Raw genomic sequence first — 115,343 nt, forward strand, 5'->3', positions numbered from 1 at the left:
TTATGGATTAAATGACCCAAGATGATGTTAATGAAAACCCCTACGCTTATCGGCTTCGCGCTGCTGCTCTGCTCCTTTACCGCCAGTGCAACCGACTGTGGGCGTGCCGCCACCGTGGTGGAAAATACCATTTGTGATAATCCTGAGCTAGTGTGGCTGGATCAGGTCTTCAACAACGCCTTCAGTGAGCTGTTAATCAGCGACCCGCCGCATTTTACCCGGATCGAGCAGGCGATGATGCGCGAACGTAACGCCTGCGTCAGTAACAGCTGCCTGCGCAGTGCTTATCTGGGGGGACTCAGCCAGCTGTACGGGGCCGATCGTGAGATGGACTGGCAGGGGGTCTGGTGGAATATGAGCGCGCCCCACGGCAACGGAGGCAAGATCCGCATCACCCAGTTTGCGGGCAATGAATTTAACCTGGATGCCACGGTCTGGGGCGGCTTCTACCAGTCATCCTTCAGCGGCAAAGTGACGCTGACCGAGGGTGTCGGCTTCACCAACACGATCCTCTGGGGCGGCGGGTGTGCGCTGGTGCTGACGCCCCGCCCGGACAACCGTATTGAAGTCTCCAGTGACTCGCACGGACGCTGCGATATGCTGCTGCCGGGCAGGATGTCGATAGACGGCGTGTATGTGAAAGCGGCAAAAGACCCGCGTCCGGCCGCCACGCTGCTGACGCTGGGTATTTTTCCCGATAAGGCGCTCGACGACCGTTTCCGTCAGCTGGTGGGCAAAGACTATGCAGAATACCTCGCCACCGCTACCAGCTTTGTGTACAGCCAGGATCTCGATCAGCAGGGGGCAACGGTTCTCACGCTGTGGGTCAAGGGCATGGCAAACCGGCGGTCAGCCATGATTATGTATAACCCGGAAGGAAAAATCTGGGCGCTGCGGGTGAGCCCCGATAACAGCAACGGGGTACAGGTAGTTTATGTCACCACGGAAAAAGACAAGGAGACGATGCCCAAAACGCTGCGTACCTGGCGCGCCCGTTTTACTGACCGCTGAGAAAGAAAACGATCGCTGCGCTAGCGATAGCGCAGCATTTGCCCGGAGGGGGTGATCATCAGACGCTCCCTGCCCAGACGCAGGGTGTCAAAGCGCACGCTGTTATTTTCCGCATACCCAAGAATATTTTTAATCATCCGCATCTGGCCATCGTCTGAATAATAAATCTTATGGAAGGTAAACATCACACCCTCCGCATTCTGACTTTGCTTTTCCAGACTGACTTTGGCCATAAAGCGATTATCGTTAGGGCTGGTCAGCGTCAGCAACACGGTATTTCCTTTGCCGTCGAATTGCGTATCGTAAATCTCACGCTGGCGCGCCAGCAGGTCATAATATCCCAGCTGCAGAGTGGCCTTGATGAAGTCCTGCGTAAACAGCCCGCTACCGGTTGGCAGATATTTCGCCACCGCCACCGCCACGGGAACCAGCAGGGTCACAACCAGTAAGCTAATTGACGCAGTTGGCCATTTCATTAATTTTTCTCTCGCCTTCCCGATAGATCAGGGCGCTCAATTGAGCACCATCTGTACGCCAGTTGATAATGTTCATCGCCAGCTGTTTACGATCGCACTGATTAGATAACGTCATGGTGTAGTTCAGCGTGGTGCCGGAGATGTAATAAAAAATCTCCATATTCACCTGCTTATTCTTCAGGTTTTGATTGAGGGTAAACAGCACGGGTCCCAGCAGCTTATTTAAATCATAGGACGCCGACGCGCTCTCCCAGCCCCGGCGTAACTCCATCAGCTGAATATGGCTGTACGGCACGGAGTTTTTCTCTATCAGTTTGCTGCTCGGCAGCGGGAACAGCGTTCGTCCGGCCCACACCAGTACCAGCAGCAGCAGCAGCACCTGAGCAACAATAAGCCAGAGCCAGAACCGGCGGCGGGCAGGTGTGTATGTCTCTGCCTGTATCACCGGCGTTAACAGCGGCGGAGGGACAGACGTTCCGCCCGGGGAATAGTCCGCCGGTAACACGTCCCGCCGGTTTTCGCTGGCGGAGCCCGCGTACCCGGCGTCGTCAGCTGCCTCTGAATTATCCATGCCGTCAGGGGGGGCGACCTCGCGGGATATACGCTGGCAAAACTCAGCCTCAAGGATATAGCCCTTTTTGGGAATGGTTTTGATAATGCGCTGCTGTTTACCGTCATCTTCCAGGGCGACACGCAGGGCATGAATGGCATTCGGCAGACTGTTATTGCCAATAACCCGTCTTTCCCAGACCAGCGTATTCAGCTCTTCCCGGGAGAGGATTTCACCCGCATGTTCTGCCAGTACCTGCAGCAGCCTGAGCTGATATTCACCCAGCCGACGCTGTTCACCACTTCCCTGGTGAAGCAAGGTCCCGGATGCAAAATCAATATACCAATGGTGAATAATATAATCCGCAGTCGCAGTCATAAAGTGTCGTATATCAGAAAGTCAGTGAGTGATAGTGAGGCTTTTTCTGGCGTGTACAGGAATTAACCGGTAATTACCTGTTAAGAATCTTCTTATATTAGCGCATCAGACAGTTGAACCGGAATTGTTATCGTTATTTTTATCTGAATAAGACGGCTAAGCAATGATTATAATCGTGATTTGTTATTGTCACCGCAGGGTAGCGGGGAGGTGATGCGGAAGCAGGAGGCGTAATCGAGGAGAAATACGCCCTTCATTGCGCAAAGAATTTGGCTTAAGTTCAGTTAAATTAATAAGTTATGTGATCTGCCACGCGAGGAAAACATTGCAAGCTGGTGGAATAATGCCACAATTAATTTAACAAACTCTCAACAAGGAACTTGACCCAGGAGCCTGATATGTTGACTACTTCTCGCAGTGTAATGTTAATGATGTCGTTTGCTGCCGGGACCTTTGCTGCAGGTGCCTCCTCAAACCCGCGCCATCTGATACTGGCGCAGCCTTCTCAGGGTATTCCCAATAACCCGCTGCCGTTAATTATCTATCCACAAGTGGTCCCGGAAGAGGACGACGAAGGGGTTGAAGACAGCACGCCCGTTGATCTGGCCGAGTGGTTCAGCGCTGAATTTGGCCGCCATGGCTGGCCGGTGAGCTGGCATGCTCCAATCTACCCCTATACCCATTATCATCCGAATACCCATGAGCTGCTGGGTATCACCTGCGGCTGGGCAGAGATCCTGTTCGGTGGCGAAAGCGGGCGTATGGTGACCGTTTACGCCGGGGACGTGGTGCTGATCCCGGCAGGTGTCGGCCATCAGCAAATCGCCGCCAGCGACGACTTCATGGCCGTGGGCGCTTATCCCCCGGGCGTGACGCCAAAAACCCTGCGCGACGAGCAGGCTTTGATGGAACAGTCTATCCTTGAAATAAAACGTGTCGCGATGCCTGAGACCGACCCTGTGACCGGTGGGGAAGGCGCACTGACGGAGGTCTGGCACCCGCTGGCACAGTAAGAACGGGTCTGGTCAGGCTGTTTACCGGCCATGCCCCACCCGGGCAGGGCTTAACATCTTCACGAACCCGGTGAACGCACCGGTCTTTCCGCGCTGCCCGTGCCTGACCTGGCTGCGACCGTCACATCTTCAGGAGCCGGTTCTCATCGCTCCAGCGGAATGCACTGTCATGGTGCATTCCCCTTTCGCGCTTCGCTTTCCCTGACCTTGTTTTTCATCAGGCTGATGCCCGTTCCTCGCCCCGTGCGGGGCGGGCCGATCCTCACGACTCTGGCACACTTTGTGCAGCACTAACGCAGGTTCACAGACAGCGGTAGGGAAATCATGAATCAAAGCTATCAGGTTGCGTCGCACTTTTATGATGAGATGTTGCTGAAGGACGGGCGCTATCGTGGACATTATCGGGAATACTGGCAGTGGCTTCAGCAGGCTGACCAGCAGGCCATTGCGCGCAAGCGCGAAGAGGCCGCGCTGTTATTTCATCGTTTAGGGATCACCTTCAACGTCTACGGCGAGGACGGAGGGGAAGAAAGACTGATCCCGTTCGACAGCGTTCCGCGCATTATCCCCGCCGGGGAATGGGCGATGCTCGACAAGGGTATCCGCCAGCGCGTGCAGGCGCTGAACGCCTTTCTGCACGACATCTATCACGATCAGCGCATCCTGAAGGCGGGGATCATCCCGGCGGAACAGGTGCTGGTCAACGACCAGTATCAGCCCTGTATGCAGGGGCTGAACCTGCATCGCGATCTTTACGCGCACATTATTGGCGTGGATATGGTCCGCAACAGCGACGGCGAATATTACGTGCTGGAAGACAACCTGCGCACCCCGTCCGGCGTCTCCTATATGCTGGAAAACCGCAAAATGATGATGCGCCTGTACCCGGAGCTGTTTGCCGATCGGCGTATCGCTCCCGTCGAGCGCTACCCGTCGCTGCTGTTACAGACCCTGCGCGAAAGCTCGCCCGTTAACGATCCGGTGGTGGTGGTATTAACCCCTGGCCGCTTTAACAGCGCCTACTTTGAACACAGCTTCCTCGCCCAGCAGATGGGCGTTGAGCTGGTGGAAAGCGCCGATCTGTTTGTCAAAGACGGGGCGGTGCTGATGCGCACCACTGCCGGCCCCTGCAAGATCGACGTGATCTACCGCCGGGTGGATGATGCTTTTCTCGATCCGTTAGCCTTCCGGCCGGATTCGATGCTGGGCGTACCGGGACTGCTGTCCGTTTATCGTGCGGGAAATGTGGTCCTCGCCAACGCCATCGGCACCGGCGTGGCCGATGACAAGTCGATCTACCCCTACGTCCCCGATATGGTGCGCTTCTATCTTAATGAGGACCCGATCCTTAACAACGTGCCCACCTGGCAGTGCCGCCGGCCGGATGAGCTCTCCTGGGTGCTGGCTAACCTTGAAAAACTGGTGGTGAAAGAGGTTCACGGCGCGGGGGGCTACGGCATGCTGATTGGACCGGTGGCCAGCAGGCAGCAGCTGGCGGATTTCCGTGCGCTGCTGATCGCCCGGCCGCAAAACTACATTGCGCAGAATACGCTGGCGCTTTCCACCTGCCCGACGTTTGTGGAAACGGGCCTGGCTCCGCGCCATATTGACCTGCGGCCCTTTGCCCTCAGCGGCGCGGATATCCGCCTGGTGCCCGGCGGGCTGACCCGCGTGGCGCTGACGGAGGGATCGCTGGTGGTGAACTCGTCGCAGGGCGGCGGTACCAAGGACACCTGGGTTCTGGAGGATGACGCATGCTGAGTCGCACGGCCAGTGGCCTGTACTGGATGGCGCGCTATTTAGAGCGTGCGGAAAATATTGCCCGGGTGCTTGACGTCACCAACCGTCTGTCACTGATGCCGGTGCGCGGCAGCCATAATAATGAGCTGCGCGTGCCGCTTAATCTGACCAGTACCGATGAGCTTTACTGGTCGGTCAGCGAACAGCTGACCATGTCGCAGCTGTTCCACTTTTTTGCGCTTGATGAGCGCAATCCCGCCAGTATTTACAACTGCTGGCAGTCGGCCTGGAACAATGCGCATGCCGTGCGCGGCAGCCTGTCGTCCGAGGTGTGGGAGAGCATTAATTCCAGCTGGATCGAGCTGCGTAAACTGCGACATAACGGTGTCAGCAGCGGCGGGGCGGATGCGTTTTTCGACTGGGTCAAAGAGCGTTCACACCTGTTTCGCGGCGCGATGTTTGGCACCCTGATGCGCGGCGATGCGATGAGCTTTATCCGCCTCGGCACGCTGCTGGAGCGTGCGGACTGCACGGCGCGTCTGCTGGATGTGTATCAGTATCTCAGTGATGAAGATGACGACACGGTACGTGAATATTACCGGCTGGATACGCTGCTGCGCTCGGTGTCAGCGCGTGAGGCGTACCACACTATCTACAAGCAGCAGCTGGCGGCCGACGGCGTAAACGAAATGCTGATCCTGCGCGAGGAGAGCCCGCGATCGCTGCGATCCTGCCTGGATGAAATTGCCAATCAGCTCAACCTGATCGGCAACAGCGGTGAAGATCGCCCGCGCTATCTGCTGACCGTTCTCCATGCCCAGCTGCGTTACAGCAGCTGGGAATCTCTGATGAGCGACGGGCTGCATGTCTGGCTGCAGGCTTTTCTCAGCGAGCTGGGCAGGATTGCCGAGAGCATTCATCACACCTATCTGGAGGCGAAATAATGAAGCTGACCATTGCGCATAAAACCTGTTTCAGCTATCAGAGCATGGTGCGGCAGAGCACACAGTACCTGCGGCTGACGCCGCAGAATTCGGTGCATCAGCAGATTATTTCCTGGGATCTGCTGCTGCCGGAAGAGGCGATCTGCACCACCGATACCTGGGGCAACGTGCTGCACGTCCTGACCCTCGACCGCCCGCATCAGGAAATTGAGATTGAAGCGCGTGGTGTGGTCGACATTCTGGACGAGGGGGACAGCGCACCGGACCCTGACTGTACGCTGTCGCCGCTGGTGTTCCTGCGCCACAGCCCGCTGACCCAGCCCGATGCGGAGATCGTTCACTTCGCCCGCCGCTATTACCGTGAAGAGTCCCCGCTGGTCAGTCTGGAGCGCCTGATGGGGGAGCTGCTGTTGAAAATGCCCTATCAGCCGGGCAGTACGCTGGTCACCGATCCTGCGGCAAAAGTTTTCGCGGCGGGTAGCGGGGTATGTCAGGATCACAGCCACGTCTTTCTCGCCTGCTGTCGCAGCCTGCATATCCCCGCTCGTTATGTGAGCGGCTATCTGTATACTGATCACGTGGAACATGTGGCGACGCACGCCTGGGTGGAAGCCTGGGTGGACGGCAGCTGGCACAGTTTCGATATCACCAACAATACCCGCAGCACGCGTCAGCATCTGAAGCTGGCGGTGGGCGTGGACTATCTGGATGCCTGCCCGGTGCGTGGCATGCGCCTGGGCGGCGGCAGCGAAAATATGCAGGCAGTGGCTGCGGTGCAACTGGTGTTTTCGCAGCAGTAATCTTTTACCGGACTCACTATGACCTATTGTGTAGCTATGCGCTTATCGTCAGGGATGATTTTCGTTTCCGATTCCCGAACCAATGCGGGCGTGGATCATATTTCCTCGTTTCGTAAGCTCCATGTTTTTCAGCAGGACGGCGAACGGACCCTGGTACTGCAAAGCGCCGGTAATCTGGCGACCACCCAGAGCGCATTAAGCCTGCTGCGGCGCAGCTGCGAGGACGGAAAGCAGCCCAGCCTGATGAACGCCACCAATATGTACGATGTGGCGCTGCTGGTTGGCGAGACGCTGCGTTCGGTGATCAAACGCGACGGTGAAGAGTTTGGTGGCACGCTGATGCTGGGCGGGCAAATCAGGGGCGAAGAGCCCAGGCTGTTTCAGATCTACCCGCAGGGCAACTTTATTGAGGCCAGCACCGATACGCCCTATTTTCAGATAGGGGAAAGCAAGTACGGCAAACCGATTATCGACCGCGTGCTGCGCTATGACACGCCGCTCGACCAGGCGATGCAGTGCGCGCTGATCTCCATGGATTCTACACTGGCCAGTAATATTTCGGTCGGGCTGCCGCTGGACGTGATGGTCTATCCGGCCGACAGCTACAGCAGTATGCAGCAGTACCACATTACGGAAAAACACCCCTATTTTTCCCAGATCCGCCAGCTCTGGAGCAGCGGTTTGCTGAGCGTTTTTTCACAGCTTCCGCCGCTGGAGCTCGACGAGTAACCTGTAGCCCCTCCCTGTTCTTTCAGGGCTGACCGCGTTTTGCGGTCAGTCCGCTTCCCGCCAAATCAGCGCATCTTTCTCCTGTCATTTTCCTGACACGCTATCGTCATCCGGGCTGGTTAGTGTGCCGTTAAAACACCCGGAGGCTAACCTGTGTTTACTATCGAACGCGTACTGGACGACCTGAGTCCCGGTCATGACACCCCCTCCTGGCAGAAAAGCGTGCTGCGCCGCCTGCTTCATGAAAAAGAGTTCCAGCAGTTCAACCAGCGCAACCGTCACCTGAAAGGGCTGGATATGGTGGAGCAGGTGCTGGAATACATGGACGTCAGCTGCGAACTCAGTGAACGCGACCTGGAGCAGATCCCCAGCAGGGGCCCGGTGGTGATTGTTGCCAACCATCCGCTGGGAACCCTGGATGGTCTGGCGCTGCTGCACGCGGTGTCACAGGTGCGGCGCGACGTCAAAATTGTGACCAACCGCCTGCTGCACTGCCTTGAGTCCCTGAGCAGCCTGATGGTGCTGGTGGACAACATGGGTAACCGTACCAGCCGCCATCAGGTGGGACAGATGCAGGAGCAGCTGGAAAACCAGGGGGTGCTGATCTTCTTCCCGGCGGGGGAGGTTTCCCGCTTTGGCAGCAAAGGCATCAAAGATGGTAAATGGAGCCACGGCTTCCTGCGCCTGGCCGCCCGCTTCCGGGCACCGGTTGTCCCCATTCATATCAGCGGACGCAACAGCGCGCTGTTCTATCTCACCTCGAAAATTTACCAGCCACTGTCGATGCTGCTGCTGGTACGGGAAATGTTCGGCAACCGCGGCGCGCGGCTGAAGCTCAAAATCGGTAAACGCATCCCCTATGCCAGCTGGCACGATGGCCGTACCCCGGCGAAGGAGCTGGCCGCGCGTTTTCGCCGCCACCTGTACCGCATCGGCCAGGGCAAATCAGCGCTGTTTCAGACTGAGGCGGCCATCGCACGTGCTGAAGATCGTGCCGTGCTGAAACGGGCGCTGGCGGGCTGTGAAGTGCTCGGTCAGCTGCCGGATGGCAAAATGATCTACCTGTACCGCCGTCAGGGAGAGGACTATGTGCCCATACTGCGGGAACTGGGCCGACTGCGCGAAATCGCCTTCCGGGCGGTGGGTGAGGGCAGCGGCACGCGACGCGATCTGGATGATTACGACGACGACTACTATCACCTGATTTTATGGGATGAAGAGGCACTGGATATCGTTGGGGCCTATCGCTTTATCCCCACCGCCGAACAGTTTGAACGCAAAGGCTTTGAGGGCATCTACAGCCACAGCCTGTTCCATTACGATCACCAGATGAACCCGGTGCTGATGCAGGGTATTGAGCTGGGCCGCAGCTTTATTCAGCCCGCCTACTGGGGCAAGCGTGGCCTGGATTACCTGTGGATGGGGATCGGGGCTTATCTGGCGAAATACCCCCAGTACCGCTATCTGTTTGGTCCGGTCTCTATCTCGGGCGGCCTGCCGCTGGCGGCGCGCGACCTGCTGGTGGCCTTCTACCGGCTCTACTTTGCCCCGACGCTGCCGCTGGCCACCTCCCGCCGCCCTTATCCGGCCTCGCTGCCGGACGTTCTGGCGCAGTTTAGCGGCGATAACTACAGTGAGGATCTCAAGCGCCTCAAGCGCCTGTTAAGCAATATGGGCACCGGGATCCCCCCGCTTTACAAACAGTATTCTGAACTCTGTGAGGCCGGCGGGGTGCAGTTCATTGACTTCGGCAGCGACCCCGACTTCAATCACTGTATCGACGGGCTGGTGCTGGTGGATCTCACCCGGCTAAAAGAGAGCCGCTTCCAGCGCTACATCGCCATCCATCACCCTGAGGAGAGGGTGGCCGGCTGACCCCGCCCGCCACCTGAAAAAGAACCCGCCATGACGGGTTCTTTTATTTCCCTGCCCGGTCAGCACGAAAAAATTGTGACCTCGCCCTGAAAATGAATTCTCTAATACATTGATAAAATTACCTTTTTTATCAACTGTTACTCCATGTGTAATGTTTGATACGCCGGACGTAATTGTTTGAACGCCTTGTTTGGGTGCAGACTCGTCATCAGACTGAAGCATCCCTGACAGGATGCACTTACAGGAGGTTTTATCATGATTTCCCACCCGTCCCCCCGTGTCTGGGATACGCGCCGCCGTGAAAAACAGCGCCGTATTGCCAGCCTGGGTCTGAACAATAAAATCCTGCCTACGGGCGATCTGGTTGCCATGCTGGAAAAACTGATCGTGCCCGGCGATCGCGTGGTTATGGAAGGGAATAACCAAAAGCAGGCGGATTTCCTTTCCCGATCGCTGGCGCAGGCGGATCCGAAAAAGCTGCACGATCTGCATATGATCATGCCGAGCGTCGGCCGCAGCGAACACCTGGATATCTTCGAAAAGGGCATCGCCCGCAAGCTTGATTTCTCCTTCTCCGGCACCCAGAGCCTGCGTATCTCGCAGCTGCTGGAAGACGGACAGCTGGAAATCGGGGCCATTCACACCTACATCGAACTTTACTCGCGGCTGTACGTTGATCTGATCCCGAACGTAGCGCTGGTCGCCGGTTTCAAAGCCGACCGCAAAGGTAACCTCTACACCGGTCCCAGCACCGAAGACACCCCCGCTCTGGTGGAAGCCGCCGCGTTCCATGACGGCATTGTTATCGCTCAGGTCAATGAACTGGTCGACGACGAGTGCGATCTGCCGCGCGTGGATATCCCGGGATCCTGGATCGACTTTGTCGTCGTGGCCGACAGGCCGTTCTTTATCGAGCCGCTGTTTACCCGCGATCCGCGCCTGATCAAGCAGGAACACGTGCTGATGGCGATGCTGGCGATCAAAGGTATTTACGCTGAGCACCAGGTGCAGTCGCTGAACCACGGGATTGGTTTTAACACTGCGGCCATTGAGCTGCTGCTGCCCACTTACGGCGAACAGCTGGGTCTGAAAGGCAAAATCTGTCGCCACTGGACGCTGAACCCGCATCCGACCCTGATCCCGGCGATTGAAAGCGGCTGGGTAGAAAGTGTGCACTGCTTCGGCGGTGAGCTGGGCATGGAAAAATACGTTGCTGCCCGTCCGGACGTGTTCTTCACCGGTGCCGACGGCTCCATGCGCTCGAACCGCGCCTTCTGTCAGATGGCCGGACAGTACGCCGCCGATATGTTTATCGGTTCGACCTTACAGGTCGACGGTGACGCCAACTCCTCTACGGTCACCCGTGGCCGTCTGTCGGGCTTTGGCGGTGCGCCGAATATGGGCCATGACCCGCACGGCCGCCGCCATGCCACGCCCGCCTGGCTGGCGATGATCAATGAGCCCGATCCGATGGCACGTGGCCGCAAGCTGGTGGTGCAGATGGTGGAAACCTTCCAGGCCGGATCAAAACCGACCTTCGTCGAGAAGCTGGAAGCGGTCGACGTGGCGAAAGCGTCCGGTATGCCGCTGGCTCCGGTGATGATCTACGGTGACGATGTGACCCACGTCCTGACCGAAGAGGGGATCGCCTACCTCTATCGGGCGAAGTCGCTGGAAGAACGACGTGCCATGGTCGCCGCCGTGGCCGGTATCACCGATATCGGATTGGGTGTCGATGCGAAGCGCGTCACGCAGCTGCGCCGTGAAGGCAAAGTCGCCTTCCCGGAAGACCTGGATATTCGCCGGACCGATGCCCGTCGCTCTCTGCTGGCCGCCGGCAGCGTCGCAGACCTGGTCGAATGGTCCGGCGGGTTATATCAGCCACCGGCTAAATTCAGGAGCTGGTAATGAGCCTGCAGCGGCAGATCGCCGCCTCTCCTGCTGAACGTCACGCGCAGCGTCTGGCCTCTCTGGCCACCCGTTGTCTGCTGATGGAAGCGAACCTGACGCCAAAGCCGGGGCTGGTCGACCGCCGCGGTAGCGGGTCGCATCACGACCTGACGCTGGCGCTGATGGAGCGTTCTGCTCACAGCCTGACGCCGATGTTTCGTGAGATGGCGCTGCAAAGCTGGCGACGTCCGGCGGATATCGCCCTGCGCCAGACGGCAGGCCGGTTGGGGCGCGACGGGGAAGCCGTCATGATGCGGGAGACCGGTGGGGTTAATACCCATCGCGGAGCGATCTGGGCGCTGGGACTGCTGGTTTCCGCCGTGTCAATGTGTGGCGGCACCGGCAGTCTGACGCAGGTGATCAGTACGGCAGCCCGCCTGGCACAGCTGCCGGACGAGGCCGCGCCGAAACTGTTCAGCAACGGCCTGCGTGCCAGTTCACGCTACCGCCTGCCGGGGGCCCGTGAAGAGGCCCGGGAGGGGTTCCCTCATGTGGTCAGACTGGCGCTGCCGCAGCTGTGGCAAAGCCGCCAGCAGGGGGCCGGTGTGGACGCCGCCCGGCTGGATGCGCTGATGGCCATCATGACCTCTCTGAGTGATACCTGCGTACTGTCGCGGGCCGGAATGGCCGGTCTGGTAACGATGCAGCAGGGGGCCCGTGCGGTGCTGGCCGCGGGGGGCGTGCAACAGCCTGCCGGCTATCAGGCTCTCCTGCAGCTTGATGCGCAGATGCTGGCACTGAACGCCTCACCGGGCGGTGCGGCTGACCTGCTGTCTGCAGCGCTGTTTCTGGATCGTGTTTGTGTGGGGTAACCCGGTGCTTTGTCGGGCAGATCCTGTTGACGGTCTGCCCGCACATGAAACAAATTTTACGAGGATCTTATGCAACAGATAACCTTTTCTTTTCCGGCTACACGCCACCTCAGCGGCAAAGCGCTGGCGGGTGTGGTCGGATCCGGCGACATGGAAGTGCTCTACGTCGCTGATGACAAAGACCTACTGCGCGTGGCGATCACCACCTCCGTGGATAACAGCAGCCCGCGCTGGCAGGCGTTATTTGAGCGCCTGAGCAGCTTCGGGGCGTTACCGTCCGGCCAGATGACCATTCATGATTTTGGTGCCACTCCGGGCGTGGCACGCATCCGCATTGAACAGGTGTTTGAGGAGGTAGCCGATGCGTAACGACAGCAGCTTTATTGAACTCAAAGCGCGTGAGCGCGCCCGCCTGCTGCTGGATGACGGCAGCTTCCGCGAACTGCTCGATCCGTTTGACGGCATGATGTCGCCGTGGCTGGGGGCGCAGGGTATTGTGCCGCAGTCTGACGACGGCATGGTGGTGGCAAAAGGCACCATTGACGGCCAGCCCGCCGTGGTGATAGCCATCGAAGGCGGCTTCCAGGGCGGCAGCATGGGCGAAGTCTCCGGGGCGAAGATGGCCGCTGCGCTGGAGCTGGCAGCCGAAGACAACCGCAACGGCATCCCCACCCGCGCCGTGTTGTGCCTGGAAACGGGGGGCGTGCGCCTGCAGGAGGCCAATCTGGGCCTGGCGGCGATTGCCGATATTCATGCTGCCATCGTTGACCTGCGTCGTTACACCCCGGTCGTTGGCATTATTGCCGGTACGGTAGGCTGCTTCGGCGGCATGTCGATTGCCGCCGGGCTGTGCAGCTACCTGATTGTCACCCGGGAAGCCCGGCTGGGCCTGAATGGTCCACAGGTCATTGAACAGGAGGCAGGCATTGATGAGTACGACTCCCGCGACAGGCCGTTTATCTGGAGCATGACCGGCGGCGAAGTGCGCGCCCGCAGCGGCCTGGTAGATGCCATTGTTGCCGATGGTCAGCAGGCGATTAAACAGGCGATGCGCGCTGCGCTGGCCAAAGGCGTTCCGGCGGCACCGCGTTCGCGCCGCTATCAGCACTACCTGCCGCGCCTGGCGCAGTTTGATACCCGCCAGCAGGCCGATGCACAACAGATCACAGCGTTATTCAGTGAGGAGGATCGCAAATGAAACAGCCAACAGGACGGGGTGAAATCTGGCTTCAGCAGCTGACTGCCGGGGCGACCCGCCTGGCGGGATTATGCCCGTCAGTACAGGTGGCTGACGGTGAGCTGAACGGCGAGGCCGCTCGCTTTATTGCCGTGGTGCCCGATGCCGCCAACCATTATCCCCGCGCCGCACGGGGCGAAGTCGGGCTGCTGGAAGGCTGGACGCTGGCAAAAGTCATCAATGAAACGGTGGAGCAGGATGCGGCCAGCGGGCATAAGCGGCCGATCGTCGCGGTGATTGACGTACCGAGCCAGGCGTACGGACGCCGTGAAGAAGCCTTTGGCATTCATCAGGCGCTGGCGGCGGCGGCGGGTGCCTACGCCGAGGCTCGCCTGGCCGGGCACGTCGTGATTGGGCTGATCGTCGGTAAGGCGATGTCCGGGGCTTTCCTCGCCCACGGCTACCAGGCCAACCGGCTGATCGCCTTCAACGACAGCGGCGTGCTGATCCATGCCATGGGTAAAGAGGCGGCGGCGCGTATTACGCTGCGCAGCGTTGAGGCGCTGGAAAAACTGGCGCAGACCATTCCGCCAATGGCCTATGACATCAAAAACTACCACACCCTCGGACTGCTGGAGTCGCTGCTGGACATTCGCCAGCCGGATGCGCCGGACGCTGACGACGTGGCGCAGGTTCAGCAGGCGCTGACTGACGCTCTCGCGGCCGCCCGGCGCGATCCCGGCCTGGCGTGCCGCCTGCAGGCGGAAAACCGCCGCAGTTCAAAAGCCGTCAGGGAGCGGATGCGCAGCCTCTGGTAGTGCCCACGTGAAGAGTAAAGAGCCATAAGACAACCTGCCAGGTGTCGTCGGGTATGGCAGACATACCCGACAATCACCACCTGTAAAATAATAATCATCGCGCCTGTGCTCACTTCAACTACCAGGTGATGTTATGACTTATGTAATTATTAATGCTCTTGCCCCTATCTTTGTCATTATGCTGCTGGGCTTTTACGCCGGTAAAGCCGGGATGGTGGACAATAAAAACGTTTCTTTACTGAATATCTTTGTGATGGATTTCGCCCTGCCGGCGGCGCTGTTCAGCGCCACCGTGCAGACGCCGTGGGCCGGTATTATCCAGCAGTCACCTCTGATTCTTGTGCTGGTGCTGGCGATGTGGATTGTCTATGCGGCGATCTATTTTATCAGCACGCGGCTGTTCCATAAGTCTCCGCAGGATGCGGCGGTGCTGACCCTTACCGTGGCCCTGCCAAACTATGCGGCGCTGGGCCTGCCGATCCTCGGCAGCGTACTGGGAGAGGGGGCCTCGACCTCACTGTCGGTTGCCGTCTCGATTGCCTGTGGTTCGGTGCTGATGACGCCCTTCTGCCTGCTGACGCTGGAAAGAGAAAAAGCACGTGCGGCAGGGAAGGGGGCGAACGCCGGGATCGGCATGCTGCCGGTGCTGATGTGGCGTTCGGTGACCAAACCGATTGTCTGGGGGCCGCTGCTGGGTGTGGTGCTTTCCGGGCTGGGTGTTTCGATGCCGGGCATGCTGCTGTCGGCCATTAAACCGTTAGGATTAGCTGCCACCGCTGGTGCGCTGTTCCTGACCGGGGTGATCCTGTCGGCCCGCCAGTTGAAAATCAACGGCGTGGTGGTGTTGTCCAGCCTCACCACCATGTTGATCCAGCCGTTTATCGCCTGGGGACTGGTGATCGCCTTCGGCATTAGCGGTCAGGTAGCGATCACCGCGATCCTGATGGTGGCGCTGTCGGCCGGGTTCTTCGGCGTGGTATTTGGCAACCGTTTTGGCGTACAGTCACCGGATGCCGAGGCGACGCTGCTGATCAGTTCACTGTTGTGTATCATCACGTTACCGCTGTTTATCACCCTTACCGCCGGGATGTAATATGACCATTGCGCCACATGATTTGATCTGGGTTCAGACGGCTGACGCCCTTGAGGGCGATCTGCCTGAGTGGGTCGCCAGCCAGTGGCGCTGCGACCTGCCGCTGGTGGTGCGTCGCGACCAGGATCGGCATGGGCGCATTCCGGTGGGGGTGCGAGGCCTGCGACGCGATCGGCGTGCCGCAGGCTGGGTGGCCGCAGAGCGTATCGTGCGCACGCTGTCGCCGGAGGCGCTGAGCGTAACGGAGCGTTTGCTGGCCTCGCCCTTTGTTTCCCAGCAGCCGGTGCAGGCGGCGATCCAACTGGCACAGCAGCGCTGGGAGTGGCGATGGGGGATCACCGGCAGCGTGGGTTACGCCCTGGCCACAGAGGTCCCGGTGCTGCATGACAGCAGCGATCTCGACCTGGTGATCCGCAGCCCTGAGCCGCTGGCGGAGCAGGCGCTGCGGCGCTGGCAGGCGTTTGTCAGCCAGCTGCCGTGCCGGGCCGATACGCAGGTCGAAACCCCCTGGGGCGCTTTTGCCTTAAATGAATGGCTGCGCGATGGACAGGTGCTGCTGAAAACCAACGCAGGGCCACGTATGACCCCCCGGCCGTGGAGTGCAACATCATGAAAATTCTCTTCTCTTTTCCCGGCCAGGGCGCGCAGCGTCCTGGCATGCTGCAACAGCTCCCCGGCGGCGCGATGCTGCTGGACGAGGCCAGTGAGATCCTGCAGCAGGATGCGCGTCTGCTGGACGGCGCGGCTGCTCTGCAACACACCCGCGCCGTCCAGCTCTGCCTGCTGATTGCCGGGGTGGCACACGCGCGTGAACTGCGTCGGCAGGGCATTGAAGCGGATATGACCTGCGGCCTGTCGATTGGCGCGTTTCCGGCGGCCGTGATTGCCGGCGCACTGTCCTTCAGCGATGCCGTCCGTCTGGTGGCCCTGCGCGGCACGCTGATGGAGGAGGCCTACCCCGAAGGCTATGGCCTGACGGCGATTGTCGGTCTGAGAGAGGCGCAGCTTGTGCCGCTACTGGGCAGTGAGTGCTGGCTGGCCAATATCAATTCGCCGCTACAGATGGTGATTGCCGGCAGTGAGGCGGCGATGAGCGCCGTGGCCTCCCGCGCCCGCGCCGCCGGGGCACAGAAAATTCACCGGCTGGCGGTCAGCGTACCCTCACACTGTGCGCTGCTGGCGGAACCGGCCGCGAGACTGGCCGACGCCTTCCGTTCGGTGACCCTGACGCGCCCTTCGTGTGCGTACCTGAGCGGCAGCACCGCCCGCGCGCTGTGGCAGCCAGAGCAGATAGCCGACGATCTGGCGCACAATATGGCGCGAACCGTGCGCTGGCATGAGGCCATGGTGGCGGCCAACGAACGCGAGGTCCGGCTGGCGATTGAGATGCCGCCCGGTGCCACGCTGACCGGTCTGACGCGCGTGGCATTTTGTGGCAGTGCGGGGGAGGCGGTGTCGCTGGAACAGAGCGGCGAGCTGCTGGTGCGTCGCCTGGCAGAACGCCTCAGGGCGGCGTCGTAGTCAGCAGGCGCTGGCGGCTGTACATGCGGCCCTCAGCGACCAGCGCCAGCAGATTAGGATCGTGTTCGCGGTTGCGCTCAAAGACAATGGCGATGTTCTGGCGCATCTGATAAGGCTGCGCCAGCCTGAGCAGCTGAACTGAGTTTTCATACACGCGCTTCATCCTGCCCGGCAGCAGCGTATAGCCGACACCCGCCTGGACCAGACTCAGCATGGAGAAAATATCGTTAACCCGGGTGACAATATTCGGCTCATAGCCGGCGATATTAAAGGCCTCCTGGAAGCCCTGCCAGGTGGCAAACCCTTCCGCCAGCGAGACAAATTTTTCCTGACGAAAGTCACGCAGGTCGGCGGGGAAACGGGTGTCCAGCCCCGAGGCCGCCGGGGCCGCAAGGAAAATGTCATCGTCAAACAGCGGCAGGCTTTCAAAGCGGGCGTGGTCAAGATCGTCGGGGGCTACTGCAATCAGAATGGCATCCAGCGATCCCTCCTCCAGCCGTGCGGTCAGCATCTGGTTTGAGCCCATGGTCAGCTCCATCTCCAGGTCCGGGCGGCGTAATTTCATCCCCATAATCAACTGCGGGATAGTTTCCAGCGTCAGTGAATAGAGGGTACCAATGCGTATTCTTCCCTGGCCTACGCCAGCTGTTTTTCGCGTCTCCTCCACCCCGCGCGACATCATGTCCAGCGCTTCCTGACTGTATTCCCACAGGGTATGCGCCGCAGGCAGCGGCACCAGATTACGGCCTTTATGAATAAACAGCGGGCAGCGTACGCTCTCTTCCAGGCTGTGTAAGGCCCGGTGTACGCTGACGCTGCTGATCCGCAGGGCGTCGGCGGTGCGCGCCAGATTGCCCAGGTTCATAAAGGCGATGAAAATTTCCAGTTTACGAAAAGTAATATCCGAATCGATGTTCATAACAGCCTTTATTCAGATGGCAGAGTGGAGAAGTGGATAACCTTATTCTAGGCGGTAACGGAACGCACCGTATAAAGCAATCATGCGTTATCGGCTGTAACGAGGTATGTCTCCGCACGTAATGAAGTCGATAAATAATATTAATATCTTACCGCTGTTTTGTGCCTTTCAGTCGTGATGATAGAAACAGACCGTCAACGGACGTGAATTTCCTGATTAAATGTCTGTGTTAGAGGATTAATTAACCATTATGTGATTAAAATCGCTGATGGATTTCTGCTTACATTTCCCGTTTGTTCCGCCAGATATTCCACTGGAAGGGCAAAAAAACATCGCATAGGCTTATCGATTATCGGCATCGTTCGGTGTGCCGTAGGTGATGTACATATTTGTCTGACATAAGGAAATCACGGGATGAATCCTCTTTCACGTCGCAGTTTTATGGCTTTTGCCGCTGGCGGCACCGTGGCGCTGGCTGCCGGTAAGGTCCACGCTCATGAACAGCCCGCTGCACGGCCCTTTAACGGGGCAATGGGCGGCACTGACCCCGGCCCGCACGACCCAATCCGTGAAGCGGAAAACCCGGATATTGTGAACCCGCCGTCGACCGACAGCGGCACGTTACCTAACTTGCGTTTCTCCTTCAGCGACGCGCACGTGCGTAAGGGCAGCGGCGGCTGGACCCGCCAGGTGACGCAGCGTGAGCTGGGCATCTCCACCACTATTGCCGGGGTGGATATGCGCCTGAACAGCGGCGGTATCCGGGAGCTGCACTGGCACAAGGAGGGGGAGTGGGCCTATATGCTTTACGGCAAGGCCCGCATTACCGCCCTGGACACCGACGGCGGCTGGTTTGTGGATGACGTCGGCGTGGGCGACCTGTGGTATTTCCCGTCAGGCATGCCGCACTCCATTCAGGGGCTGGGGCCCGACGGCTGCGAGTTCCTGCTGGCCTTTGACGACGGCAGCTTCGATGAAGACAGCACCTTCTTACTCAGCGACTGGTTTAAACATATCCCGCCGGATGTTCTGGCGAAAAACTTTGGCGTACCCGCCAGCACCTTCAGCTCGCTGCCGTCACCGTCCGATGAGTATATCTTCGCCGGTCAGGTGCCGGGTGCGCTCAGTGCCGATGCGATCGCTGGCGCTAAACGCTCTACGCTGCAGTTCAGCCACCGCATGATGGCGCAAAAGCCCATTACGCTGAAAGGCGGTACGGTGCGCATTACCGACTCCTCCAATTTTAAAATCTCCAAAACCGTGGCCGCTGCGCTGGTAGAACTGCAGCCGGGGGCGATGCGCGAACTGCACTGGCATCCCAATAATGACGAGTGGCAGTATTATCTGGAAGGGCAGGGGCGCATGGGGGTCTTCGCCTCATCGGGCGAGGCGCGGACCTTCGATTTTCGCGCGGGGGATGTGGGCTATGTTCCCTTTGCCATGGGCCATTACATTGAAAACACCGGCGATAAGCCGCTGCGGTTTTTAGAGCTGTTTAAAAGTGATTACTATGCAGACCTGTCGCTTAACCAGTGGCTGGCGTTGACCCCTCCGGCGCTGGTGAAGCAGCACCTGCATCTGGACGATGCCTTTATGAACGCGCTGAATAAAACCAAAACACCGATCGTCGGATAATTTTTGCGGGCCGGTCAAAAAAGAAGATCGGCCCCTGCGATCCCGCCGCCTGTTTTATCTCCGGGGCGGACCTGCTGTTCCGGTTCGTCCGCATCCCGGGTGCAACAATGGGCGAGGCTCCCGCCTTGTCACCTGTCTGTCATCTGCGCTCAGTATGTTTTAACCCGTTGCTGTTACCAACGGAGACGCGCCGTATCCATGTCTGAAATCCTGATCGACAACCTGAGTAAGTCCTTTGGCACGCAGCCGGTGCTGCGCGACGTTTCGTTGCGCATAGAGCACGGCGAATTTATTGCGGTTCTCGGCCCCTCAGGCTGCGGTAAAACGACGCTGCTGCGAACTCTCGCCGGTTTCGAAACGCCGGATGCCGGCACCATCGTCGTGGGGGAGCGCTGCTACAGCGCTCCGGGGCAGCATCTGCCGCCGGAGCAGCGCGACCTGAGCATCGTCTTTCAGAACTACGCCCTGTGGCCGCATATGTCGGTGTCGGAAAACGTCGAGTACGCCCTGAAGGTGAAAGGAATGACGCGCAGCCTGCGGCTACAGCGCGTGGCCGACGCCCTGCAGCAGGTGGGACTGGCGGAAATGGCTGCGCGTAAGCCCGCCGATCTCTCCGGCGGTCAGCGTCAGCGCGTAGCGCTGGCCCGCTGCCTTGTCACGCGCCCGCAGCTGGTGCTGCTGGATGAGCCGCTGGCCAACCTCGATGTTCATCTGCGCGCCACGATGGAAGAGGAGTTCACCCGCTTCCACCAGCACTCCGGTGCCACGCTGCTGTATATCACCCACGATCAGCACGAAGCGATGGCGCTGGCCGACCGGATTGTGGTGATGCACGCCGGGCGCGTAATGCAGTTTGCCAGCCCGCAGACCCTCTACCGCCAGCCTGCCTGTGAAATGGTGGCACGCTTTATTGACGATGGCCGCGTTGTCACGGTCAGCGATATTGAACCCGATGGTCACGGCCGTGCCTGGGTCACCCTGTACGGCCAGCGCATTGCACTGCGTGCCAGCCCGCAGCAGGCGGTTCTGCCGGTGGGGAAAATCTGCCTGCACGCTGCCGACCTGCGGCTGGCAGAAGACCCACAGCCGGGGTTCTGGGGCACCATCCAGCGGGTGATCTACCGGGGGGGCTACCGCCAGCTGGAGATCGCCCCGGAGGCCGATCCGCAAAATCGCCTGACCCTGATGCTGACCGATGAACCGCTGTGGCAGACGGGCGACCGCCTGAAGCTGGCGGTGAGCGACGGCTGGGTCATTCCTGCTTAATTTTTTTCTTTCATTACCTTAAGGATCTCAGGGATATGCGTAGCACAATAACTGTTCTGGCTCTGCTTGCTGGCTTCTCTTCACTGACCGCCGCCGCCGATGGCAGGCTGGTGGTCTATACCTCACAGGCACCGGAAATTGCCCAGCAGACCATTGATGCGTTTAAAGCCGCTAACCCGGGAATAGAGGTGCAGTGGACGCGCAACGGCACCACGCAGCTGATGAACGTCCTGCGCACGGAAATGATGAGCGGCGATGTGAAAGCTGACGTCCTGCTGGTGGCAGACTCCATCAATCTTGGCGCACTGAAGAAAGAGGGCAGGCTGATGGCATATCCGCAGGCCCCGGTCAGTCATATCAGCCCGGACTTTTATGACAAGGATAAGACCTGGTTTGGTACCAAAATGATCGCCACGGTGATCGGCTATAACACCCAGAAAGCGAAACCGGTCAACAGCTGGATGGCCCTGACCGCCCCGGAGAACCGGGGACAGGTGGCGGTCCCCAGCCCGCTTTACTCCGGAGCGGCGCTGTATCATCTGCACACCGTGATTGGCACGCCGTCCATTGGCTGGACATTCTATAAAAAGCTGGCGGCCAACGGCATCACGCCAGAAGGTGGTAACGGTCCGGCGCTAAAAGCGGTGGCCAGCGGGATGGCGAAGTACGGGGTGATCACCGATGCCGATCTGATCCGCGCGAAAAAACAGGGATCGCCGGTCGATCTGGTTTATCCGCAGGAAGGGGTGTCGTTTGTTACCGAACCCGTGGCGATCCTGAAAGATGCACACAACGTGGCGGCGGCGAAAGCTTTCGTGGATTTTATGCTGTCAGAAAAAGGTCAGCAGCTGGTGGCCCGGCAGGGTAACCGCCCAATCGATAAACGCGTGGCGGCCCCGGAGGGCTTTGCCCCGCTGGACAGCATTACGCTGCTGACACTGGACAGCGACAAGGCGGTGGCCGACGATAAACAGGTGCGCGACCAGTTCACTGAAATCTTCGGCGGATAACGGATGAGCGTGCTGCCCTCTCTGACGCGCTGTCTCCCCCGGCAGCGGTTCAGCCGCTGGCCCGGCAGTGAACGCTGGGTGCTGTGGCTGCTGGCGCTGATGATTGGCCTGCTGTCCGTCGCGCCGCTGGTGCGGCTGGTCTGGGCGGCGGTGGCACCGCAGGGCGTGCCGGACCTACAGCGACTGTCCGGGCTGCTGGCGACGCCGCGCGTGCTGCGCGCCACCGCGAATACGCTGATAATTGCCCTGGCCTCGACGGCGCTGGCGCTGCTGCTCGGCACGCTGGCCGCGTGGCTGGTGGCGCTCACTAACCTGCGCGCAAAGTCAGCCTGGGTCTTTGCCTTTATTCTGCCGCTGATGATCCCGCCGCAGGTGACGGCACTCGCCTGGGTACAGGCACTGTCGCCGTCCAGCCTGCTGGTGCAGGGACTGGCGGCGCTGGGCCTGCCGGTGGGCAGCGGGGGGCCACCGCCGCTCTATTCGCTGGGCGGTATAATTCTCCTCCTCGGCCTGCATAATGCGCCGCTGGTGTTCCTGGCGGTGCGTGCCGGACTGCAGCGCCTGCCCGCCGAACTGGTCGAGGCGGCGCGGATCACCGGTGCCTCTCCGCTGCGTGTGCTGCTGACCGTGGTGCTGCCGCTGGCGTGGCCGGCTATTTGTGCCGGGGCGGCGCTGTCGTTTGTGGCTGCCGCCGGCAATTTTGGTATTCAGGCAATGCTGGGCATACCGGGACGCGTGCCGACGCTGATCACTCTGGTTTATCAGCAGCTCAACACCACCGGCCCTGGCGCGCTGCCGGATATGGCGGTGCTGTCGCTGCTGCTGGCGGCGATCACACTGGGCGGCATGCTGTTCAGCAGCCTGTCTGGCGGGCGGCGCGACGTGCGCGTCAACGGCAGCACCCAGCCGTTCACCCAGTCTCTCGGCCGCTGGCGTCTGCCCGTGGAGTGCGCCAGCTGGCTGCTGATGGTGCTGATCCTGCTGCTGCCGCTGTCGGCACTGCTGGCCACCTCGCTGACCCAGGGGTTTGGCCAGCCGCTGAACGCGCAGTCGCTGACACTGCTTAACTACCGCAATGCCCTGTTTGACTACCCGGCGATACGCCACGCTTTTTTCACCAGCTTAGGGTTAACGCTGCTGGCGGTGATGATCCTGACCGTGATGGCGCTGTTTATGGCCTGTTTCCTCAGCTGGCGGCGCAGCCGGCTGGTGCGCGTGTTGCATCTCTCCAGCGAACTGGCTTTTGCCTTACCCGGCGTGGTGACGGGTATCGCCGCGCTGTTGTTCTTCCTGAAGCCGCTGCCGCTGGTGAACGTCAGCCTGTACGGCACGGTGTGGATTATTCTTGCGGCCTACCTGTCTAATTTCCTTGCGCTGGTACTGCGGCCAACACTGGCCGGGTTTGCCCGCATTGAGCGTTCGCTGGACGAGGCGGCCCAGCTGGCGGGGGCGGGATTTCTGCGTCGCATGCGCGATATTGTACTGCCGCTGGTTGCCCCCTCAGCCATTGCCGGAGCGATCCTGGTATTCCTTACTGCGCTGAATGAGATCCAGGTGTCGGTCCTGCTGGTGACGTCGGCGACGCAGACACTCGGCCCGACCATTGTTTTCCTCGATGAGGGCGGTTCCTCAACGCTGGCGGCGGCGGTTGGCTGCCTGATGATCCTGCTGGTGGTCGCCCTGATGCTGGTGGCGTCCTGGCTGGCCCGACGCCATCGCGGCGTGCTGCCGTGGCAGGGGTAAGCTGTTTCAGAACCGGTTTTGCCATAAAAGCGTCATCAGGATGCAGTAGCGTGGCTGTCGGCAGGGTGAAGACTTAAAAAAAGATAAGGACGGATGATGCGCTTTCGTTTTACGTTACTGACGGCAGCACTGCTGGTCAGTCCGCTTACCCAGGCGAAACCCCCGCTGCCGCTGTCCGACGCTGCGGCGCTGGCTGACAGCGTTACCCTGGCCAGCGACAGTGCCGACTATCAGGCACTGCAGCAGCGCGTGCAGCGTGCGCTGGTGGAGGCTATCCGGGGCAAACACGACCGCATCGCGCGCAGCCAGCTTGATGAGGCGAAGCAGGGTAAACCGCTGGCGGATAGCGCGTGGCTGAAAGCCAGTGGCTACGATTTCGCTAAAAAAGCCAACCAGCAGGCGGGCATTGCGCTGCTTGGCGCATTCAGTACGCAGCCGGAAAGCACGCTGAAGCAGAATCTGGAGACGGTGGAGAACATCAACCTTAACGCCACCGCCACGCTGCGCCGGCAGGCGCTGATTGACGCTGAAGGGCAAAACTATCTCTACTTTCTTGCGGATGCGCTCGGCCCACGCCTCGGCCAGGCGTTTATCCGCGCGTATAACAAAGGCGAACTGGGTAAAGCGGCTGCGCTGATCAAGGCCAGTGAAGTCAGCACCGGCGAAGCCAAAAAGCATTTTGACAACCCGCGGCCCTTCCTGGTCCCGGCTAACACCATTCATCGGGTAGCGGATAACGTGGTGGTCAACGACAACCAGCCCTATACGGCGGACGGGGGGTCCTTCCCCAGCGGACACACCAGTACCGGCTACACCGATGCGCTGCTGATGGCGCAGATGGTGCCGGAACGCTTTGTCCCGCTGATTGACCGGGGCGCACGCTACGGCTATTCACGCCTCGTACTCGGCGTTCACTACCCGCTGGATGTGATGGGATCGCGCATGGTGGCACAGCGCAATGTGGCGCACTATCTGAACGATCCGGCTTACCGGCGGCTGTTTGACGACGCGAAGCAGCAGCTGCGCAGTGCGCTGGAAAAAGAGTGCGGTATGTCGCTGAAAGCCTGCGCGCAGGTGCCGGCGAAGGATGATCCCTATGCGGCAAAACCGATGCAGGCATTTTACCGCTTTACCATGACCTATAATCTGCCCGCTCAGCAGGGGGAGGCCACGCCGGTGGTGGTGCCGCAGGGGGCCGAAGTGCTGCTGGAAGCGGCCTTACCGGGTATGAGCGCCGCCGGGCGGCGGCAGCGGATGATAAACACGGCGCTGGCGGGGGGCTATCCCCTCTCCGGTAACGCCGACCAGAGCTTCTGGCAGCGGGTGAACCTGCATGATGCCGTCAGGTCGGCAGGGCATTAATTTGTTGCTTTAATGTTGCATAAATGTGATATGGCCCGCAGCCTGTGAACGCCGTCGGCGGGTTACCCTGTTTTGGTTAAAAGTTGTTCAGTTGCACTCTGTAAGCAGGTGAGGTGTCTACCCTGCTTACGGAGTCAGTTTTATGACCAACTGTGCAAAAGCGGCCGGGATGCCGCTCTGTTTTTTGGTGCTGATGCTGTGGGCATCACGGACCCGGGCGGAGATCACCGTCATCAGAAAAAACACCTTCAGCGATCCGCTGCTCTCGCCCCTCAGTCTGAAAATAGCCGGCAGTATCCGCCCCGAATTTGTCTGGGATCGCTCTGCGACGCACGATCTGCGCCGGCACGGCCATGATGGCGGCTCACGTTTTCGCTTTACGGCGGGCTATCAGCTGACCCCTGCGCTCTCGGTTGTGGGGCGTTATCTGTGGGGCGTTGATCTCGCTCACGTTCTGGGGCTGAAACATCACTATAACCCTCATCAGCACTGGGATATTCAACGCCAGATGTTTGGCGGCATAGCCCTGCGGCACGTCGGCCAGCTGACCTATGGTCACCAGCACGGGGTTTATTACGACGTCATCGGCAGTAAAAGTGATATCTGGGATTTCGACGGTAATGCCAGCGCAAACTGGATTGGCGTCCCGGGGGATTATGGCGGCGGCGATCGGCCACGCAACGCGTTTAAGTATAAAAACACGCTGGGGCGTTACACACTCTATGCCGACTATCTGTTGCCGCAGCACGCTGCCCCGCTGGCGGATGACAGGCACTATCAGCGTCGGCACGGGGAGGGCATCGGCGTCGATTATCAGGCCCGGCGCGATTTAACGCTCAGTGCCGCCTGGGATCAGACCAATGCGACAGTGACGGATGCCCGGGGAGAACGACGTCATTACCGGCAACACTTCAGCGGTGCGGCGCTGCGCTGGCGACCGGGCCGCTGGACGCTGGTTGGCACCGCGACCTGGTACCGGCACTATGTGCCGGTCAGCGGCAGGAAGTCGGTCGCGCGCTATTTCGCCCGCCACGGTTACGGACTGGAGACGTTTTTTGGCTATACGTTTTTACCGGGAAAAACCTGGCTGCACGCCGTGCAGCCCTATCTGGCGGCCGATACGTTACGCCTGCGCGGCAACGAGCATTACCATGCCCGTCACGCTTATCTCGGGGCGTATGTCCATGTCGCTTATGGTCTTTCCTTCTACCTGGAACACACCTTCACGGCCACCAGCGACGGGCTGCCGGATACCACCTGGCTGACCTTCTTTTATAACTTTTAACCCTCAGACCGGCCCCTTACGGCATGGAAGGGTAGACGCCCGGTCCAATGGGCAGCCCCAGGGCGTACCATGCCAGCAGCAGCAGGATCCACACGGCAAAGAACACCAGCGGGTAAGGCATGATCAGCGTGTAATAGGTGCCGAGCTGTGCATCCTTGCGGTAGCGCTGCAGAAAGCCGAGGAACAGCGGCAGAAACGGCGACATCGGGGACAGCGGCAGTACAGCAGAATCCGCGATGCGGAATATCATCTGGGCGAAGGCCGGATGAAAGCCGAGCAGCATAAACATCGGCACGAAAATCGGTGCGAGGATCGACCAGATAGCCGAACCGCTGGCAATAAACATGCAGAGGAACGCGGACAGGAACATCAGCCCGATAAACGCCGGGGCACCGGTCATCGCCATCTGCTCCAGCAGGTCGGTCAGCCCCACCGCCATAAACGTCCCCATATTGCTCCAGTTAAACATCGCCACGAACTGGGCCAGCGGGAACACCATGACGATGAATCCGGCCATACTTTTCATCGGTTCAATCAGCAGAGCGGGAATATCATCGGGCCGTTTGATTTGCTTCGTCGACACGCCCCAGGTGATGGAGACCACAAAGAAGAACAGAATAATCAGCGGGACGATGCCCTTAATAAACGGCGACGGGATAATCGACCCGCTGGCCGGATCGCGCAGCATGGCCCCCTCCGGTACCACCATCAGCGCCACCAGAGCGATAAATATCAGCGCGGAAATCCCGCTCATCAGCAGGCCACGGTTCTGCAGGGGGGTCAGGCTGGCCAGCGTCTCTTCGCTGTTACCCTGCCAGGCGGGCAGGCGCGGCTCCACGAATTTATCGGTCAGCAGGCCCCCGGCAACGGTCAGCACTATCACCGAGCTGGCCATAAAGAACCAGTTATCCACCACGCTGACGTGAACCGTATCGCTGACCGCTTTGGCCGCCTCACTGCTGATCCCGGACAGCAGCACATCGGTCGTGACGATCAGCAGGTTGGCGGTAAAACCGGAGGCGACGCCGGCAATCGCCGCCAGCAGCCCGGCAACCGGATGGCGGCCAACGGCGATAAACATCAGCGCCCCCAGCGGCGGCATCACCACTAGCGCGGCATCGGAGGAGATATGGCTGAAGAAGGCGATAAACAGCACCATATAGCTGGCATAGCGGGCGCTGACAAAGGAAGCCATCTTGTTCATCAGTGCCTGCAGCAGCCCGGTACGCTCCGCCAGCCCGGCCCCGATCATCAGCGCGAGGATCGACCCCAGTGGGGCAAAGCCGCTGAAGTTCTTGATAATATTTGGCAGGATCCACTGGATGCCCGCGACACTCAGCAGGTTTTTAACCTCCACCATTTTGCCGCTGGCCGGGTTTTTCACCGCCACGCCGAACCAGGAGAGCAGTGCGGTCGAGACCATCAGCACCACAATCAGATAGACGAATAACAGAAACGGATTAGGCACCTTGTTGCCGATGCGTTCAATCCAGTAAAAGATCCTTCCCGGGCTTTTGTTCGCTGCCGTTGTCTCGCTCATTGGTGTTCACCCTATGCCTTGTCGTCGTTGTGTTGTTGTTTGCGTTTTGTTTTTTTAACGGGGCCGGGATCGAGCCAGGCCTCCGGGTCTGTCTGGAATCGCTACGCCAGCGGCGTTGGTGTTACCCCTGCCGGGATCGGGCAGCGATAGGGCTGCTCCGCGCGCTGGCGGCGGAACGCCTGCTGTGCTTCTGCCAGCAGGCTGTTATCGCTGAACAACGCCAGCGCGGTTGCGGCCAGGGTCTTGCCTGCAAGACACATGCCTTTGTGTGCGACGGAGGTGCGGCCCTGGGCCACCAGCTGCCAGCTGTGCAGCGGCGTGCCGAAGGCAAAGCAGGGGGTGAAGCACTGCGCGGTCGGGGCCACCCAGCTGACATCACCGACGTCAGTCGAGCCGTACAGCACCTCTTCACTGGCGGTGTACGGTGCCACACTGTCCATCAGTACGCGATCGCCCAGCGCGGCTGCCCACTCGCCGCCCGCCGATCCCCCGGTTCGCGCGGCGTTCAGCCGGGCATTGCGCAGATCGTCGGCGCTCAGCGTCTGGCGGATCTCGGCGGCAAACTGGCGTTCTTCCGCGCTGTAATCAGGCAGGCCAAAGTGACAGAGACGATCGTACATCAGCCTTTCCAGCGCCCGGTTGGGCTGATAGTTGGAGCAGGCTTTCTCAAAGCGCACGGTCATTTCAGTGCCGGTCATCAGGGCGGCCCCCCTGGCGATATCGGTCACCCGCTGGTAAATATCCTGCAGCTGATCGAGCTGCGGGGCGCGCACCAGATAGAGCACCTCCGCCTCCGCCTGCACCACATTGGGGGAACTGCCCCCGCTATTGGTCACTGCATAGTGCAGCCGGGCGTCGGGAATAATGTGCTCACGCAGGAAGTTCGCGCCGGTGTTCATCAGGGTCACGGCATCCAGCGCACTGCGCCCGAGGTGGGGCGCGTTGGCCGCGTGGGCCGCCACGCCGCTGAAATGAAATGCCGCCTGAATATTGGCCAGCGTGGCGGTATTAAACATGCCGCTGAAGCCCTCCGGGTGCCAGGTCAGTGCGGCATCGACGTCGTCAAACAGTCCTTCGCGGACCATAAACGTTTTCCCGGAGCCGCCCTCTTCGCCGGGGCAACCGTAAAAGCGAATCGTGCCCGTAGTGCCGTTCTGTTGCAGCCAGGCTTTGACGGCACAGGCGGCGGCCAGCGCCGCGGTACCCAGCAGGTTATGGCCGCAGCCGTGGCCGTTGCCGTCTGCCAACAGCGGGCGGCGCGTGCTGCATTCTGCCTGCTGGCTCAGCCCCGCCAGGGCGTCATACTCGCCCAGCAGGGCGATCACCGGCTGACCACTGCCATAGCTGGCGATAAAAGCGGTATCGATGCCCCCTGCGGCCTGCTCAATGCGAAACCCTTCCTGCTCCAGCGCCGTGGAGAGCAACCCGGCGGCGAAGGTTTCGGTAAAGCGCGTTTCAGGCCGATCCCAGATGGCGTCGCTTAACGCACTGAAGCGTGCCTGATGCCGGTCGATGTAATCCGCCACAAAGTCATTTATTTCCACGTCCATCACGCCTCCGGTTCGAATTCGGCAATATTGACCGCAATCGCCGCCAGCGTTTTCACCGCGACGGCCATCACCTGTTCGTCAAAGTCGAATTTTTCGTTGTGGTGCCCGGCGCTCAGATCGGTACCGAAAATAATGTAGGAGGCCTGGCCACCGCGCTGCTTTACCCGCTCCATCATGAAGGTGGCATCTTCCGACCCGGCGGCTATGCCACGCGTATCGACCAGCGAGGTCAGTTCCGGAATGTGTGCCGCCTGACGGCGGATATAACGCACCCAGGGGGCGGTCGGCTGACTGCTGCGCGCCTCACCCATCAGCGCGATCTGATGCTCAACGCCGTACATCGCGGCAGCACCGGCAAGCGCTTGCAGGGCGCGCTGGTAGATAAAGTCGTTAATTTCATTCGTCGCCCCGCGCGTTTCCACCTTCATCGTGGCGCGATCCGCGACCACGTTACGCCCGGTGCCTGCCTGCAGTACGCCCACGTTGACGCGTGCGCTGCCGCCGCTGTGCTGGGTCAGGGTATGCAGTGCCAGTGCAGCCTGTGCGGCGGCCAGCAGTGCATTGCTGCCTTCTTCCGGGCGTGCCCCTGCATGGGCGGCGTTGCCGCGAAAGCTGACGTCGAGCTTGGTGGTGGCCATAAAGTTATCGCTGCCGCACACCAGTTCGCCCGCCGGCACGCCGGTACCAATGTGGATGGCGGTAAAGAAGTCGACGTCATCAACCACGCCGGCCGCAACCATTGATTTTGCCCCGCGCGTACCTTCCTCGGCGGGCTGGAAGATCAGCTTAATGGTACCAACAAGATCGGCTTCAAACTGCTTCAGCACCTGAGCCAGGCCCAGGCCAATGGTGGTATGGCCGTCGTGCCCGCAGGCGTGCATCATGCCCGGGTTCACAGAGTCAAAGCCTTCGGCATACGGGCGGTGCGCGGAGGTCTGGTTTTCAATCACGTCCAGCGCATCCATATCAACGCGGAATGCCATCACCGGGCCGGGGCGGCCGGTGGCCAGCGTGGCAACAATGGCACAGAAGCCGCCGGAGAAGTGCGGCATCCACTCCGGCAGCGCACCCTGCTCCAGCGCACGCTGCTCGTACTGTGCCAGCACCTCCACGGCGGGGACGCCCATGCGCTCCTCCGCCTTTACCACTTCCCGGCCAAGCTGGAGTGCATAGCCAAGGCGGTGCAGTTCAGCGGCCACCTGCGTGGCGGTACGGAACTCCAGCCAGCCGGATTCGGCAAATTTATGCAGGTCACGCCGCCGTTCCTGCAGGCGGGGAACCATCTCTTTCACAACGTCAGCAATCGCCTCGTGCATAGGATCATCCTTCTGTTTGGGCATCGTCATTTCAGGGTTATCACTTTCTGTTCTACACAATGGAATCCCCAGGCAGAAGATGCCAATATCTTGTGACTGATAAACAGGGGTTATCATCAAACGGAGATCCCATGCCCGCATCCATTAAGCTGCATCAGCTGCGCGCCTTTGTTGAGGTGGCCCGTCACGGCAGCATACGTGCCGCCAGCCGCGCCGCCGGGCTGTCTCAGCCTGCACTGACTAAATCGATTCAGGAACTGGAGGCGGTACTGGGTGCCAGGCTGTTCGTTCGCCGCAGCCAGGGGGTGGCGCTAACCGAAATCGGTGATAACTTTTTCCAACATGCGAGTCTGGTCATCGAAGAGCTGCGCGTCGCGCAGGAGGATATTCAGCAGCGGTTAGGGCTGGCGGGCGGCACGGTCAATATTGGGGTCGGGGGCAGCATTGCCCGCACCCTGATGCCGCAGGTGATCACCCAGTTCCGCCGCCAGTTTCCCCGGGTTAAGATCCGCATCGTGGAGGGGCAGCTGGTATCGATGATCCCCGAACTGCGTCAGGGCGAACTGGATTTCACCATTAATACCTCCTATCCCGGCCATCTTGACAGCGAACTCAGCTATGAACCCCTGATGGAGCGCGAATATCGGGTGGTGATGCGCAAAGGGCATCCGTGTGAACACGCCACCTCACTGGCGGAGTTGCAGCACTGCGACTGGACCATGCCCACCCCGCGCGGCAGTTATTACCGCCTGCTGCACGACCTGCTGCACGATATGGGCATGGCCCCGGCGATCGGCGTCACCTGTGAAACCTTTATGGCCTGCACCAGCCTGATCGCGCAGAGTGATTTTGTCAGCATCCTTTCCAGCGACGTCATCGGTGACCCGATTCTGGGTAATCAGCTGGTGGCGCTGACGATGAAAGAGCCCCTGCCGAAGGCCACGTTTTATTTGATTCAGCGTAAAGACACCACCCTGACGCCGATGGGGGCTGAGCTGGCGCGTTTATTTCGCTTTCATTGCCGGCAGGCCGCGACCGGCTGATGCGGAGCCCACCCCGTGTGTGAGGAAAGAAATTCATCTTACTGTGGATGATTTTTCATTCGCCAGCGCGGGAGTAAAAGCGATAGATTGAAACCGCCAGTAACCTGTTCTTTTAACCCCAGTGGAGTGAGAGATGATGCCTACCGAGCTTGTGACTATTCAGCGTTACCGGGCAAAATATCAGCCGGGTGTGGTCGGGCTGATCCTGCCGATCCAGAATCAGGAGTTCGGCATTGCGATCACCGCAGAGCAGCAGCCAGACCTGAGTGATATTGAACACTTTTATCAGCAGGGGACGGGGGATTTCTGGCTGGCGCAGATTGATGACCGGGTGGTGGGCTGTATCGGCCTGAAGGATATCGGCCAGCAGCAGACGGCCCTGCGCAAAATGTTTGTGGCTGCTCCTTACCGCGGGCGGGAGTGGGGGGTGGCTTCTGCGCTGCTCAATACGCTGATGATGCACGCCCGCGATCGGGGTGTGGTGGATATCTTCCTCGGGACCACCGCGAAATTTCTCGCGGCCCACCGTTTTTATGAAAAAAACGGCTTTCAGGCTATCCCGCCCGCCGACCTGCCTGCACGCTTCCCGTTAATGGCGGTGGACACCCGGTTCTACCGCTTCTCCTTCCAGGGTCATGTCTGAGCCTCCCTGTGCGGCTCAGGCAATATTTTCTGACACATCTTGTAATGACCTCCCTGCCGTCGTAGCATTCCTGTGCAATTCTGAGATTGAGAATAATAATTATTTCCTTTGTGGAGAGTGCGATGACGTTCTGGGGTAAAGCAGTGATTCTGATGGGGAGCCTGATCCTCTCCTCCAGCCTGATGGCGGCACCGTTTGTGGTGGAAGACGTCAGCGGCCGTAAAGTCGAAATTAAATCTGAGGTGAAGCGGGTGATCCTCGGGGAAGGGCGGCAGATCTATCTTTTGGCCGCTTTTGACACCGATGCGCCATTCCAGCGCGTGGTGGGCTGGCGCGACGATCTGCCAAAAGCCGATTTCGACAGCTATCAGATCTACGCCAAAAAATACCCGTCAATCACCGCTCTGCCGACCTTTGGCGGAGCCAAAGACGGCACCTTTAACGTTGAGCAGGCGCTGACGCTGAAGCCCGATCTGGTGCTGATGAATCTGGAGTCGAAAGCGGCCACCGATGAGTCTAAGCTCACCGAAAAACTCGCTAAACTCGGCATTCCGGTGGTGTTTATCGACTTCCGTGAAAAGCCGTTTGAGAATGCAGTGAAAAGTATCCGCATTATGGGGCAACTGGTCGGCAAGCCCGCGCGTGCGGAAGAGATCATCGCCTTCCGCCAGCAGCAGATCGACATCGTGACCGAGCGACTGAAAAACTATCAGGGTCCGCGCCCGAAGGTGATGCTCGATCGCGCCGGGGGCTATACGGAAGAGTGCTGTATGTCATTCGGTGATGAGAACTTCGGCCGCATGGTCGAAGTGGCCGGTGGCACCAATATTGCCAAAGGCCTGATCCCGGGCACGTTTGGCACGCTGAACCCGGAGCAGATTATTGCTTCGCGCCCGGACGTGGTGATCGTCACCGGGGCTAACTGGAAAAATTACAACACCGCCGGCGGCTGGGTAGGCGTCGGGCCGGGAGCCGATCTTACCCTGGCAACGCAGCGTTTAACCGCGCTGATGGCGCGCCCGGCGTTCCGCACCCTGCCGGTGGCGACCAACGGCAATGTCCATGCCATCTGGCATCAGTTCTACGACAGCCCGTACCAGTTTGTCGCCATTCAGATGATCGCCAAATGGCTGCATCCTGAGCTGTTTAGCGATATCGACCCGGACGCCACCTTCCGTGAATTCCATCAGCGTTTCCTGCCGGTGACCTACCAGCCAGGTTACTGGGTGACGTTAAAAGCGACGCCATAGTCGTTGAGGTCAGGGTGCGATCCGCACCCTGACCTCATTCCGTTAGAATTGAACCGGCTGAATCGGTTATCCAGGAAGATTCCTTCTTTTTTCTCATATTCCTTAACAGTTTTCCCCCTCCGTCATTTTTCTTTTTTCTGCGCAGTCGCCTATGTTATCCCCCGCAAAACGCATGGTTTTTTGCTGATGCACTGGCCCCAGTCCGGGGTGGCTCTGACTGTTCACTGGAAGAATACAATGGCAAATCACGATGAGGTCGCCCGTGGAAGGCGACGTTTTCTAAAGCAATCTGTGGCGCTGATCCCGCTGGCTGCGGTGGCCGCTCGCGGGATTGCGCCGTCCGCTGCACTCGCGTCGGGTACCCCTGCCCGTGGCGTCTCTTCTGAACCGGTTCCCCTGTGGTTTAACCCGGGCGAATGGCGTTTTATTATCGCGGCCTGTGCCCGTCTGATCCCCGAAGACGACCTCGGCCCCGGTGCCGTCAGTGAAGGCGTCCCGGTGTTCATTGACCGGCAGATGGAGCAGCCCTACGGCTACGGACAGCTCTGGTATATGCAGCCGCCGTTTGCCGAAGCCATCCCGCAGCTGGGCTATCAGTCTTCACTGGTTCCGCGTGAGACCTACCGCCGGGGGATTGCCGCCGCCGACCGCTACTGTCAGCAGCAGTATCATGCGGATTTCGCGGATTTGACGGCAGCACAGCAGGATGAGGTGCTCACCGCACTGGAAGCCGGACATCTCAATTTAGAACAGGTACCCGGTGCCTTATTCTTTACCCAACTGCTGGAAAATACCAAAGAAGGGTATTTTTCCGATCCGCAGCACGGCGGCAATCAGACGCTGGCCAGCTGGACGCTGATTGGCTTCCCCGGGGCGCGGGCCGATTATCTGGATCAGATGGATCATCCCGGGCAGCGCTATCCGCTGCCGCCGGTGAGCATTTCCGGCCGCAGGGGGGGGTGATAATGAGCCGCTTAAAACATCCTTCGGTTGACGTGTTGATTATCGGCTTCGGCTGGACCGGCGCGCTGATGGCGCGTGAACTGGCAGAAACCGGGCTGAATATCCTGGCGCTGGAGCGGGGAGAAAATCGTGACACCTGGCCTGATTTTGCCTATCCGCGTATTACCGACGAGCTGACGTACGGCATTCGCCTGAAACTGTTCCAGAACGCCGCCCGTGAAACGGTGACGGTACGCCACACCTCTGCCGACCGTGCCATGCCCTACCGGCGCTTTGGCTCTTTCCTGCCCGGTAACGGCGTGGGCGGTGCAGGCGTACACTGGAACGGCATGCTGTGGCGGCCGCTGGAGGCCGATCTGAAACTGCGCAGTACCGTGACGGAACGCTACGGCGCCGGAGTGATCCCGGCGGATATGACGCTGCAGGATTATCCCGTCAGCTATCACGAACTGGAGCCTTATTTTGAAAAGTTCGAGAAGATCTGTGGAACCTCAGGCATGGCCGGCAATATTGACGGTCTGCACATTGCCGGAGGCAATCCGTTTGAAGCCCCGCGCCGCGCCCCTTATCCGACAAAGCCGCTGAAGCAGCAGTACGCCGGACAGCTGTTTGCACGGGCAGCCGAAAGTCTGGGTTACAGCCCGTTCCCCATTCCGGCGGCAAACTGTACCGGGGCCTGGAAGAACCCCTACGGCGTGCAGCTCGGCGTATGTAACTATTGCGGATTCTGCGAACGCTTCGGCTGTTTTAATGGTTCAAAAGCGTCGCCGCAGTCAACGGTGCTGCCTTCACTGCGTCAGTTTTCTAACTTTTCCCTGCGCACCCGGGCGCAGGTCATTCGCATCAACACCGATGCCAGCGGCAAAAGGGCCACCGGGGTGATCTGGGTGGATGAGCAGGGACAGGAGCATGAGCAGCCTGCGGAGCTGGTGATCCTCAGCGCTTTCCAGCTGCATAACGTCCGGCTGCTGCTGCTGTCGGGGATCGGTAAGCCTTACCATGCGCAAAGTGGGGAAGGGGTGGTTGGTCGTAACTACGCTTACCAGATGAACGGCAGCCTCGATCTGTTCTTCGGCAACAGGCATAACTTCAATCCGTTTGCCGCCTCCGGAGTGACCGGCACGTTTATTGACGATTTTAATGCTGAGAATTTTGACCACAGCGGGCTGGGCTTTATTGGTGGGGCCACCCTGGGGGCGGCGACCAGCGGCGGGCGACCTATCCAGCAGATGAAGTTGCCTCAGGGCTCCCCGCAGTGGGGATCCGGCTGGAAAAAGAGCATCCAGCAGCACTATCTGCACACCATGAGCATCGGATCGTCCGGCTCGGTCATGCCTTACCGGCAGTGTTATCTGGATCTTGACCCGACGTACCGCGACATCCACGGCCAGCCGCTGCTGCGAATGACGTTTGACTGGCAGCCCAATGAGCTGAAGATGACGCAGTTTATGCAGGGTAAGGCTGAGCAGATTGCCCGTGAGATGGGAGCGCAGCACGTGGAGTCAGGCTTTATGAAGCCAGGTGACCACTACGACGTGCGGCCCTATCAGTCGACCCATACCACGGGCGGGACGGTGATGGGGGATAACCCGAAAACCAGCGTGGTGAATAAGTATTTACAGAGCTGGGATGTGCACAACCTGTTTGTGCTCGGGGCATCGGTCTTTCCTCAAAATCTGGCCTACAACCCCACCGGGATTGTCTGTGCCACGGCGCTGTGGGCGGCGCATGCCATCCGCACCGATTATCTTGCCCAGCCCGGACCGCTGGTACAGGCCTGACAGGGAGTCAGTGATGAATATACGACACTATGGTTTGTGTGTGCTGCTGGTGGCCGCCAGCGGAAGTCGTGCCGCCGCCCCTGACAGTCTTAGCGCGGGGCATTACCTGGCGCTGGCCTCGGACTGCGCGGCCTGCCATACCGCCAAAAAAGGCCGACCCTACGCCGGCGGGCTGAAGATGGAGACGCCCATCGGGGCGCTCTATTCGACCAATATTACCCCGGATGTCCGGACGGGTATCGGTGATTACAGCTATCAGGATTTTTCCCGCGCCCTGCGCGAAGGCAAGGCCCGTGACGGAAGGAACCTGTATCCGGCGATGCCTTATACCGCGTTCAGCAAGTTTGATGACCAGCAGGTGCACGCGCTGTATGACTATTTTACCCAGGAGGTGCCTGCCGTGCGGCAGGAGAACCGCAAAAGCGATATTCCCTGGCCGCTGAGCATACGCTGGCCGCTTGGGGTGTGGAACCTGCTGTTTCACGATGACGAGCGCTATCTTAACGATCCGCTGCACAGCGAACAGTGGAACCGCGGGGCATGGCTGGTACTGGGGCCGGGACACTGCGGCAGCTGCCATACGCCGCGCGGTTTCGCCCTGCAGGAAAAAGGGCAGGACCACCACGACAGCGCCTATCTTACCGGTGGTACCCTTGGCGGCTGGCATGCGCCCGACCTGCGGGGTAACAATGTCCGGGGACTGGGGAGCTGGACGCCGCAGGATATCGTCACGTTTCTGAAAACCGGGCAGAACGACCGCACCATGGCGTTTGGCCCGATGGCCGATGTGGTTGAACAGAGTACGCAGTACCTGACACCGGCCGATCTCAAGGCTATCGCGGTATTCCTGAAAAGCCTGCCCGCCGGCACGTTCTCCACGGCGCTGGCGCGCGAGGATTATGCCGATCTGAACTCCCCCGGCGCGGCGCTGTATCAGGATAACTGTGCGGCGTGCCACCGCAGCGACGGCCGGGGCTATGCCCGCACCTTCCCCGCACTGGCGGGCAACGCAGCGCTGCAGGGCAACGATCCTTCATCACTGATTTCAATGATCCTGCACGGCGGCAGGGCACCTGTCACCCGACAGGCGCTGACTGGCATGAGAATGCCGGATTTTGGCTGGCGATTGACGGATCAACAGGTCGCCGGGTTGAGCAACTTTGTGCGTAACAGCTGGGGAAATCAGGCCAGTGAGGTGACGCCGCAGCAGGTGAAGGCCGTGCGGGAGGGGCAGTAACAGGGTTAATACAGGGAGGACAGCTTCTCAGCAGGGGCGACCGGAAAAGGTCGCCCCCGTTTAGCGGGACCGCAGCGATTAGGCCTGGTGCGCGCCGGGCTCACTCAGTTTCTGCAGGTCTTTATCCACGAAGAACAGTGCCTGACCGCTGTTACCCACCAGCGCCAGTTTATCCAGGACAGATTTAAACAGTTTCTCTTCTTCATGCTGCTCAGAGACGTACCACTGCAGGAAGTTAAAGGTGGAGTAATCCTGCGTGGTCATGGCGGCATGTGCCAGCTCATTGATTTTTTTGGTGATCAGCTGCTCGTGCTGATAGGCCTGCTCCAGCACTTCGTGCAGGGAGTTAAAGGTGACCGGCGGCGCGTCGATAGTGCCCAGCACCGGCATGGCACCAGTATCACTCAGGTAGTTGAACAGACGCTGCATGTGCTGCATCTCTTCGGTGGAATGCTCACGCATAAACGCGGCAGCCCCTTCAAAACCTTTGTCATTGCACCATGCGCTCATCTGCAGGTACAGGTTGGCAGAGTAGAATTCCAGATTCAGTTGATCGTTCAACTGAGCGGTCATTTCATTCGTCAGCATGGTGACTCCTTAACATTATATTTTTAGCGAGATTTCTACTCTCAATAATTTGCGTTGCAGAGACACGGTAAATGTATCTGGAACGTAAATCATAACGAGTAAAAGAGGTGATTTCTGCGCATTATGCACCCAGACTGATAAAATAAAAACCGTTTTATATAGCATTGGCTAATTTATTTATACACAGCTAAAGGACTGATTGGTAAGTGATAATCATTCCATGATGAATCTGAATTGTTCTGGTTTTTAAATAGTTATGATAACTGTTCTTATTTATATCAAAGCGGGCTATAAAGACGTAATGAGAATTAATCAGCTTTAGGTTGTTTCTGATAACGTATTCATTTTACGTTAATTAGCTGTCTTTGCCCGTTGGACAAAGACAGCCAGCGCATTTATTGAGGGTCACTGACCAGACGGTCGATAATGGCCTGAGCGGTTTTAATATCGGTGACCAGGGCATTGATCATCCCCGAGCGGACGGCCCCGATAATCCCGGCGGCTTTTTCCGGCGTGGCCGCCACGCCGATACACAGAGGCGACTGGCGCAGCTGGTCGGGTGAAGCGGCGATCATCCGCTGCTCTCCTTCCCAGTGCAGCACCTCTCCCTGTTCCGTGACGTAGTGGCGCAGCACATCGCCCGCTGCGTGACTGAGGGCCTGCTCATCAGGCGTGGCGGTAGAAGCTTCGCTGGCGTGCGGCGCATGATGCGTCAGGCCGACGCCGACAATCGCCACATCCAGCTTATCCCACAGGGAGGTAATTTGCTGCACGCCCGGGTCGCAGAGAAACGCGTCACGCAGCACCGGCGATGAAATATAGGGCGCATGGAGAAAGTGGGGGGTCCCCGCCATCTGTTCTGCGGCCTGGCGCACAAATTCATTAATCTGAAAGTGCGCTGCCGCCTGCTGCATACCGCCGTTAAGCGCCACGGTCAGCACGCCCGGCAGGCGCGGCAGGCCGGATAACGTCACTTCACGCACCGCACGCCCCCAGCCAATCCCCACCACCGACCCGCTGACCAGATCGGCCTGCTGGAGTAATGATGCCAGCGGCGCGCTGAGCGCGCTGAGGACGTTAGCGGGCGGCGACTCAACCACGGCGGCGGTTTTTAACCCCAGCCGGGCGATCAGATCCGCCGTGATCTCCTCAGGTGAGGTCAGCTCAATCACCTCTATGCGCACAATGCCCGCAGCACGGGCTTTGGTCAGCAGACGCGAAATAGTGGCGGTGGAAACCCCCAGCTTTTTCGCGATATCAACCTGCGACATATCGGACTGATAGTGCAGCTTCGCCACCATATGCATCATCGCCCGCGTGGTGGCGGGATCTTGTAAAAGAGGTTCTTTCAGGGTTGTAATTCCTTTCTGCAATGTATTACACTCATTTCATCGGTTGGAGAATTATTGCGCAACACCAGAAAAATTGCAATGTGCACAGGTGGCTGAAACCCCTGACAGGACTGGAGATTCACCGGCATCAGCCCGGCGTCGTGCACTCAGGCTAAAGGTAATTTTCGGGTCGTCGCTGACGGCTTTTTTACCTGGTATCTCTACAACGGAGCACATCTCATGTCACATATGTCCACTTCTGAACTGCGCGGTTATCAGCAAATTTGCGGCAGCAATGGCGCGATGCTGGTGATTGCCTGCGACCAGCGCGGCGCAATGCGTACCCTGTTAAGCGCCGATCCTGAACAACAAAAATCCATCTCCGAGCAGCAGCTCGGCGGTATTAAAGCCGACATTACCCGCTACCTTGCCAGTCAGGCCTCCTGCGTGCTGGTGGATGCCGTCTGCGCGGTGCCCGACCTGGTGGATGACGGTATCATTGCCCGAGATACCGCCCTGCTGATCGGCCTGGATGCCTCCGGTTTTGACACCACGCCGGAAGGCTATCGTCATTCGCGTCTGGTCGGGGGCATCAGCGCCCGCCGCGTGCGCGAACTGGGCGGTAACGGCGGTAAAATTATGGTCTATTTACGTGCCGATCGCCCGGATGCCAATCAACATAACCTCGATATCCTGCGTCACTGCATTGAAGACTTTACCCGTGAAGACCTGCTGCTGGTGGTCGAGTTCCTGACCTATCCGCTGCCTGACGAAACGGAGGAAGCGTATAAAAGCCGGGTGCCGTCACTGATTTATGAAGGAACGAAACTGTCGCTGGCACTGGGAGCCAAGGTGCTGAAGATCCCGTATCCGGGGTCGGCTAAGGACTGTGCCGCTATCACGGCGCTTGCCGGCGACGTGCCGTGGGCCGTACTCTCTGCAGGGGTGGATCACAGCACCTTCCTGACGCAGGTGGCGGATGCGATGAGCAACGGGGCTTCCGGCGTCATTGCCGGGCGGGCATTATGGAAAGACTGCATCTCGCTGGACAGCGGCGTCACCCGCGAAAAACTGGAAACCCTGGCCATCCCCCGTCTGCGTGAAATCCAGGCCGTTATCGGGCAGCATTTCCACGCCCGTAAAGCAGAGGAAAAAAACCGTCATGCCTGAGTCGTCTGTTTTGCCGCATTCCGTTCCCCAGCCCGGGGGTAAACGCCTGGTGATGGTGAACGGTGTACCCGCGTCGGGAAAAAGCCATATTGCTACCCGTCTGGCGACGGAAACCGGCTGGCCGCTGCTGACGCTGGATCAGATCAAAGAGCCGTTTATGCGTCAGATCGACGGGATCGATCGCCCGATGAACCGTAAGCTGGGCATTGCTGCTTATCAGGTTATCTGGTCGATTATTGCCGCCGCCCCGGCGGGCCATACCTTTATCGTCGATGCGTGGTTTGGCTTCCAGCCCAAAGCAGATCTGGCCGCTTTTATCCCGGCGGCAGGAATTGAACGTGTGGTGGAGGTCTGGTGTCAGATCCCCGGTGAGATGGCGGCACAACGCTACAGCAGCCGGCTGGGCTCAAGGTTACCGGGCCACCCGGGAGCGGATTATGTGGCAGAACTGCAAGAGCTGGCCGATCGCGCCGAGCCGATGCAGCTGGGGCCGGTGTGGGTCGCCGATCAGCGGTGCGAGACTGACTTCACCCAATTAGTTCACTGGCTACAGGAGAATATCGATCAGGTTGCGTATCTACATTCACAGGGCTAACAATAACCAGGATTAATCCTGAATATTGGCGGCATATTTAATAAAGAGTGTAACCACTGGTTTAATTCGCCAGCGGATAACCATGGCTGTTAATATAATTAACTGATAATAAGTTATTTATTATTAAATAAGTCAACCCGATCACATTTTTATCTTTCTGCAAAAAGTATAGTGAATTAACGTTTGGGGTAATTAAAAGGCGACGAGGTATGTTAACCGACTGGATTAATCACAGTAATCTGACACTGTTAACGCATACTGATAACTGGCGAAAGGCGGTGGAGATTGCACTGCAACCCATGATCGATAATGGTGCCGTACAGCCCCGATACCTTAACGCTATTTATGATATGCATGAACAGATTGGCCCCTATTATGTGCTGGGTGAGGGGATTGCCATGCCTCATGCCCGACCAGAAGAAGGGGTGAATCATACGGCACTCTCTCTGTTAATTGTTTCCGAAGGCGTGAGTTTTGGCAGTGAAGATAATGACCCGGTATATGTCATATTTGCCCTGGCCGCTGTCGACAGCCACTCACATATTGAAATGATCGCCAGCCTGTCTCAGCTTTTTTGTGAGGACAATGTGGTTGAACAGTTAAGGCAGGCACGGGATAAACCCGCGGTGATGAAGATTCTTCAGCAGTTTTAAACCGCAGCAGGGCAGGGATGCCCGTCAACATACCCGCAGTCAGTGGTCGCGGACTTACAGACACTTAATAAGGTATGCCTGATGAAAAAATTATCTATTCTGGCCGTATGCGGTGCCGGGCTTGGCAGCAGTTTTGCCTGCGAAATGAGTATTGAAGCGGCCCTGAAAGATCTGGGTGTTGATGCTGAACTATCACACTGTGATATTTCCAGTGCAACCTCCTCCCGGGCGGATATTATCATGACCGGGGAAAACTTCCGTTCACAGTTTCAGCATTATACGATCAACTCCACCATTATCTACCTGAAGCGCCTGGTAGATAAGAATGAAATAAAATTAAAACTAGAACCGATCCTGAAAGAGAAAGGCTATCTTATTTAATTTCCTTTTAATCTAAACCAATAACCCTCCATTGTTTACGCGGTATTATGCCGCCTGAGCCGGAAGGGTATCTGTGCCCAAAAACAGGGGAGTATTATGTCTTTCCTTACTTTTATTGTCCATGATGTGCTGGGGCAGGCGTCAATTCTTATTTCATTGATAGCCATGATTGGTCTGATCGCCCTGAAAAAAAGTCCGGGTCAGGTTATTACCGGCACATTAAAAACGTTACTGGGTTTTTTAGTGCTGCTCTCCGGAGCCAGTATTATTGTTGCCACACTGACCTTTCTCGGCGATATCTTCCAGAAAGGTTTTAATATGCGTGGCGTGGTCACCGATGTCGGCTCGATTGCCGGTATCGCGCAGCAAACGCTGGGGCGCGAAACGGCACTGATTATGGTGGTCGCTTTTGTCGTTAACATCCTTATCGCCCGGCTGACACGCTATAAGTACATCTTCCTGACCGGGCAGGCTTCCCTGTGGATGGCGACGGTGTGCTCGGTGATCGGCTATATGGGCGGGCTGCGCGGTGTGGAACTGATCCTGCTTGGCGGGGGGATCGCCGGGGTGATGGCGGTGCTGATGCCGGCGATTGCCCAGCCGATCGTACGTAAGATCACCGGCGGGGATGATATTGCCCTCGGCCATTTCTGCACCATCGGCTATATGGTGCAGGCCGGGGTGGCAAAAGTAACCGGTGACGTCAGTAAAAGTACGGAAGATGTGGAGCTGCCGCAGGCGCTGTCATTCCTGCAGGACACCTATCTGTCAATGATGGTGGTGATGATCCCGATCTATCTGATCCCGGCAGTGGCGGCCGGGCCAGAAGTGGTGGCGGCGTCGTCTAACGGCGTCAATTATCTGGTCTACAGCTTCCTGCAGGCGATCCAGTTTGTGGTGGGGGTGTACGTGCTGCTGGCGGGCGTGCGCCTGCTGCTGGCTGAAATTGTGCCTGCGTTTCGCGGTATTGCGCTGCGCATTGTTCCGGATGCGGTTCCGGCGCTCGACTGTCCGGTGCTGTTCCCCTATGCGCCGAATGCGGTGATTATCGGCTTTATTTCCACCACGGCCGGTGCGGTGATCGGGATGTTTCTGTTCCCGTGGGTGGGGCTGGCGATGATCCTGCCGGGAATGCTGACCAACTTCTTTGCCGGCGGTACTGCCGGGATCTTCGCTAACGCGGTCGGCGGACGACGCGGGGCGATCATCGGCGGCGTGTTCCACGGGCTGTTTATTACGCTGCTGCCCGCCCTGCTTCTGCCGCTGCTCGGCCAGTACGGTTTCCAGAATGTCACCTTCAGCGACTCGGATGTGATCGGGGTCGGGCTGGTGTTTGGCCATATCCTTAACTTCTTTCACTAATTGATTCAGGAGGCTTTATGGATGCCATTGATAAGATCTTACAGCAGGCGTTGCCAGCCAGAGACTGTGCAGAGGCGCTGAATGAGCTGGGTAAACAGTTTATGGCTGCGGGAGACAGCGACAGCGCCATTCAGTGCTGGCAGGAAAGTATGTCGCGCTACGGCAAACCGGGTTTTGCCCAGGCGCAGCTGATGAAAGCTTATAACGCTAAACGCCGTGCCTGTTCACAGGCGGGTGACGGTCAGGGGGTGGAACGCTACTCGGAAAAAATCGACGCGTTGATGCAGCAGAGCAAGGATGCGATCCGCTACGGATTTTGAAAGGTAACGCTGGCGGTGATACCGCTAACCGGGTTGGGATGCCTGCCTGCATGCTGTACCAGACGGGATCTGCTGGCCGGACCGCGATGGGATCTGTACCGGTCAGCAGTGAAGAAAGGAAGGATGTTCCCCGGGGCGACGCTTTTTTCCGGTCGCCCCGGTTTGGCGTTCTGTTACAGATCCGCGCCGTTGCTGGTAATCACCTGCTTATACCAGTCGAAGCTTTTCTTTTTCGAACGGGCCATCGTGCCGGTACCGTCATCGTTTTTATCCACGTGGATAAAGCCGTAACGTTTGTTGTACTGGCCGGTGGTGAACGATACGCAGTCCAGGCAGCCCCACGGGGTGTATCCCATCAGGTCCACGCCGTCTTCCAGTACCGCAATTTTCATCTGTTCGATATGGGCTTTCAGATAGGCGATGCGGTAGTCATCGTTGATCTGGCCGTCGGCTTCAACGGTGTCGTAGGCACCAAAGCCGTTTTCAACGATAAACATCGGCTTCTGATAGCGTTCCCAGAAGGCATTCAGCGTATAGCGCAGGCCTACCGGGTCAATCTGCCAGCCCCAGTCGGATGCTTTGACGTGCGGGTTCGGACGGCTGCCCGGGAAGCCTTCGATATGGCGTCCGTCGTCGCTGTCTTTAGCCGAGTACTGCACCGCATTACTCATGTAGTAGCTGAAACCCAGGTAGTCGGCACAGCCGTCGCGCAGCGCCTGCTCATCCCCGGGCTGCATCTCAATCTGGTAGCCCTTACGCTCCCACTCTTTCAGGATGTAGGAGGGGTAGTAGCCGCGCAGATGAACGTCACCGAACAGGTAGCGCTCACGCATCGACTCCTGTGCAAACATCACATCGTCTGGATGGCATGACCACGGATAGAGTGGGACGATGGCCAGCATACAGCCGATCTGCAGGTCAGGGTTGATCTGGTGGCCCAGCTTCACCACCTGCGCACTGGCCACAAACTGGTGATGCAGTACCTGATACATCGCCTGCTCGGGTTTTTCGTGCTCGTTAAAAATCACCCCGGAATTACAGTAGCCAAACAGCGGGTAGCGCCAGTTACGCTGGTTGTTGATCTCGTTAAAGGTCATCCAGTATTTTACTTTGTGCTGATAGCGTTTCAGCACCACTTCGCTGTAGCGCACAAAGAAGTCCACCACTTTACGGTTCAGCCAGCCGCCGTACTCTTTCACCAGATGCACCGGCATCTCGAAGTGGGACAGGGTGATCACCGGCTCGATACCGTGCTTCAGCAGTTCGTCAAACAGGTCATCATAGAACTTCAGTCCCTCTTCGTTAGGCTCCTGTTCGTCACCTTTAGGGAAAATGCGCGTCCAGGCAATCGACGTGCGAAAACACTTAAAGCCCATCTCGGCAAACAGCGCGATATCTTCTTTATAGCGATGGTAAAAATCCACCGCCAGGTGGTTAGGGTAGTGGTGCGCCGGATCGATACCGTCGGTGATCACCCGGTCAACGCCGTGCGCACCGCCGGACAGGACATCCACAATACAGGGACCCTTACCGCCCTGATCCCAGCCGCCTTCAACCTGGTGTGCTGCGACCGCGCCGCCCCATAAAAAATCTTTTGGTAATTGCTGCTCTGACATAATCCGTCCTTTCTGGTGAGATTAACAACGTCTGTAAAAAAACCGTGCCGCAGGGCACGGTGAGAATTAATAATCGATCGCTTTATCTAAGTTCGCGCCGTTGGTGTTGATCACCCTCTGATACCAGCTGAAGCTTTTCTTACGGTAACGTGCCAGATCTTTCAGATCGTGTTCGTCACGGTTGACGTAGATAAAACCATAACGCTTGCTGATCCCCTGATGGGTGCTGACCAGATCGATCGCCGACCACGGACAGTAACCGAAGATCTCCACCCCGTCGCTGATGGCTAACTGCAGCTGTGCCAGATGATCGCTGAGGTAAGCAATGCGATAGTCATCATGGATCTTATTGCCCGCCGCCAGCTCGTCGAACGCACCCAGACCGTTTTCGGTGACAATCAGCGGCAGGTGGTAGCGGTCGTAGATCTCGCGTGCGGTAATGCGGAAGCCGACGGGGTCAACGTACCAGTTAAACTGGTTTTTCTTCAGGTGCGGGTTATTGGTGCCGACGTACACGCTTTTATCAATGCCCGCCATCTGCTGGTCCACTTTCTGCAGCCCTTCACCTTCGCTGCCCAGTTCGGCGGCGACGGTGGCAGAGGCATAATAGTTAAAGGCAATAAAGTCCGGCTTCGCCTGTTTCAGCAGCGTCATATCGCCCTCGGTAATGGTAGGCAGCCAACCTTTTTCCTGCATAAAGCGCCAGGCGATGGTGTTGTAACGGCCATAGCAGGCGAGGTCGAGGTACAGCCAGTTGCGGATCGACGTGAAGTTATTGGCTGCCAGCATGTCTTCCGGTTTGGCACTGGCCGGATAAACGCAGGAAATATTCGGGGCCGGGCCGATTTTTGCCGCCGGCAGAAGCTCGTGGCAGGCGATCATCGCCCGCGCCTGAGCCAGCATCATATGGTGATTCTGCTGATACAGAGTCTTATGCGGGTCAGGCGTTCCCTCCGGTAGCGTACCGATGACGTCCCCTTTCAGGATCATCATGTTCTGCTCATTGATGGTCAGCCAGTATTTCACCCGGTCACCAAACAGCGCGAAGCAGGTACGGGCAAAATGTTCAAAGGCGGTAATCGTGGCCGGATCTGACCAGCCGCCTTTCTCCTGCAGCGCCCACGGCAGGTCAAAGTGATACAGCGTGACCAGCGGCTCAATCCCCTTATCGGTCAGAGCGGTGATCAGCTTCTGATAGAACTCAACGCCTTTAGCATTAATTTCCCCGGTTCCCTGCGGAAACAGCCGACTCCAGGAGATCGACAGGCGGTAGGTTTTCAGGCCCAGTTCAGCGAACAGTGCCACATCCTCAGCGAAGCGGTGGTAGTGGTCGCTGGTGACGGTAAAGTCGGTCAGGCGTGGATCAAAACGGGCTTTATCAATGACCGATGGCCCTTTACCGTCCTGGTCTGAAGCGCCTTCAGCCTGATAGGCTGAGGTCGACGCTCCCCATAAAAATCCGTCAGGGAAGGGCGTAAGCTCACGATATTGCATCCTGTTCTCCTTGCGTTTTGGACGGGGCAGGCGTGCCTGACCCCCGGGGACGAAATTGTCTGTCACGGACCGGGCGGAACACAGGGTCAGCCCTTTTGTTTCAACGCCTGCACCTCGCGGTGCAGAAGAATGATCTCTTCGGCCAGTTCGCGGCACAGCATGGCGTTCATCAGATGGTCCTGGGCATGCACCAGAATCAGATTGACCGGCACCTTACCGACGCCCTCGTCAGCACCGATCAGCGCCGTCTGGATTTTATGCGCCGCCCTGGCGGCGGCACCGGCGGCAGCCAGGTGGGCATCTGCTTCCTGCCAGTCATAACTGCGCGCAGCGCGCAGCGCCTGCATGGAGCATGAGCGGGCTTCACCAGCATGAATGATCAGCTCCATCACCGTCGTTTCCATATCCATTATCGGTTCTCCACGGCGTTCAGTTCGGCTTCTGCCGGTGCCGGTTTTTCCTGTTTTAACAGTTCGCGTTCGTACATTTTGAAGAAGGGATAATAAATCAGCGTTGAGACCACAATCAGCACGCCAACCAGGATAACCGCGCGGAAGTCCCAGCCGGTAGACCAGGCGGCACCAATCGGGCCGGGGGTGGTCCAGGGGGCCAGCGACACCACGTGGTTCACCAAATCGGTACGCGTCGCCACCCAGGCAATGATCGCATTGACCAGCGGGGCGGTAATAAAGGGAATAAACAGCAGCGGGTTCATCACTACCGGGGAACCGAAGATAATCGGCTCGTTAATGTTAAACATGCTGGGAACCAGGCCCAGCTTACCGATAGAGCGAAGGTGCGCTGAACGGCTGCGCAGATACAGGAACACCAGCCCCATGGTGGAACCGGACCCACCAACGACAATAAAGAACTGCCAGAAGGGTTCGATAAAGATCTGCGTAATCGGCTCACCGGCATTCAGCGCCTGCTGGTTAATCCCGAGATTGGTCAGCCAGAAGGCCTGCAATATGCCGCCGACGATCACCGCGCCGTGGATACCGGCAAACCACAGCAGATGGCAGAGCAGCACGGCAATCAGTACCGCAGGCAGCGAGTCAGAGGCGGAGATGATCGGTTTGAAGACCGCCATAATTGCCTGCGGCAGCAGCATGCCGAACTGATCCTGTACCAGCAGGCTGAGCGGGAACAGCGTCAGGAAAATGGCCAGAATGGGGATCAGCAGATCAAACGACTGCCGGATCTTCGGCGGCACCTGCTCCGGCAGCTTAAAGCCAATATTGCGCTTCTGCAGAAAGTGCATCAGCTCGGTGGAGTAGAGGCTGACGATAATCGCCGTAAAGATGCCTTCTCCCCCCAGCGATCCCACCGGCAGCGCGCCATTGCTCTGGGGGGCGGCCACTAACAGGAAAGACATCAGCGACAGACAGGCGGCCATAAAGCCATTCATCTTGTAGCTGATAGCGAGGTTGTAGGCGATGGCGGCGGCGATATACACCGCCATGATGCCCATGGTCATGTTGTACGGCATCATGATCTGCGCGGAATGGCGTTCGACCATCCCCAGCCACCAGCGGGCAAAGGCCCACTGGCTGTCGGCACCAAACGGCGGATGGGCGAACAGCAGCATAAACGAACCGACGATCAGGAACGGCATCGAGGAGATAAATCCGTCTTTGATCGCCACCACGTGGCGCTGGCTGGACAGCCTGGCCGCGATGGGGCTGATCTGGTTCTCAATCACACCGAACAGGGACTCGCTGAAGCGACTCATTGCTGGGGCCCGCCGTTCTGGATCATCGCCAGCGCTTCCGTGAGGATCTTTTCACCGTTCATCATGCCATAATCCATGGTGTTGATGACCGCAATGGGCTTATTCAGCTCATCAGCCAGCGGCTTAAAGTCCACCAGCTTATATTTAATTTGTGGGCCCAGCAGACAGCAATCATAGTCGGCTATCCGCTCATTAAACTCGTCCAGACCGACGGCATTAATCTCTACGGCAATCCCTTTTTCTTTAGCGGATTTTTCCATCCGCTGGACGACCATGCTGGTGGACATACCTGCAGCACAACAGAGTAAGATTTTATTCATGGTTGTTCTCCGGTCTGGGTTTCCTTAATAAATAGCCGAAAGGAACCTGTTTCTGCAACCGGTTTCATATTCAATAATTTGTTCTGTGAGCAGGATCGCAAAGGTATGGGAGTACGATAAAACAGGCTATTATGACCACAAGAGTTTCGCTTTCAGGATGCCACAATGATTACCATGCTGGACGTTGCAAAGAAGGCGGGCGTGTCAAAAGCGACCGTATCCCGGGTGCTGGCGGGAAACAGTTACGTCAGCAAAAGCACCCAGGACAGAGTATTTAAAGCGATAGAAGAGACCGGCTATCGGCCAAATTTACTGGCGCGTAATCTGGCGACCAGCAAATCACAAAATATTGGTCTGGTGGTCACTAATACGCTGTATAACGGCCCCTATTTTAGTGAGCTGTTATTCCAGGCCGCCACGGTGACGGAACAGCATGGCCGACAGCTGCTGCTGGCAGACGGCAAACATGATGCCCGCCAGGAGCGCCAGGCCATTGAGTTTTTACTCGATCTGCGCTGTGATGCGATCATTATTTATCCCCGTTTTCTCAATACCACTGAGCTGGATGAGATTATTGAAAAAACCCATAAACCGATCATTGTGGTAAATCGCCAGCTGGAAAAGCACCCGCAGCACTGTGTTATTGCCGCCCATGAGCAGAACACGCTGGATGCCGTCAACTATCTGGTGTCCCGGGGGCATCGTGATATCGCCTTTATCACCGGATCCCCCGGTTCCCCTACCGGCATCAGCCGCCTGAACGGGTATACGCAGGCCCTGCGGGCGCACCATATCGCCTTCGACGAGCAGCGCGTGGCGCAGGGAAGTTGGTCATTACAAAGTGGCTATGAGGCGGGGCTCGCGCTGCTGGAGCAGGGCGCAGCATTTACCGCGCTGGTGGCCAGCAACGATGATATGGCGATAGGTGCCGCGAAGGCGCTCTCTGCCGCCGGTAAGCGTATTCCGCAGGATGTTTCCCTGCTCAGTTTCGATGATATCCCCATGGCATCATTTTTTGTCCCGCCGCTGACCACCGTGCATGTGCCGGTCGGAGAGATGATTATGCATACCCTGGAAAAGCTGGTGATGATGCTGGATGGCCAGTCCGCAGAACCCTTGCCGCCGTTTAACGGCCAGCTGATCGTGCGTGATTCCGTGGTGGCCGGACCCTATCTGGGCCGAACCTGACCCCCCATTCAGGGACACGATTGGGTTTTACAAGCTGTTTGCAAACCTGAAAAATGTCCCTGACCTAAAGAGATTCTTACTTAACGTTAATATCACAAGGTTATTATCGCCTTAAATAACATTGCCCATATTTGTATTTCATCGCCGCTTTTTTATTGATTTGACGTGAAGAAATTATGATAATACGCGCGATAAAATCTATCTTAATTCTCTGAACGTTGTATGGAAATACGATGCGTGTATGCTGTCGGTTTTCCAGTACCCGGTCGCCTTAAAGGAACGGAATCATGAGTGACATCAAAATGGATGATATTTCATCTGCACGTCCTGGTAATCAGGCACTGAAGCCCTATGTGCATCAGGACGATGAACTCGATCTGCTGGGGTTACTTAGTATTCTGCTTAACCGTAAGTTTTTGGTGATGGCGCTTACCGGACTGGCCGTGCTGGCCGGGGCGGGCATCAGTTATATGATACCGCAGCGCTGGACCAGTTCCGCTGTGCTGGTGCCCGCAGAGGCACCACAGCTGCGCAGCATGGAAAAAATCCTGACCGAACTGAACGTACTGGATATTAAAACGGATATCACCCCCGATTCGCTGCTGTCAGACTTTATGCGTAACTTTGATTCGCGCAGCCTGCGCGAGAAATATCTGGTCAATACGACTTATTTTAAAGAGCTGGCAAAAGACAAGGCGGATACGCCGGATACCCGTAACCATCTGGTGAATGCCATTTTGCAGGGGAATATCGATTCGCACAGCTCAATACAAGATAAAGATGCCGCGAAAAAAGAGTATCGCTACTACGAAATTAAATACACTGCCGAAAACCCCGTTGCCGCCCGCGATCTGCTGGAGGGGTACATTAATTATGTCGCAGATGTGGTGCAGAGTGAGTTACATCAGCGCATTAACTACCAGATTGATATGCTAAAAGGCAAAGCGATCGGACAATATAATCTGGATGTCAGCCGTGCCGAAAACGTCCACCGAATCAAACTGGAGCGTTTGCAGTACGCGCTGCAGATTGCTAACTCCGCCGGGCTGAAGCAGCCGTCGTGGAGCAATGGCCGTACAATTCAGGATGACCCGGACTTTTCGGTGACGCTGGGTGCGGATGGCCTGGCGCGCAAGCTTCAGATTGAGCAGGCGATCTCCGATCCTGCCCGGCTGAGTGCCGATTTACAGAACCGTCGTCTGTATATTGAAAAACTGAACGCGGTGAAAATTAATGAGCTGCACGTTGAGCCGTTCAAATACATGCGCGCACCCTATGAGCCTATCCAGCGCGATGCGCCAAAACGGTCGATGATTGTTCTGCTGTTTGGTCTGGCGGGGCTTATCGCCAGCTGCAGCTACGTGTTGCTGAACCATGCGATGAAAAAGCGCAGTCAGCCGGTTGATCTCCTGCCGAAACGCCTGAATTAAACCCCTAACCGGGCAGAGCATGCTGCTGCTGCCCGGTTCACCGGTTTACACCGCTGGGGTCACTGCCCGGTTGCGCAGGGCCAGACACAGCACATAATAAATGACGCAGGAGACCAGCAGCGAGTTAATCGTTGGCACCCCCCACTCGGTCACCAGGCCAATCACACTGCCAATCAGCGTGGCGATAATCGCCGTCCAGCCAATCACCGGTGTTTCGCTCTCACCCGGTAATTTTCCTTCAGCCCGGCTTCTGTCCAGCACGGCACGATGGGAACGCAGCAGCAGGTAATCGACCAGCATAATGCCGAGGATTGGCGGGAATACCACGCCCAGTATGGTGAGGAAATCGACGAAGCGGTCAAGGATGCCAAGTACCGAAAGCAGCGTACCTAACACACCAATCGCCAGCGTGGTGTGACGATATTGCAGCTTCCTGCCACTGATGCCTTCCACGGCGTTAATCACCCCCAGGGAAGAGGAGTAGAGGTTAAGATCGTTCACGCGCAGCGTGGAGAGGATCACCACCAGTAGTCCGACGCCGCCCGCCACCTGTGACATGATGGTCACCACATCGGCGGTTTGCAGCGTACGGGCAATCATGATCGCCAGGCCGTTAACGATAAACTCACCGGCAATGATGGTCAGCAGCGTCACGCCAGCGACATGCTTAGAAGATCGGGAATAGCGCGTCAGATCCGGCGTCATCAGACTGGCGACAATCGCGCCGCCCACCACCATGGTGATTGCCGCGCTGATGGTCAGCGGGCTGCCCATCGGTGGCAGGTCAATAATCTGTTGCAGGGTATGCCCGGACAACGTCTGGAAAGAAATAAAACCGACCAGGCAGATAAACAGCGGCACCGCGATACGCGCCGTGACGCGCAGCGCTTTAAAACCGAAGGTCACCAGCACGGTCAGCAGCAGACCGGAAAGCGTGGCGGCCAGCGGGAAGCCCAGCACACCACCGAGGGCGAAATTCAGCGACTTGGCAAAGATGGCATTCTGAATGCCAAACCAGCCCAGCAGGCTGACGGCCACCACCAGCCCAATCAGGACGGAACCAATACGCCCGAAGCCACACCAGCGGGCCAGCAGGCTGCCTGAGATCCCTTCCTTCATCCCGGCGTAGCCCAGACCGAAGGTGACAAGACCAAAAATCACGCTCCCGGCCAGGATCGCCAGAAACGCCGAAGCGAGACTCATGGAGTCGCCCAGCACCGCCCCCAGCATAAACTGGTCGAGAGCGGTTAGCATGCCCATATGGACAACGGCAACGCTTAAAAAAGAGACGCGTTTATTTTCAGGCACGCGACTGAGTGGGTAGTCTTCAATACGAATCAAGATGAGTTTCCTTCGCAAAAAATCAAATAAACTGGATGCCCTTTTCGATCAGACGATCCGGTATAAAATTATCCAACCCGGCATGGCGGCAATACTCTTCAAACTGGCTCAGGGTATGCACCCCGGCCTTCTGATAGATGTTATAGATGCGGTTTTCTACCGTGCGGTGGCTGAGGTTATAAATCCGCGCAATCTCCTTAGTCGATAAGCGCTGCAGCATCAGAAACAGCGTATCCAGTTCGGAACGGGTAAACAGGTCATTGCTGACTTCGGTGGTCAGTACCCCGGGTTTTTGCTGCGTGATGTACTTCAGGGGTGACATGGTATCCAGCAGTTTGGCGTTCCACGCAATGCCAATAAACTCCCCGTCTGCATCGTGCAGCGGTATCTTCTCGCTGACGTAGGGCGTTAAGCTTTTCTGGCCGAACCAGTAATGGGTTTCAATCACCGCCACGCGGCCGTTAGAGGCCAGCGTCCGGCGATCGTGTTCCACCAGCGCTTCTTCACACTCGGCCCATGAGGCGGGAAAATCGCTGTCCAGCTGGCCTTCGATATTGAATTTCTGCGGCGTATTGGTATACAGATACGCCGCTTTATTCATATAAAGATGGCGCGACGCGGGATCTTTAATACCCCAGGGTTCGGATAAGTGTTCCATCATGGCAATCAGCGCACTGAAGTTTGCCCGTGCTTTATCGTCCGGCAATTCCATTTTTCCCCCTGAGGACTGCCTCGGTTAAATCTTTTTCGCCAGGTAGTGGCGGGTATGCAGATGCGCATAATCGCCAAGCTCGCCGTAAGGCGAATAGCCTAATTTCTCGTAAAACCCTTTTGCCTGAAAATCAAAGGTGTCGACGTAAGCCATATGACAGCCACGCTGTCTGGCTTCTTCTTCTGCCGCCAGCATCAGCTCACGGCCCACACCCTGACCCCTGCAGGCATCGCTGACCCACAGATACTGGACTTCCAGCCCGCCCCACCAGGTTCTTGCCACCAGGCCTGCCGTAATCTGCTGATTTTCATCACGCTGGGTCAGGAAAAGCGGGTGGATATCTACGGGGGTGGTTTTGGCATTGTGCTGCCACAGGCTGTCGATGACGAACGCCTCATCGGCGGCAGATGGACGATCGGTAACGGTAATTTTCATTGGCCTCATGCTCTCATTATGCGAATAATAATTAATAAGATTACTTGTACATTACCAATGCGTAATTATCATTTTAATGCGTCTGTGACAAGAGTGTTTTCCCCCCTTACACCAGCGTGGAAAAACGCTTATGGTATGCCTCACGGACGGCACTGCTATGCAGACACGACTAATATCCTGTCGTCCTTCCAATTTGGCAAGGCAATCTTTAGCCTCACCAGGGAAAATTACACAGCACGCCTCTTTTTCAGCGACCAAAACAGCGGCGGATGAAAGAGCGATAAATAAAGAAGTCTGATACTGATGAAGGTCGTCACTTCAGTAAATCTTTTCAAAGTACCTGTTTTATCGAAAAAGCCGCTCACAGAGCGGCTTTTTTTATCGTTCACTTCCCCGTCCGACCCTCTCCTGCGGCTCCTGCCGATCTGCACACGTTAAAAAGAAGTAAAGTTTGTAATGGTTTCTGCCGTTAATACTTTTTTAAGGATGCGTACTCTATATTGACAGGGAGAACAGTATGATCGGTGCATCGTTACCTCCGGCCACTGCCGGGAACAGTGAGATTCATTCTCTGGAGAAAATCTGGCGTCAGGCTGACTTGCTGATGCTTTTTTTATCGTGGGGGATGTGGGGCATCGCCTGCGTGATCGGTTGGCTGATGGGGACATTCCTGCTGGCACTGATCGCCGGTGGCGCGCTGGCCATCATTGCCACGCTGATTCGTTTTGCCGGGCCTGGCCGTCTGTTCACCCGGCTGTGGTTTGCCTTTACCCTGCTGGCCTTTTCTGCCCTGTTTATTCAGCTGGGCAAAGGGGAAGTGGAATACCACTTCTCTATCTTTGTTCTTCTTTCCGCCTTACTGGCCTATCGCGACTATCGTCCGCTGCTGATGGGGGCCGCTACTGCCGCCGTTCACCACACCCTGTTTAATTACCTGCAGGAACATGACCTTTACGGCATTGTCTGCTTTACGCATCCCGGCTTTCATATGGTGGTGTTCCACGCCCTGTTTGTTGTGGCGCAGACAGCGATCCTGATCTTCATCGCCCACCGCATGGCGGCGGATGCCCGTGCGGCCTGTGAGGTAGCAAAACTGGCCGCATGGATCAATCGTGAGCCAGGTCGTCTGACCCTGGCGCAGGAAGATAACCGCAGTAAAACCGCGTTTGCCCGCACCTTCAGCAGCACGCTGGGGACCATGCGCAGCACCCTGAACCAGGTGAGTGAAGGGGTCAGTACGCTGCGCGAGGAGTCTGTCAGCATTCTGCAGCGTAACGCTGCGCTCTCTCAGCGTACCGACGAGCAGGCCCGCGCACTGGCCGTAGCCGCTGGAGCGATGGAGCAGATGAGCGAGGCGGCAGCACTCACCAGCGAAAAGACCCATACGGCACAGCAGCTGGCGCAGGGGGCAAACCAGGTAGCCCTGCGCGGCGGGGACAATATTGCCTCTGCGGTCAGTTCGATGGCGCAGATAGAGCAGGAGTCGCAGCGCATTAATGTCATCCTTGAACTGATTGACAGCATTGCATTCCAGACCAATATTCTGTCGCTGAACGCCTCAGTCGAGGCCGCGAATGCCGGTCAGCACGGCAAGGGCTTTGCCGTGGTGGCGGCAGAAGTGCGTATCCTGGCCGGACGGTGCGAAAATGCGGCGAAGGATATCCGACACCTTATCTCAACCTCTGTGGAACGTACCCAGAGCGGAACCGTACAGGTGGCTGCGGCGGGTGAAACCATGCAGGAAATTATTCATACCATTAATGGCCTCAACAATCTGGTGCGCGAGCTGGCCGGGATGAATGACCAGCAGCTCAGTCGTATTACGCAGATGAAGGAGAGTGTGGAGAGCATCGATCTCAGCGTGCAGCATAACCAGCAGCACGTCGCCGAAACGCTGGAAGTGGCGCAGCAGCAGCAGCGCCAGGCAGAAGCGGTACAGCAGGCGATCGCGGTGTTCCGCTTCACCTGATCGTCCTCAACGCCCGGCGGCAGCCATCACCTGAATACAGCTGTCGATGCCTCTGGCCGCCGCGGCCTGTTGATCGGCACTCAGTGCCTGATATTTCTCAATCGACGCCCGGCCAGACCGGTCGTCATAGCTGATCTGCTTGATCGAGTAAGCGCTGTTTTCATTAATGATGACGGTACGGATTTTATTGACGAAATCCCGATCGCTGGTGGGCGCACCGAGGGCGACGACCGCCGCGCAGGCTGCGGCATCATAGTGAGGATCGGGCGCCGGGCTGCGGAACATAAACCACCACAGGGCCAGGGCGGCAACAGCCAGCATCAACAGCGGGAACAGCTTTTTCATGACCAGAACTCAAATTCACCCGGGCGGGCTATCAACAGGGGCGCATTATACGGAGAAATCATCCTGTAGCGACCGAAAACCGTTTTCATGCGTTTGCGCATTCAGGCGACATCTTTTTCAGCAGGGCATGGAGCTGGTCAGCCGGCTGCGGTTTACTGAGCAGGAATCCCTGTAACCTGTCGCAGCCCGCTGAGGCCAGCATCAGCCGTTGCTCCTCGGTTTCTACCCCTTCGGCGGTCACGGTAATGCCCAGGCTGTGACCCAGATTGATCACTGACTCCACGATGGTGGCCGAATTTTCCCTGACGCCCAGTGACTGTGTGAATGCACGGTCAATTTTAATGGTGTCGACCGGGAACTGCACCAGATAGCTCAGGCTGGAGTAGCCGGTGCCAAAATCATCCAACGCAATGCAGAATCCGGCAGCACGCAGCGTTTTAATCGTTTTCAGCGCCAGCTGCGCATTTTCCATCAGCACACCTTCGGTGATCTCCAGCTCGATCTGCTGCGGGTTAATGGCATGCCGCGCGATGATCGCCATCATATAGTCAACAAAGCCCGGGGCGAGGAACTGCAGGGGAGACACATTCACCGCCACGATCAGTCGGGGGCAGGTGATGGCCAGCAGACAGGCCTGCTCCAGCACCCACTCTCCCAGAGGAATAATCAGCCCGGTCTCTTCGGCAACTGGCACAAATTCCGCCGGAGAGATCGCCCCGAGCTGGGGATGATGCCAGCGCAGTAGCGCTTCGACGGCAATCAGCCTGGTGCCGCTGACATCCATAATCGGTTGATACCACTGCATCAGACCGCCGCTGTTCTCCAGTGCCAGGCGTAGCTCCTGCGCCAGTCGCTGACGCTTTTGCAGGGCTTCATCCATGGCCGGAACAAACAGGCAGTAGCGGCCGCGCCCTTCCGCTTTGGCCGCATACAGGGAAATATCCGCTTTACGCATCAGCTCCAGCCGATCCCTGCTGTGGCGGGGCGATAGCGCCACGCCGATGCTGACACCCACCCACAGCGTGTGGCCGCGCAGCGTCATCGGTTCGGCCAGGCGGGCAATAATCTGCTGACATACCTCCGCCACCTGCTGTTCATTTTCAACCTCACTGATCATCACCACAAACTCATCCCCGCCAAGACGCCCGACGGCATGGTTGTCGGGCAGCAGCGAGGAGAGCCGCCGGCCGACCTCGACGATCAGATCGTCTCCCGTAGGGTGGCCGTAGGTATCGTTGATCATTTTGAAGCGGTCGAGATCGAGCAGCAGCAGCGCCAGCGAGTGGTTTTTGCCCGGCAGCGAGGACAGCCGTTCCCGGAGCTGCTCTTCAATCCAGGCGCGGTTAGGTAACCCGGTTAACACATCATGGCGCGCCAGATGGCGGGCGTGAGCTTCACTGGCGGCCAGGCGGCGCATTGAGCTGGAAAGCCTCAGTGAGGCGTGCCACAGGCGGCGGGTCATAATAATACACATCAGTGAAATACTCAGGATGGCCACCGCAATCAGCGGGCCGGTCACTATCAGCATCTGGCTGCCGGGGCGCATGGGAACCCACGACACGCTGCTGACCGGGATGCCGGCTGCCGATGTGAGAAGGAACCCTGCGCTGTTGTCCCGATCGGGGTCATTAGGGGTAAAACGGAAATGGCTGACGACGCCGCGATGCTCAAGGAAATCGATAAAGCTGTGATGCAGGTAGCGGATAAACACCAGCGTTTTACCGGTATTATCGGGCAGGGGGCCGATCGCCACTTCCGCCACCCGGCCGCGCAGGCGGATGAAGTCACGCGTCATCTCTGTCTTTGCTGGCGGTGGCAGAACATGGTCCAGCGACAGCGCGATGGCCGCAAAGCCGGAGGGGGAAACGGGTTTGCCTTGCTGCCAGCTGACCAGTGGACGGTGCTGGTTATCCAGCAGATAGATTTCGTTGTCACCGGCAAGATTAAAAAGCCAACTGCCAAACTCAGTGGGTTTTTGAATCTGATCGATTAGATCCGGCCTTTTCAATAGCCCTTTATGCTGTAGCGCATAATCATCCAGGTGCTGGGCAAGAATGTTTTGAATCACCTGCTGCTGTTTTTCTTCTGCTTTTGCATTGCTTTGTGCTGTCACCCACCATGCGGTAAGGCCGCAGCCAAAAAGGGAAAAAAGCACTACCGCTACCACCGGTACGACCACATTACGCCTGAATTCACGACGTAATTCAGCAACCGTGCTGTATTCGATTTTCATTGACCTTCCAGGATGTACGCGTCGCAACCTCAGGAAACTACTGGACCTGTAAAGCGCAAACATTACCGCATTGTCTATTATTGGCAAAGTTAAAGAGGTTATACATCTCTGTTTATCTGAATTCTCGGGGCATCCTGCCTGACGGGGGCGCGGGTGAACGAGGTGGGCCTCACCGCCTGCCGCTCTGTTTACGCTTTCACCGGGTAGCTGGTCAGCGACTTGATCTCTTTCAGTACAAACATACTCTGCATCTCTTTGATCCCCGGCAGACGGCGGACAACGGCCATGGCAAAGTCCGCGTAGGCATCAAGATCGCGGGCAACGACCTGAAGCAAAAAGTCGGCATCGCCGCCGATGCTGTAACAGGCCACCACCTTTTCCAGCGCAGTCACTTCCTGCTCAAACTTGCGGGCTTCAGCCTCACTGTGGCTGTCGATCGACACGCGTACAAAGACCATCACCCCCAGTCCGATTTTTTTGCGGTTGAGCACCGCGCGGTAGCCCTGAATGACTTCGTCTTCTTCCAGTTTGCGCACCCTGCGCCAGCAGGGCGAGGCCGACATACCGATCTCATCGGCCAGCGTCTGGTTAGTCATACGCGCATCGTCCTGCAACAGCGCGAGAATTTTCATATCAACAGCGCTTAAGGTCGTCATGTCAGATTCTTTCCATTTAGTGTGTTATTGGGGTTTATTCTGCCCTTTTTTTGCAGTTTAACAACGGATTCAGACAAAATTTTCCTGCCAGGCCGGGCGATAATAAGGACGTTATTCTCTGACTTACTTGAGGACTTTTTGATGAAATTTGACGCCAGTCAGCACCGATGTACGATTATTATCAACAGCCAGCTCAGCCCCGGACTGGCTATGAACGCCGCCAGTGTGATCGGTATCAGCTTTGGCCGTACGGTTGAAAACCTTGTCGGACCGGATCTGCACAGCCTTGATGCGGTCAGTTATCCCGGGGTGATTTATGCTCCCCTGCCGGTTTTACGGGCGGAGGGCAGCTACGTGCAGCAGCTGCTGGCGATAGCCGGGCAGGACGATGAGATGGTCGCCATGCCGTTCAGCGCCCTGGCACAGTCGTGCCGGACCTATGAGGAATATGGCGAACGGATTTCTGCCGTCCCCAGCCCGCAGATTGCGCTGGTGGCGATTGGCCTGCTCGGTCCGAAAAAGAAAATTACAGCACTGACGGGAAGTCTGGCGCTGTATAAATAGAGGGTGATAATGAAAATTATTAACAGCGAAATTCGTGATGTGATATCGGGTCAGAATGTACGGGTGATGACGCCAGCCAACCTGTATCAGTGTGAGCTGCACGACGATGTATTTATCGGTCCGTTTGTTGAAATTCAGAAAGGATGCGTCATCGGTCGCGGCAGCCGCATTCAGTCACACACGTTTCTCTGTGAAAACGTCACGCTGGGGGAGCACTGCTTTATCGGGCATAACGTCACCTTTGCCAACGATCTCTTCCACAGCGGGAAGCCCGATGCCGATGCGCAGAACTGGATCACTATCACGCTGGGCGACGGTGTGACCGTGGGCAGTGGGGCCACCATCCTGACGGAAACGGTGTGCAGCGGGGCGGTGATCGGTGCCGGGAGCGTGGTGATCAGGCCGGTGACCATAAAAGGGATCTATGCCGGCAACCCGGCCCGGCTGATCAGGACGTTATGATCGTTTCGGGCCGGGCGAGAGAAAAAACCGGTCCCCGCGCCTGACCGGAACGCCGTCAGCGCACCACGCACATCGGGCGCCCTGAGGCCGGTTCGGGGTAAATCTGTGCATCAATACTGAACACCTTCCTTAGCAGCGCCGGTGTCATCACCTGTTCCGGCGTCCCGCTGGCCACAATCTGTCCGCCAGACATCAGCACCAGTTGGTCGCAGTAGCGGCTGGCCTGATTCAGATCGTGCAATACGGCAACCACGGTTTTCCCCTGCTGCTGCTGGCGGCGCAACAGGGCCATCAGCTCCACCTGGTGGTGTATATCGAGCCAGGTGGTCGGCTCATCCAGCAACAGCAGGGGCGTGTCCTGTGCCAGCATCATGGCGATAAAGACCCGCTGACGCTGGCCCCCTGACAGCTCGGTGACATTTTTCCCGGCCAGATCGGCTATCTGCGCGTCGTCCATCGCCGTGGCGATCAGCCTGCGGTCTGCCGACGAGGGGCGGCCAAACAGATTCTGCCACGGGCTGCGGCCGTAGCCGACCAGTTCCTGCACGGTCACCCCTTCCGGCGCAATGTGCTGCTGGGGTAACAGGGCCAGCGTCTGCCCGAGCTGGCGGGCGCTGAAGCTGTTCAGTGGCTGACCATTCAGACGGACTTCTCCTGAGCCTGGTCGCAACAGCCGCGAAAAGCAGCGTAACAGGGTGGATTTTCCGCATCCGTTCGGGCCGAGCAGAGCGGTAATCTTAGCCGCCGGCAGCGTCAGCGAAATATCCTGCAGGACAGGCGTGCTGCCATAGCCAGCGTGAAGCCGTTCAGCGGCAATCTGCGTCATCAGCGGGTCCTCATTAACAGCCAGAAAAAGTAGGGGGCACCAATAATGGCGGTCAGCACGCCGGCGGGCAGTTCAAGGGGCGGGTGCAGCGTGCGTGCCAGTAGGTCGGCCAGCAGAAGCAGCAGTGCGCCGACCAGCATTGAGGCCGGTAGCAGCCAGTGGTGTCGTCCGCCGATCAACCGCCGGGTAAGATGCGGGGCCACCAGACCGATAAAGCTTAAGGGGCCACACAGCGCAACGCTGACCGCCGCTAATGCGACGGCCAGCAGCAGGGCACGGTGTGGAGTGGCCGGCAGGGCAACCCCGAGAGTGTGGGCCTGCTCCTCACCCAGCGCCAGCAGATCGAGATCGCGGCACAGCAGCAGACTGAGAGGGAGCAGTAGCAACAGCCACGGCAGGGCCACCCAGACAAACGGCCAGCCACGTCCCCACAAGCTGCCGGTGAGCCACAGCAGCGCCTGGTTTATCTCCAGCGGACGTGACAGCATCAGATAGTCGGTGACGCTGGCATAGAGCGCGGTCAGCGCCACACCCAGCAGCGCCAGCCTTAACGGGGCGCTGTGGCCGGCCAGCCTTCGCAGCAGTACAAAGGCCAGCAGACCCCCCGCAAACGCCAGCAGCGGCAGCCACAGCACCGGCAGGGCCGGGAACAGCATTAGTGCGCTCACGGAGCACAGCCCGGCGGCGTGGTTCACGCCCAGAATTTCCGGCGAGGCCAGCGGATTGCGGATCACGCCCTGCACCAGCACCCCGGAAACCGCCAGTGCAGCACCGACCAGCAGCGCCAGCAGGGTGCGGGGCAGGCGATACTCCATCAGGGCGAAGTGGCGACTGTCGGCAGGATCCAGCGCCTGGCGCAGGGCGCTGAAGCTTAAGGTTTCGCTGCCGTAGCGCAGGGACAGCACCAGGGCCAGCAGTACCAGCACCAGCAGCACGGTGAGCATCAGACGTGGCGATCTCATGTGCGCCTCCGCACCAGCCAGACGAAGAAGGGCGCCCCAATCAGCGCCAGTACCGCGCCGGCGGGCAGTTCGGCGGGATACGTCAGGCCGCGTGCCAGCAGATCAGCGGCCAGCATCAGCAGGGCGCCCAGCAGCATCGCCGCCGGCAGCATCACGCGCAGATCGTGGCCGACCCACGCCCGCGCCATATGCGGCACCAGCAGCCCGAGGAACGCCACCGGCCCGGCAACGCTGACGCAGCTGCCGACCAGCAGCACCACCACGATATTGACCAGCAGACGCAGGCGGCTGAGATTAACACCCAGCGTGCGGGCGCTGTCGTCGCTGACGCGCAGCAGATTAAGGCGTGCAGCCAGCAGCCAGGCCAACGGGGAGAGCAGGACCGTAAACGGAAACAGCTGCCAGAATTCACGCCAGCGCACGTGGGATACGCCGCCCGCCAGCCAGTGCAGGATGCCGTACGCGTGATCTTCGGCCAGCAGAAGCGTGGCTTTCGTCAGGGCGGCGCACAGGGCTGACACCGTCACCCCGGCCAGGATCAGGCGGCTGCGGTCACCCGCCTGCTGCCAGCCTCTGCCCAGCAGCATCACCAGCCCCCAGCTCACTCCACCGCCGCAGGCCGCCAGCAGCGCGATACTGTACCCGGCGACCCAGGAAGGGTTGTACGCGCTGGCCAGAACCATGGCCAGTGAGGCGCCAGCATTAATACCCAGCAGGGAAGGGGACGCCAGCGGGTTACGCGTCAGGGTCTGCAACAGGCTGCCCGCCAGCGCCAGGCTGGCCCCGAGCAGCATCGCGACCAGGCTGCGCGGCAGACGGAGATTAAGCACCAGCGCCTGCGGCAGCGAAGGGGGGCGTCCGGGAAACAGGGCGCTCAGCGCCTGCCACGGGCTGACGGGCACAGGTGACCAGCAGAACAGCGACAGCCAGAACGTCAGGAGCAGTGCCAGCAGCGGCAGGCCCCACGCCAGCAGCGGGGTCTGGCGCATCATTGCGCAACGGGAACCGGACGGTGATGGAGAAGGGCGACCAGGTCGCTGGCGATATGTTCCGCCGCAAACAGCCCGCGCATTCGCGCCCAGACGTTACTGTCAACGGCCACCACCTGATGACGCTGCGCGGCTTTCAGCATCGGCCATAGCGCATCCTGCTGCCAGTCGCGCACGATGCTCTGCTGGCGGTAGTGGGCGACAATCAGCCAGTCCGGGTCGGTGGCCAGCAGCTGTTCCAGGTTAATGCTGGCCATCGCCGCCTGCCCCACCGGCTGCGGCACCTTCATCCCCAGCGCTGCCAGCACGCTGCCGGTCCAGGACTGGCTGCTGTAGAGGTTGAACTGCTGTTCTCGCGAGGTGCCGAACACCACCGTCTGGTTTTTGGGCAGTTCGGCGGCAAAGGCCTGCATGCGCTGGTGATGCTGAGTCAGGCGCTGCTGCATTTCACCGTCTTTCCCGACAACCTTGCCAATAATTGCCGCAGATTGCAGATTTTCGGCCCAGGTCTCATTGCGTGACTTCAGCATCAGCGTCGGCGCGATGCTTTTCAGCTGCCCGAGAATACCGCCGTGGCGGGCTGCGTCGGCAATAATCAGGTCCGGCTTCAGCGCCGCAATCACTTCCAGGCTGGGCTGGGCACGGGTACCCACCGACTTCCACGGCTGGATGCGCGCCCGCACCTCCGGCAAAATGCGCGTCGGATCATTGTCATCCGCCACGCCCACCGGACTGACGCCGACGGCGGCCAGCGCATCCACAAAGGACAGCTCCAGCACCACGACGCGCTGCGGCGTTTTATCCAGCGTAAAGGGACCGTTGCTGTCCTGTACGGTCACTGCCCGGGCGACAGGCACGATGGCCAGCAGGGTGCTGAACAGAATAAGGATGAGTCGCGTTAGCATGTTTCCTCCGGATCACAGAAACGAAAAGCGAGCTGCCGTAACGCAGCCCGCTGGGGGACGAACGATCAGAACTTCACCGAGCCCTGCATATAAATCGTGCGCGGCTGACCGGCGTACAGGCCCTTGTTATTGTCTTCGGCGGCACGGGTAAAGTAATGATGGTCGAGGATATTTTTCACCCCGATGCCCAGATTGAGGTTGGCGAACTGCGGGCCAAAATCATAGCTGGCGCGCGCGCCCCACAGCATAAAGCCGGGTATGCGGCCAAGGCTGCCATCCGCACTCTCATCCTGCGTGTTGGCGTTGTCCGCGTACTGACCAGACTGATATTCGCTGTTGACGTTAAAGGTCCAGCTTCCACTGAGGTAATCCATCCCCAGCGTCCCCTTATGCTTCGGTGAAAACGGCACCTGATTGCCATAGTTATCCCCGGCCTGACGGATCACCGCATTCACGTAAGCATAGCTGGCGGAAACGGAGAGGTTTTCCAGCGCCGGCGAGACATCGCCCAGGTCATAACGCAGCCGGCTTTCCAGCCCGCTGTGGCGGGTTTTTCCGCGTGAGGTCACGCTGTCGTCAGTCTGGTTAGACTCATACTGGTTGCTAAAGTTAATCAGGAACAGGCCCACTTCCGCCTGCAGAGCCTGGTTATCAAAGCGGGTACCGACTTCCCAGGTCCGCGCCTTTTCCGGCTCAATGCTGCCGCTGCTGACCGCCTTGCCAATCTGGCTGTACTGCACGGTGCCGAAGGAGCCTTCAGTATTGGCATACAGGTTCCACGACTCGTTGAGGTGATACAGCACATTCAGCGCCGGGAGCGGGGCGTTATAGCCAATCTCCTGTCTGCCGTCTTTGACGTAGTCGTTCTGATACGACTGGATATGCTCATAGCGCATGCCCGGCGTCAGGGTCCAGTTACCCACGTCGATGCGGTCATCAATATACCAGGCGTGCGCCTCGGTGCCGGACTGCGTATCCCGGTCGTACGGGCTGTTGCCGGTGGGCAGTCTGCCGCTGCTGGCCGGGCTGGTGTAGCGCACTTCGTGGGTGGATTCACTGACGTAGCGGTAGCCGACGCCCACTTCATGGGCGGTTTCCCCGAGGGTGAAGCTCTGACTGTAGCGCGGCTCCACGCCGCGCACCCAGTATTCACGCGGTGACAGCGTCAGGTTTTTTCCCTGATCGAGATAGCCGCTGCGCAGGGTGTTGGTGTAGAAGGTCAGAACCGAAAACTTGTGCTGTGTGTCCGGCTGATACTGATAGCCGAGGCTGGCCAGCTGGCGGCGGCCCCAGAACTCGTCGTACGGGCGGGTGGACTGGAAACGGTCAGCGTTGTAGTCGGCGCGCGACAGGCCGCCCGGCATCTGCGCCCGGCCTTCATAGTATTGCAGCAGGCTGGTGAAGGTATGTACCTCGTTTGGCGCATAGCGGGTTTTCAGCATCACGTCGTCGATTTTGGTCGAGCTGTGTTCGCGCCAGTCGCTGCCCCGGGTGCCGGAGTAGAGCAGCGCCGCGCCGAGGCCGTTATCGGCGGTGCCGCCGATCATCAGGTTGCCGCTGCCTTTGGGATCGTGCTGGCTGGAGGTCGGGCTCTGTAACCCTTCCATTCCGGCTTCAATGCCAAATTCCTTCGGGATGGCGCGGGTGACAAAGTTCACCACGCCGCCCACGCTCTGCGGTCCGTAGCGCACGGCACCGCCCCCACGCACCACGTCGACGGCATCCATATTCCCGAGCGATACCGGGGCCAGCGACAGCTGCGGCTGGCCGTACGGGGCGAACGGCACCGGAATACCGTCCATCAGAATAGTTGAGCGGCTGGCCAGACGCGGATTAAGGCCGCGAATGCCAAAGTTCATCGCCATATCATGGCTGCCCGTGCCGTTATTTTCCGGGGCGTTGACGCCGGGAATACGGTTCAGTGCTTCGCGCAGGGTGGTGGCACCGGTTTTGGTAAAGTCCTCACGGCGGAGCACATCACGCGCCCCGGCATGTTCGAAGACGTCATTCTCACGGGCTTCGGCCAGCCAGTCACCGACCACGGTCAGCGTTTCGGCGGGGGCTGCTGCTGGCACCGGCGTCACCGTCCACGCGTTATTACCCAGTGATTTCCCCTGCAGACCGCTGCCGTTGAGCAGGGTTTGCAGACCCTCTTCTGGCGTATAGCGGCCGTTCAGCCCCGGGCTTTGTTTACCCTGCGTCAGTGACGCGTCGAGTGACAGGGTGATGCCGGAACGGGCTGCAAACTGGTTCAGCGCGCTGTCGAGATCGGTGGCGGCAATCTGATAGGCCTGGGGCGTGGCCGCTGCTGCTGCGGCAAAAGGTGCCGCCAGCAGGACGGCAGGGATCAGCGCGCAGTGAAGCGCGATAGCCAGAGGTGTTGCCTGGTAAAAAGCGTACTGAATGCGGGGGCTGGGTTCAGACATGACCGTCTCCGAAAAAAATCATTTTTATGTGGTGTACTACAGGAGTCGGATAAGCAGCGCAAAAGGGACAATCGAAATGAAAATATTTCTTATTTTTATTCAGCGTCAGGGATTCAGGCGGCGCTGACCCTGACCCAGTAACGGCTGCGGGTATGAACGGCGATCGGTAACGTCTGCGCCAGCACCCGCAGTAGCTGGTCGGTATCGCGCAGCGGAAAGGTGCCGCTGACGCGCAGATCGGCGGCGCTGGGGTCGCAGCTCAGTATCCCGTGGCGATAGCGGGCCACCTCGGCAAGCACCTCCGACAGGCGGCGATTGCTGACGGTTAACAGGCCCTGCGTCCAGCTGATATCGCCAGGCGTTAATGCGCGGACGGGGTCAAAGGCCCGGTCGGTAAAGCGCAGCGTCTGGCCTGCCTGCACGCGGATTTTCTGCTGAGGGGCGGCGTTAAGCGTGACTTCGACCGCATGCTTTTCTACGGTCAGCTGCGTCTGATGCTCCCACTGACGTACGCTGAATGCCGTGCCCAGCGCACGCAGGCTGCCCTGGCGGGTGGTGACCCGAAACGGACGCTGCTGCGCGTCCCTCGCCGTGTTAATGGCGATCTCCCCCTGCGCCAGATGCAGCACACGCTGCTGCGGGCTGAAAGCCACGCTCACGGCGCTGGCGGTATTGAGCTGCAGCTGTGAGCCATCGTCCAGCCGGACCTGACGCTGTTCGCCGGTACCGGTGTGGTAGTCGGCCCGCAGGCCGACGCCGGTCGGGGACTGCCACAGCTGCCAGCTGGTGCCGCCGACACCCAGCAGCACCAGCAGCGATTTCAGCACCCGGCGGCGGGTCAGTTGCGCGCTCTGCTGCGCCTGATGCAGCGTCTGATAGCTGAGATGGCCCGGGATGTTTTTCAGCTCTCCCTGCAGGGATTCCACGCGCTGCCAGGCCCAGCGGTGGTCTTCATGCTGCTGATACCATGCCTGCCATTTTGCGCTCTGCTGCGGGGTGATCTCCCCGGCGCACAGGGTGGCGAACCAGTGCGCCGCCATTTTCAGCGCCAGCTTCTGCCGGTCACTGACCGTTTCATGCCTCATGTCAGCCCAGCCCCAGCCGGAACAGCAGGCAGTGTTCAGTGGCTCTGGCCATGTATTTTTTCACCGAACTGACGGAGACGTTCAGCTGGCCGGCAATCTGCGCATAGGTCAGCCCTTCCAGCTGCGACAGCAGAAACGCCTGGCGCACTTTTACGCCGAGTCCGTCGAGCATCGCATCAATTTCCTGCAGCGTTTCCAGTAGCTCATGCTGAAGCTCGGGGGAGGGCACCTGCGCTTCCGGCAGCTGTTCCAGCATCTCCCGCCAGGCGCGTTCCAGCGCATTGCGGCGGAAAAAGTCGACCATCACGCACCGGGCGACGGTGCAGAGGAAGGATTTCGGTTCGCGGATATCCTGGGCGCTGCCCCCGAGCAGCACCCGAACAAAGGTATCCTGAGCCAGATCGTCCGCATCGCAGCTGGAGCCCAGCTTGTGCTGCAGCCAGTGGCGCAGCCAGCGGTGATGCGTCTGATACAGGGTGTTAAAAGCGTCGGCAGCCAGCGGCGCCGTCAGCGTTGACATAAGAAGTTACATCGCCCGGCAAAAAAATGACGGTGAGAGGATAATTGATAATGGTTATCATTACAATGGTGGCAATTTGTGCGGTGACCGGCGGCAGGGTCGGGTCGCGTGGTCACTGCCCGTGCAGATGAACAACGGGGTTGAACAGCGGCTGCTGCCAGCCGGATCTGCCCTCACTACCCCGCTGCGGTGTCAGTCCGAACGTGCCGACGACGGTACCTGTCGCCAGGCGATTTTTGGATTAAGCCAGCCCGTTATCCACCAGTGCTGAACGCGATATATCCGCGACGGACTTCATTCCGGTCAGCGTCATCGCCACCCGCATCTCTTTTTCAATCAGCGTCAGCAGGTTTTCGACGCCAGCCTGACCGGCCGTTGCCAGCGCATAAAGGTAAGCACGGCCTAACAGCACGGTGTCTGCGCCCAGTGCAATCATGCGCACCACATCCAGACCGTTGCGGATGCCGCTGTCAGCCAGGATGGCAATATCGCCTTTTACCGCATCGGCAATGGCGGGCAGCGCGCGTGCCGTTGACAGCACCCCATCCAGCTGGCGACCACCGTGGTTGGACACCACAATGCCGTCGGCCCCGAAGCGCACGGCATCGCGCGCATCGTCAGGATCGAGGATGCCTTTAATGATCATCGGGCCGTCCCAGAACTCGCGGATCCACTCCAGATCGCTCCAGCTTATAGAGGGATCGAAGTTATTCGCCAGCCAGCCGATATAATCTTCCAGCCCGGTGGGCTTGCCGAGGTAGGCGGAGATATTGCCCAGGTCATGCGGCCTGCCATGCAGCCCGACGTCCCACGCCCACTGCGGGTGGGTCACGGCCTGGCCGTAGCGGCGCAGGGCGGCATTCGCCCCGCTCATCCCCGAATGCGCATCACGGTAGCGCGCGCCTGGGGTGGGCATATCCACGGTAAACACCAGCGTGGAGCAGCCTGCGGCTTTCGCGCGTTCCAGCGCGTTACGCATAAACCCACGATCTTTCAGCACATAGAGCTGGAACCACATCGGGCGGGTGATGGCCGGTGCCACCTCTTCAATCGGGCAGACCGATACGGTGGACAGGGTAAACGGAATGCCTCTGGCCTCTGCCGCTCTCGCCGCCTGCACTTCACCACGTCGGGCGTACATGCCGCACAGCCCGACCGGGGCCAGCGCCACCGGCATCGACAGCGTTTCGTTAAACAGCGTGGTGTGCAGGCTCAGGTCGGACATATTGTTCAGCACGCGCTGCTTTAGCGCGATGCTGGCCAGGTCCTCAACGTTACGCCGCAGCGTATGTTCGGCATAGGCCCCGCCATCAATGTAGTGAAACAGAAACGGTGGCAGGATGCGTTTGGCTGCGGCGCGGTAGTCGGTTCCGGCTGAAATAATCATCGATTTTCGTCCCTTGTGATATCGGTATCGTCATCCGGCAGGCGGGTGCTGCGCCGCTGCCGGGCTTCATTTTCATGCAGGTTTTTCAGGGTGGTCTGAACAAAACCAAGGTGGTGTCTGGCCGCCTGACTCGCCCGCTCCGGGTCCCCGGCGAGGATCGCCAGCAGCAGCGCCTCATGCTGCTCTGTCAGCCGCGCAAAAATGGTCGGGGCGGTGTACATGCGTTCACGACTGTGGGCCACGGAGGATTGCAGCAGATCGAAGAAGCCGCGCATGGTCTGTAACAGCACCACGTTGTGCGAGGCTTCGGCAATCGCCAGGTGAAAGCGCACATCGGCCTGGGTGGCCATCTCCGGCGACAGGCTCTCCTGCTGCTGGATGGCGTCAAAGCAGCTTTGCAGCTTCTCTTTGTCGGCGTCGGTGGCGCGCAGTGCGGCATACCATGCGGTGCTGGCTTCAATGGCGTGACGAGCTTCCAGAATATCATTGCGATAGTCCGGATCGTCGGCCACCAGCGCCTTCAGCGGCTGTACGATGCGCTGCTCTGACCACGGTGGCGGCGCATCGCACAGGTAGTAGCCGCCGCCGTGACGGCTGAACAGGATGCCTTCCCCCACCAGCTTCTGCAGCGCTTCGCGCAGCGACGAGCGCGACACGGCCAGTTCTTCAGCCAGCTTACGTTCAGCAGGCAACCGGGCACCTGCCGTCAGCTGGCGGGCGGCAATCAGCGCACGGATACGTTCGACAAGCTGGACGGAGGCGATCATGGGATCATCCAGGTGAGGACGTAGGCCTGCAGCGTGGTGATCACTCCGACCATGCAGGTGAAAATCAGGCTGTGCTTCACGGTAAAGCGGAACAGGTCCGACTCTTTCCCGACCAGTCCGACTGCCGCACAGGCAATGGCAATCGACTGTGGGGAGATCATCTTGCCGGTCACGCCGCCGGTGGTATTCGCCGCTACCAGCAGCAGATCGGACACGCCAATCTGCTGCGCGGTGGTGGCCTGCAGCGCGGCAAACAGCGCGTTAGAGGAGGTATCCGATCCGGTCAGGAACACCCCGAGCCAGCCGAGGAACGGCGAGAAGAAGGTGAAAGCAGGGCCGGTATGGGCCAGCGCCAGTGCCAGCGTGGCCGACAGCCCGGAGTAGTTAGAAATAAAGGCGAAGGCCAGCACCATACCGATAGAGTAGATGGGCAATGCCAGTTCTTTCAGCGTGCTGCGAAAGGTCGACAGGGCATCGGCAGGCTTCATCTTCAGATAGACGATGGAGATCAGCGCCGCCACGATGATCGCGGTGCCGGTGGCCGACAGCCAGTCAAATTTAAACACCGCCGCGTAAGGCGTGATGGCGCTGACCACCGGCGGCATCTTCGCCACCAGCTTGTCGAGAAACGGGATCGGGATATTCACCACCAGGTTGTACAGCGCGCCGCCAGGGGCAAACAGCGCTTTGAATGGCGGGATGCTCCACAGCGTAACGGTGGCGGTCAGGAACAGGAACGGCATCCAGGCACGGATAATCTGGCCGGTGCGGTATTTCTCCACCACCAGCGGCTGTTCAGGGGCATTATCCGCCGGTTTAAAGCGGAAGATACGCACCGGTTTCCAGACGCGCAGGAACAGCGTCAGGCACACCAGTGACACCAGGGACGAGATAATATCCGGCAGTTCGGGGCCGAGGAAGTTGGAACTGAGATACTGAGCGAGGGCAAAGGATCCGCCAGCGACCATTACCGCAGGCCAGGTCTCTTTGATCCCACGCCAGCCGTCCATGATCGCCATGATCCAGAACAGTACGATAATGGTCAGAAAGGGCAGCTGTCGGCCAACCATCTGGCCAATTTCAAAGCTGTCCAGCCCCGTGACCTGCCCGGCCACAATAATCGGGATCCCCATAGCGCCAAACGCCACCGGGGCGGTATTGACGATCAGGCACAGACCCGCCGCATACAGCGGATTAAAGCCCAGACCCACCAGCAGCGCTGCGGTGATGGCCACCGGCGCACCGAACCCGGCCGCGCCTTCAAGGAACGCACCGAACGAGAAGCCGACAATCAGCATCTGCAAGCGCTGATCGGGGGTGATCGACAAAATTGAGGCACGAATAATATCGAACTGCCCGGTTTTCACCGAAATTTTATAAACGAAGACAGCGGCAATAATAATCCAGGCGATAGGCCACAGCCCGTAGAAGAAGCCATACACCACCGAAGCCAGTGCGCGATCGACCGGCATGCGGTAAAGAAACAGCGCCACCATCAGCGCAAGCACCACGGTGATGGTCGCGGCAAGGTAGCCCTTCAGCTTGAGCTTAATCAGCGCGAAGAAGAAGAACAGAATCGGAATGGCGGCAATCAGGCTGGATAGCCAGATATTGTCCAGCGGGTCATAGACTTGTTGCCAGGGCTGCATACAGGCTTCTCCAGAGTTTTTCCACCCCCCTGCTGATTACGGTCCTACCAATTCAGCAATCTGGGGTTAACAGCTGCTGATAGTTAATATTTTGTTAGTTAAATACAATGATTGTTGTTTGAATTTTGCTTTTTTGTGGCGCTGATTCATCTTTTTTCGGAATTGGTAGGACCACAGGAAAGGGGAGGGAGGAAACACCTGCGATTAGCGTCAGGGAATGACCTCGGAGATATTCTCAGTTATTCAATGGCTGGATGAACAGCAAAGGGGCTGGGGCTGATTGCAGCAGCCTGCCGGCCAGGGAAGGCCGGCCGCCAGGCTACAGGGATGTGTTTATGCCGTTGCAGCAAGCAGCCCTTCCTCCGTAGACCTGGTACTGCGCCTCCCGCGATAAAGAGCTGGCCATGTTTCCTGAGTGATTCCAGTGGCGGGGCAGGGGGATCAGAATGACATAGTGACGCCCGCATAGTAGGCGCGACCCGGTTCGTTATAGGTGGAAGCCCCGTCGTTTTCACGGTAAATCTGCTTATCAAACAGATTACTGACGCCGCCTTTCACACTCAGATCTTTGGTGAACTTATAGTTCATATTCAGTCCCACGATGGAATACGCACCAATTTCTCTGTTTGACAGGCCGGTGGTGCCCTCAAGGCGGCTTTCCACAAACTCACGCGGCTTCTGGCGTCCGTACAGCGTCCAGTTCAGCTCGGTGGAGAACTTATCGGTAATCTGATAATCCAGCATCGAGTTGATGGTGTACTTAGGGATGATCGACAGCGGGTTGCCGGTTTTTTTGTCTTTCGACTCCAGCATATAGGTGGCATTAGTCCGCCAGTCGAGCACATCACTCACCACCGGGATCGTCAGGCTGGCTTCCAGTCCTTCCACCAGCGCTTTGCCGCCATTTTCCCACTGCAGGATGTTATAACCGTTGGAGGCCTGTCCGAGCAGATCGGTGCCGGAGACGATTTTGTTTTTGTAGTCGTTGCGGAACCACGTCACACCCGCTGCATAACCGTCGGCAGCAAACTCCAGCCCCAGCTCTTTATTCACGCTGACTTCGGCGTCCAGATTGGTGTTGCCTAACAGGTAGCAGCTGCCGCTGGCAACCGTTGTCGGGCAGCCATTACCCCGGGTGGCCAGCAGGTAGCCTTCGCTTGACTGGTACAGGTTCGGGGCTTTAAACACCCGGGCAATACCGGCTTTCAGTTTAAACCCTTCACCCAGATCCTGAGAGAAGTTGAAACTCGGGCTGAAGTTACTGCCAAATTCACTGTGGTGATCAAAACGCAGGCCCGGGATCAGGAAGGTGCCTTCCCATGGCTGGATATTATCTTCGACGTAGAGTGCGGCCGTGGTCGCGCTGTTCTTGCTGCTGCGACTGGCGGGATCCCCCGACATATCGCCGATGATCACGCCGCTGGCATCGGTGGCTGACATGGAGGCACTGTCGTCCAGCTTTTCGTGATTCCACTCAGCGCCGAGAGTCACGGTTTGCTCAATCCAGCGGTCCAGCGGCATATTGGCTTCCGCGCTGGCACGGTAATTTTCCAGTCGGCTGGTGCTGTACTCATCGCTGTTGATCATCCCTTCCACGCGTCCGGTAGAACCTTCTTTCATGCGCGTGTTATTGGTTTTTTCATAGTTGAAGGCGAGCTTAGAATCGCCCCATTCCCAGAAGCCGTTATGGGTCAGGCCGTAAGACTGACGGTACAGGCGGTTGGTCTCGGAACCGTACAGTGAGTCGACCAGGCCACCGGGGCTGATGTTGCCATTGCTGTACTGGGTATCTCCGGCGTAGATATTGCCCTGGCGGCTGTAGCCGTAGCTGAAATCAACGATCTGCGAGGGGGTCATTTTCCAGGAAACCAGCGCATTAATATCTTTGTTACGCACCCCTTCACGGCCCGCAGCATAGGATCCGTTTTGCGCCTGGTTGATATCGGCGGCATCGGCGTCGGTTTTGTTGAGGTTACCGTAGAGGCGCATGGTCAGCGCGTCACCCGCCAGCGGGCCGCTCAGGCTGAAGTTGGTGCGTTTGGTGTCACCTTCTTTGCTGTTTTCCGGCTGATTGGTAAACAGCGACAGGGAACCGTGCCAGTCTTTAGTCGGGCGCTTGGTGTGGATATTGATCACGCCACCGGCGGCCCCGGAGCCATAGCGGGCAGCGGCCGGGCCACGCAGGACTTCAATACGTTCAACCATTTCAGCAGGCACCCAGTTGCTGTCGCCACGGGTATCACGTTCACCTTTCCAGCTGTAACGCACGGCGTTACGCGAGCTGACCGGCACGCCGTCAATCAGGATCAGGGTGTTCTCCGGGCCCATGCCGCGAATATCAATCTGGCGGTTATTACCCCGGCTGCCATTGGCACTGTTTCCGGTCAGGTTGACCCCGGGCATTTTGCGGATGATGTCGGACAAATCGTTAACGGGCGGATTCTTCGCAATATCCTCTGCCGTGATAATCGACACCCCTGGCTGCTGTTTTAATTCCTGCTCTGCCGTTTTCTGTACCAGCATTACATCATCCTGTTCAGCACTGACGTCGCCATCTTCAGCGGCCACGGCCGTCCCGGCCAGCGTAGCAGTCAGTAAAAGTGCCAGAGGGTGTAATCGAAAGCGTCCGTTCCTGTTCATCGCATCATCTCAAAGTGTATGGTGTTGTAAGAGAATGTGCATGATAACGATAATTGTTATCATTTCTATGGTGGGAATGACGAATCCTTAAAATCTCCACAATTGGTCACTTTTGTCAGTAAAAGTCAGCGTGATAATTTTAGTTGATAATAAACAATGGGTTGTATTATTCACATTTACCTCACAATCTGCTTATTTGGCACCGATTGTGAAAAATGGATGTTTTATGAACACTCTGTGCCATGTTCTGTCTACCCATCCTGCCGTTCAGTCGTTATTATCCCGCAACAAAATCAAACGCGAATCGTTCTCATTTTTGCTACTTATCTGATTCTCAGGAGAGAAAATGCGCTTCCCTCAGGCTTTGGCTATAACGCTGTGTTCCGCTCTGCTGGCCGTTACCCCCGCGACCTTTGCAGCAGAGGCGTCCGTGCTGTCAATCGTTCACGCGCAGGGCACCACGGAAGTGCCGAAAAATCCGCAGCGTGTGGTGATCCTCAGCCCGGCCACGCTGGATATTGCGGATGCCCTGGGGATTAACCCGATGGGTGTGCCACAAACCAGCGCGCACTATCCGCAGCATCTGGCGAAGTACAACGGCAAGGCGTATCTGAATGCCGGCACGCTGTTCGAACCCAACTTTGAAGCTCTGAGCAATGCCAGACCCGATCTGATCCTGGCCGGTGCCCGCGCCCACGAGGCCTATAGCAAGCTGAGTGAAATTGCCCCGACGGTTTCGCTGGACCTCGACCCGAAACATTTTGTACAAAGCCTGACTGAGCGCACGGAGCAGTTAGGTCAGCTGTTTGGCAAAGAAGAAAAAGCCCGGCAGGTTTTGGCGGCGTTTAATGCGCAGATAGCTGACGTGCGTAAGGAGTCAGCCACTGCCGGTAGCGCCATGATGGTGATGATCAACGGCGGTAAGATCAGCGCCCATTCGCCAGGCTCGCGCTTTGGTTTTATCTATGACGTGCTGGGCTTTAAACCCGCAACCGCCTTCCCGGAAACGGGCAAACACGGTAACGCCGTGTCGCCTGAGTTCATTATGGAAGCTAACCCGGACTGGCTGTTTGTGCTGGATCGTGACAGCGCGATTGGCCGCAAAGAGGGCGAGTCAGCGCAGCAGGTGCTGGATAACCCACTGGTGCGTAAAACCAACGCCTGGAAAAAACAGCAGGTGGTGTACCTGGATTCCGGTTCGCTGTATATCGCCGGTGGCATTCAGAGTTACAGCAATCTGATGACTCAGGTAAAACAGGTGCTGGATAAAACGAAAACCCAGCCGTAAATGAAACCCGTTGCCTTTGTTGCAGGCCTGGCATTGCTGCTGGGCCTGATGGCGTGCAGCCTGTTTGTCGGCGTCAGCCGCGTCACGCTGGTCAGCCTGTGGTCGGACCCGGAGATGCGCGAAATCCTGATGATCAGCCGCTTTCCGCGCACCGCCGCGCTGCTGCTGGCGGGCAGCGCGATGAGCGTGGCGGGGCTGATGATGCAGATGCTGACGCAGAACCGTTTCGTCGAACCTTCCGTGGTTGGCACCACGCAGTCTGCCAGCCTGGGGCTGCTGCTGGTGATGATCGTCAGCCCTGCCGCGCCGATCATGCTGAAGATGGGCGTTGCCACGCTGTTCGCCCTCGGCGGGACGGCACTGTTTATGCTGCTGATCCAACGTATCCGCATGAAATCCTCTCTGATGGTACCGCTGGCCGGCATTATGCTGGGGGCGGTGTTCAGCTCGGTCACCACTTTCCTGGCGATGAAATTTGATCTGCTACAGTCGCTGGGCGGCTGGGAGTCCGGCGATTTTTCCAGCGTGATGCAGGGACGCTATGAACTGCTATGGGGCGTGGGGGCGATTACGCTGCTGGCGGCAGTGATTGCCGACCGCTTTACCGTGGCCGGAATGGGGCGTGACTTTTCGGTTAACGTCGGGCTGCGCTACCACCGTGTGATGCTTACCGGCATGGCGATGATTGCTATGATCAGCGGCGTGGTGATTGTCGTGGTCGGCGTGCTGCCTTTCCTTGGTCTGATCGTGCCCAATATTGTCAGCCTGGCGCTGGGCGATAACCTGCGCCGCACCGTGCCGTGGGTGGCGCTGGTGGGTGCAGTGCTGGTGATCGCCTGCGATATCATCGGCCGTTTGATTATTCATCCGTTTGAAATTCCGGTCAGCGCGCTGCTTGGTGTGCTGGGGGCGGCGATCTTCCTGGTGCTGATTGTGAGGTCGAAACGCCATGCGCACTGACCTGACACTGTCGCCGGGACAGCGTCTGCTGCTGCTTGCCGGGCTGCTGCTGGCGCTGATGGCGCTGTTTATGACCCTCGATCTGCACGGGAATATCGCCTACATCCTGCGGCATCGCGGGCAGATCCTTGCCACTATGGTGCTGGTCGGCTTTGCTTCCGGTATCAGTACGCTGTTGTTCCAGACCCTGACCCGTAACCGCATTCTGACCCCGTCGGTGATGGGGCTGGAGTCGCTGTTTGTGCTGATGCAGACGCTACTGATCTTCACGCTGGATGTCGGCGGGCTGAGTATGCTGGGCAGCGTGGGGCGGTTTGTGGCGGAAAGTACGCTGCTGGTGCTGTTTGCCACGCTGCTGTACCGCTGGCTGCTTGGCGGAGCCGGACTGGATCTGCACCGGGTGCTGCTGATTGGTCTGGTGTGCGGCACGCTGTTCCGCAGCATTTCCGGGCTGATGCAGCGGCTGATGGAACCCGGCGAGTTTGCTGTGCTGCAGAGCCGTATTTTTGCCACCTTTACCCGCGCCGACGGTGATGTGCTGCTGATATCGGCGCTGGTGATGGCGCTGGTGACGCTGGTGGTGTGGCGGCTGCGTCACCGTCTGGATGTGATGGCGCTGGGGCCGGACAGCGCCATTGCGCTCGGCATTGCCTGGCAGCGGCACGTAACCGGCCTGCTGCTGCTGATTTCGCTGCTGGTGGCGATATCGACCGCGCTGGTGGGGCCGATGATGTTCCTCGGTCTGCTGATCGTTAACCTCGCTTATCCGCTGATTGGCTCGTGGCGTCACGGCTACCTGCTGCCCGGCTGCGTACTGATCGGCATGATTACGCTGGTGGGCGGCCAGCTTATCCTCGAACGGCTGCTGAATATGGCCGGTACTCTGTCGGTGGTGATTGAGTTCAGCGGCGGCGCATTGTTCATCTGGTTACTGCTGAGAAAGGGCGCGAAGTGATCGAAATTAAGCACGTTAGCAAAGACTATGATAACCAGCCGGTACTGCAGGATATCTGTGAAACGCTGCCATCGTCGGGTATTACCTCGATTATCGGGCCGAACGGCGCGGGGAAATCCACGTTGCTGTCGGTGATCAGCCGCCTGTTAAAAGCAGACAGCGGTGAAGTGAAGGTTGATGCGCTGGACGTCAGTGAGGCTAACAGTGAAAAACTGGCAAAAGTGTTGTCGGTGCTGCGCCAGGAGAATCACTTTACCAGCCGCCTGACGGTGTGGGACCTGGTGAGCTTTGGCCGCTATCCCTACAGCAAAGGCCGCCTGACGGAACAGGATCGTCAGCATATTGAGCAGTCGCTGACGTTTCTGGAGCTGATGCCGTTGCGCAACCGCTACCTGGATGAACTGTCCGGCGGGCAGCGTCAGCGCGCGTTTGTGGCAATGGTGCTGTGTCAGGATACTCAGTATGTGCTGCTGGATGAGCCGCTGAACAATCTGGATATGAAGCACAGCGTGGCGATGATGAAGCAATTGAGACGCGCCGCCGATCAGTTAGATAAATCCATTGTGCTGGTGATCCACGATATTAACTTTGCCTCGGCGTATTCAGACCATATCCTGGCGATGAAGGACGGACAGGTGGTATTCCGCGGTACGCCAGAGCAGGTGATGGTGCCAGAGGTGATTGAGCAGATCTTCGATCTGCCGGTGACCGTTGAGCAGGTCAACGGCCAGCGTATTGCGATGTATTACCGCTAGCCAGTCGCCGACGGTCTAAGGTGCGGATGTGGCGGTGTTCGGTGAGGATACACGCGTTGACCACCAGCAGAGCAGCGATCCCAGGCTGACCATGCCAGCACCCTGCCAGAAGTTGATCGACAGGCTGGCGTTGAGCAGACAGGCCGCCAGCAGCGCAGAAATAACGGGGATAAAATAAGAGGCGGCCGCCAGTATCGTCACGTTGCCGTGCAGAATGCCGGTGTTCCAGGCGGCATAGCCAAAACCCATCGCCATCGCCGCCAGCCCCAGGCTGACCACGACCCGCACAGTGAAGATCATTTCCGGCTGCGGCCCGGCAAAAAATTTCACCCACAGCGCCAGTGCGGTGAGGATAAAGAAGAGCGTAATGCCGTTACTGCCCTGGGCGATCTGGCGGGTGACCACGCAGTAAACCGACCAGATCACCGCACCGCTGAAGGCCAGACCGTAGCTGAGCGGGTTGGCCGCGATATTATGGCCGATCGCCATCAGGGAAAAGGCATTGTCGCCTGCCAGCACCCAGGCAATACCGGCGACCGATAGCACCAGGCCCGGGAGCAGCAGCAGGCTGCATTTCTGCCGGGTGGCCAGTACCGAGAGCACCACGGTCATCGCGGGCCACAAATAGTTGACCATACCAACCTCTATCGCCTGCGTGCGGCTAGTGGCAAAGCCCAGCGACAGCGACAGGCAGAGTTCGTAGCAGACAAACAGCAGGCTGCCGGTTATCAGATAAGCCCGGGGGAATTTTTTAACATCCGGAAAGCCCACCGTCAGCAGCAGCAGCAGCGCGCTGAGTGAGTAGATCATCGCTGCCCCGCCTACTGCGCCCAGTCCTTCACTGACGGCGCGTATCAGCCCGACAATGGTGCTCCACAGCACGATAGCAATCAGTCCGGTCAGCGTGGCTTTGTTTTGTGTCATGGTGCGCTCCCTGCGAGTCATCATTCCCGCCTGTGACTTTACAGGTCGGAGCGTTAATGCGCACCGACTATTGTTGTCAGGAGATGGCGTCACAGGCGACGGTCATCGCCTGCGACGGGGCACTCAGGAAAGCTTAATGATCGCCATACCGGCGAGCAGCAGGAGTACCCCCAGCCAGCCTTTACGATCCAGACGCTGGCCGAACAGGATCCAGCCTGCGGCGATAGTGGCGACCAGGCCGAACCCACCCCACAAGGCATAGGCGACGGACAGCTCGATACCCTTCACCGCCTGGGACAGGGCGCTGAACGCGGCCAGCACCGCCAGCAGCGACAGCAGACCGTAGGTTTTACGCTGAAAGCCGTCTGACAGCTTAAGAAAGATATTGGCGGCAATCTCCAGCAGCGTTGCCGCGCACAGCCAGGCGGCGTGGATCCACTCAAACGGCTGCATGTGGCCTCCTGCTGCGGGTGCCGGACTTAATCAGGGCAATCCCCGCCACCAGCGTGGCCAGGCCAATCGCTTTTGCCAGCGAAACGGACTCGTCAAACAGCAGCACGCTGAACAGCGTAATCAACACAATGCCAATGCCTTCCCACATCGCATAGGCAACGCCGAGGGCAATTTTTTTAATGGAAACAGAGAGTGCAATATAGGAGAGGGCGATCATCATCAGCATCAGGAAATAGCCCAGCTGATTGTCGCTGACGTTTGACCACTTCATCAATAGCGTACCGGTGATCTCAAGTGCGATCGCCAGGGCCAGTAACATCCAGTAAAACATGATTTTTTCTTCCAGATAATACGTCTACGCGCCAGCCTGAAGCGATTTCAGACGGCAATAAGTCTCAGACAAATAAAATGTGGAAGGGGACTAAAGCGCGGTGCGCCAGTGTTGTTCGCCGGAAAGGGAATAAGCAGAAGCGTGCAGGGAAGAGCGGTTTTGCCAGGTCTTGCCAATATTATCCATAATATTTACAACTTATCCGCGTTGTTGCTTCTCGTCGGTGCGGAAAGGAAATTGTCCTCAGTAGTGGTACACGCCTCTCTTTTACCCGATTATCAGCGGTTTTTCTGGCTGATTTGCAATTCTTTACGCTGCATTAGCAAGAAAAAGCAGTGACTGTCACTGCTTACAGGTTATAAGGCGTGATGATGCTGACCTGGGAAAATGGTGCCGGATCGTCCGGTGGCGTCATAAACCCGTGGAAGGCCAGAATGCTGTGAAAAATGCGCCGTGCGTCCTGCGCAAGGTCGTGGTGGATGATCGCATCCAGCCTGCCGTCACTGAGCAACTGGCGATTTTCCCGATCAAGATCGTGGCCAAGGTACGCCTTTAGCGACCGCCCGGCGTCGGAAAAGGCGCGCAGGATCGCCGTATTGCCCCCGCCTGCACAGTAGATCGCGCCCAGCAGGGGATGCGCCTCCAGCTGTTGTGACACCGCGCTGTAGGTGGGGGCATCAATGCCATAGCCTGCGCGAATGCGGCGCATTTTCAGCGCGGGTGCCATCGTGGACATGGCCGCACAAAAGCCGTCGGCACGCGCCTCTTCCCCCAGAAAATGCGGGCTGCCGGTCACCACGGCCACTTCCGGCCGGTGCAGTGCCAGCAGGTGTGACATCAACCAGGCAGCGGTTTGTCCGGCGGCGTAATTATCCATACCGACGTAGCGAATACGCTGGCTGTCAGGCAGGTCGGTCACCAGCGTCACCACCGGTACGCGCTGTTTCAGCAACTCCCCGATGGCCTCAGTCAGGGCAGGGCTGCTTTCTGCCTTCAGCACGATGCCATAACTGTCGCTGGCGCAGCGCAGCATCAGCCGGGCGATCTGCTCTGCCGCGATCTCTTCAAAAATATGCAGGCGCAGGGTAAGCCGGAAGGGGGCAAAGCTGCTTAACGCCTCCATCAGCGCCGTCGCGACCAGCTGACTGAAGCGGGCGGGAGTGTGCATGATGACATCTACAGGCAGCGTTCTGCCGCTGGCCAGGCTCAAACGATGCTGCTGTTCAAGGTCGCTGATGGCCTGGGCGATGCGGCGTTCAGTCCGGGCATGAACTGCGCCGCGCTGGTGAAGGGCCCGGTCCACTGTGGCTTTGCTGACGCCCGCCTGGGCGGCAATCTGTTTAATGGAAAATTTCATCATTGAGGTCTTTCTGAGGTCATCCGTTTCGTTGAGAAATAATGTAGCGGTTAAATGAGTTGCAGGAAATGGTTAAATTGTGTAAAAAACCGTGTCAAATCTAACTGATAATCATTTTTATTTGCCTTTAGTTTTTTACCGGGAACCTGCATCCATGACCAATTCTGTGTTTGCTCCACGTGCGCTGCTCTGCGCGCTCTCTTTTGCTGTACTGGCCTTCACTCCTTCCGTTTTGGCTAAGGTTCAGACCCTGACCGACGTGATCGGCCGGGAAGTCAGCGTTGACCTGCCCGCAAAACGCGTGGTGCTAGGGTTTTACTTTGAAGATTATATGGCGGTGGGCGGGGAGAAAGCTTATGACGCCGTGGCAGGCATCTCCCGTGAGGCCTGGGAGGGCTGGGTGCCGGCCAACTGGAACATGCACGTGGCGCACCGTCCCTCGCTGAAAACTATCCCGGACGTGGGGGAGGTGGAAGCACAGAGTTTCTCGGTGGAAAAAGTGCTCAGTCTGAACCCGGACCTGGTGATCCTTGCCGACTGGCAGTTCCAGGCGCTGGGCCAGGACGTGCAGCGCATCGAAAAACAGGGTATTCCGGTGGTGGTCATTGACTACAACGCCCAGACCGTTGAGCGGCACGTCGCTTCAACGCGTGTACTGGGAACGCTGACCGGGCAGGAAGCCCGCGCCAGTGAAATGGCAGCACTGTATGCCGGTGCGCTGAAGCAGGTCGCCGACCGCATTGCCGCGGCGGGCAAACCTCAGCCAAAAGTCTACGTGGAGTTTGGTAATAAAGGGCCGGAAGAGTACTCCTTTACCTACGGTAAAAATATGTGGGGCGCAATGGCGACAGCAGCGGGCGGCAATAACATCGCCACGCCGTTCGTCGAGTGGTGGGGGCCGCTGAATCCTGAGCAGGTGCTGGCTTCAAAGCCCGATGCTGTCTTTATTTCCGGGCGTGAAAACAATAAAAACCCGAACGCCCTTCCGATGGGCCAGGGCGTGAAGGTGGAAGAAGCCCGTGCGAAGCTGAAAGGCTTTATGCAGCGCCCGGGCTGGAATGAATTACCGGCGGTGAAAAACGGTAAAGTGTTCGGGGTCTATCAGGGCGCATCGCGGACGCTGTCAGACTTCGCGATGGTGCAGTACATGGCGAAGCAGCTCTACCCGGACCTGTTTACGGATCTCGATCCGCTGGGTAACTACATGAACTTCTATAAAAAATACCTGCCGGTCACCCCGGAAGGGACGTTTGTGGTCAGTGTGAAAGAGTGAGTTGATCCCCCTGTGGGCTGACCGGAAAGAGGTCAGTCCCGCCGGTTCGGCTTTTCCGCGTGATACCCAGGACCGCTAAATGAACACACCTCCCGACCACCGTGTCGCCATTGCGGCACACCGCCTGCGTGAAGGAAAACGCTGGCGCTATGTCTTTCTCTTTGTTCTGCTTACTGCCGTTTGCCTGGTGCTGGATATTGCGACCGGGCCCTCGATGCTGGCCCCGTCAGAGGTGATCCGTTCACTGACCGGGATCGGCGAACGTGCGTCGATGACCGATGCTATCGTGCGTGAGTTTCGCCTGCCGATGGCGCTGATGGCGCTGGTGGTAGGCGCGGCGCTGGGTGCCGGGGGAGCGCAGATGCAGACCCTGCTGAATAACCCGATGGCCAGCCCCTACACGCTGGGGATGGCCGCAGCGGCCGGGTTCGGTGCAGCGTTAAGCCTGGCGTCTGGCGGCTTCGGGCTTCATCCGATGATCGCCGTGCCGGTGGGGGCATTTCTTTTCTCCATGCTGGCGGCGTTGTTCCTGTTTATGCTGGCTTCCCTGCGGCGGGTGCGTACGGAAACCATTATTCTCGGCGGCATTGCTCTGCTGTTTCTGTTCCAGTCGATGCTGTCGTTGATCCAGTTTCTCTCCGCCCCGGAACTGTCGCAGCAGATTTTATTCTGGCTGTTTGGCAGCCTGACCAAAGCCACCTGGCCGACGCTGGCCCTGACGGCAGGGGTGACGCTGGTGTGTTGCCTGCTGCTGATGGCGGACGCGTGGAAGCTGGCCGCGCTGCGGATGGGGGAAATGCGTGCGCTCAGTCTGGGAGTTAACGTGCGGCGTCTGCGGATGAAGGTGCTGGTGATTGTCGCGGTGATGACCGCGACTGCCACCAGTTTTGTTGGCGTCATCGGCTTTATCGGGCTGGTCGCTCCGCATATTGCCCGCATGCTGGTGGGGGAAGATCAGCGCTTTTCTCTGCCGATGTCGCTCCTGAGCGGTGCGCTGATGCTGTCTGCCGCCTCGGTGCTGTCAAAATCCATCGTGCCCGGTGCGCTGTTTCCGGTGGGGATTGTCACTGCCATTGTCGGCGTGCCGTTCCTGCTCTGGCTGATATTTTCCCCGCGAAGGAGTGCGCTGTGATCCAGCTTGATAGGGTCTCTGTCTGTCGTCAGGGGCGAGCGGTCATCGACGACGTCAGCGCCGGGCTGGAGGGCGGTAAAATCCACGTGATGATCGGCCCGAACGGCACCGGTAAAACCACGCTGCTGAACGCCCTGTTTGGTGAACTGGCGCTGGCTTCCGGCCAGATTTTTTGTGCCGGCCAGCGGCTGGTGGCGGGAAAGCCGTCGGGCCGTTCGCTCAACGCCTGGCGTGAGCTGTTTGCCTACCTTCCGCAGGACAGCAGCGCCGATATTGGTCTGACGGTGCTGGAAGTGGTGGTGCTGGGACGGCTGGGCAGGTTGTCGCTGCATATCGATGATGAGACGTTGGAAGCGGCGATGCAGCGGCTGGAGCAGGCGGGTATCGCCCACCTTGCCGGGCGCGATATCGCCTCGTTAAGCGGCGGTCAACGTCAGATGGCGCTGTTTGCGCAGGTGATGATGCGGGAACCACAGGTGATGCTGCTGGATGAGCCGGTCAGCGCCCTTGATGTGAAGCATCAGCTGGCGCTCCTCGACCTCGTCCGGCGGGAAACCCGCGCCCGTGGCTGGGTCACGGTGATTGTGCTGCATGACCTGAATCTGGCCTGCCAGTATGCCGATAACCTGCTGGTGGTGGCACAGGGGAAAATTCAGGCTGTCGGTAAACCGCGCGATGTGGTCACCGCTGAACTGATCGCCACCACCTACGGCGTCGACGTTGAGATCCTGCACGATCGCGTCGGTAATCCGGTGATCCAGCCGTTCAGTCCGACCGCCGGTTAATGCGTCAGGGAAGGGGCGTACCGCTGCCTTTCCTGACGTTTTGTCACTAAAAAAACTCTGTACCAGCTCGCATTTCAGGGATTGAGGTTGGGAAAGAACACCCTGCCCGGTGTATGTTGCACGCACGGGAGAATGCGGATTGCAGGATATGTACGAATTTACGTTGATTTTACTGCTGTTACAGCAGATGTGTGTGTTTCTGGTTATTGCCTGGCTGATGAGTAAAACCCGTCTGTTTATCCCTCTGATGCAGGTGACCGTGCGCCTGCCGCATAAGCTGCTGTGCTACATCACCTTCTCTATTTTCTGCATCATGGGTACCTACTTTGGCCTGCATATTGAAGACTCCATTGCCAATACGCGCGCCATCGGTGCGGTGATGGGTGGGCTGCTGGGTGGGCCGGTGGTCGGCGGATTAGTTGGCCTGACCGGGGGGCTGCATCGCTATTCACTGGGGGGAATGACCGCCCTCAGCTGTATGGTTTCTACCATTGCCGAAGGGCTGCTGGGCGGCCTGATGCACAGCATTCTGATCAAACGCGGCCGCAGCGATAAAGTCTTCAGTCCGCTGACGGCGGGGGGCATTACCTTTGTGGCTGAACTGGTACAGATGGCGATCATTCTGCTGATTGCCCGCCCGTTTCAGGATGCGCTGCATCTGGTGCAGAACATTGCGGCCCCGATGATGGTGACGAATACCCTCGGGGCCGCCATGTTTATGCGCATCCTGCTGGATAAGCGGGCGATGTTTGAGAAATACACCACGGCATTTTCCACCACCGCGCTGAAAGTGGCGGCGTCTACTGAAGGCATACTGCGCCAGGGGTTTAACGAAGAGAACAGCATGAAGGTGGCGCAGGTGCTTTATCAGGAGCTGGATATCGGTGCGGTGGCGATTACCGATCGCGAACGGTTACTGGCGTTTACCGGCACCGGTGACGATCACCACCTGCCGGGCAAACCCATCTCCTCTTCCTGTACCTGGCGCGCCATCGACAGCGGGGAGGTGGTGTATGCCGACGGTAATGAAGTGCCTTACCGCTGTTCCCTGCACCCGAACTGCAAGCTGGGCTCGACGCTGGTGATCCCGCTCAGGGGGGAAAATCAGCGGGTGATCGGCACGATAAAACTCTACGAGGCACGTAACCGGCTTTTCAGCTCGATTAACCGTACGCTGGGCGAAGGGATTGCGCAGCTGCTCTCCGCGCAGATTCTGGCCGGGCAGTATGAGCGCCAGAAGGCGCTGCTGGCTCAGTCGGAAATCAAACTGCTGCACGCCCAGGTGAACCCGCATTTCCTGTTTAACGCCCTGAATACGCTGATGGCGGTGATCCGTCAGGACAGCGAAAAAGCCGGGCAGCTGGTGCACTATCTCTCCACCTTTTTCCGCAAAAATCTGAAGCGGCCTTCGGAGATAGTGACCCTGGCGAATGAGATTGAGCACGTTAACGCCTACCTGCAGATCGAACAGGCACGTTTTCAGTCGCGGCTGAGCATCCGGCTGCGGGTGCCGGAGGCGCTGGCGTACTACCGGCTTCCGGCGTTTACTCTGCAACCGATTGTGGAAAATGCCATTAAGCACGGCACTTCGCAGTTGCTGGGCCGGGGGGAAATCACCCTTCAGGCCAGCCGCGACGGGGAGCATCTGGTGCTGGATATTGAAGATAACGCCGGGCTGTACCAGCCCAAAGAGAGCAGCGGTGGGCTGGGAATGAGTCTGGTGGATAAACGTTTGCGCGCGCGGTATGGCGATGCTTACGGCATCACCGTCACCTGTGAGAAGGATTGCCTCACCCGCATCACTCTGCGGTTGCCGTTGGAGGAAACAGTATGATTAGCGTATTGATTGTCGATGATGAACCGCTGGCACGCGAAAACCTGCGTGTTTTGCTGCAGAAAGAAGCGGATATCGAGATCGTGGGTGAGTGTGGCAATGCCGTTGAGGCCATCGGCATGGTGCATAAGCTGCACCCTGACGTCCTGTTTCTCGATATTCAGATGCCGCGCATCAGCGGCCTGGAAATGGTCAGTATGCTCGACCCGGAGGAACGCCCGTGGATCGTGTTTCTCACCGCCTTTGATGAGTTCGCCGTGCAGGCGTTTGAAGAACACGCCTTTGACTACCTGCTGAAACCGGTGGAGGCCACGCGACTGAACAAAACGTTGATGCGCCTGCGTCACGATCGCCACGGACAGGATGTCTCGGTGCTGCCGGACAGCCAGCAGGATCTGAAATGTATACCCTGCAGCGGCCTGAGCCGTATCTGGCTGCTGCAGATGGAAGAGGTGGTGTTCGTCAGCAGTCGCCTGAGCGGGGTGTATGTCACCAGCCAGCAGGGAAAAGAGGGCTTTACCGAGCTGACGTTACGTACGCTGGAAAACCGCACGCCGCTGGTGCGCTGCCACCGTCAGTTTCTGGTGAATATGGCGCATCTGAAGGAGATCCGCCTGGAGGATAACGGTCAGGCCGAGCTGCTACTCAGCGGCGGCCACACCGTGCCGGTGAGCCGGCGCTATCTGAAAAGCCTGAAGGAGACCGTCGGGCTGTAGGCTAGGATTTCAGTCCGGCAAAGGCTGCGCGGATCTCCGCTTCCGGCAGCTGAATGCCGATAAACACCAGCGTGCTGGCAGGCTGTTCATCCGCCTGCCACTCGCGATCCCAGTCGGCACTGTACAGGCGCTGCACGCCCTGGAACAGCAGGCGGCAGGGATGGCCGGCAATCCACAGCATTCCCTTATAGCGCAGCAGCCTGTCGGCAAACCCGGCCAGCAGCCCTTCCATGACGGCAGACACCGCCTCCAGCGCCAGCGGATAATCCAGCTCCACTACCACCGAGGTGATGGCGTTTTCCTGCGGCGCAATAAACTGGAAACGCGGTTTTGGCGTCACAATGGTCTCTTCCAGCATAAAGCCCCGGGTATCAAAGAGCTGCGCCAGGTCAATCTTGCCGTGGATCACCGGGTGGATCGGCGCACGGGCATTGATGCGCTGTAAACGCTCCAGCAGGGCCGGGGGCGTTCCGCAGACATCGGTTTTGGTCAGCAGGATCCGGTCAGCATAGCCCACCTGCGACTGAGCAAGCGTGAACTGATCCATCTGCTGCCCGGCATGGACTGCATCCACCAGGGCAATTACCCCATCCAGCAGATAGCGCTCGCAGAGGATGTCATGAGAGAAGAAGGTCTGAATGATCGGGCCGGGGTCGGCCATACCAGTACATTCTATGATTAAGCGGTCAAAGGTCAGTTCACCGCTGTCGCGACGCGCAAGCAGGTCGAGCAGCGCCTCTTCCAGCTCGCCGGATCGGGTGCAGCAGATGCAGCCATTCGTCAGCGTGGTGATCTGGGCGCTGCTGTCACCCAGCAGCTGGTCATCGACGGCGACGGCACCAAATTCATTCTCAATGACCGCAATTTTGTAGTCCTGCTGTTCATGCAAAATATGGCGCAACAGCGTGGTTTTGCCCGCGCCAAGAAAGCCGGTCAGTACCGTAACAGCAACAGGTGTCATCATTTTTTCCTTATCAACAGCAGCGCATTCCGCCTTTTCCATCTCCGCCATAACGTGCCTGCTGGCGCTCGCGGAAGAACTCTTTATAAGTCATCACCGGCTTATCCGGGTGATTATTCTGCATATGTTCGACATAGGTGTCGTAATCAGGAATGCCGACCAGCATACGCGCAGCCTGCCCGAGATATTTTTTCGCGCTGTTCAGATTATCAAACATCAGGTACTCCCAACGACGAGCCCCGCCGCAGCGGGGCCGTGTTAACGCGGATCAGTGTCAGTGGCCGGAAGCGATTTTCACCCCTTCCTTCGGCACGGCCACATACGGGGTTTCAGTATCCGTCGGACCATCGGCCTGGCGTGCTTTCAGCCAGGCTTTAATGCCGTAGAAGATAATACTGTACACCACCACGAGGAACAGGATACTCAGACCGGCATTTGTGTAGTTGTTGATCACAATATGATTCATATTGCTCACCTGCTGTGCCGTCAGATCGGCTCCCCCGGCAGCGGCTTTGGCTTTGTACTCGCGGGCCATGTAGAAGAAACCTTCCATCTGCGGGTTGTTGCTGAACAGCTTAAGACCCAGCGCCCAGGTGGTACAGATCAGCAGCCAGATGGCTGGCAGCATGGTCACCCAGATGTACTTCGTCCGCTTCATCTTAATCAGCACCACGCTTGCCAGCACCAGGGCGACGGCGGCCAGCATCTGGTTCGAAATCCCGAACAGCGGCCACAGGCTTTTCACGCCGCCCAGCGGGTCAACTACGCCCTGATAAAGCAGATAACCCCACAGCCCGACGCAGCCAGCGGTACCCACGACGCCCGCCAGCAGCGAGTCGGTTTTTTTCAGGAACGGCACAAAGTTACCCAGCAGATCCTGCAGCATAAAGCGGCCGGAGCGGGTACCCGCATCCAGAGCGGTCAGGATAAACAGCGCTTCAAACAGAATACCGAAGTGATACCAGAACCCCATATCGGCTATCGGCATAATTTTGTCGAACACATGGGCAATCCCGACGGCCAGCGTTGGTGCGCCCCCCGCACGGTTCAGCACCGACGGTTCACCGATATCCTTCGCCGTTTGCAGGATCGCTTCCGGGGAGATGACAAAGCCCCACGAGCTGACGGTGGCGGCCGCCTGGGCGGTCACGTCCTGCAGCTGCGCCATGATCAGCGGGGCGTTAGCGCCTCCCAGCTCATGCAGGTTCGGCATCACGATGCCAAGGCCCGCCGGTGGTGTGTTCATGGCAAAGTAGAGGCCGGGTTCGATAATCGATGCGGCCACCAGCGCCATCACGGCGACAAAGGACTCCATCAGCATCGCGCCGTAGCCGATAAAGCGGGCATCGGTTTCACAGGCCAGCAGCTTCGGCGTGGTGCCGGAGGCGATCAGCGCGTGGAAACCCGAGACTGCGCCGCAGGCGATGGTAATAAACAGGAACGGGAAGAGCGCCCCTTTCCACAGCGGGCCGGTGCCGTCGATATACTGCGTCAGCGCCGGCATTTTCAGTTCAGGGTTGAGGATGACAATCCCGATGGCCAGACCGACGATGACGCCGATTTTCAGGAAAGTGGCCAGATAGTCACGCGGGGCCAGGATCAGCCACACCGGCAGCAGGGCGGAAACAAACGCGTAGCCGATCAGGGTATAGGTAATCGTGGTGTCTTTGAAGGTCAGCGCCGGGCCCCAGTAAGGGTCGTGGGCAATCACGCCGCCGAAGTAAATAGCAGCGATCAGCAGTATCACGCCGATAACCGAAATCTCACCCACCCGTCCGGGGCGGATAAAGCGCATGTAGATACCCATAAACAGCGCAATCGGCACCGTCGAGCAGACGGTAAATACGCCCCACGGGCTCTCAGCCAGTGCCTTCACCACGATCAGCGCCAGCACCGCCAGGATAATAATCATGATCAGGAAGCAGCCGAACAGGGCGATGGTGCCGGGCACCGGGCCCATCTCATTTTTGATCATCTCACCGAGTGACGCCCCGTTACGCCGCTGGGAGATAAACAGCACCATAAAGTCCTGTACCGCCCCTGCCAGCACCACACCGGCCAGCAGCCACAGCACGCCGGGCAGGTAGCCCATCTGCGCCGCCAGTACCGGGCCGACCAGTGGACCAGCCCCGGCAATGGCAGCAAAGTGGTGACCAAACAGCACGTTACGATTGGTTGGTACGTAGTTCAGACCGTCGTTATTGATCACCGCCGGGGTGGCGCGGGTCGGGTCAAGCCGCATCACTTTTTGCGCAATGTAGAGGCTGTAGTAACGGTAGGCGACCAGGTAGACCGAGACGCTGGCAACCACAATCCACAGCGCACTGATATGTTCACCGCGCCGCAGCGCGACGACGGCCAGACAGCACGCGCCGATAATCCCAAGGATCATCCAGGGTATGTGTTTGAATAGTTTATTTTTATTCATAGGGGACCTGGTTTTTTATCAAATGATAATGAGTCGGTTTGTCACATTTTCAGACCGGGTCTATGGTGGCGAATTTCAATGGCTCCAGGGGGGATAATTCGTTGAGTGGCGTTATCGGGCGGGTAAGCGGTTGTTGAGTGGTATAAGCGGTTTTACACGTTAACCTGAGGATTAAAATTTGTGACTGGGGTCTCACTGTAAGGAGGCCGGGATAAGCGCTGCCGCAGGGTGGAGACGGGCGGGGATGAGGTGCAGCCATCACGGGAGGATTTCAGGGCCATTTATTTTCTGAATCCTGCGTTGTTAACTGATATAACAACATATTCATACATTGTCTTATTTCATCCCTTTATCAGCACAGACACGTTTTCGCCGCGTGTGGCCTGCCAGGACTGGCGGACGAAAACTCAGGAAGAAGCCCTACTATGACCACGCATTTTGAACCTCTGGACGCGATCCTCAGCCGCCGCGCGCACCTGCACGCGCTGTTTGTCGGTCAGCAATTTGAAGCCCTGGAGACGTTACTGGAACAGCAGTCCCGGCCCTGGTTGAACGGCATCAGCGAAGCCTATGACTACGAGTGGAGCATCGATGTGTTCTTCGATTCACTCCAGCCTGCCACCGAAACACTGTCTCTTCTGCAGGCATGGGTCAGACGCTACCCGGCGTCTTATCATGCGCACCTTCTGCTGGGATGCTACTGGGAGCGGGCCGCCGGGCGTATTCGTACCCAGGATGGCGGTGAATACGTCTCCAGTGATCGTTGGATGGGGGCCGAACTGGCGCGGGATTTGGGCATCGCAGCCTGTCTTCAGGCCGTTGCTTTGCACCCGAAGCCTGCCTTTGCTCTGTTCCGTATCTTCCGTCTGAGCTGTTATCTGGGTGAGCCGCAGTGGCTGGCGGCGCTGGCGGCGGGCATCGCGCCGGGGGATTATTCGCAGCGCGAGGCGGAGATTGATCCGGCTCTCTGGGCCGCCGGTGTTCAGCGCCTGCGTGATGAAGGCGGCAGTGAACTGGCGATCATCCCTGCGACGTTACCCCCTTTATTACCGTTGCGCAGTGAGCAGGAGCGGGACAACAGTAAGCTCTACTGGCTGCGGTTAACCCTGGCCGCGCGGCCGAACCTCTTCGCTATCCTCAGTTCATGGGTCTATTTTCTTTACCCTCGCTGGGGGGGGAGCCATCAGGAGATGTCAGCGTTTATCGACAGCGACTGGTGCAGCGGGCTGACTGAAAACGAACGTAATGGCCTGCGGATGACCCAGGCCTGGGACTATCTTGGCTATGTGGCCCTGTTGCCGGACGCTGACGATCGCGAACATATTGCGTTTTGTTTGCAGGAATATGACGCACTGCTCACCCTCAACCTGACCCCACGCCAGCACGCTGCCGTGCTGCGCAGTTACGCTAATTTCGTTAGCCACTATGCCCGTACGGAAGAAGAGGGTGAGGTGCGCTGGGATCAACCAGCGATGCAGCGGGCTTACGATGCGCTGGTGCGGGCATGGCAGGTGGATCACCCTGTTGCCGACCCGGGGAGCAGCGATGCCTTCAGCACCTTACTCGCCTGCCTGGATTTTGCCGGTATTGAGGACAGCTTTGGCCTGCGCCCGCTGTGGCTTGAGCGCAGTCAGCAGTGGGGTGACAGCCAGTACGAGGTGCTGGTCGCGGGTCTGGCAAGTCGCTTCGGTTTTTACGGCATCGCACCGGGGCAGTTTGATCATGAAAAGCTGATCGCGCGGGGGCTGGCACTGCCGTCTGACTTAGATATCGGCCAGGCCGCGGCGAACCTGTTTGAATCCGTGTCGGAGGAGGCAGGCATTTATCTCGATCATGCGGCCGCCGGGGCCGGAGACGCATCGGCGATGGCCGGTCTGTATGACCTTTACTCCGGCAGCCTGTCACGGCGCTACGGGCGCGACGCTTCGCTCTATGAGGATCCAGCCCTGGCACAGCACTGGCTGGCGCGGGCGGCTGAGGCGGGCAGTGTGGTGTGCCAGTACAATCTCGGTTATGTCATTGCCCGGGAAAATGACATCGTCAATGCAGAGCAGTATCAGCGTGCGCGCGACCTGTTTTTCACGGTGATGAAAGCGCCCAACGTCTCTCTGGAGGTCTGGCAGCGTGCCACGCGTGAGCTGGCAGGGCTCCTCCTTTTCAGTGAGTATGCCAGCTATGCGGATCGGAAGCTGGCGGTGGCGGAGGTCCTGGGTGAACTGTGGCGTGATGAACGCGCGGAGAATCAGGAGTATGCTGCGGCCTATTATGCTTATGCCTTTTTCACCGGGACGGGATGCGTGGCCAACCGCTATCTGGCAAAAGTGTGGGTTGACCGCGGTCTCGCGATCAATCCGCAGGATACGTATCTGCGCGAACGGGCGGATGAGATTTACCAGCGTGGCGCCCTTTTGGGCGGGCTGCGGGCGTCAATGGCGTTCCGTCGCGATCGGAAACATATCGATGAACGTGGGCAGGCCATCACTTTTGATGAGGCAGAGTAAGTCTGCCGGTACGCTTTCATTTCTTTGTCGTACTTTTTGCTATTTTTTCCGGTAGATTATTCCTGCCTGACAGGCGGGCTTCTGTCCCGCCACAATACACATTTGAGCACCTGCTAATCAGCATGACATGATGGAAAGGGCGTAAGGAAATAAGAATGATAAAGCTAAAATACGGTCTGGGGATTGGGCTGGCTATGCTGGCGCAGAACGCGCTGGCCGCCGGTTTCGACTGTTCGCTAACCGGTCTGAACAAGACGGAACAAACCATCTGCAAAGATCCCTATCTTTCCGGCCTGGATAACGTCACCAATGGGTATTTCGTTAAAGCCATGGATAACAGCTTTGCGGTCGGCAGCCTGTCGCGTGAGCAGAGAAAATGGCTGGCAGAAAGAAACCGCTGTGGGGTGGATGCGGAGTGTATCAAGCAGCGCTATATCGAGCGCAATAAAACCCTGTCGCGTGCCGGAGTTTATCAAAAGATTAGCGATATCTTTACCCGTCCGGGCGATAAGCTGGATAAACCCGTCGCTGCCGGATTAAAAAGTGAAGCCGGTTTCACCATTACCGAAGAGCCGTGGCGCGTCCGGCCGCTGATCACCTCCAGTGATGTCACCGATCTGACCGTGGGCACCAGCGGGCATTATCTCAGCCCGCTGACCTACCGCATCGTGAATAACGACCTGATAGTGTTTGTCGTACTGTATGTTGAAAAAGACGACAAAAAAGGGGCATTTCTCCTCAGTCTGAAAGACGGTGAGAAACCGCAGGTGCAGGCGGTGTACGAGGGCTATAACCTCGTGCTGACGCTGCTGGATAACGTCAACACGGTCGAGGGCGATATCCGCTACTCGGTGGCAGAATACCGCGCGCCGGGCGTGACGGTGAACAGCCAAAGCGACTTTGCCACGCCGCATGCCTATGCGCTGAAGGTTTCCAACAAAGAGCTCAGCGAGATCAAAGAGATAACTCCCCCGGCCGGTGAACCCGCTATCAACAAGTGGGTGGGGTACTGCGGAAGCAATGAGTGCAACAGCCGGCTGACGTCACCTGATGGCCAGTGGCGTCTGGCCTCTGCTGACCGCAGCAACAGCGAGGTTGATGAGGGGATGTACGTCTTCCCGCATGACCGGCCGGATGCCGGTATGAACGTGTTCCTGCCGCAGGCCGACACGGCAAAGGGCCCGGATTTCAGCTACAACCGTAACTATGTCTGGGGGCGTGATTCCTCATTCTACTTTGACAATGAGGGCGGCTACGCCTGTATCTGGAAAACCGATCTCGCCGATAAAACCACTAAGCGAATTCTGCCGGTCGAAGCCTTCCTGCAGCCGCACTACGTGAACTACCGGGGTGAAGATATGATTATCGCTTCTTACAGTTATTACAATGAGGGCGGTGATTTCCACCTCGAAGAGATCTACCTTGCCAGGAAATGATTAAGCCCGCTTTTGCCTGAAATAATCAGCCCGCCAGCCGGGCTGATTATTTCATCCTCTCGCCGTCAAAGCGGCGATCTTTTTAACCTTCGGTGATGCCTCTGGGGCGCAGACAGGCAGGCACTGAGCGGTTATGCAGCCACGAAATGTGGCGGTCACAGCGCATTTTTTATTTTACTTAAGTGCATTATGACGTCTTTTGGCGGTTGTTTTTTTCTGAATTCGTTTTCCAAAAAAATTGTTAAAACCTGTTTTTTAACGGGTTTTATATATTTAATTTAATTAAAAAACAATGGCTTAATTTTATTGTTTTTTGCTGGTGAATTTGGAAACCCCCTAAAAAGGTGTGGTGCTAGTCTGTCCACCCAGGGAATAATGGCCTGACCAGAATGGGGGGAATCAATATAAAATTCAGGACCCTTCAATTGCGAACGGAGTGAGCTGCGCCATGCCGGGAAAAAGAGTGCTGAAAATCCCTAATGAAGAACATCTTGAGTATATCTGCAGGATGGCCTTCCTTAGCGGCCTGGTCGTCACCGTTGGCTGGCTGGTGGTGTTTGCCATTATGCAGCAGTGGACGCTGGTGATCTCTCTGTTAATCATGGGTATGGCGGCGTTTTTCAGCTGGCGCATTGCCGCGGGCGGTTATTTCTCCACCGGGCTGATGCTGGCGCAGCTGGTCCATCTGCTTTATGCCGTCCTGTTCTGCCTGCTGTATGACGTGCCTGAAACGGGTATCCCCAGAACCACGCATCTCTACCTGCTGACCATTGCCCTGGTCGGCTACATCAACTATCAGCGCAGGCATACGCTGGCGCAGCTGGTGCTGATGGGCGTGACGCTGCTGGCGTTTATTATTTTCAGCAGTGCCGATATGATCTATCCCTTTGCGCGCCCGATCCCCTATCGTCTGCACCTCTGTCTTCCGCTGATTAATGCCGTGTCGGCAACGGTCATTTTATGCGGCGGTATTGCGGCCATGCATGTGGATTTTTCCCGGCGCAGCGAGAAGATCAGGGCCATCCAGCATGCGCTGTATAACAATGAATTTGTTCTTTTTTATCAGCCGCTGCTGAATGCTGCCGGGCAGATCAGCGGGGCCGAAGCGCTGCTGCGCTGGCAGGAGCCGGGCAAGGAAATGGTGCCCCCCTCTGAGTTTATTCCCGATGCCCAGCGAGCCGGGCTGATGCCCGCCGTGGGGGACTGGGTGATCGACAACGCCCTGAGCGCGCTGGCGACGTGGCAGCGCGATCCGGCGATGGACCATCTGACCATCTCCGTCAATATTACCGTTGACCACCTGATGAAAGCAGATTTTGTCGAACGCCTGATCCACCTGGCGGATGTGCGTTCCGTTGTCCCGTCACGGGTGAAGCTTGAGCTGACAGAGAGCGTGTTTGCCTCGGATATTGAGACGGTGGTCGCGAAGATGAATGCGCTGGCGGCGGCGGGATTCCGCTTCTCACTCGACGATTTTGGAACCGGCTTTTCCTCGCTTAATTATCTGCGCCGTCTACCGCTGGAGCAGATCAAAATCGATCGCAGCTTTATCTCTGGCGCAACGGAGGGGCCGAAAGGGGCGGTCATTGCCATGAATATTGCCCGCATGGGGCTGGAACTCAAGTTGGAGGTGCTGGCGGAAGGTATTGAAACAGCGGAGCAGTGGCTGTTGATGCAGGGATTTGGCTGTACGGCCTTTCAGGGGTTCTACTTTTCCCGTCCGCTCAGTCTCGGCGATTTCCGCCTGTTCGCGCGCAGGAACAGCGCCGGACAGCAGAACGGGGCTGCGGCTGAACTCAGCCAGTAGTGCGCTGAGTTCAGCCGCATTATGCTTACCTCCCGGCAGGCGTACGTTGGCCTGACGCGGTCACCGGACGGATGCGGAACCAGATAGCGTACATCGCAGGCAGGAAGATCAGTGTCATTGCGGTTCCCCCGAGGGTTCCTCCAATCAGGGTGTAGGCCAGCGTCCCCCAGAACACCGAGTGCGTCAGGGGAATAAAGGCCAGCACCGCCGCCAGCGCGGTCAGCAGCACCGGACGGGCGCGCTGTACCGTGGCCTCCACCACCGCCTGGAAAGGTTCCAGTCCCTCCTGCTCGTTCTGATGAATCTGCCCAATCAGTATCAGCGTGTTACGCATCAGAATGCCCGACAGCGCGATCAGCCCGACCAGCGCATTGATTCCAAACGGCTGCTGGAACAGCAGCAGCGTGGGCACCACGCCAATCAGCCCCAGCGGGGCGGTCAGGAATACCATCGCCATCGCCGACATTGAACGCACCTGCAGAATAATAATCAGCAGCGTCATGGCAATCATGATGGGGAACAGCGGCAGCATCGCCTGACTGGCTTTGCCGGACTCCTCAATCGAACCGGCCTGCTCAATACGGTATCCCGGCGGAAGCGCATCCACCACCGGCTGCAGGGACCGGCCAATCGCGACCGAGACATCCGGCGGTTGCAGGCCGTCGGCGATATCGCCCCGCACGGTGATCGTCGGGGTGCGATCGCGGCGTCGCAGCAGGGGATCTTCCATTCCAACGCTGACTTCCCCCACCTGGGACAGGGGAATGCGCTGCCCGGCAGCACCCACCAGCGTGAACGCAGAAATCTTAGCGGGATCGAGCCGGATGTCACCAGCGGCACGCCCCACCACCTGGACGGAACGAATATCTTCACGCACGGCCGTAATGGGCACGCCGGCAAGCAGGAACTGCAACTGCTGCGCCACGGAGCTGGAGGTCAGGCCTACGGCCTGTAGCCGGTCCTGATCCAGCGCAAAGTGCAGGACAGGCGTGCGCGGCCCCCAGTCGCTGTTGACCGTTCTCATCTGCGGGCTGGCCTGCAGGATGCCCTGAACCTTCGCGGCGATGGTACGCAGCACCGCGGGATCGGGACCCATTACGCGCCAGGCCACCGGGAACGGGGAGTAGGGGCCGAACACCAGCTGCGTGACCCTGACCCGGGCATCGGGCACCAGGCCGTCGGCTGCCGCCTGACGCAGACGGCTTTTCAGCGCATCGCGATCCTGTTGGCTGTCGGTCAGCACGACGATCTTGGCAAAGGAGGGATCGGGCAGCTCCGGGGCCATGGCCAGATAGAAACGCGGCGCGCCCTGGCCGATATAGGCGGTCACAATGCGCGTCTCTTTCTGTTTTTGCAGCCAGGCCTCTACCTTTGCACTGGCCGCGCTGGTCTGCTCTATCGACGTGCCGTAAGGCATCTGTACTTCAATCAGGACTTCCGGACGGTCGGACGCCGGGAAAAACTGTTTCTTGACCAGCCCCATACCGATAACCGCCGCGACAAACAGGATGATAACCGTGATCGCCACCAGCCACTTGCGGGCAATCACCTTGCCCAGCAGGGTACGGAAGCGGTTGTAATGACGGGTGTTATAGATAGCCGCATGGCCACCCGCCACCGGCTTGATCGCCGGCAGCAGTTTCACCCCCAGGTATGGGGTAAAGACCACTGCCACCACCCAGGAGGCAATAAGGGCGATGCCGACGATCCAGAACATATTGCTGGTGTACTCGCCTGCGGTGGACTGGGCAAACCCATTGGGCATAAAGCCAATGGCGGTCACCAGCGTCCCGGAGAGCATCGGTGCAGCCGTATGGCTCCAGGCATAGGCAGAGGCGGCGATGCGGTCATAACCCTCTTCCATTTTCACCACCATCATTTCAATGGCAATGATGGCGTCATCCACCAGCAGGCCCAGCGCCAGGATCAGCGAGCCCAGGGTAATACGGTCAAAGTTTTTTCCGCTGGCGGCCATCACCACAAACACCACGGCCAGCGTCAGGGGAACCGCTGCTGCCACCACCACGCCAACGCGCCAGCCCATGCTGACGAAACAGACCACCATCACCACCAGCAGCGCGACGAAGAATTTAACCATAAACTCGTCGACGGCCGAGCTGATGTTTACCGCCTGATCGCTGACTTTGGTCAGAGACATTCCCAGCGGCATGCCGGCATTGATCTGTGCGGTCTCTTTGTCCAGCGCCTGGCCCAGATCGAGGCCGTTCCAGCCGTCGCGCATAATCACACCCAGCAGCAGCGCCTGTTCACCGTTGTTGCGCACGATAAAGGTGGCGGGATCTTCATAGCCTCTTTCCACCGTGGCAACATCGGACAGCTTGAGGGTGCGGCCCTGCACACTGATTGGGGTATTACGGATCTTATCCAGCTTGTCGAGCGCACCTTCAAGACGCAGGAAAACCTGCGGACCGTGCGTATCGATCGAACCGGCAGGGGTCAGCAGGTTCTGACCGTTCAGGGCGTTAAAAATATCCTGGGGCATTACGCCCAGGGTGGCCAGCCTGTCATGAGAGAAGGAAACAAATATACGTTCAGGCTGCTCACCGATGATGTTGACCTTTTTCACCCCCGGCACATGCAGGATCCGCTGGCGTAACGCTTCGGCATCGCGCACCAGCTGACGCTGAGGTTCACCTCGGGCTTTCAGCGCGAACAGGGCAAAGGTCACGTCTGAAAACTCGTCGTTGACCATCGGTCCGATCACCCCGGCGGGCAGATTCTGGCTTTCGTCACTCAGCTTTTTGCGCGCCTGGTAAAAGGACTCCTGAACCTCACCGGGTGGTGTGCTGTCGAGCAGGGAGACCATGGTGAATGCCATGCCCGGACGGGTATAGGTCTCGGTACGGTCATACCATTTCAGTTCCTGCAGGCGTTTTTCTAACGGGTCAGCCACCTGGTCCTGCATTTCCTGCGCCGTTGCGCCGGGCCAGGCGGTAATGACGGTCAGCTGCTTGACGGTAAACGGAGGGTCTTCTGCCCGTCCCAGCTGAAAGAACGCCAGGATACCTGCAACGGCCACCAGCAGGATCAGAAACAGGGTCACGGAGCGTTCACGCACCGCGAGGGCGGAGAGGTTAAAGCGATGCGCACTCATGGCTGGGCTCCCGGAACATTTTGCACGGCCAGGCGTACTTTTTCCCCGCTGTGAAGCAGATGGGCACCCAGTGCCACGACCTGCTCACCGCGCGCCAGTTTCCCCGTCACGCGGGCGGTATCATCACTCAGGCTGATAACCTGTACGGCGCGCCAGGTGACGGTCGCCGGCTTGCCCTTCACTACCCACACGCCGGGCCCCTGGCCTGCGTCGTACACGGCGGCGATCGGCACCTCCACGCCCGGACGGGCATCGGCGGTTTGTGGCAGGCGCAGCGTCACCGTAGCGCCAAGCGGGGCGCGGGCAAGGGCGTCCTGCAGAACGTAGCGGGCTTCATAGGTGCGGGTCACGCTGTCAGCAGAGTCAGACAGCACCCGCAGGGTGGCCGCGACGGGTGCATCTTTATTGCCGTACAGTGAGGCCCAGGCGATAGAGTGAAGCGCAGGACGCAAGGTTTCAGGGAGTTGCACAACGGCTTCGCGTTGTCCTGCCCGGGCCACGCGCACCACGGCCTGTCCGGCGCTGACCACCTGGCCGGGTTCGGCCAGGGTTTCCATCACCACGCCGTCCGCATCGGCCCGCAGCACGGCATAGGTCGAGGCGTTACGCGATACATCGGCCTGTGCCTGGGCGGCGTTCAGATCGGCCTTTGCCGCTTCTGCCGTGGCCTTAATCTGGCTGTAAGACGAGGCCGAGATGGCCCCGGCGGAGACCAGACCCCGGTAACGACGCTCGTCTTCCGTGGCCTGCACAGCGCGGGCGCGGGCAGCGGTCACCGCCTCCTGTTGAGCGCGAACCTGCAGCCCGAGATCAACGGGATCCAGGCGCATCAGCGGCTGCCCCTTGCTGACGCTTTGTCCGCTATCGACAAGGCGTTCCAGCACCTTACCTGATACCCGGAAGCCCAGATCGCTTTGTGTACGCGCGGCAACAACGCCGGTAAAGGTGCGTGAAGATGCGGCGGCATCCTGCACGCTGGCCACCCGCACCAGCGGAGGCTGATTGCGGGGATCTCCGGCCTCTGAAGGGGGATCGCCACAGGCGGCCAGGGTCAGGGGCAGCAGACAGACAGCAATGGTAACAGGTCGTAGCCGAAGCATGGGTTCCCTTACTTTTTGAAAAGAGCAGAAACCGCATTCTGTAACTAGTGACCAAATATGTCAATGGTCACTTTCAGGGAGCCAGGCTGCGCAGGATCAGCGCTGCCAGCTGAACCGCCCCTTCCTCGGCAATTTCCAGATTAAATTGCAGCTGAACCGGATTCATATAAGGGCGGATCACCAGGTAGATAGCACTGGCGGCCTCGTCGAGCGGGGTCTTTCGTTCGAACTCACCCGACTCCCGGCCCTGATGCAAAATGTCCTGTATCAGCAGTCGCAGATGTTCTTCATGTCCTTTGATTGACGGCCAGCGATCGCGGGCCGCTACGGCGGCAATGTCATACAGTTTACGATCGTGGAAAAACAGCTCTCTGCCGGTGTCGGAAAGCGTGCGGAACAGGCGGCGGAGCTTGTCGGAGGCGGTCGGGGCCTCCGCGATGGCACTGTCGACGCGCGCCATGATCATCGCCAGGCGGTTGGCACAGATCACTTCACCGATTGCCTGTTTCGAGTCGAAAAACTTATAGATATAGGCTTTTGAAAAACCGATGGCTTTGGCCAGATCGGACACGGTGGTTTTTTCGTAACCGTAATGACCGAAGTGTACGGTCGCCGCCTCGACGATCTGGTCGCGCACGCTGTGCTCGGAGGGCCCGCGTGACGGGGGCAGAGGGGTATTTTCAGTCATATTCACCACTTAGCTTGTAGAGCCTGATTGACAACTAGTGACCATTTGGTAATCTGGTCACTATCTTAACGCGTTTCCCAAGGAATCTCCATGTCTTCCCTGCGTTCCCTTGTTGTGGCTGTGAGCAGCACGTTGCTGTTCGGCTGTGCCGTTGGCCCGGACTATCACAGACCCGGGGTTCCATTACAAGCGCGTTACCTGAGCCAGCCTTCTGCGGGCGAACGCGCCGCACTACCGGTCACCTCGCTGGCTGTCTGGTGGCAGGGATTTAACGATCCTGTGATGACTCACCTGATTTCGCAAGCCCTGGCGCAGAATCTCGATCTGACGCAGGCTATCGCCCGTGTCGCTCAGACGCGCGCCGGACTGGGAACGGCGACTGCCGCACTGCTGCCGTCAGGTAATATCAGCGCCCAGGCCGGACGCGCCCGCGAATCAACGGAAACCCCGCTGGGGAGAGTTCTCAGTACCACTCCGGACTATGACCGCTACGGCAGTCGCTGGGAAACCAACCTGGGAGCCAGCTGGGAGCTGGACCTGGCGGGGGGACAGCGGCGTCAGCGTCAGGCCGCGCTGGCGGAATATCAGGCTGCGCAGGCGGATGTAGTGGCAACCCGACTGGCCGTCGCCGCACAAACGGCGGATCTCTATATTACCGTTCGCGGCCTGCAGATGCGGCTTGAGATTGCCCGCCAGCAGTCCGCAACGCAGCGGATGCTGCTGGAAAAAGTCAGACTGCGCCAGCGCGAGGGCATCGCGGCAGATTATCAGGTGCGCCAGACCGAAGGGGCGCTGTCACAGGTGGACGCTACGCTGCCAGTCCTGCGTAACGGGCTGGAGACGGCCATGAATGCGCTGGATGTGATGTTAGCCACGCCGCCCGGCACGCAGCGCCGCCTGCTGGAGGTGCCTGTGGGGCTGCCAGCGATCCCGTCGATGAGCGATACCGGAACCCCCGGCGATCTGCTGAGGCGCAGGCCTGACCTGATTGTGGCAGAGCGTCGTCTGGCGGCGTCAAATGCGCGCATCGGGGTCGCTATCGCGGAGTATTACCCCAAATTTAGCCTCAGCGCCTTGCTGGGCAGTGCGACCTCGCTTTCCGACGGCCATCTGTTCAGCGGCCCCGCCAGCCAGTCGTCAGTGGGGCTTGGCCTGCAGTGGCGTTTGTTTGATTTTGGCCGTATCAATGCCGACATTGACCGTGCCAGGGGCCAGGAGGCTGAAGCGCTGGCGGCCTATCGTCAGTCGGTGCTGCGCGCAACAGAAGAGGTTGAAAATGCCTTTTCCGCGCTGATCAACCGGGAACAGCAGGCGAGGATCCTGGCGCAGGGAGAGGCGTCCCTGACCCAGGCCCGTGCCTCTTCGTATGCTGCCTGGCAGAACGGTGCGGCCAGCCTGATTGACGTGTTGCAGGCGGATGATACCCGGCTTCAGGCGTCGGATGGCCTTGTGATGGCACAAACGGCATCAGCCCGCGCCGCCGTAGCAGCCTTTCTCGCCCTCGGGGGCGGATGGCAGCCGCCGGCGCGGGATGAAGCGGCCTTCGCCGCCACCGATCGTGCCGTCAGCCATGTCCGCTCCGCAGGAGTTCAACCGTGAGTTCGCCTGAACCGTCCCGGGCCGTCCGCCCCCTGACGGGAAAGATCGTTGCGCTACTGGCAGGATTAGCCGCTATTGGCATGCTGTCGACGAATATTATCCTGCCGGCCTTCCCGGAGATGGGCAGGGCGCTGGGCGTATCCACCCGCGAGCTGGGGTTGACACTGTCGGCATTCTTTATCGCGTTCGCCTTTGGCCAGCTGGTGGTGGGCCCGCTGGCGGATCGCTTCGGGCGGCAGAAACTGGTCCTGGGCGGGCTGGCGGTATTTGTCACCGGCAGCGTGCTGGCGGGCTGTGCGGACAGCCTGGCACAGATGATTACCGGCCGGGTGATTCAGGCGCTGGGGGTCTGCGCAACGTCGGTTCTGTCCCGGGCCATTGCCCGCGATCTTTACGAGGGGGACACACTCGCCCGTGCGCTCTCGCTGACGATGATTGCCACGGCCGCCGCACCGGGCTTTTCGCCCCTGCTGGGCAGCCTGTTAACGCTGGCGTTCGGATGGCGGGCCATGTTCCTGCTGGTGGGGCTGAGCGCCGTGGTGCTTGCCGTGTGCTACCGGTGGGGGATGGGAGAAACCCATCCCGCCGACCGGCGCGCACCGCATTTGGCCGGCACGGTGATCCGCGCCTACTGCCGGCTGCTCACAGACCGGCGTTTTATCCTGCCTGCGTTGTCGATGGCGCTGCTGATGAGCGGGCTGTTCGCCGCTTTCGCTGCGGCTCCGGCCATTCTGATGAACGGGATGGGGCTGTCCCCGCTCCAGGCCGGATACTTCTTTGCCTCGACGGTGTTTGTGGTCTTCTCGGCGGGACTGGCTGCGCCGCGACTGGCCCGCCGTTTTGGATCAGCCAGGGTGGCTGCCGCCGGGATCGCTATCGCCGCCCTGGGGGGGCTGGTGCTCTTTTGGGGACCGGCCCACCCCGGACCTGGGGCGTATGCGCTTTCGATGGTGCTGTTTCTTCTGGGGATGGGGCTGGCTAACCCGCTGGGGACGGCGCTGGCCATGGGTCCGTTTGGTCGGGAGGCGGGGCTGGCTTCCGCCCTGTTTGGCTTTCTGCAGATGGCCGCAGCGGCCCTCGCGACCTGGCTGGGGTCGGTACTGACCTTTGCCCCGGTAAGCACGCTCGGCGGCCTGCAGACCAGCGCCTGCCTGATGGCGTTGCTGCTGCTGATGATGCGCAACGCGGCGACGTCGCCACCCTGACGCCAGCCTTCCTCCGCGCGGTGATCTGCCGCCACTGACTAAATTTTCCGCTCTCGCGGCCGATAACATGATCGGTTTGTTAAACAACATCACAATGCCTGCTTTATCATTGTGCATCCGGATCCTGATGGGCTGAAACAAAAAAACAGAGCCGGATTCACAGGATCCTGATGATTTTTTTGACTTACACACACTGATGCTGACTGCAATTATGCTGTTACGGAATGCCCGTATGCGATTGACAGAGAGCATGAAATTCCGACCCTGATGTAAGGTAAAAACATGCTCAGAATAAAAAATATGAAACTCAGCGTGATGCTGAGTCTGGCGTTTCTGGTGGTTATTGCCGGCGGCGTACTGGTCTCCGTTTTTGCGGGAATTAAACTGTCTGATGCCAACGATCAGCAGAAACTCACCAGCGCCCGGCTGGACGACCTGCAGATACTGCGGACGGTGAAGGATAACGCCACCCTGCAGTCAACGCTGATGCTGCGGGCACTGGCGACAGAAGAGGGTGCCGTTGCGCCTGACATGCTGGCGCAGATTGAACAGGCCCAGTCCGGTAATCAGGCCATCACCACACGCTTCCGTCAGCTGGTGGAAGGGGCGAAATCGCTGCCAGGCATTAATCTGCAGGAAGTCGAGGAAGCCTCGACGCTGCTGGCTGGCATCGAGCAGACGCAGCCGGCGTTCGTGGCGGCGATGACCCGTCTGCTACAGTTGAAAAGTAGCAACGATATGGCGGGCACCCGCGCGCTGATCACCGGGCCGTTAAAGGTGGCGCAGGATGCCTACCTGACGGCAATTGACGCCATGGTCAGTTACCAGAGCCGCGTGACCAAAGGCACGGCCGTACAGTCACAGGAGAGCCTCTCCGGGGTGTTCGTGACGCTGATCGTCCTGACGCTGGCGTCGGTGGCGCTGGGTCTGCTGATGAGTGGTTTGATTACCCGTCATATCAAGCGGCAGTTAGGGGGCGAACCGGTTCAGGCCCAGCGCCTGGCCTCGGCCATCGCGGATGGCGACCTCAATACGCCGGTCGAACTGCGGGCAAAGGATACCACCAGCCTGCTGGCGTCTCTTGATGTGATGCAGACGCGCCTGCGGAGTCTGGTCACGCAGATCAAAGAGACGGCGGCATCGGTGTCGCTGGCGTCGGATGAGATTGCCCAGGGGAATACCGAGCTTTCTTCCCGTACGGAGCAGCAGGCAGCGGCCCTGCAGCAGACCGCGGCGAGCATGGAGCAACTGACGGCCACCATCAGAAATAACTCCCAGAGCGCCACGCAGACCGCCTCGTCTGCACGCGGTGCGGCGGTGCTGGCGCGCGAAGGTGAGGAGCACGTCCAGACCATGGGCAGCACGATGAAAGATATCGCGCAGAGTTCAGGTAAAATTCGTGATATTACCGGCGTGATCGAAGGCATTGCTTTCCAGACCAATATTCTGGCGCTGAACGCGGCCGTGGAAGCGGCGCGTGCCGGTGAGCAGGGGCGTGGGTTTGCCGTGGTGGCAGGTGAAGTGCGTATCCTTGCACAGCGCAGCGCCACCGCCGCCCGTGAGATCAAGGCGCTGATCGCGGAAGCGGTTGCCGAAGTGGAAAACGGCGTGACGGTGGCGGACAACACCGGACGCAGCATTGTGGCGGTGGTCAGCATGGTGAGTGAGCTTGCCGCGTCAATGGATGAAATCGCCCTGGCCTCCGGCGAGCAGATGCTGGGCATTTCCCAGATCAGCACCGCCGTCAGCCAGATGGATAATGTGACGCAGAGCAATGCGGCGCTGGTGGAAGAGTCTTCTACCGCGTCACAGTCGCTGGCAGAGCAGGTTCACAGCCTGCAGGCGATGACCGATACCTTCCGCGTATAATCTCCCGGTAGGGCGGGCCTGTTGCGGTCCGCCCGTATCCGTTGTCAGACTAAAACAGCGCGTTAATATCTGCATAAGGTGTGGCTGTCGCCATCAGCGGTGCTGTCTCGTCCTGCGATAAAAAGCCCCGCACCAGCTGTTTGTTTCTGGCCCATAGCGTCTGTGGCAGCCAGGAGCCAGCGCTGATGCGTCGCACGCCGCACGCTGTCAGCGATGCCAGCGGCGGAAGTTGTGGCCAGACGCTGACGTTGAGCAGCAGATCGCTGCCTTTGGCGATCGCCTGCATCTCCTGCGCTTCCACTAATCCCAGCACAAACAGACCATCAGCCCCTGCCTGGCGGTAATCCTGCGCCCGGGCCTTCACTTCGCTGACTTTCTGCGGCGGCGGCACCAGATTGCGGGCGTAAACGTCGGTTCGCACATTAATATACAGCGGCACGCCTGCCCCCGTGCTGGCGGCGCGGATCGCTTCGATCTTGCGGCACAGTAACCGGGGATCGGCGCTGCCGTCTTCAATATTAATCCCCTCCACCCCTGCGTCGATCAGGCGCAGCACGGTGTCAGCTACGGCCAGGGCACGATCGTCATAGCCACCTTCGATATCGACACTGAGTGGAACGTTAATTACCCGGGCCATCGATCGGGCGCGGGCGACATACTCTGCCACCGGCAGATGATTGCCGTCGCGGTAGCCCAGTGACCAGGCCACGCCAGCGCTGGTGGTGGCAATAGCCTGCGCGCCCAGGTTCTGGATCTGGCGGGCGCTGCCGGCATCCCAGGCATTGGGCAGGCGCAATGGCTCCGGCTGTAAGTGAAGCTGGTGAAAACGGGAAGACGACGTCATTAGAGGATCTCCAAAAACACCGATTCTAATCATGCTTATTTTGATTGATAATAGCCGGAAATAAGATTCATTCATTTACTGAGAGCAATAATGCCATCACCCCCTCTGCACCTGGTTCAGACCTTTATCAGCGTGGTGGAACACAACAGCTTTGCCCGTGCGGCAGAGGCGCTGGCGATTACGCCTTCTTCGGTCAGCCGCTTTATCAGGATGCTGGAAGAGCAACTGGGCAGCACGCTGCTGAACCGCACCACGCGCGCCATGTCACTGACGGAAACCGGGCAGCGTTATTTCTCTGAGTGCCAGCAGGCGTTAGGCCAGCTGCGCGATGCCGCCGATCGGGTGCGTGATGAGCAGATCCAGCCGCAGGGCCGGCTGGTGGTCAGCGCACCCGTGGCGTTTGGTCACACCCATGTGGTGCCCCATCTGGCGGGATTCCTGCGTGCCTTCCCGGAAATACAGCTGGATTTACGCCTCAACGATGGCTATGTGGATCTGGTGGCGGAAGGGGTGATGCTGGCCCTGCGCATCGGGCGGATGAAGGACTCCTCACTGGTGGCACACAAGCTGCTGGAGAACCGCCGTATTCTGGTCGCCTCGCCCGGTTATCTGGCCTTAAACGGGACGCCCTCCACCGTTGATGAGCTGGCGCACCATGAGTGTATTGTCTCGGCTGCCAGCCACGATGGGCGGCTATGGCGCTTATTTTCTCAGGACGGGCAGCGCACGCTGCAACCGGGAGGGCGCATCAACGTGGATAATGCTGATGCGGCACGGCGCCTGTGCATCGACGGCATGGGTATCGCTTTTCATTCCGCGCTGACAATGAGCGCTGCCATTACCGCCGGAGACCTGGTGCAGGTTCTGCCGCAGTGGACCGGCCGTGAAACCGGTCTGTACTGCGTGCGTCCACAGCGCCGCATGGGGCCGGCGGCCCGGGTTTTTGTTGATTTCCTGTCCGCACGCTGGCTGAACGCAGAGGCGGTGACGGCGGAGAGGCTGGAACAGGCATTCCTGACGACGGTGTGACAATCCGTATCACCGGCACTGGCCGCAAGAGATCGGAAACAGGGGATATTCACATTACCGGAACCTTGTCTGTATGAGGGGGGCGTTATCATTTTGTCTGTTCCAGAGTAAAAAGATAAAATTTTATTTATTGCGATTTTAAATGCTAATTTTATTTTTTTTTATAAATTATTATTCTATTAACTATCGTCATTTGGACAATTTTCGCGCAGTGCGAAGTAAAAGCTTTCAACCTGAAAGCCGTTGTCTAGGTCAATCGCCCTGGTTTATCTTTAAGCGAGAAGAATGAGAGGCGGTAAATCTTCGCGACGCCGGGAATCACTGTATCCACTCTGTTTCGCCTGGCATGTCTGAAATTGATGACTTATTACCAGCATGAAAAAAATAAATATTTTTTCGCCTTTTTTTTTAGCCAGTGATTCCCCGCAACGTAACAGGATACTTATAAAGAACTGACGATCGACATGGCGGTAATTTTATTAATTTTATACCTTTGGTTATATGTTGATGAATTTTAATTAAGCTAACTTAATAGTCTTTTTGAATTTAAAAAATAAAAAACATACTCATGCGACGTAAAATCATGTTTACCATGCTTTATATCTATTAAATTGCCTGTTGCTGCTGTTGATCGTTACCATTATTGATTAAGGGAGAAATACAGGGGCGAGCATTGATAGCCGACAGCCGTGCCATGACCTGTATTCCATGTTAAAAATCCAAGAGGAATCTTAGAATGAAAAAATGGAATGCCCTTAAGTGGCCATTTCTGGCGACTGTTTTACTATTAAGTGCCTGCCGGGGAACGGGATATAGTGCGACAGATAAATCAGTGGCCAGCGATCAGCAACGTCAGACGGAACAGGATGGCGAAAAACTGCAGCAGTGCCAGCAGGAACTGGCGGTGCTCGGATCGTTAAAAACCCGTAATTTCGAGGCAAATAAGCAAGCCTTTGATCAGCTGATGGGCAGTGCGGCGCAATATGCCAGCCTGCGCAACAAGGTTAACGGAACGACTCAGGGAACGGTGGATGCCTTATACCATTATAAAGTCAGCCTGCTTTGTGCGGAAATAAGCCAGGCGGTGCTGTTCCAGTTAGCCCGGCTTGAGGGGCCGGGTAAATGAATGTTCATCACCGCTTACCCCGGATGCCTGCTTTGCTGTTCCGTCTTACCTTACTGAGCCTGATGGTGACGGGGAACCTGCTTATCGTGCCAACGGTACGGGCGGAGGGTCGTGGTATACCCGCGTTGCTCCAGTTCGCTGAACAGTACCACGAGCAAAAATCCCGGGAGGAGTCAGCGCCAGCGCCAGCGGTGACTGCGCCCTCCGCCCGCGTTCAGAATACAAAGAAACCCCCTCGTTCAGAGAAAAAGAACAGCGCACCGCCCTTATTGTGGCGTACCAAAGAGGCTGAGTCGCAGCGTATGCGCACCACCATTACCCGGCTTGAACATCAGGTGAATGCGCTGCAGGCCATGCTGGCAGAGAAAAATGAATCCTCTGCGCTGTCACCTGTTCCAGATGTCAAGGTGGTGGGCCAGATGGTGCAGGGGCTACGCGAGGTGCTGTCAATCACCCCTAAACAACAGCAGGTGTTGACCCTACTTAAACAAGAACAGCAGGCGGGGCAGGCGCTGAAAACCAGTAATGCGCAACTGCAGACGGCACTGAACACCCTTAACGGGCGGATGAATGCCGTCTCGGAGGTGAACGATAAGCTGCAGAAGGACCTCGCTCAGGTCCATGAAGAGAACCAAACGCTGACCACCCGCAGCGAAACGTTAAACAAGCAGCTGATCGCTGCTAATGAGCTGGATAAGCAACAGCATCAACAGCAGGAGGAGTTGACGCAGCAGTGGCTCGCTTTACAAAGTGAGCTGGATGGTCACGAGACGACCGTTACCGCACTCCAGTCTGAATTGTCGGCGTTGCAGGCGTCGTCGCCTTTGCAGGTTACTCAAAAAGACCTGGAAAACCCTTCATACCGTCAGGATTACGCTGCGGGAATCTCTCTGGGCGAGGATATTTTGCAGGTGCGCGAAGAGCGTAAAAAGTGGGGCATCGAAACTGATAAACAGATTGTTCTGGCGGGTATCAGTGATACTTTTGCAGGCAAGCGGCTGATGAGTAAGGAGCAACTCCTCAAGGCGTTAACCGCGTCTGAAAGCCTGGTGACGCAGGCCAGGGATCACATGATGTCAGAGCAGGCTAAACAAGGTGAAATCTATCGGGCTGCGTTCAAAAAGAACTCGCAGGTTAAGCGTACCGCTGCCGGTGCCTGGTACCGCGTTGACTACGCGGGAGACAATCCGATCCCGGCAGGTGCAGCTATTGATGTCGTGGTGAAAGAAACGCTATCAAACGGGACGGTTATTCAGGATATGGAAGCGAATCAAAGCGTGTTGAGTCAGACGCTTGATAAGTTTCCGCCTCTGTTTCAGGAGGCGTTAAAAACGCTGAATAATCACGGTTCTTTAACGCTGGTGGTGCCGCCGGAGCTCGCCTACGGGGAAAAAGGATATCCGCCTGACGTCCCGCCTAACGCCACCATGATTTATACGCTGCGTATTGCTGAAGTGTACTCTCAGGGACAAAAAATGCCGTCTGCCCCGGCGAGTGAGGAGAAAAAGATGCTGTGATGCCTCAGGAGCCTTACTGCAATGCTTAAACACAGTGAATGTAACGCCGGCTGTCGTGATTGATAGCGCCAGCGGGGGAAACGAGTCTGTTTCCCTCAAATACTTTCCTCACCAGGGGCAAAATAAAAGTCTATGTTGCCCTCTTTGTCTGTCCGCTAATCATATTTGCTGCGCCGGTGTACCCGCTAAATGCTGCAGAATGGCTGAATGACAGCGGAATCGCACCGGGCGCACCGCGCTGATGAAACAATCATGACGGGTAGCTTTCAGGATACTCCTCCGGCCAGGGATAGCAGGAGGCTTAATTTTAATGGTAGACGCGGTGACTTTTTTATCGCTGTGCCTGTTCCTGGCCAGTGAAAATATTCCTTCGCTTTATCTCCTCAGCGATAAGCTGAGGCACCTCGTCGACGTTGGAAATGGCCCGATTGTTAACGATGATCTGGCTGGCATTATCATAGCCCGGAGCCCACAGATCGTTATTGTCTACTACGTTCTTATAGACGGATATCAGCGTTTTGTTCCATGCAGCAGAAATATGGACGATGGCCGTATCCGGTGAAATAACCAGATCGCACTCATGAATTAGTGCCATAACATGATGTAACGTATTGAAAGGATTAACAATGACATTATCAGGGAGGGGAAGGTTAATCTCTTTCAAACGGTCGAGTAGAATAATCTGCAGATCATCATAATGCGTATTCAGGTCGGTAAGGATCTGCGCTAGCTGTTGTTGTGAAAAATTCCGTTCCCGGCTACCGGTAAAGGCATTAATGACGATTTTTTTCTTATTATTCATTGCTCTGAAGAAGTGCCTGACCTCATTAAACGTATCCTCAGGGATAGATAAATTATAGGGCTGGCCTTGCGTCGGACTGTTGGTCAGGAATTCAGCAATTAATGAGGCTGCCTGAGTGACATGCTCTCTGTCACTCTCTAAAAATTCCAGAGAATGACTGTAATGGTTGAAGTGCTTTTTTTTATTAAAGGCAAGCACCGATTTAGGCTTGATATCCCGCAATAGCTGCATTCTGTGTACCGGCGTGTCGAATAATGACGGGTCAATCACTAAGTCGTAGTCGTTATTTTTAAGTGTTTCCATCGTTGAGGCGGGGACAGTGTGGTTGAAGCTCTTCAGATAGACCTCGGTGCTGGCGTCATCCGCTTCATAGATGTTTCTGACATAGGGGTTATGCTTCATCACAACACTACTGGATTTCGTCAGTAAAACATCAACGCTGTAACCTGCCGTATGCAGGCTTTTCACCAGAGGACAATAGACAACCATATCGCCAATGGTGCCCTCATTACGAATAAGCAAGATGGTTTTCACAGCGGTGATATCCAGCGTGCTCTTTTTATATTTATCCCACCTTATTTTTGCCATGAGCAGTCTGGTATCCAGTCTTACTTGTTTCATAAAGTAATTTTTGCGTCTGTTTAGCTCTCTTAATTTTCTAAAGCGTCCGCTGGATATTGAAATGGCAAGCTGTTCAGTCATGAGGAATGTCCTTATAAAAATAGCGGAACAGTGTAGTATTTTTCTTATTACGTTACCATAACTTGTTAGTAACGCTGTTGATAGTTTACATATGGTTGTATTTTGTGAGACTGAGCTTAACGGGGGGGATGACAGGGTATTTTCAGTAGGGAGGTGCGATTAAGGATGAAATGCGTTATCGAACGTCGTTCGATGGGGAGTCCAAGCGGGTTCTTCTGAATAGGATGCCCGGACTCGGACAAAAACGTCGGGAGTGTTTTTACATGACGCTTTAGCGTTAACCCCGCAGGGGCGAGTCTCATGGATGAGACGAGTAATCGAACGCAGTTCGATGGAGAGTCCGGATCGCAGAAAGCAAAAAACCAGCCGTTAAGCTGGTTTCTTTAAATAGTGGTGCCCGGACTCGGAATCGAACCAAGGACACGGGGATTTTCAAAACTCGTGTCTGTTCGGTGAAAGGGGTTACACTGTGAATATCTTGCTAACCATATGCATCTCGTCCACAGGATAGTTGAATTCCATAGCCCGCATTACTTCAATGTCCTTTAATGAACGAGGCATATGGTGAAATTGAAACCACTCATCTGAGTTCTCTGGGCTCTCAGAATACGTTCCCATGAGGAGCCTTAAAGATGTCGGACGTATTTATCAGCAGAAATTCATTTCATTCTTGGTTTCCGGCAGCCACAGCGTTCCCTGCTGCAAACTGTAATGCGCCCATTTTGCCAGCCTCAGCTCGTCCCGGCGTAGCCCGGTCAGCAGTAATAAACGAATATAGATACTGGCTACACGACTGTTGTCCTCACTGGCAGCCTCGAATATGCGTCTGATTTCGGTTTCCGAGAAATACCGCTGACGGGCATTATTTTCACGCAGCAGGGGGGTATTGGCTGCCGGGTTCGTCGCCACCATCTCATGGCGCAGCGACCACCTGAGAAGGGCTTTCAGCAGAGCAATCACCCGGTTATTGGTGGCGGGCTGACAGGTTTCGCACAACGAAGACTGAAGACGAGTCACGTGTCGCGGCGTGATTTCATTAAGCAGCAGATTTCCCATGACAGGGGCAATATGGTCACGAAAGCGCTGCTCATCCTTGTTCCAGCTCTTTTTATGTAGCTTCGCCCACGGGAAATAATACTGACTGAAGGCTTCCTGAAGGGTAGGAATGGCCCGGCATTTGTCCCGCTCATAACGCGGGTCAGTGCCGGTGGCTATCTGGCGTTTCATATCAGTGGCAATCTTTCGGGCGACAGTGACATCAATTTCCGGCCAGTGACCAATACTGATGGCGCGTTTGCGGCCCTGCCACAGATAGCGCAGGAGAAATTTCTTCTTGCCTTCTCCTTTACCTACCAGACATTTGAGCCCGCTGATTTCCGAATCGCTGTATTCCGCTTCACGAGAAGGCGCATCCGGTTCATTCGGAGGCAGTGCATCAATGAGGCTGTGAGTGAACTTAAAGCGGCGTAGTGTGGACATGCAGAAGTCTCCTTATGCTGGGGTGATTAATGCGTAAATAGCGTCAGAAAGTGAGGCAGGGAGGTAAGAGTCCCGTGCCTCAGTGTGTTATGCGAGCCGCGGAAGAAAAGGCTGCATGGATATGTTGTGGCAATGACGATCACCAATTAGGGGGGAAGGTGAGATGAAATTCTCCGGTCTTTCTCTGGTCTTCTCCGCAATTTCCCCGGTGAAACTCCCGAAAACGGGAGGTGAAAAAGCGTTGCGCCATAACGGTTTAACTGGTCATTCCCCGTTCCCCCGTGAAAATGACGCAGGGGTAGCATTGAATGAAAGAGATTGGTATTCGATTAACTGAAAGATACTGATAACAAATGATTCATATGAATAATATATAAGTGAATGTGTATGTGAAATCAGTTGTTAAATAGCATGCTGCTATGATGAGTCTCAATAATCCTAACTAATTGAGATGAATGTTAATGATTAATATGAATGCAAAAAATATCAATCTCGCTAAGTTTCCACGTTTACAGGAGTCCATAACATAAATAATTTCCGATGAGTTATAGAATTTATGAAGATGTATTGTGAAAGGATTCCCTGTCAGAGTTATCCTTTTTGATGTTTTAGTTATGGTTCTTATTTAAGATGAGTTTGTTAATTTTTATAAAAGCACGTAACGATACAAAATATAAAAAATCACTCAGGAGTAATCATTTATCTAAGCACTGTAAAAATTAACCGGGAAAACGGGATATTTGGATCAACGCGTTGGTATGCAAGGGATGTGTCGATCTCTCTGGCGGGAAAACTGCGGAGGAATTGCGGGGGAGTGGCGGGGAAAAACTTCCCTGTTGATGCTGATCAGTCTTTCTAGTTGGCTATTGCTCATATTATGAACAGCATTGGTCTGATAAAGCTTGGTACGACGAAGTGAAATATTTGCTGGCTCTCGAAGCGCGACACTCGCCCTTACTGAAGCCATAAAAAGTTTGTCGAATGTCTCAGGGTGTTAAGCGGACATTAATAATGAACGATTTGTGGTTTTCTTAAGGTCCCCTACGAACAATCCTTAGCCCGATCGCGTTAACTCAATTGCTTAATGATCCAGCAGCCACTGCAACATCTTGCGTAGAACGTGTGGGGCGATACGACAGCGCGAATGGTCAAGTTGATGGCGCGATCATCCAGTTTGCAGGTCCTGACGGGAAGGACACGCCGCTTGCAGGTTTCACCGTCCGCCTCAAATTCCTCTCTGGCGCTTGCGAAAGTCTCCTCAATTCGTCAATGTCGGCGAGATGCGAACCATTTTTCGGCCAGTCGATTCCCGAACGACGCTGCTTAGTGGTAGTGATGCGGATCACCTCGTGCAAAATGGTAGCGTTCAGGTAGACATCTCTGCGGTGGCGTAGGTTGGTAACTTCAGGCGCATGCAGTTAGCGGAGCTGCAGTCGGGGTAAGAGGGACTGACCGTGTAAGACAGGTAGCGACATAAACACTCTGTCTTCTCTGACCGCCCTGCTGGCATTACGCCGGTTTTTTACCTCTGACATTTTCTCAGATTTCACACAGTGACGCCGCTCGTAATCTGCCAATGTTCGCCTATCGGGCGGGCGCAGGCCTCCGCAATGCTTCTTTTTCTTGAATGATCGAAACAAGTTCAGTTACTCTTGATTGGAACTGGTTCTTGAAATTTAAGGGGGCGCAACGTGTCTAATGTTTTACCCTTTTCACCTGACGTAAAAGAAACCCCAATAGATGAAATGTCCTCGGATGAGTACATCGAAAGTCTTGAGAAGAGGTTCAAAAACGCTACAGGTTCGGTTGATAAACTAAATTTATTCAAAAAAATCAAGGCATTGCTAGGTCAGCGGAAAATAAAGTTTCGCCTTTCCCCTCCCCCCGAC

General features: G+C 57.9%; 100 protein-coding genes (1 of these 100 only partly in view). 57 read left to right on the forward strand and 43 right to left on the reverse strand.

Going from position 1 to position 115,343, the window contains the following annotated elements:
- Window positions 1-30 precede the first annotated feature (30 nt).
- Window positions 31-1,011, forward strand: coding sequence for a lysozyme inhibitor LprI family protein (locus tag IFU29_RS09715; protein WP_191933755.1), 981 nt, complete (start codon window positions 31-33; stop codon window positions 1,009-1,011).
- Window positions 1,012-1,031: 20 nt separating this feature from the next.
- On the opposite strand, the gene IFU29_RS09720 is transcribed toward IFU29_RS09715, so the two are convergent.
- Window positions 1,032-1,487: a hypothetical protein gene (locus tag IFU29_RS09720; RefSeq protein WP_191933756.1), complete on the reverse strand. Its 456-nt coding sequence runs from the start codon at window positions 1,485-1,487 to the stop codon at window positions 1,032-1,034.
- Window positions 1,462-2,415, reverse strand: a complete 954-nt coding sequence (locus tag IFU29_RS09725) for a transcriptional regulator (protein WP_191933757.1) — start codon at window positions 2,413-2,415, stop codon at window positions 1,462-1,464. Before IFU29_RS09725 ends, IFU29_RS09720 begins: the two co-directional genes overlap by 26 nt.
- A gap of 398 nt (window positions 2,416-2,813) precedes the next feature.
- Between IFU29_RS09725 and IFU29_RS09730 the strand changes: the two genes are divergently transcribed.
- The 14 genes from IFU29_RS09730 (at window position 2,814) to mdcH (ending at window position 16,887) form a co-directional block, all read left to right on the forward strand.
- A complete protein-coding gene (locus IFU29_RS09730) occupies window positions 2,814-3,428 on the forward strand; it encodes a cupin domain-containing protein (protein ID WP_191933758.1) in 615 nt (204 codons plus the stop codon).
- A 324-nt stretch (window positions 3,429-3,752) separates the two neighbouring features.
- Entirely contained in the window at window positions 3,753-5,189 is a 1,437-nt protein-coding gene (locus IFU29_RS09735) for a circularly permuted type 2 ATP-grasp protein (RefSeq protein ID WP_191933759.1), read from the forward strand.
- The gene (locus IFU29_RS09740; protein ID WP_191933760.1) at window positions 5,183-6,112 is read left to right on the forward strand and encodes an alpha-E domain-containing protein; all 930 of its coding nucleotides are present in this window, start codon (window positions 5,183-5,185) and stop codon (window positions 6,110-6,112) included. Before IFU29_RS09735 ends, IFU29_RS09740 begins: the two co-directional genes overlap by 7 nt.
- Window positions 6,112-6,912 (forward strand): transglutaminase family protein, encoded by an 801-nt coding sequence (locus IFU29_RS09745; protein WP_191933761.1) that lies wholly within the window; start codon window positions 6,112-6,114, stop codon window positions 6,910-6,912. The genes IFU29_RS09740 and IFU29_RS09745 overlap by 1 nt, the downstream gene beginning before the upstream one ends.
- Window positions 6,913-6,930: 18 nt before the next feature.
- Window positions 6,931-7,641 carry a proteasome-type protease gene (locus IFU29_RS09750; protein ID WP_191933762.1) on the forward strand — a complete coding sequence of 237 codons (711 nt, stop codon included), beginning with the start codon at window positions 6,931-6,933 and terminating at the stop codon, window positions 7,639-7,641.
- A gap of 153 nt (window positions 7,642-7,794) precedes the next feature.
- Complete coding sequence (locus IFU29_RS09755; protein WP_191933763.1) at window positions 7,795-9,516, forward strand: GNAT family N-acyltransferase; 1,722 nt, start codon at window positions 7,795-7,797, stop codon at window positions 9,514-9,516.
- Window positions 9,517-9,771: 255 nt separating this feature from the next.
- Window positions 9,772-11,424: a malonate decarboxylase subunit alpha gene (mdcA, locus tag IFU29_RS09760; RefSeq protein ID WP_191933764.1), complete on the forward strand. Its 1,653-nt coding sequence runs from the start codon at window positions 9,772-9,774 to the stop codon at window positions 11,422-11,424.
- Window positions 11,424-12,278 (forward strand): triphosphoribosyl-dephospho-CoA synthase, encoded by an 855-nt coding sequence (locus IFU29_RS09765; RefSeq protein WP_191933765.1) that lies wholly within the window; start codon window positions 11,424-11,426, stop codon window positions 12,276-12,278. Before mdcA ends, IFU29_RS09765 begins: the two co-directional genes overlap by 1 nt.
- 69 nt (window positions 12,279-12,347) lie before the next feature.
- Window positions 12,348-12,647 carry a malonate decarboxylase acyl carrier protein gene (mdcC, locus tag IFU29_RS09770; protein ID WP_191933766.1) on the forward strand — a complete coding sequence of 100 codons (300 nt, stop codon included), beginning with the start codon at window positions 12,348-12,350 and terminating at the stop codon, window positions 12,645-12,647.
- Complete coding sequence (locus IFU29_RS09775) at window positions 12,640-13,476, forward strand: biotin-independent malonate decarboxylase subunit beta (RefSeq protein ID WP_191933767.1); 837 nt, start codon at window positions 12,640-12,642, stop codon at window positions 13,474-13,476. Before mdcC ends, IFU29_RS09775 begins: the two co-directional genes overlap by 8 nt.
- The gene (mdcE, locus tag IFU29_RS09780; protein WP_191933768.1) at window positions 13,473-14,273 is read left to right on the forward strand and encodes a biotin-independent malonate decarboxylase subunit gamma; all 801 of its coding nucleotides are present in this window, start codon (window positions 13,473-13,475) and stop codon (window positions 14,271-14,273) included. The genes IFU29_RS09775 and mdcE overlap by 4 nt, the downstream gene beginning before the upstream one ends.
- Before the next feature lie 133 nt (window positions 14,274-14,406).
- On the forward strand, window positions 14,407-15,366 hold the full coding sequence (locus IFU29_RS09785; RefSeq protein WP_191933769.1) for an AEC family transporter: 960 nt from the start codon (window positions 14,407-14,409) through the stop codon (window positions 15,364-15,366).
- Window position 15,367: 1 nt separating this feature from the next.
- Complete coding sequence (locus IFU29_RS09790; RefSeq protein WP_191933770.1) at window positions 15,368-15,979, forward strand: malonate decarboxylase holo-ACP synthase; 612 nt, start codon at window positions 15,368-15,370, stop codon at window positions 15,977-15,979.
- Window positions 15,976-16,887, forward strand: coding sequence for a malonate decarboxylase subunit epsilon (gene mdcH, locus IFU29_RS09795; RefSeq protein ID WP_191933771.1), 912 nt, complete (start codon window positions 15,976-15,978; stop codon window positions 16,885-16,887). Before IFU29_RS09790 ends, mdcH begins: the two co-directional genes overlap by 4 nt.
- Here the strand turns inward: mdcH and IFU29_RS09800 are convergent.
- Window positions 16,871-17,806, reverse strand: a complete 936-nt coding sequence (locus tag IFU29_RS09800) for a LysR family transcriptional regulator (RefSeq protein WP_191933772.1) — start codon at window positions 17,804-17,806, stop codon at window positions 16,871-16,873. The two genes, mdcH and IFU29_RS09800, sit on opposite strands and share 17 nt — an antisense overlap.
- A gap of 414 nt (window positions 17,807-18,220) precedes the next feature.
- Here IFU29_RS09800 and IFU29_RS09805 point away from each other — a divergent pair, with 414 nt between their 5' ends.
- From IFU29_RS09805 to IFU29_RS09830, 6 genes are all read left to right on the forward strand, one after another.
- The gene (locus IFU29_RS09805) at window positions 18,221-19,441 is read left to right on the forward strand and encodes an oxalate decarboxylase family bicupin (RefSeq protein WP_191933773.1); all 1,221 of its coding nucleotides are present in this window, start codon (window positions 18,221-18,223) and stop codon (window positions 19,439-19,441) included.
- Window positions 19,442-19,639: 198 nt separating this feature from the next.
- The gene (locus IFU29_RS09810) at window positions 19,640-20,707 is read left to right on the forward strand and encodes an ABC transporter ATP-binding protein (protein ID WP_191933774.1); all 1,068 of its coding nucleotides are present in this window, start codon (window positions 19,640-19,642) and stop codon (window positions 20,705-20,707) included.
- Window positions 20,708-20,742: 35 nt separating this feature from the next.
- Window positions 20,743-21,717, forward strand: coding sequence for an ABC transporter substrate-binding protein (locus IFU29_RS09815; RefSeq protein WP_191933775.1), 975 nt, complete (start codon window positions 20,743-20,745; stop codon window positions 21,715-21,717).
- A 3-nt stretch (window positions 21,718-21,720) separates the two neighbouring features.
- Window positions 21,721-23,460 carry an ABC transporter permease gene (locus tag IFU29_RS09820; protein WP_191933776.1) on the forward strand — a complete coding sequence of 580 codons (1,740 nt, stop codon included), beginning with the start codon at window positions 21,721-21,723 and terminating at the stop codon, window positions 23,458-23,460.
- A gap of 96 nt (window positions 23,461-23,556) precedes the next feature.
- Window positions 23,557-24,822 carry an acid phosphatase gene (locus tag IFU29_RS09825; protein WP_191933777.1) on the forward strand — a complete coding sequence of 422 codons (1,266 nt, stop codon included), beginning with the start codon at window positions 23,557-23,559 and terminating at the stop codon, window positions 24,820-24,822.
- Between the two features lie 142 nt (window positions 24,823-24,964).
- On the forward strand, window positions 24,965-26,107 hold the full coding sequence (locus IFU29_RS09830) for a porin (protein ID WP_244633672.1): 1,143 nt from the start codon (window positions 24,965-24,967) through the stop codon (window positions 26,105-26,107).
- A 16-nt stretch (window positions 26,108-26,123) separates the two neighbouring features.
- Here the strand turns inward: IFU29_RS09830 and abgT are convergent, their stop codons facing one another.
- The 3 genes from abgT to IFU29_RS09845 form a co-directional block, all read right to left on the reverse strand.
- Entirely contained in the window at window positions 26,124-27,647 is a 1,524-nt protein-coding gene (gene abgT / locus IFU29_RS09835) for a p-aminobenzoyl-glutamate transporter (protein ID WP_191933778.1), read from the reverse strand.
- A gap of 101 nt (window positions 27,648-27,748) precedes the next feature.
- The gene (locus tag IFU29_RS09840; protein WP_191933779.1) at window positions 27,749-29,197 is read right to left on the reverse strand and encodes a M20 family metallopeptidase; all 1,449 of its coding nucleotides are present in this window, start codon (window positions 29,195-29,197) and stop codon (window positions 27,749-27,751) included.
- A complete protein-coding gene (locus IFU29_RS09845; protein ID WP_191933780.1) occupies window positions 29,197-30,513 on the reverse strand; it encodes an amidohydrolase in 1,317 nt (438 codons plus the stop codon). Before IFU29_RS09845 ends, IFU29_RS09840 begins: the two co-directional genes overlap by 1 nt.
- Window positions 30,514-30,644: 131 nt before the next feature.
- Between IFU29_RS09845 and IFU29_RS09850 the strand changes: the two genes are divergently transcribed.
- The 6 genes from IFU29_RS09850 to IFU29_RS09875 all read left to right on the forward strand — a co-directional run bounded on the left by IFU29_RS09850 (window position 30,645) and on the right by IFU29_RS09875 (window position 37,430).
- A complete protein-coding gene (locus IFU29_RS09850; RefSeq protein WP_191933781.1) occupies window positions 30,645-31,556 on the forward strand; it encodes a LysR family transcriptional regulator in 912 nt (303 codons plus the stop codon).
- Between the two features lie 133 nt (window positions 31,557-31,689).
- A complete protein-coding gene (locus IFU29_RS09855) occupies window positions 31,690-32,199 on the forward strand; it encodes a GNAT family N-acetyltransferase (RefSeq protein ID WP_191933782.1) in 510 nt (169 codons plus the stop codon).
- A gap of 122 nt (window positions 32,200-32,321) precedes the next feature.
- Entirely contained in the window at window positions 32,322-33,449 is a 1,128-nt protein-coding gene (locus IFU29_RS09860; protein WP_191933783.1) for an ABC transporter substrate-binding protein, read from the forward strand.
- Window positions 33,450-33,686: 237 nt separating this feature from the next.
- Window positions 33,687-34,412 (forward strand): gluconate 2-dehydrogenase subunit 3 family protein, encoded by a 726-nt coding sequence (locus tag IFU29_RS09865; protein WP_191933784.1) that lies wholly within the window; start codon window positions 33,687-33,689, stop codon window positions 34,410-34,412.
- Window positions 34,413-34,414: 2 nt separating this feature from the next.
- Window positions 34,415-36,193 (forward strand): GMC family oxidoreductase, encoded by a 1,779-nt coding sequence (locus IFU29_RS09870; protein ID WP_191933785.1) that lies wholly within the window; start codon window positions 34,415-34,417, stop codon window positions 36,191-36,193.
- A gap of 13 nt (window positions 36,194-36,206) precedes the next feature.
- Window positions 36,207-37,430, forward strand: a complete 1,224-nt coding sequence (locus IFU29_RS09875; protein WP_191933786.1) for a c-type cytochrome — start codon at window positions 36,207-36,209, stop codon at window positions 37,428-37,430.
- A 78-nt stretch (window positions 37,431-37,508) separates the two neighbouring features.
- On the opposite strand, the gene ftnA is transcribed toward IFU29_RS09875, so the two are convergent.
- Window positions 37,509-38,018: a non-heme ferritin gene (gene ftnA, locus IFU29_RS09880; RefSeq protein ID WP_191933787.1), complete on the reverse strand. Its 510-nt coding sequence runs from the start codon at window positions 38,016-38,018 to the stop codon at window positions 37,509-37,511.
- A 395-nt stretch (window positions 38,019-38,413) separates the two neighbouring features.
- The gene (locus IFU29_RS09885) at window positions 38,414-39,391 is read right to left on the reverse strand and encodes a sugar-binding transcriptional regulator (RefSeq protein ID WP_244633673.1); all 978 of its coding nucleotides are present in this window, start codon (window positions 39,389-39,391) and stop codon (window positions 38,414-38,416) included.
- A gap of 198 nt (window positions 39,392-39,589) precedes the next feature.
- Here IFU29_RS09885 and IFU29_RS09890 point away from each other — a divergent pair, with 198 nt between their 5' ends.
- The 6 genes from IFU29_RS09890 to IFU29_RS09915 all read left to right on the forward strand — a co-directional run bounded on the left by IFU29_RS09890 (window position 39,590) and on the right by IFU29_RS09915 (window position 43,830).
- Window positions 39,590-40,519, forward strand: coding sequence for a tagatose-bisphosphate aldolase (locus IFU29_RS09890; RefSeq protein ID WP_191933788.1), 930 nt, complete (start codon window positions 39,590-39,592; stop codon window positions 40,517-40,519).
- Window positions 40,512-41,114, forward strand: a complete 603-nt coding sequence (locus IFU29_RS09895; RefSeq protein ID WP_191933789.1) for an AAA family ATPase — start codon at window positions 40,512-40,514, stop codon at window positions 41,112-41,114. Before IFU29_RS09890 ends, IFU29_RS09895 begins: the two co-directional genes overlap by 8 nt.
- A 209-nt stretch (window positions 41,115-41,323) precedes the next feature.
- Window positions 41,324-41,767, forward strand: coding sequence for a PTS sugar transporter subunit IIA (locus tag IFU29_RS09900; protein WP_062745963.1), 444 nt, complete (start codon window positions 41,324-41,326; stop codon window positions 41,765-41,767).
- Window positions 41,768-41,848: 81 nt separating this feature from the next.
- Window positions 41,849-42,148 carry a PTS sugar transporter subunit IIB gene (locus IFU29_RS09905; protein ID WP_062745966.1) on the forward strand — a complete coding sequence of 100 codons (300 nt, stop codon included), beginning with the start codon at window positions 41,849-41,851 and terminating at the stop codon, window positions 42,146-42,148.
- 96 nt (window positions 42,149-42,244) lie between these two features.
- A complete protein-coding gene (locus tag IFU29_RS09910) occupies window positions 42,245-43,510 on the forward strand; it encodes a PTS sugar transporter subunit IIC (RefSeq protein WP_191933790.1) in 1,266 nt (421 codons plus the stop codon).
- A 17-nt stretch (window positions 43,511-43,527) separates the two neighbouring features.
- Complete coding sequence (locus tag IFU29_RS09915; RefSeq protein WP_191933791.1) at window positions 43,528-43,830, forward strand: hypothetical protein; 303 nt, start codon at window positions 43,528-43,530, stop codon at window positions 43,828-43,830.
- Between the two features lie 173 nt (window positions 43,831-44,003).
- On the opposite strand, the gene IFU29_RS09920 is transcribed toward IFU29_RS09915, so the two are convergent.
- The 5 genes from IFU29_RS09920 to IFU29_RS09940 form a co-directional block, all read right to left on the reverse strand.
- Complete coding sequence (locus IFU29_RS09920; protein WP_191933792.1) at window positions 44,004-45,446, reverse strand: 6-phospho-beta-glucosidase; 1,443 nt, start codon at window positions 45,444-45,446, stop codon at window positions 44,004-44,006.
- Between the two features lie 66 nt (window positions 45,447-45,512).
- Window positions 45,513-46,940, reverse strand: a complete 1,428-nt coding sequence (locus tag IFU29_RS09925) for a glycoside hydrolase family 1 protein (RefSeq protein WP_191933793.1) — start codon at window positions 46,938-46,940, stop codon at window positions 45,513-45,515.
- Window positions 46,941-47,026: 86 nt separating this feature from the next.
- Window positions 47,027-47,350, reverse strand: coding sequence for a PTS lactose/cellobiose transporter subunit IIA (locus IFU29_RS09930; protein WP_191933794.1), 324 nt, complete (start codon window positions 47,348-47,350; stop codon window positions 47,027-47,029).
- Entirely contained in the window at window positions 47,350-48,672 is a 1,323-nt protein-coding gene (locus IFU29_RS09935) for a PTS sugar transporter subunit IIC (protein ID WP_191933795.1), read from the reverse strand. Before IFU29_RS09935 ends, IFU29_RS09930 begins: the two co-directional genes overlap by 1 nt.
- Window positions 48,669-48,992 carry a PTS sugar transporter subunit IIB gene (locus tag IFU29_RS09940; protein ID WP_062745986.1) on the reverse strand — a complete coding sequence of 108 codons (324 nt, stop codon included), beginning with the start codon at window positions 48,990-48,992 and terminating at the stop codon, window positions 48,669-48,671. The genes IFU29_RS09935 and IFU29_RS09940 overlap by 4 nt, the downstream gene beginning before the upstream one ends.
- Before the next feature lie 165 nt (window positions 48,993-49,157).
- Here IFU29_RS09940 and IFU29_RS09945 point away from each other — a divergent pair, with 165 nt between their 5' ends.
- Window positions 49,158-50,180: a LacI family DNA-binding transcriptional regulator gene (locus tag IFU29_RS09945; RefSeq protein ID WP_191933796.1), complete on the forward strand. Its 1,023-nt coding sequence runs from the start codon at window positions 49,158-49,160 to the stop codon at window positions 50,178-50,180.
- A 287-nt stretch (window positions 50,181-50,467) separates the two neighbouring features.
- Complete coding sequence (wzz(fepE), locus tag IFU29_RS09950) at window positions 50,468-51,610, forward strand: LPS O-antigen length regulator Wzz(fepE) (RefSeq protein WP_191933797.1); 1,143 nt, start codon at window positions 50,468-50,470, stop codon at window positions 51,608-51,610.
- Window positions 51,611-51,655: 45 nt separating this feature from the next.
- On the opposite strand, the gene IFU29_RS09955 is transcribed toward wzz(fepE), so the two are convergent.
- From IFU29_RS09955 to IFU29_RS09965, 3 genes are read right to left on the reverse strand one after another with little or no spacing between them, the layout of a single operon-like run.
- A complete protein-coding gene (locus IFU29_RS09955) occupies window positions 51,656-52,951 on the reverse strand; it encodes a cytosine permease (RefSeq protein ID WP_191933798.1) in 1,296 nt (431 codons plus the stop codon).
- 22 nt (window positions 52,952-52,973) lie between these two features.
- Window positions 52,974-53,663, reverse strand: a complete 690-nt coding sequence (locus IFU29_RS09960; RefSeq protein ID WP_191933799.1) for a helix-turn-helix transcriptional regulator — start codon at window positions 53,661-53,663, stop codon at window positions 52,974-52,976.
- 24 nt (window positions 53,664-53,687) lie between these two features.
- Window positions 53,688-54,098: a GNAT family N-acetyltransferase gene (locus IFU29_RS09965; protein WP_191933800.1), complete on the reverse strand. Its 411-nt coding sequence runs from the start codon at window positions 54,096-54,098 to the stop codon at window positions 53,688-53,690.
- A gap of 517 nt (window positions 54,099-54,615) precedes the next feature.
- On the opposite strand from IFU29_RS09965, the gene IFU29_RS09970 reads away from it, so the two are divergent.
- On the forward strand, window positions 54,616-56,067 hold the full coding sequence (locus IFU29_RS09970; protein WP_191933801.1) for a methyl-accepting chemotaxis protein: 1,452 nt from the start codon (window positions 54,616-54,618) through the stop codon (window positions 56,065-56,067).
- A 6-nt stretch (window positions 56,068-56,073) separates the two neighbouring features.
- Here the strand turns inward: IFU29_RS09970 and IFU29_RS09975 are convergent, their stop codons facing one another.
- The 3 genes from IFU29_RS09975 to IFU29_RS09985 all read right to left on the reverse strand — a co-directional run bounded on the left by IFU29_RS09975 (window position 56,074) and on the right by IFU29_RS09985 (window position 59,301).
- A complete protein-coding gene (locus IFU29_RS09975; protein WP_191933802.1) occupies window positions 56,074-56,412 on the reverse strand; it encodes a hypothetical protein in 339 nt (112 codons plus the stop codon).
- Window positions 56,413-56,497: 85 nt separating this feature from the next.
- A complete protein-coding gene (locus IFU29_RS09980) occupies window positions 56,498-58,645 on the reverse strand; it encodes a putative bifunctional diguanylate cyclase/phosphodiesterase (RefSeq protein WP_191933803.1) in 2,148 nt (715 codons plus the stop codon).
- A 188-nt stretch (window positions 58,646-58,833) separates the two neighbouring features.
- On the reverse strand, window positions 58,834-59,301 hold the full coding sequence (locus IFU29_RS09985) for an Lrp/AsnC family transcriptional regulator (protein WP_191933804.1): 468 nt from the start codon (window positions 59,299-59,301) through the stop codon (window positions 58,834-58,836).
- 141 nt (window positions 59,302-59,442) lie between these two features.
- Here IFU29_RS09985 and IFU29_RS09990 point away from each other — a divergent pair, with 141 nt between their 5' ends.
- Window positions 59,443-59,865, forward strand: coding sequence for a DUF2000 domain-containing protein (locus tag IFU29_RS09990; RefSeq protein ID WP_191933805.1), 423 nt, complete (start codon window positions 59,443-59,445; stop codon window positions 59,863-59,865).
- A gap of 9 nt (window positions 59,866-59,874) precedes the next feature.
- Window positions 59,875-60,327, forward strand: a complete 453-nt coding sequence (locus IFU29_RS09995; protein ID WP_191933806.1) for an acyltransferase — start codon at window positions 59,875-59,877, stop codon at window positions 60,325-60,327.
- Between the two features lie 55 nt (window positions 60,328-60,382).
- Here IFU29_RS09995 and fecE read toward each other — a convergent pair whose 3' ends face one another.
- The 11 genes from fecE to IFU29_RS10050 all read right to left on the reverse strand — a co-directional run bounded on the left by fecE (window position 60,383) and on the right by IFU29_RS10050 (window position 74,483).
- Entirely contained in the window at window positions 60,383-61,153 is a 771-nt protein-coding gene (fecE, locus tag IFU29_RS10000; protein WP_191933807.1) for a Fe(3+) dicitrate ABC transporter ATP-binding protein FecE, read from the reverse strand.
- The gene (fecD, locus tag IFU29_RS10005) at window positions 61,153-62,115 is read right to left on the reverse strand and encodes a Fe(3+) dicitrate ABC transporter permease subunit FecD (protein ID WP_191933808.1); all 963 of its coding nucleotides are present in this window, start codon (window positions 62,113-62,115) and stop codon (window positions 61,153-61,155) included. The genes fecE and fecD overlap by 1 nt, the downstream gene beginning before the upstream one ends.
- The gene (fecC, locus tag IFU29_RS10010; RefSeq protein WP_191934044.1) at window positions 62,112-63,104 is read right to left on the reverse strand and encodes an iron-dicitrate ABC transporter permease FecC; all 993 of its coding nucleotides are present in this window, start codon (window positions 63,102-63,104) and stop codon (window positions 62,112-62,114) included. The genes fecD and fecC overlap by 4 nt, the downstream gene beginning before the upstream one ends.
- Entirely contained in the window at window positions 63,104-64,009 is a 906-nt protein-coding gene (locus IFU29_RS10015; RefSeq protein ID WP_191933809.1) for a Fe(3+) dicitrate ABC transporter substrate-binding protein FecB, read from the reverse strand. The genes fecC and IFU29_RS10015 overlap by 1 nt, the downstream gene beginning before the upstream one ends.
- A gap of 65 nt (window positions 64,010-64,074) precedes the next feature.
- Complete coding sequence (fecA, locus tag IFU29_RS10020; protein ID WP_191933810.1) at window positions 64,075-66,435, reverse strand: TonB-dependent Fe(3+) dicitrate receptor FecA; 2,361 nt, start codon at window positions 66,433-66,435, stop codon at window positions 64,075-64,077.
- 113 nt (window positions 66,436-66,548) lie between these two features.
- The gene (gene fecR / locus IFU29_RS10025) at window positions 66,549-67,520 is read right to left on the reverse strand and encodes a ferric citrate uptake sigma factor regulator FecR (protein ID WP_191933811.1); all 972 of its coding nucleotides are present in this window, start codon (window positions 67,518-67,520) and stop codon (window positions 66,549-66,551) included.
- Between the two features lies 1 nt (window position 67,521).
- Window positions 67,522-68,040: a ferric citrate uptake sigma factor FecI gene (fecI, locus tag IFU29_RS10030; protein ID WP_191933812.1), complete on the reverse strand. Its 519-nt coding sequence runs from the start codon at window positions 68,038-68,040 to the stop codon at window positions 67,522-67,524.
- 241 nt (window positions 68,041-68,281) lie between these two features.
- Window positions 68,282-69,427 (reverse strand): FMN-dependent L-lactate dehydrogenase LldD, encoded by a 1,146-nt coding sequence (lldD, locus tag IFU29_RS10035; protein ID WP_191933813.1) that lies wholly within the window; start codon window positions 69,425-69,427, stop codon window positions 68,282-68,284.
- Window positions 69,424-70,194 (reverse strand): transcriptional regulator LldR, encoded by a 771-nt coding sequence (lldR, locus tag IFU29_RS10040; RefSeq protein WP_191933814.1) that lies wholly within the window; start codon window positions 70,192-70,194, stop codon window positions 69,424-69,426. The genes lldD and lldR overlap by 4 nt, the downstream gene beginning before the upstream one ends.
- A complete protein-coding gene (gene lldP / locus IFU29_RS10045) occupies window positions 70,191-71,843 on the reverse strand; it encodes an L-lactate permease (RefSeq protein ID WP_191933815.1) in 1,653 nt (550 codons plus the stop codon). The genes lldR and lldP overlap by 4 nt, the downstream gene beginning before the upstream one ends.
- A gap of 441 nt (window positions 71,844-72,284) precedes the next feature.
- Entirely contained in the window at window positions 72,285-74,483 is a 2,199-nt protein-coding gene (locus tag IFU29_RS10050; protein ID WP_191933816.1) for a TonB-dependent siderophore receptor, read from the reverse strand.
- Window positions 74,484-74,829: 346 nt separating this feature from the next.
- On the opposite strand from IFU29_RS10050, the gene IFU29_RS10055 reads away from it, so the two are divergent.
- From IFU29_RS10055 to IFU29_RS10070, 4 genes are read left to right on the forward strand one after another with little or no spacing between them, the layout of a single operon-like run.
- Window positions 74,830-75,771 (forward strand): siderophore ABC transporter substrate-binding protein, encoded by a 942-nt coding sequence (locus tag IFU29_RS10055; protein WP_191933817.1) that lies wholly within the window; start codon window positions 74,830-74,832, stop codon window positions 75,769-75,771.
- On the forward strand, window positions 75,772-76,731 hold the full coding sequence (locus IFU29_RS10060; protein WP_191933818.1) for an ABC transporter permease: 960 nt from the start codon (window positions 75,772-75,774) through the stop codon (window positions 76,729-76,731).
- Window positions 76,721-77,686 carry an iron chelate uptake ABC transporter family permease subunit gene (locus IFU29_RS10065; RefSeq protein WP_244633674.1) on the forward strand — a complete coding sequence of 322 codons (966 nt, stop codon included), beginning with the start codon at window positions 76,721-76,723 and terminating at the stop codon, window positions 77,684-77,686. Before IFU29_RS10060 ends, IFU29_RS10065 begins: the two co-directional genes overlap by 11 nt.
- Window positions 77,683-78,441: an ATP-binding cassette domain-containing protein gene (locus IFU29_RS10070; RefSeq protein ID WP_191933819.1), complete on the forward strand. Its 759-nt coding sequence runs from the start codon at window positions 77,683-77,685 to the stop codon at window positions 78,439-78,441. Before IFU29_RS10065 ends, IFU29_RS10070 begins: the two co-directional genes overlap by 4 nt.
- 15 nt (window positions 78,442-78,456) lie before the next feature.
- Here the strand turns inward: IFU29_RS10070 and yddG are convergent, their stop codons facing one another.
- From yddG to IFU29_RS10090, 4 genes are all read right to left on the reverse strand, one after another.
- Window positions 78,457-79,365, reverse strand: coding sequence for an aromatic amino acid DMT transporter YddG (gene yddG, locus IFU29_RS10075; protein WP_191933820.1), 909 nt, complete (start codon window positions 79,363-79,365; stop codon window positions 78,457-78,459).
- 123 nt (window positions 79,366-79,488) lie between these two features.
- A complete protein-coding gene (mdtI, locus tag IFU29_RS10080) occupies window positions 79,489-79,818 on the reverse strand; it encodes a multidrug/spermidine efflux SMR transporter subunit MdtI (protein ID WP_191933821.1) in 330 nt (109 codons plus the stop codon).
- Window positions 79,805-80,149 (reverse strand): multidrug/spermidine efflux SMR transporter subunit MdtJ, encoded by a 345-nt coding sequence (gene mdtJ, locus IFU29_RS10085; RefSeq protein WP_191933822.1) that lies wholly within the window; start codon window positions 80,147-80,149, stop codon window positions 79,805-79,807. The genes mdtI and mdtJ overlap by 14 nt, the downstream gene beginning before the upstream one ends.
- 349 nt (window positions 80,150-80,498) lie before the next feature.
- Window positions 80,499-81,509 (reverse strand): substrate-binding domain-containing protein, encoded by a 1,011-nt coding sequence (locus IFU29_RS10090; protein WP_191933823.1) that lies wholly within the window; start codon window positions 81,507-81,509, stop codon window positions 80,499-80,501.
- A 151-nt stretch (window positions 81,510-81,660) separates the two neighbouring features.
- Between IFU29_RS10090 and IFU29_RS10095 the strand changes: the two genes are divergently transcribed.
- The 5 genes from IFU29_RS10095 to btsR all read left to right on the forward strand — a co-directional run bounded on the left by IFU29_RS10095 (window position 81,661) and on the right by btsR (window position 87,246).
- Window positions 81,661-82,779 carry an ABC transporter substrate-binding protein gene (locus tag IFU29_RS10095; protein ID WP_191933824.1) on the forward strand — a complete coding sequence of 373 codons (1,119 nt, stop codon included), beginning with the start codon at window positions 81,661-81,663 and terminating at the stop codon, window positions 82,777-82,779.
- A 79-nt stretch (window positions 82,780-82,858) separates the two neighbouring features.
- Window positions 82,859-83,911, forward strand: a complete 1,053-nt coding sequence (locus tag IFU29_RS10100) for a FecCD family ABC transporter permease (RefSeq protein WP_191933825.1) — start codon at window positions 82,859-82,861, stop codon at window positions 83,909-83,911.
- Window positions 83,908-84,696 carry an ATP-binding cassette domain-containing protein gene (locus IFU29_RS10105; protein ID WP_191933826.1) on the forward strand — a complete coding sequence of 263 codons (789 nt, stop codon included), beginning with the start codon at window positions 83,908-83,910 and terminating at the stop codon, window positions 84,694-84,696. The genes IFU29_RS10100 and IFU29_RS10105 overlap by 4 nt, the downstream gene beginning before the upstream one ends.
- Before the next feature lie 148 nt (window positions 84,697-84,844).
- Window positions 84,845-86,530: a sensor histidine kinase gene (locus tag IFU29_RS10110; protein WP_191933827.1), complete on the forward strand. Its 1,686-nt coding sequence runs from the start codon at window positions 84,845-84,847 to the stop codon at window positions 86,528-86,530.
- A complete protein-coding gene (gene btsR, locus IFU29_RS10115; RefSeq protein ID WP_191933828.1) occupies window positions 86,527-87,246 on the forward strand; it encodes a two-component system response regulator BtsR in 720 nt (239 codons plus the stop codon). The genes IFU29_RS10110 and btsR overlap by 4 nt, the downstream gene beginning before the upstream one ends.
- Before the next feature lies 1 nt (window position 87,247).
- Here btsR and yjiA read toward each other — a convergent pair whose 3' ends face one another.
- Genes yjiA through IFU29_RS10130 form a run of 3 tightly spaced genes read right to left on the reverse strand, consistent with a single transcriptional unit; the run spans window position 87,248 to window position 90,635 of the window.
- Window positions 87,248-88,207, reverse strand: a complete 960-nt coding sequence (yjiA, locus tag IFU29_RS10120) for a GTPase (protein ID WP_191934046.1) — start codon at window positions 88,205-88,207, stop codon at window positions 87,248-87,250.
- A 13-nt stretch (window positions 88,208-88,220) separates the two neighbouring features.
- Entirely contained in the window at window positions 88,221-88,424 is a 204-nt protein-coding gene (locus IFU29_RS10125; protein WP_062746071.1) for a YbdD/YjiX family protein, read from the reverse strand.
- 57 nt (window positions 88,425-88,481) lie between these two features.
- Window positions 88,482-90,635 (reverse strand): carbon starvation CstA family protein, encoded by a 2,154-nt coding sequence (locus tag IFU29_RS10130; RefSeq protein ID WP_191933829.1) that lies wholly within the window; start codon window positions 90,633-90,635, stop codon window positions 88,482-88,484.
- A gap of 425 nt (window positions 90,636-91,060) precedes the next feature.
- On the opposite strand from IFU29_RS10130, the gene IFU29_RS10135 reads away from it, so the two are divergent.
- From IFU29_RS10135 to IFU29_RS10145, 3 genes are all read left to right on the forward strand, one after another.
- A complete protein-coding gene (locus IFU29_RS10135) occupies window positions 91,061-93,136 on the forward strand; it encodes a DUF4034 domain-containing protein (RefSeq protein ID WP_191933830.1) in 2,076 nt (691 codons plus the stop codon).
- Between the two features lie 155 nt (window positions 93,137-93,291).
- Window positions 93,292-94,572, forward strand: a complete 1,281-nt coding sequence (locus IFU29_RS22495) for a lysozyme inhibitor LprI family protein (RefSeq protein ID WP_244633675.1) — start codon at window positions 93,292-93,294, stop codon at window positions 94,570-94,572.
- 463 nt (window positions 94,573-95,035) lie between these two features.
- Window positions 95,036-96,379 (forward strand): EAL domain-containing protein, encoded by a 1,344-nt coding sequence (locus IFU29_RS10145; RefSeq protein ID WP_191933831.1) that lies wholly within the window; start codon window positions 95,036-95,038, stop codon window positions 96,377-96,379.
- Window positions 96,380-96,404: 25 nt separating this feature from the next.
- On the opposite strand, the gene IFU29_RS10150 is transcribed toward IFU29_RS10145, so the two are convergent.
- From IFU29_RS10150 to IFU29_RS10160, 3 genes are all read right to left on the reverse strand, one after another.
- A complete protein-coding gene (locus IFU29_RS10150) occupies window positions 96,405-99,494 on the reverse strand; it encodes an efflux RND transporter permease subunit (RefSeq protein ID WP_191933832.1) in 3,090 nt (1,029 codons plus the stop codon).
- Window positions 99,491-100,594 carry an efflux RND transporter periplasmic adaptor subunit gene (locus IFU29_RS10155; RefSeq protein ID WP_191933833.1) on the reverse strand — a complete coding sequence of 368 codons (1,104 nt, stop codon included), beginning with the start codon at window positions 100,592-100,594 and terminating at the stop codon, window positions 99,491-99,493. The genes IFU29_RS10150 and IFU29_RS10155 overlap by 4 nt, the downstream gene beginning before the upstream one ends.
- A gap of 73 nt (window positions 100,595-100,667) precedes the next feature.
- The gene (locus IFU29_RS10160) at window positions 100,668-101,282 is read right to left on the reverse strand and encodes a TetR/AcrR family transcriptional regulator (RefSeq protein WP_191933834.1); all 615 of its coding nucleotides are present in this window, start codon (window positions 101,280-101,282) and stop codon (window positions 100,668-100,670) included.
- Window positions 101,283-101,372: 90 nt separating this feature from the next.
- On the opposite strand from IFU29_RS10160, the gene IFU29_RS10165 reads away from it, so the two are divergent.
- From IFU29_RS10165 to IFU29_RS10175, 3 genes are all read left to right on the forward strand, one after another.
- Window positions 101,373-102,881 carry an efflux transporter outer membrane subunit gene (locus IFU29_RS10165; RefSeq protein ID WP_191933835.1) on the forward strand — a complete coding sequence of 503 codons (1,509 nt, stop codon included), beginning with the start codon at window positions 101,373-101,375 and terminating at the stop codon, window positions 102,879-102,881.
- A complete protein-coding gene (locus IFU29_RS10170) occupies window positions 102,878-104,086 on the forward strand; it encodes a Bcr/CflA family efflux MFS transporter (protein ID WP_191933836.1) in 1,209 nt (402 codons plus the stop codon). The genes IFU29_RS10165 and IFU29_RS10170 overlap by 4 nt, the downstream gene beginning before the upstream one ends.
- A gap of 282 nt (window positions 104,087-104,368) precedes the next feature.
- On the forward strand, window positions 104,369-105,955 hold the full coding sequence (locus tag IFU29_RS10175; protein ID WP_118665616.1) for a methyl-accepting chemotaxis protein: 1,587 nt from the start codon (window positions 104,369-104,371) through the stop codon (window positions 105,953-105,955).
- Window positions 105,956-106,004: 49 nt separating this feature from the next.
- Here IFU29_RS10175 and IFU29_RS10180 read toward each other — a convergent pair whose 3' ends face one another.
- Window positions 106,005-106,799, reverse strand: coding sequence for an isocitrate lyase/PEP mutase family protein (locus IFU29_RS10180; RefSeq protein ID WP_191933837.1), 795 nt, complete (start codon window positions 106,797-106,799; stop codon window positions 106,005-106,007).
- 90 nt (window positions 106,800-106,889) lie between these two features.
- On the opposite strand from IFU29_RS10180, the gene IFU29_RS10185 reads away from it, so the two are divergent.
- From IFU29_RS10185 to IFU29_RS10195, 3 genes are all read left to right on the forward strand, one after another.
- Window positions 106,890-107,828 carry a LysR family transcriptional regulator gene (locus IFU29_RS10185; protein ID WP_191933838.1) on the forward strand — a complete coding sequence of 313 codons (939 nt, stop codon included), beginning with the start codon at window positions 106,890-106,892 and terminating at the stop codon, window positions 107,826-107,828.
- A 736-nt stretch (window positions 107,829-108,564) separates the two neighbouring features.
- A complete protein-coding gene (locus IFU29_RS10190) occupies window positions 108,565-108,954 on the forward strand; it encodes a hypothetical protein (RefSeq protein WP_137269536.1) in 390 nt (129 codons plus the stop codon).
- Entirely contained in the window at window positions 108,951-110,471 is a 1,521-nt protein-coding gene (locus IFU29_RS10195; RefSeq protein WP_191933839.1) for an FKBP-type peptidyl-prolyl cis-trans isomerase N-terminal domain-containing protein, read from the forward strand. The genes IFU29_RS10190 and IFU29_RS10195 overlap by 4 nt, the downstream gene beginning before the upstream one ends.
- A gap of 331 nt (window positions 110,472-110,802) precedes the next feature.
- Here the strand turns inward: IFU29_RS10195 and IFU29_RS10200 are convergent, their stop codons facing one another.
- Window positions 110,803-111,975 carry a glycosyltransferase family 9 protein gene (locus IFU29_RS10200; RefSeq protein WP_191933840.1) on the reverse strand — a complete coding sequence of 391 codons (1,173 nt, stop codon included), beginning with the start codon at window positions 111,973-111,975 and terminating at the stop codon, window positions 110,803-110,805.
- A 648-nt stretch (window positions 111,976-112,623) separates the two neighbouring features.
- Window positions 112,624-113,454: a tyrosine-type recombinase/integrase gene (locus IFU29_RS10205; protein ID WP_244633676.1), complete on the reverse strand. Its 831-nt coding sequence runs from the start codon at window positions 113,452-113,454 to the stop codon at window positions 112,624-112,626.
- A gap of 1,691 nt (window positions 113,455-115,145) precedes the next feature.
- On the opposite strand from IFU29_RS10205, the gene IFU29_RS10210 reads away from it, so the two are divergent.
- Window positions 115,146-115,343, forward strand: partial view of a hypothetical protein gene (locus IFU29_RS10210; protein ID WP_191933841.1) — the 5' end (the start) only. The gene runs 213 nt beyond the window's last position; the window shows 198 of its 411 coding nt (coding positions 1-198); it begins with the start codon at window positions 115,146-115,148; its stop codon lies beyond the right edge, outside the window.

This window comes from Erwinia persicina, assembly GCF_014838825.1.
In the GTDB taxonomy this organism is placed as follows: Bacteria; Pseudomonadota; Gammaproteobacteria; order Enterobacterales; family Enterobacteriaceae; genus Erwinia; species Erwinia persicina_A.

Excerpts from the sequence above, each read along its gene's own strand:
- IFU29_RS09715 (WP_191933755.1), top strand. The coding sequence starts at position 31 with ATGAAAACCCCTACGCTTATCGGCTTCGCGCTGCTGCTCTGCTCCTTT.
- IFU29_RS09720 (WP_191933756.1), bottom strand. The coding sequence starts at position 1,487 with ATGAAATGGCCAACTGCGTCAATTAGCTTACTGGTTGTGACCCTGCTG.
- IFU29_RS09725 (WP_191933757.1), bottom strand. The coding sequence starts at position 2,415 with ATGACTGCGACTGCGGATTATATTATTCACCATTGGTATATTGATTTT.
- IFU29_RS09730 (WP_191933758.1), top strand. The coding sequence starts at position 2,814 with ATGTTGACTACTTCTCGCAGTGTAATGTTAATGATGTCGTTTGCTGCC.
- IFU29_RS09735 (WP_191933759.1), top strand. The coding sequence starts at position 3,753 with ATGAATCAAAGCTATCAGGTTGCGTCGCACTTTTATGATGAGATGTTG.
- IFU29_RS09740 (WP_191933760.1), top strand. The coding sequence starts at position 5,183 with ATGCTGAGTCGCACGGCCAGTGGCCTGTACTGGATGGCGCGCTATTTA.
- IFU29_RS09745 (WP_191933761.1), top strand. The coding sequence starts at position 6,112 with ATGAAGCTGACCATTGCGCATAAAACCTGTTTCAGCTATCAGAGCATG.
- IFU29_RS09750 (WP_191933762.1), top strand. The coding sequence starts at position 6,931 with ATGACCTATTGTGTAGCTATGCGCTTATCGTCAGGGATGATTTTCGTT.
- mdcA (WP_191933764.1), top strand. The coding sequence starts at position 9,772 with ATGATTTCCCACCCGTCCCCCCGTGTCTGGGATACGCGCCGCCGTGAA.
- IFU29_RS09765 (WP_191933765.1), top strand. The coding sequence starts at position 11,424 with ATGAGCCTGCAGCGGCAGATCGCCGCCTCTCCTGCTGAACGTCACGCG.
- mdcC (WP_191933766.1), top strand. The coding sequence starts at position 12,348 with ATGCAACAGATAACCTTTTCTTTTCCGGCTACACGCCACCTCAGCGGC.
- IFU29_RS09775 (WP_191933767.1), top strand. The coding sequence starts at position 12,640 with ATGCGTAACGACAGCAGCTTTATTGAACTCAAAGCGCGTGAGCGCGCC.
- mdcE (WP_191933768.1), top strand. The coding sequence starts at position 13,473 with ATGAAACAGCCAACAGGACGGGGTGAAATCTGGCTTCAGCAGCTGACT.
- IFU29_RS09785 (WP_191933769.1), top strand. The coding sequence starts at position 14,407 with ATGACTTATGTAATTATTAATGCTCTTGCCCCTATCTTTGTCATTATG.
- IFU29_RS09790 (WP_191933770.1), top strand. The coding sequence starts at position 15,368 with ATGACCATTGCGCCACATGATTTGATCTGGGTTCAGACGGCTGACGCC.
- mdcH (WP_191933771.1), top strand. The coding sequence starts at position 15,976 with ATGAAAATTCTCTTCTCTTTTCCCGGCCAGGGCGCGCAGCGTCCTGGC.
- IFU29_RS09800 (WP_191933772.1), bottom strand. The coding sequence starts at position 17,806 with ATGAACATCGATTCGGATATTACTTTTCGTAAACTGGAAATTTTCATC.
- IFU29_RS09805 (WP_191933773.1), top strand. The coding sequence starts at position 18,221 with ATGAATCCTCTTTCACGTCGCAGTTTTATGGCTTTTGCCGCTGGCGGC.
- IFU29_RS09810 (WP_191933774.1), top strand. The coding sequence starts at position 19,640 with ATGTCTGAAATCCTGATCGACAACCTGAGTAAGTCCTTTGGCACGCAG.
- IFU29_RS09815 (WP_191933775.1), top strand. The coding sequence starts at position 20,743 with ATGCGTAGCACAATAACTGTTCTGGCTCTGCTTGCTGGCTTCTCTTCA.
- IFU29_RS09820 (WP_191933776.1), top strand. The coding sequence starts at position 21,721 with ATGAGCGTGCTGCCCTCTCTGACGCGCTGTCTCCCCCGGCAGCGGTTC.
- IFU29_RS09825 (WP_191933777.1), top strand. The coding sequence starts at position 23,557 with ATGCGCTTTCGTTTTACGTTACTGACGGCAGCACTGCTGGTCAGTCCG.
- IFU29_RS09830 (WP_244633672.1), top strand. The coding sequence starts at position 24,965 with ATGACCAACTGTGCAAAAGCGGCCGGGATGCCGCTCTGTTTTTTGGTG.
- abgT (WP_191933778.1), bottom strand. The coding sequence starts at position 27,647 with ATGAGCGAGACAACGGCAGCGAACAAAAGCCCGGGAAGGATCTTTTAC.
- IFU29_RS09840 (WP_191933779.1), bottom strand. The coding sequence starts at position 29,197 with ATGGACGTGGAAATAAATGACTTTGTGGCGGATTACATCGACCGGCAT.
- IFU29_RS09845 (WP_191933780.1), bottom strand. The coding sequence starts at position 30,513 with ATGCACGAGGCGATTGCTGACGTTGTGAAAGAGATGGTTCCCCGCCTG.
- IFU29_RS09850 (WP_191933781.1), top strand. The coding sequence starts at position 30,645 with ATGCCCGCATCCATTAAGCTGCATCAGCTGCGCGCCTTTGTTGAGGTG.
- IFU29_RS09855 (WP_191933782.1), top strand. The coding sequence starts at position 31,690 with ATGATGCCTACCGAGCTTGTGACTATTCAGCGTTACCGGGCAAAATAT.
- IFU29_RS09860 (WP_191933783.1), top strand. The coding sequence starts at position 32,322 with ATGACGTTCTGGGGTAAAGCAGTGATTCTGATGGGGAGCCTGATCCTC.
- IFU29_RS09865 (WP_191933784.1), top strand. The coding sequence starts at position 33,687 with ATGGCAAATCACGATGAGGTCGCCCGTGGAAGGCGACGTTTTCTAAAG.
- IFU29_RS09870 (WP_191933785.1), top strand. The coding sequence starts at position 34,415 with ATGAGCCGCTTAAAACATCCTTCGGTTGACGTGTTGATTATCGGCTTC.
- IFU29_RS09875 (WP_191933786.1), top strand. The coding sequence starts at position 36,207 with ATGAATATACGACACTATGGTTTGTGTGTGCTGCTGGTGGCCGCCAGC.
- ftnA (WP_191933787.1), bottom strand. The coding sequence starts at position 38,018 with ATGCTGACGAATGAAATGACCGCTCAGTTGAACGATCAACTGAATCTG.
- IFU29_RS09890 (WP_191933788.1), top strand. The coding sequence starts at position 39,590 with ATGTCACATATGTCCACTTCTGAACTGCGCGGTTATCAGCAAATTTGC.
- IFU29_RS09895 (WP_191933789.1), top strand. The coding sequence starts at position 40,512 with ATGCCTGAGTCGTCTGTTTTGCCGCATTCCGTTCCCCAGCCCGGGGGT.
- IFU29_RS09900 (WP_062745963.1), top strand. The coding sequence starts at position 41,324 with ATGTTAACCGACTGGATTAATCACAGTAATCTGACACTGTTAACGCAT.
- IFU29_RS09905 (WP_062745966.1), top strand. The coding sequence starts at position 41,849 with ATGAAAAAATTATCTATTCTGGCCGTATGCGGTGCCGGGCTTGGCAGC.
- IFU29_RS09910 (WP_191933790.1), top strand. The coding sequence starts at position 42,245 with ATGTCTTTCCTTACTTTTATTGTCCATGATGTGCTGGGGCAGGCGTCA.
- IFU29_RS09915 (WP_191933791.1), top strand. The coding sequence starts at position 43,528 with ATGGATGCCATTGATAAGATCTTACAGCAGGCGTTGCCAGCCAGAGAC.
- IFU29_RS09920 (WP_191933792.1), bottom strand. The coding sequence starts at position 45,446 with ATGTCAGAGCAGCAATTACCAAAAGATTTTTTATGGGGCGGCGCGGTC.
- IFU29_RS09925 (WP_191933793.1), bottom strand. The coding sequence starts at position 46,940 with ATGCAATATCGTGAGCTTACGCCCTTCCCTGACGGATTTTTATGGGGA.
- IFU29_RS09930 (WP_191933794.1), bottom strand. The coding sequence starts at position 47,350 with ATGGATATGGAAACGACGGTGATGGAGCTGATCATTCATGCTGGTGAA.
- IFU29_RS09935 (WP_191933795.1), bottom strand. The coding sequence starts at position 48,672 with ATGAGTCGCTTCAGCGAGTCCCTGTTCGGTGTGATTGAGAACCAGATC.
- IFU29_RS09940 (WP_062745986.1), bottom strand. The coding sequence starts at position 48,992 with ATGAATAAAATCTTACTCTGTTGTGCTGCAGGTATGTCCACCAGCATG.
- IFU29_RS09945 (WP_191933796.1), top strand. The coding sequence starts at position 49,158 with ATGATTACCATGCTGGACGTTGCAAAGAAGGCGGGCGTGTCAAAAGCG.
- IFU29_RS09960 (WP_191933799.1), bottom strand. The coding sequence starts at position 53,663 with ATGGAATTGCCGGACGATAAAGCACGGGCAAACTTCAGTGCGCTGATT.
- IFU29_RS09965 (WP_191933800.1), bottom strand. The coding sequence starts at position 54,098 with ATGAAAATTACCGTTACCGATCGTCCATCTGCCGCCGATGAGGCGTTC.
- IFU29_RS09970 (WP_191933801.1), top strand. The coding sequence starts at position 54,616 with ATGATCGGTGCATCGTTACCTCCGGCCACTGCCGGGAACAGTGAGATT.
- IFU29_RS09975 (WP_191933802.1), bottom strand. The coding sequence starts at position 56,412 with ATGAAAAAGCTGTTCCCGCTGTTGATGCTGGCTGTTGCCGCCCTGGCC.
- IFU29_RS09980 (WP_191933803.1), bottom strand. The coding sequence starts at position 58,645 with ATGAAAATCGAATACAGCACGGTTGCTGAATTACGTCGTGAATTCAGG.
- IFU29_RS09985 (WP_191933804.1), bottom strand. The coding sequence starts at position 59,301 with ATGACGACCTTAAGCGCTGTTGATATGAAAATTCTCGCGCTGTTGCAG.
- IFU29_RS09990 (WP_191933805.1), top strand. The coding sequence starts at position 59,443 with ATGAAATTTGACGCCAGTCAGCACCGATGTACGATTATTATCAACAGC.
- IFU29_RS09995 (WP_191933806.1), top strand. The coding sequence starts at position 59,875 with ATGAAAATTATTAACAGCGAAATTCGTGATGTGATATCGGGTCAGAAT.
- fecE (WP_191933807.1), bottom strand. The coding sequence starts at position 61,153 with ATGACGCAGATTGCCGCTGAACGGCTTCACGCTGGCTATGGCAGCACG.
- fecD (WP_191933808.1), bottom strand. The coding sequence starts at position 62,115 with ATGAGATCGCCACGTCTGATGCTCACCGTGCTGCTGGTGCTGGTACTG.
- fecC (WP_191934044.1), bottom strand. The coding sequence starts at position 63,104 with ATGCGCCAGACCCCGCTGCTGGCGTGGGGCCTGCCGCTGCTGGCACTG.
- IFU29_RS10015 (WP_191933809.1), bottom strand. The coding sequence starts at position 64,009 with ATGCTAACGCGACTCATCCTTATTCTGTTCAGCACCCTGCTGGCCATC.
- fecA (WP_191933810.1), bottom strand. The coding sequence starts at position 66,435 with ATGTCTGAACCCAGCCCCCGCATTCAGTACGCTTTTTACCAGGCAACA.
- fecR (WP_191933811.1), bottom strand. The coding sequence starts at position 67,520 with ATGAGGCATGAAACGGTCAGTGACCGGCAGAAGCTGGCGCTGAAAATG.
- fecI (WP_191933812.1), bottom strand. The coding sequence starts at position 68,040 with ATGTCAACGCTGACGGCGCCGCTGGCTGCCGACGCTTTTAACACCCTG.
- lldD (WP_191933813.1), bottom strand. The coding sequence starts at position 69,427 with ATGATTATTTCAGCCGGAACCGACTACCGCGCCGCAGCCAAACGCATC.
- lldR (WP_191933814.1), bottom strand. The coding sequence starts at position 70,194 with ATGATCGCCTCCGTCCAGCTTGTCGAACGTATCCGTGCGCTGATTGCC.
- lldP (WP_191933815.1), bottom strand. The coding sequence starts at position 71,843 with ATGCAGCCCTGGCAACAAGTCTATGACCCGCTGGACAATATCTGGCTA.
- IFU29_RS10050 (WP_191933816.1), bottom strand. The coding sequence starts at position 74,483 with ATGAACAGGAACGGACGCTTTCGATTACACCCTCTGGCACTTTTACTG.
- IFU29_RS10055 (WP_191933817.1), top strand. The coding sequence starts at position 74,830 with ATGCGCTTCCCTCAGGCTTTGGCTATAACGCTGTGTTCCGCTCTGCTG.
- IFU29_RS10060 (WP_191933818.1), top strand. The coding sequence starts at position 75,772 with ATGAAACCCGTTGCCTTTGTTGCAGGCCTGGCATTGCTGCTGGGCCTG.
- IFU29_RS10065 (WP_244633674.1), top strand. The coding sequence starts at position 76,721 with ATGCGCACTGACCTGACACTGTCGCCGGGACAGCGTCTGCTGCTGCTT.
- yddG (WP_191933820.1), bottom strand. The coding sequence starts at position 79,365 with ATGACACAAAACAAAGCCACGCTGACCGGACTGATTGCTATCGTGCTG.
- mdtI (WP_191933821.1), bottom strand. The coding sequence starts at position 79,818 with ATGCAGCCGTTTGAGTGGATCCACGCCGCCTGGCTGTGCGCGGCAACG.
- mdtJ (WP_191933822.1), bottom strand. The coding sequence starts at position 80,149 with ATGTTTTACTGGATGTTACTGGCCCTGGCGATCGCACTTGAGATCACC.
- IFU29_RS10090 (WP_191933823.1), bottom strand. The coding sequence starts at position 81,509 with ATGATGAAATTTTCCATTAAACAGATTGCCGCCCAGGCGGGCGTCAGC.
- IFU29_RS10095 (WP_191933824.1), top strand. The coding sequence starts at position 81,661 with ATGACCAATTCTGTGTTTGCTCCACGTGCGCTGCTCTGCGCGCTCTCT.
- IFU29_RS10100 (WP_191933825.1), top strand. The coding sequence starts at position 82,859 with ATGAACACACCTCCCGACCACCGTGTCGCCATTGCGGCACACCGCCTG.
- IFU29_RS10110 (WP_191933827.1), top strand. The coding sequence starts at position 84,845 with ATGTACGAATTTACGTTGATTTTACTGCTGTTACAGCAGATGTGTGTG.
- btsR (WP_191933828.1), top strand. The coding sequence starts at position 86,527 with ATGATTAGCGTATTGATTGTCGATGATGAACCGCTGGCACGCGAAAAC.
- yjiA (WP_191934046.1), bottom strand. The coding sequence starts at position 88,207 with ATGACACCTGTTGCTGTTACGGTACTGACCGGCTTTCTTGGCGCGGGC.
- IFU29_RS10125 (WP_062746071.1), bottom strand. The coding sequence starts at position 88,424 with ATGTTTGATAATCTGAACAGCGCGAAAAAATATCTCGGGCAGGCTGCG.
- IFU29_RS10130 (WP_191933829.1), bottom strand. The coding sequence starts at position 90,635 with ATGAATAAAAATAAACTATTCAAACACATACCCTGGATGATCCTTGGG.
- IFU29_RS10135 (WP_191933830.1), top strand. The coding sequence starts at position 91,061 with ATGACCACGCATTTTGAACCTCTGGACGCGATCCTCAGCCGCCGCGCG.
- IFU29_RS22495 (WP_244633675.1), top strand. The coding sequence starts at position 93,292 with ATGATAAAGCTAAAATACGGTCTGGGGATTGGGCTGGCTATGCTGGCG.
- IFU29_RS10150 (WP_191933832.1), bottom strand. The coding sequence starts at position 99,494 with ATGAGTGCGCATCGCTTTAACCTCTCCGCCCTCGCGGTGCGTGAACGC.
- IFU29_RS10155 (WP_191933833.1), bottom strand. The coding sequence starts at position 100,594 with ATGCTTCGGCTACGACCTGTTACCATTGCTGTCTGTCTGCTGCCCCTG.
- IFU29_RS10160 (WP_191933834.1), bottom strand. The coding sequence starts at position 101,282 with ATGACTGAAAATACCCCTCTGCCCCCGTCACGCGGGCCCTCCGAGCAC.
- IFU29_RS10165 (WP_191933835.1), top strand. The coding sequence starts at position 101,373 with ATGTCTTCCCTGCGTTCCCTTGTTGTGGCTGTGAGCAGCACGTTGCTG.
- IFU29_RS10175 (WP_118665616.1), top strand. The coding sequence starts at position 104,369 with ATGCTCAGAATAAAAAATATGAAACTCAGCGTGATGCTGAGTCTGGCG.
- IFU29_RS10180 (WP_191933837.1), bottom strand. The coding sequence starts at position 106,799 with ATGACGTCGTCTTCCCGTTTTCACCAGCTTCACTTACAGCCGGAGCCA.
- IFU29_RS10185 (WP_191933838.1), top strand. The coding sequence starts at position 106,890 with ATGCCATCACCCCCTCTGCACCTGGTTCAGACCTTTATCAGCGTGGTG.
- IFU29_RS10190 (WP_137269536.1), top strand. The coding sequence starts at position 108,565 with ATGAAAAAATGGAATGCCCTTAAGTGGCCATTTCTGGCGACTGTTTTA.
- IFU29_RS10195 (WP_191933839.1), top strand. The coding sequence starts at position 108,951 with ATGAATGTTCATCACCGCTTACCCCGGATGCCTGCTTTGCTGTTCCGT.
- IFU29_RS10200 (WP_191933840.1), bottom strand. The coding sequence starts at position 111,975 with ATGACTGAACAGCTTGCCATTTCAATATCCAGCGGACGCTTTAGAAAA.
- IFU29_RS10205 (WP_244633676.1), bottom strand. The coding sequence starts at position 113,454 with ATGTCCACACTACGCCGCTTTAAGTTCACTCACAGCCTCATTGATGCA.